We start from the raw sequence: 113,168 nt of genomic DNA, 5'->3' as shown, positions 1-113,168 counted from the left end.
GGGGTACGTCGTCGCAGCCGAGCCGGGGCGGTGTCTCGCCCGGGACCCACGGCACCACCGTCCACCGCCACGGGTAGCCCGCGCCCGGCTCGCCGACGTGCAGCGGAACGGGGACCCGCACCGGCAGGTGAGGCGCCAGCACGGGCAGCCATCGAGCATCAGAATCGGCTTGGTCGACCGCCGAGGCAGTCTTGGGCATACGGGCGACGAGGTCGTTGCCGATCCGGAACAGTACGTGGTCGGTGCCCTCCAACTCGGCGGCCAGGGCTGTGACGGGAAGGTCGGCCTACTGCGGGCACTGGGCCGTCACCAGGCGGCGCATCTGACCGATGGTGGCGCGGACCTCGTCATCGTGGATGGGCACGACCGGCACGGTAATGCGGTGAGGCTGTGGGGTGCCAACCGATTCATCCGGCACCGTCGGCTCGCGCCGGTCATGACGTCAACTTCGCCGCCTCCTGCATCACCTTCTGGTACTCGTTCCTGGCGATGGTGAGTTTCTCCTGAAGTCTGAGCATGGCGTCCCGCTGCGAATCGGCGGTGCCGCCCGGATCCACCTCGGCCAACAGCGCCTTCACCGGCGGTGTGTTCATGGCCGGCGTGTACGGGTTGGCGGGATTCAGAAGATGCTCGACACGGTTGAGCGCCATCGAGATCGTCTGCACCTTTTCGAGCGCCCGCAGGAGTTTGTTCTGTACTTCCTGTTCCGCGGGGCTGAGAGTCACGTCATCTGAATCCGAGTCCATGGGCACCCGTCCTTGCCGTGCGGACTGTTCGCAGGTCGAGCGGTTGGTCGTCGCCCCCATCCTAGAGCCGTCCACCGGGGCCGCGTGACGATTGTCGGTGCACGACGGCAACGCGCGGAACCCGTACGCGAAACGGGCCGCCGGCTGGTCCGGCGGCCCGTTGTCGTGGTGGGTCAGCTCGCGCAGACGGCGTACGCGCGCACCTTCCAGTTGCTGCTGAAGCCGTCCTCGTCCTCCATGGCGCGGACGGTGACGACGGTCGAGCTCGTGGCCCGCATCTCGGTCAGGCGCACCTGGCCGTCGCCGCCGAGGATCTCGCCGCCCACCCCGTGCACCCGCGTGCCGGTAGGGCAGGTGGCGGTGACCGACTGGATGGAGGCGGAGCTGTAGACGCTGTCGTCGATCACCCGCTGCTCGCCGGGCAGCGGGTCGGCGCAGATCGCGGTGGCGTCCAGCCACCACGAGCCGGCGAAGCCGGTGCCGTCCTCGGCGCCGGCCACCACGACGCTGTTCTGGTTGATGCGCAGGTCCTCCAGGATGACCTCGCTGTTCGACGCCCCGACGACCGCGCCGCCGACCCCGATGGCGCGCTTGCCGGCCGGGCAGGACTTCTCGAACCAGTTCGACGTGCCGAAGCTGGGCGCGGAGCTGCCGGACACCATCACCAGGCCGGCGGGCGGCGTGGCGCAGACGGCGTTCGCCGTGACCGCCCAGTTGCCGCCGACGCCGTTCTCGTCCTCGCGGCCGGTGACCGAGTACGCGTCCCCGCCGATCAGCGGACGCATGATGTCCATGCCGACCTGCCCGAGGCCCGAACCGGTGATCGCGCCGCCGCCGCCGATGACCTTGGTGCCGGCCGGGCAGGTGGCGTTCTGCGACTTCGCGGCGCTGTTGCTCGGGCCGGTCGTCGTCTTGTAGGTCAGGCCGGGCACCGCCGCCACCGGCCCGGCGAGGGCGATCTGGCCGAGCACGAGCGCGCTCAGCGCGGCCCCGCCCATGGCAGCCGTCCGACGCGTCCACCGGTTGCTGTTGAATCCCTCTCGCATGGTGTCTTCCTCTCCCTGGCGCTGTTCGCTTGCGATGACACCGGTAGGAGAGAGGTGGGGTCGGGATGCCAACAGAAAGTTCGAAGAAAAATTTCCCGCGGTTCTAATTGACCGGACGACGAGGAGCGAGGGACTGGATGGACATGGCGGCACCGGACGACATCGCCCTGGTCGAGGCGCTGCGGCGCGGTGAGCGGGCCGGGCTGGAGGGCTTGTACCGGCGCTACGCCGACCGGCTCTACACGTACGCCAGGACCATGCTGCGCGAGCCGGAGGCCGCCGCGGACGCCGTCCACGACGCGTTCCTCACCGCCAGCCAGCGCATCGGCCAGCTCCGCGAGCCCGACCGGCTGCGCTCCTGGCTGTACGCGATCGTGCGCAACGAGTGCCTCCGGCAGCTGCGGGAGCGGTCCCGCTCCCTGCCGCTGGAGGAGGCCGGCGAGCCGGCGGCCGACATCGCCGACCCGGGCACGGGCGTCAACGCCGATCAGGTACGCGACCTGGTGCACAGCGCGGTGGCGGCGCTGAACCCGGGCGACCGTGAGGTGGTGCACCTGGCCATCCGCCACGACCTGTCGTCCGCCGACATCGGCGCGGCCCTCGGGGTGCCCACGAACCACGCGCACGCCCGCCTGTCGCGCGCCCGCTTGCAGCTCGAACGGGCGCTGGGGGCGCTGCTGGTGGCCCGCGCCGGAGCCCGGGACTGCCCGGGTCTCGCCGACCTGATCGACGGCTGGCAGGGCCGGCTCACCCCGACGCTACGCAAGCGGGTGTCGCGGCACATCGAGAGCTGTGCGGTGTGCGGGCTGCTCCGGCGGGAACAGCTCAGCCCGGCCGCGCTGCTGTCGGCGTACACGGCTCCGGCCTTCCTGGTCGTCGCCGACTCGGTGTGGCCGCGGCTGGCCGAGGCCGCGACCGGCGCTTTGGCCGATCCGGTAGCCGGCGCGGGGAGCGATCCGACGGGCCCGGTCACTGCCGACCCCGCGCCGGCCGACCCGGCGCTGCCCGCCGATCCGGCGGCGCCGGCCCCGGCACAGGAGGCCGCTGAGGGGTCTGCGGCGGATGGCGCGGTCGACGGGCCTACGCCCGCGGCGAACGGGCCGGTGACACCGGACGGTGCGGCGGCCGGGTCCTCGGGCGGTGTGACGGCAGCGTCCTCGGCCGGTGTGGCAGCCGCTCCGGGCAACGCGATGGCGTCGCGCGGTGTGGCGCATCCCGTGCGGGCGACCTCTCCTGCGAACCGCAAGCGGCACGGCCGGCAGGTGGCCGCGTGCGTGGCGCTGCTGCTGCTCCTCCTCGCCGCACTCGGGACCTGGGCGCTGGCACCCGGGCGCCCGACCGCCGCGCAGGACGCCGCCGGCCAGCCGGTGGCGGAGACGCGCGGACCGGCCGGCGACCCGGTGACGCCCGCCTCCGCGCTGCCGTCGGGCACCGCCCCGGTGACCGGCACGCGGGCCGCCGAGCCGCCGGCCGGCGCCGGCGCTCCGACGCCCGGGCCCGTGGTCACGCCGGCGGACGGCGACGGCGTCACCCGGACTGCCGCGCCCGACGCCGTGCCGGGTGGCCCCGCACCGGCACCGACCACGGCACCGACCAGACCTCCGGCCGTGCCCCGGCCGACCGGCACGCCGAAGGTGGCGGCGCCGTTCACGGTCTCCGCCACCGCCCACGTGCGGTGCGGCTCGGACACGTACACCCTGGTGGTGCAGGCCACCGGCAGCGCCGCGCTCGGCGACGCCGAGGTGCGCTGGACACCCGCCGGGGGCAGGACATCGACCCGGGCGATGACGGTGGACGGAACGACCGCGCGGGCGACCATCGGGCAACTGCGCGCAGCGACGCTGACCTGGTCGGTACGGGCGACGGCCACGGACGGCCGCACGGCGCAGAGCGCGACCCGTGCGGTCACCGATCCGTGCGTACGGCCGGGCTAGCCGGGACGGTCGCGGGCGACCTGCGGACTGAGGCGCCCATCGGCGTCACTGTGGCCGGCGTCGGTCTCAGGCGGAAGCGGACCCCGATGTCCCTGTTGTCCTTCCCGGGCGGCCCGGTCCGTACGGCTGAAATACGGTGTCGGGGTGGCGACGCTGAGACTTGAGCCGATGAACGCCGAGCAGTACCTCCGGTATCGGCGGGGGGCGGAGGCGAGCTACGCGCAGCACATCGCCGAGTCCGGCGCGCTGCCGGCGCCGGAGGCCGAACGGAAGGCCCAGGAGGATTACGCGAAGCTCCTGCCCGACGGCCTGGCCACGCCGGGGCACCATCTCTGGACGGCCCACGACGGTGACGACGAGGTCGGCATGCTCTGGCTGCACGTCGAACAGAAGTCGGACGGGCCGCACGCCTTCTGCTACGACGTCGAGGTGCGACCGGAACAGCGGCGCAGGGGCCACGGGCGGGCCATGTTCCAGGCCGTCGAACAGCGGTGCCGGGAGTGGGGGGTCGTCTCGATCGGCCTGAGCGTCTTCGGCTTCAACCTCCCCGCGCGCAGGCTCTACGAGCAGCTGGGCTTCGAGGCGACCGCCATCCAGATGCGCAAGCGGCTGTAGCCCACGAGGACGGGGCCGGGCGCGCCCGGACGGCCGATCGGCCGCGTACGTCGTGCGGGCCGGGTTGGATGGGACGATGAGCTACGCGGAGGTCGCCGGGCTGCGCCTGTGGCACGAGGAGCACGGCGCCGGCCGTCCGCTGCTGTTGTTGCACGGCGGCTTCGGGTCGGTGGAGACGTTCGCGCCGATCCTGCCGGCGCTGGCCGCGCGTCGTCGGGTGATCGCAGTCGACCTCCAGGGCCACGGGCGCACCGCCGACGTCGACCGTCCGCTGCGCTACGAGTCGATGGCCGACGACGTCGCGGCGCTGATCGAGCACCTCGACCTGGCCGAGGCCGACGTGCTGGGCTACTCGCTCGGCGGCGGAGTGGCGCTGCGTACCGCGATCCAGCACCCGGCGCTGGTGCGCCGGCTGGTCGTCGTCTCCGCGCCGTGCCGGCGGCTGGGCTGGTATCCGGAGGTGCTGGCGGGCATGCCCGAGCCCGACGAGGAGGCGGGCGAGCGGATGCGGGGCACTCCGCCGCACGCGCTCTACACCCGCGTCGCGCCCCGGCCGGGGGACTGGTCGCGGCTCTGGGCGAAGACCGGCGAGCTGCTGCGCCGCGACTACGACTGGTCGGCCGAGGTGGCCGCCCTCGCCGTGCCCACCCTGCTGGTCTTCGCCGACGCCGACTCGGTCAGCGCCGCGCACGCGGTGGAGTTCTTCGGGCTGCTCGGCGGCGGCCACCGGGACGCCGGCGGGGACGGCACCGACCGCCCGGCCTCCCGGCTCGCCGTGCTGCCGGGGCTCACCCACTACGACATCGTCGTCTCGCCGGCGCTGCCCGCCGCCGTGCTGCCGTTCCTCACCCACCCGGTGTCGCCGCCCGGCTGACGCCGGGCGTCGCCGGGACCGGGCGCTGCCGGAACCCCCGGCCGGTTGCGTTCCGGGCCGCCCGGTCACTCCGCCCCGGCGGGGCGGGCGTAGTGGAGGATGACCACCCCGCTGTCGAACGGGCGGGTGTCGACAAGGTCGAACCGGCGCGGGTCGAACCCCCGGTCGGCGAGCGGGATGCCGCTGCCGACCACGTACGGGTTGAGCTTGATGATCAGCTCGTCGACCTCGGGCAGGAGCTGGCCGGCGAGCTGGGCGCCGCCGCAGAGCCAGATGTCGCGGCCGGGCCGGCGCTTCAGCTCCCGGACGAAGTCCACCGGATCCGTGGAGACGATCTCCACCTCCGGCTCGGCGGCCGGCGGCAGGGTGCGGGAGAAGACGTACTGCTTGAGGTGCGCGTACGGGCTCGTGACGCCCATCTTCAGCGCCGGGTCGTAGGTGGCCCGGCCCATCACCACCGCGTCGAAGCGGCCCGTCGGCTCGTCGATGCCGAACTGCGGGTGGGCGAACGTCGGGAGGGTCTGGGACCAGTTGGCCGCGAGGTGGGCGGCCAGGTCGGGCGCCAACGGGAAGAAGTCGTACGACCCGTCGGGGGCGGCGATGAAGCCGTCGAGGGTGCTGGCGACGTAGTACACGAGTTTGCGCAAACCGATCCCCAATCACTACTGGTGTCGTGGATGAAGTTACTACACGCGTAGTGGTTGTTGCTACGGTGTTTCCCGTGGCGAGAAACGTGGAACGACGGGCGGCCCTGGCCGACGCGGGGCTGCGGGTGCTGGCGGCGACCGGGGCACGCGGCCTCACCCACCGGGCGGTCGACGCCGAGGCGGGCGTGCCGACGGGCACCGCCTCCAACTACTTCCGCTCCCGGGACGCCCTGCTCGGCGCGCTCGGCGAGCGGATCATGGAGCGGTTCGCCCCGGACGAGCGGGTCCTGGCCGAGCTGGGCGCCCGCGAGCCGTCCCTGGAGCTGTTCACGGACTACCTGCGCTACATCGTCGAGCGGACCACGCGGCAGCCCGACCTCACCCGGGCGCTGATCGAGCTGCGGCTGGAGGCGGCCCGCCGCCCCGACCTGGCCCGGATCCTCGGCGACACCCTGCGGCGGGGCTACCGCGACGACGTCGCGTTCCACCTCGCCACCGGACTACCGGGTGGCGCGTTCGAGGTCGCTCTGCTGCACTACGCCGTGGACGGGCTGCTGCTCGATCTGCTCGGCACGTCCATCGAGGCGGGATTCGACCCCGACGACGTGGTCGTGGCGCTCGTGTCCCGGCTGGTCGGCGGTGTCGACCGGTGACTCCGACACAGGGAGGCGGCGTGGTGGAACTGGTGCCGATGACGGCCGAGGAGTTCGCGCGGGTGCGGGAGCCGCTCGTGCGCTCGTACGCCGAGGCGATGGTCACCGACCGCGGCCTGACGCCGGCCGCGGCCCTGGAGCGGGCCACCGCCCAGCTGCGCGAACAGCTCCCCGACGGCGTCGACAGCGCCGGCGCCCTGCTCCGCACGGCCCGGGTGCGCGACGTCGAGGTGGGGTGGATCTGGGTCGGCCTCCCCGGCGGCCCCGCCGGGCCCCACACCGCGTGGCTCAACAGCATCGAGGTGCATCCCGGACACCGCAGACAGGGGTACGGGCGGCGGATGATCCAGCTCGTCGAGGCGGAACTCGCCGCCCTCGGGGTGCCCGAGCTGGGGCTGAACGTCTTCGGCTCCAACACCGGGGCCATCCACCTCTACCACAGCCTCGGCTACCGGGTGGCCGCCCAGCAGATGACGAAGCGGATCTCCCCGGCCGGCTGAGCCCGTCAGGAGTGTTCCCCGGTGCAGCGGGAACCCCGCCCCGGACGCACCTGGGGAGGAGCGACGGATGAGGCATGGCGGCGGACTGACCATCGGTGTGCTCGGCTCGTACGGCGGTCGCAACCTCGGTGACGAGGCGATCCTGAGCGGTCTGCTCGCCGATCTGCGCGAGCAGGAGCCGAACGGGCGGATCATCGTCTTCTCCCGGAACCCGGAGCACACCAGGATCGCCCATCCCGACGTCGAGGCGGTGCCCTGGGAGGGGATCAGCCGGACCGACTCGGCGCTGGTCCTGGCCCAGCTCGACGTGCTGATCCTCGGCGGCGGCGGCATCCTCTACGACCGGGAGGCCCGCCGCTACCTGCGGGTGGTCCGGGTCGCCCAGGAGCGGGGCCTGCCGCTGCTGACGTACGCGGTGGGGGTCGGGCCGCTCAGCGAGGACGTGGACACCGGCATGGTGCGGGAGACCCTCGCCAGCGCCACCCAGGTGACCGTACGGGACCAGGAGTCCCGGATGGTGCTGGAGGAGGCGGGGCTGCTCAACCCGATCACCGTCACCGCCGATCCCGCGTTCCTGATCGAGCCCGAGGACTTCCCGGCGGAGCTGCTCCGCGAGGAGGGGGTGCCGGCCGGCAAGCGGCTGGTCGGGATGAGCGTGCGGGAACCGGGCCGGGCCGCCGAGCGCCTCGACGTCGACGGCTACCACCGCCTGCTCGCCCAGATCGGCGACTTCCTGGTGCACCGGATCGACGCCTACGTGCTCTTCGTCCCGATGGAGCGCGACGACATCCGGCACTCGCACGGCGTGCTGTCGCACATGGTCGCCGCCGAGCGGGGCCGGATCCTGCACGGCACCTACTCGCCCCAGCAGGTGCTCGGGCTGATGCGCCACTTCGACCTGGCTGTGGGCATGCGGCTGCACTTCCTGATCTTCGCCGCGATGGCGGGCACGCCGTTCCTGCCCCTGCCGTACGCCGGCAAGGTCTTCGACCTCGCCCAGCGGCTCGGGGTGCCGGCGCTGCGCGGCGTGGAGCGGGAGGTCGAGGGCCCGCTGCTGGCCGAGGTCGACCGGCTCTGGGACGAGCGGGAGCAGCGGGCCGAGGCCACCGCCCGACGGGTGGCCGAGGTGTGCGACGAGGCCCGGGGAACCTCCCAGGTCACCCGCGCCGTGCTGGACAGCCTGCGCGCCCGCACCCTGGCCCCGGCGGTCTGACCCGCCGGCTCAGACCGCCGGCCCCCGCCAGCGGTAGCACCAGCGGTCGGCGTCGGCGTCCACGGACTCCAGCTCGTAGATCTCCGCCTCGGCCAGCCCCTTCGCGCCGAGGTGGTGATGGGTCAGCGGCGGGCGGCCGTTCGGGTCCAGCTCCACGGTGACGGTCTCGCCGTCGGCCACGCCACCGACCAGGGGGATCTCTGCCGTTGATGCCATGCGCCCCATCCTGCCCCGCCCGGGAGGACCCCGCAGCGGATAGCGGGGCAGCGGGCCGGGGCGCGCCGCGCGCCGACGCACGGCGGGCTCAGCGACGCGGCAGCAGGTCGGGCGGATACTCCATGCCGTCGTGGGTGCAGGTCGCCGCGGCGACCCGGGCCGCGTACGCCGCCGCGTCGGTCAGCGCCGCGCCGCGCAGCCGGGCGGCGATCACGCCCGCCGCGAAGGCGTCTCCCGCGCCGTTGGTGTCGACGACCGGTGCGGGCGGCGCGGCGGCGGGCACCGCCGTCGGTGCGCCCCCGCCGGTGTGCAGCTCGGCGCCGTCCGCGCCCCGGGTCACCAGCACCGTGCGGGGCGCCAGCGCGGTGGCGAGCGCGCCGGCCCCCGCGCCCAGCCGCACCCCGCTGACGAATACCAGGTCGGCCACCTCGGCGAAGGGCCGGTGGTAGGGGTTCGCGCCGTCCCAGTCGTGCAGGTCGGTGGAGAGGACGGCACCGCCGGCCAGCCCCGCGCGCAGGGCGGGCAGCAGGGGAAGCGTCCAATCCATGATCGACAGGTGTACGTGGGCCGCCTGCCGGACCAGCGCGGTCACCTCGGCCGCCGGGAACGGGGCGGGCCCGTGCCAGGGACGCGGGTCGTAGAGCGACATCCGCCGGCCGGCCGGGTCGACCATGTTCACCGACCGCCGGGTGCCGGCCGGGGCGTCGCCCAGCACGGCGTGCACGCCGGTGCGGGCCAGCGCGGCGCGGACCACGTCGCCGGCCGGGTCGGCACCGATGACGTCGACCACCGCCACCCGGAGCCCGAGCGCGTGTGCGGCGAGCGCCACCCCGGCGCCGGTGTTGCCGATCCGCAGCTCGATCGGGTCGACGGTGACGGAGTCGGCGGCCGGCAGTGGGATCGCGGGCACCCGTACCCGCACGTCGACGCCGAGACCGCCGATCACGAGGAGGTCGTACACGCGCCAGACCCTATCCCCGCCGCCCGGCGGCCGCGGGGCCCGGGCCGCCCGCCGCCGGCTCGTCCTGCCGGCCGACGGTGTGCTGGCCGGGGCCGTCGGCCCGGACCGATATCCTCGCCGGGGTCGTCGCGAGGAGGGGGACGCGTGCTGGTCGTCCACGGGGTCTGGCGGTCCGGCGTGGGGCTCGCCGTCTGGGCCGAGGACAGCGCGCTGCCGTCCCACGCGCCGCGCCGCCCGGGCCGGGCGCCCCGGGAACGGCCGCACCCGTTCGCCGCCGACCAGGCCGCGCTCGTCGCCGCGCTGGCCGCTACGGCCGAGCCGGCCCACCTGGGCACCGCCCTGCTCACCCTCCCCACCCGGGCCGGCGCACCGCTGGACTCCCCGGAACTCGTCCGCGCCGACGTCGCCGCGGCGGTCCGCGGGCCGGTCACCCTCGCCGGCTGGCGGGTGCCCGTCCTCTGGTACGCCCCCGACGCCGCCCTGGCCCTGCTGCGCGGCGTCGACGCGGTGGCCGCCGTGCCGGGCGCGACCCTGCGCCACCTCGCCGAGCTGGCCGACTTCGCGGTCGACCTGGCGGCCCGGGGCCGGGTCCTGCCCGGCCTCGCCGAGGCACCCCCGGCGGCTCGCTCCCGGGCGGCCGGCGGCGGCTGCGCGGCTGCTCCGGCTCCGGGCCGGACCCGCGCGGGCGGGGAGCGGGCGGAGGCCGGCGCCCGGGCGCTCTGGCGACCGCTGCTGACCGGCACGGACGCCGCCTGGGCCCGGGCGCTGGCGCTGGCGCTGCCCCCGGCCGCCCGCGCTGCCACCGGGCCGGACGCACCGGGCGACCCCGGTGCCGCCGCCGGGGCGGACACCCCGTCCGGGCCGGTCGCCGCCCGGCGCGCGCGACCCGGCCCGCCCGCCGGGCGCCACCGGCCCGCGCCGGCCGCCGTCGACGCGCCGGGCGCGCTGGTCGCCGACGCGCTCGACGCGCTCACCGACGCCGCCGTCCGGACGGCCCTGGCGGAGACCGCGCTGGCCCGGGGCGTACGCCCGAACGGCGCGGTGCCGGCCTGGCTGGCCGCGCTCACCGGGCCGGTGCGGGAGTTCGCCGCCGACCCGGCCGCGCTGGACACCCTCCGCACCGAACTGGACGCCTGGCAGCGCGACGCGGCCGGCGGGGCGGTGCGGGCCAGCTTCCGCCTGGTCGAGCCGCCGGCCGAGGAGCTCACCGAGCCGGTCGTCGTGGTGCCCGCCGATCCGACGGCGACGGCGCGACCGGCCGGGCGGTGGCGCATCGAGTTCGGGCTCCAGGCGGCGGACGAGCCGAGCCTGCACGTGGACGCCGGGCAGGTCTGGCGGGCGCCGGCGAGCGTCGCCGGGCTGGCCGGCCGCGGCGACGACCCGCAGGAGACCCTGCTCGCCGAGCTGGGGCGCGCCAGCCGGCTCTGGCCCGAGCTGGACAACGCCCTGCGTACGGCCACGCCGGAGGCCCTGGAGCTGGACGTCGAGGGGGCGCACCGGTTCCTGCGCGAGGGCGCGCCGGTGCTGCACGCCGCCGGGTTCGCCGTGCTGCTGCCGTCCTGGTGGCGGCGCCCGTCGTCCCGGCTCGGCGCCCGGTTGCAGGCCCGCAGCCGGACCGCCCCGGGCACCGTCGCCGCCACCGTCGGGGGCGTGGGGCTGGACGCCCTCGTCGACTACCGCTGGGAGGTGTCCCTCGGCGACCAGCCCCTCACGGCCGAGGAACTGGCGTCGCTGGCCGCGCTGAAGACCCCGCTCGTGCGGCTGCGCGGGCAGTGGGTCGAACTGGACCCGAAGCGGCTCGCCGCCGGCCTGCGGCTGCTCCGTTCCTCCGGCGAGCTGACCGTCGCCGACCTGCTCCGGCTCGGCCTGACCGACGCCGAGCAGCCGGACGCGCTGCCGGTGCTGGAGGTCAGCGCCGACGGCGCGCTGGGCGACCTGCTCGCCGGGGCGGTGGAGCGCCGGCTCGCCCCGCTGGACCCGCCGCCGGAGTTCCACGGCACGCTGCGGCCGTACCAGCGGCGGGGGCTGGCCTGGCTGGCGTTCCTCCAGTCGCTGGGGCTCGGCGCGGTGCTCGCCGACGACATGGGGCTGGGCAAGACGGTGCAGCTGCTCGCCCTGCTCGCCGGGGACCCGCCGGACGCCGGCCCGACCCTGCTGGTCTGCCCGATGTCGCTGGTGGGCAACTGGCAGCGCGAGGCGGCGCGGTTCACGCCGGGGCTGCGCGTACACGTGCACCACGGCGCGGAGCGGGCGCGGGGCGAGGCGTTCGGCGCGGCCGTGCACGACGCGGACCTGGTCCTCACCACCTACTCGGTCGCGGCCCGCGACGCGGTCGAGCTGGCCGGGATCGACTGGCGGCGGGTGGTGGTCGACGAGGCCCAGGCCATCAAGAACGCCGCCACCCGGCAGGCCGAGGCGGTCCGCGCGCTGCCCGCCCGGCACCGGATCGCCGTCACCGGCACGCCCGTGGAGAACCGGCTGGCGGACCTCTGGTCGATCATGCAGTTCGCCAACCCCGGCCTGCTCGGGCCAGCGGCGACCTTCCGCAAGAAGTACGCCGAGCCGATCGAGCGGCACGGCGACGCCGAGACGGCCGAGCGGCTGCGCCGGATCACCGGCCCGTTCGTGCTGCGCCGGCTCAAGACCGACTCCTCGATCATCTCCGACCTGCCGGAGAAGCTGGAGATGGAGGTGCTCTGCAACCTCACCGCCGAGCAGGCCTCGCTCTACCGGGCGATCGTCGACGACATGATGGCGCGGATCGAGTCCAGCGACGGCATCGAGCGCCGTGGGCTGGTGCTCGCCGCCATGACCCGGCTCAAGCAGGTCTGCAACCACCCCGCGCAACTGCTGCGCGACGGCTCGGCGCTGCCCGGCCGCTCCGGCAAGCTGGCCCGCCTGGAGGAGATCCTGGACGAGGTCCTCGCGGCGGGGGAGCGGGCCCTGCTCTTCACCCAGTACGCCGAGTTCGGCGGCATGCTGCGCGGGCACCTGTCGGCCCGCTTCGGCCGGGAGGTGCTCTTCCTGCACGGCGGCGTCGGCAAGGCCGCCCGGGACGCCATGGTGACCCGGTTCCAGTCCCCGGGGGGACCGGCGATCTTCGTCCTGTCGCTCAAGGCCGGCGGCACCGGGCTCACCCTCACCGAGGCCAACCACGTGGTGCACGTCGACCGGTGGTGGAATCCCGCCGTCGAGGACCAGGCCACCGACCGGGCGTTCCGCATCGGCCAGCGGCGCCGGGTGCAGGTCCGCAAGTTCGTCTGCGCCGGGACGGTGGAGGAGAAGGTGGCGGCACTGATCGCCGACAAGCGCAGCCTCGCCGCCTCGGTCGTCGGCACCGGCGAGCAGTGGGTCACCGAGCTGTCCACGACGCAGCTGCGCGAGCTGTTCACCCTGGAGGCCGGGGCGGTGGTGGAGTGAGCGGGCAGGCGCAGGGCGACGGCGGCGCCAACGGCCGGTTCGCCGACTACGGCCGACCCCGCCGGGTCGACGGCGGGCTGCGGGCCCGCAGCACCCGGGGGGCCATCGGCCGGTCCTGGTGGTCCCAACGCTTCCTGGAGGTGCTGGAGTCGTTCGCCCTCGGCACCCGGCTGACCCGTGGCCGGTCGTACGCGCGGGCCGGTCAGGTGGTCCGCCTGGAGGTCGCCCCGGGCACCGTCGACGCCGTCGTGCAGGGCTCCCGCGCGCAGCCGTACGAGGTGAGCATCGCGCTGCCGCCGTTCCCGGAGGCGGTCTGGGCCCGCGTGGAGGCGGAGCTGGCCGCCCAGGCGTTCTTCAGCGCCCGGCTGCTCGCCGGCGACCTGCCCCCGGAACTGGAGGAGCTGTTCGGGGCCGCCGGCGCCCCGCTCTTCCCCGCCGGCGTGGCGGAGCTGCGTCAGCGATGCAGCTGCCCCGACTTCGCCGTTCCCTGCAAGCATCTCGCGGCCACGTTCTACCTGCTCGCGGAGGCGTTCGACGCCGACCCGTTCCAGTTGCTGCACTGGCGGGGCCGGAGCCGGACCCAGCTGCTCGACCGGCTGCGCGTCCTGCGGGCCGACGCCGCAGGCGCCGACGACCAGCCGGCCGCGACCGAGGTCGCACCGACATCGCCGTCCCTGCCGGACGATGCCGTGCTGCCGGCCGCCCCGTCCGTGGTGGACGGTGCCGTACCGCCTGTCGCGCCGTCCACGGCGGACGGCGCCGTGTCGCAGCCCGTGCCGTCCAGATCGGACGGTGCGGTCGCGCCGATGGCGGAGTCCACGCGGGACGGCGGTGTACCGGGTGCCGGGCGGGACGCCGAGGCCGTCCCGCCGGTCGGGGCGTCGCGGGCGCTCGCCGGCCTGCCGCCGGCCCCGCTGGCCGAGGCGGTCGACCGGTTCTGGCTGCCGCCGGTCCCGTTGCCCGACCGGCCACCCAGCCTGTCGACCGGACCGGACCTGCTGCTGCGGCAGCTCGGCGCGCCGGCCCCCGCCATCGGCGGGCCCGGTCTCCTGGAGCGGCTGCGGCGGGCGTACCGGCTCCTCGGCGGGTGAGACCGCCGGCGGAACGGTACGCGGTCCCGGTTCAGAGCCAGCGGCGGCGGAACCGCCACATGAGTGCGGCGTTGGCCACCAGGACCACCGCGCAGACGGCCCCGGCCAGTCGCCCGGCCAGCACGGTCATCGCCGGCAGCGATGCCCACAGCACGATCGTCAACAGCATCAGCCAGCGGCCGCGACGGGCCCGGGCCCGGTTGTCGAGCCGGGCGAAGAACGCCGGATCGCTCTCCCGGAGCTGACGGGTGATCTGCTCGAACCTGCGCTGATCCTCTTTGCTGAGCATGTGCCTTCCCCTCACGTGTTCAGCGGTTCGGCGGCATACCCGCTGCGGCGGCGGCTCACGCTCCCGTCCTGCTGCTACTTTGCCGCCCCGCCCCGCCCGGTCCACGCCCGTCGGCCGCGCCCCGGCCCTCCGGACGCGCGGGGGAGCGCCTCAGCGCAGGCTTAGCCGCACCTTAAATTTGCCTGTGGCGATGAAAGGGGCCTGCCGCGCCGGGTCGGCCGCGATGGCCGGGTCCGGCCCGTGCCGTGCCGCGTACGCCCTGCTCGCGAGGTCCGTGCCGGGCCGCGCCGGGTTCCGGGGTCGCCGGCCCGCGCTGAGCGGCGCCTTAAGTGCCGTCCTGGGGGCTTCCGGTGCTGCTTGAAGGCACCTGAACGCTTCATTACCTTCCGGTGCAACCCCCTCAGGCACCAGTCGCCGCACCTGCCCCCGTGCCCGGTGCCAGTCGTCGCGGCGCAGCAGAAACGGATTGGTACATGGCCGACCAGAATGTGCCACCACGGCGACCGCGGGACGATCGCGGATGGGACGGGCGTCAGTACCCCGCCGCCGGCGACGGTCACCGCGACACCTACGCCCCCACCCCCTACGGCCACGACGCGCGCACCCCGCACCAGGGCGGACACCCCGAAGGCACGCAGGGCCAGTACGCGCCCGCCGGGCACCCGGCCGCGCGCGGGCCGCAGTGGGTCGGCCCGGAGGGCTTCGCGCGGCAGACCGCCGCGCCGCCGGCCGGCCCGGGACTGCCCAACCTGGACGACGGCGACGAGCCGGGCCCCAAGGTCGGCCGGCGCAAGGCCCTCGTGGCCCTCGGCGGCACCGCGGCCGTGGTCGCCGGTGGCGCCGCCCTGGCGATGACCCCGCAGATCCGCAGCCTCCTCGGCGACGAGGCGGTGGCCGGTGACGCCACCGGCACCACGGTCACCGACGGCACCCCCGCCCGGCCGAGCGGCCAGCAGCCGAGCACGGTGCGCACCTACACCGAGCAGAACGAGAGCTACATGGGCTCCCGGGCCGGCGAGGCGCTGAAGAAGAACGCGCCGGCCGGCGGCCGGACCTTCTCCGGGCCGGCCGCCGCCGCCGCGGAGACCAAGGTGACCGTCAAGACGGTGCTCGCCAAGGACCCGGTCCTGCACCTGGCCCGGCGGGCCACCTTCGGCGCCACCGGGCAGGTCCTCGCCGACATCAGGGAGCGGGGCATCGACGGCTGGCTGCGCTGGCAGCTCGACCCCGACAAGATCGCCCCGACGAAGGCCGAGCTGAAGCTCGCCGACCTGCCGACGCTGAAGCTGGGCACCGCGCAGCTGCGCGAGCAGCGCGAGCAGCTCAACGAGCGCGGCGCGCAGCCGGAGAAGGAGATGGTGGACGCCACCATCGCCCGGCAGATCTGGTCGCAGCGGCAGCTGTTCGAGGTCATGGTCGACTTCTGGAACGACTTCCTGCACGTCGCCGCGGACTTCGACGGGGGCGAGGTCTACCGCGCGTCCTTCGACCGGGACGTCGTCCGGGCGCACGCCCTCGGCAGCTACCCCGAGATGCTGCTCGCCGCGAACCGGCACCCGGCGCTGCTGCTCTACCTCAACCAGAACGACTCCCGCGCCGACGCGGTCAACGAGAACCTGGCCCGCGAGAACCTGGAGCTGTACTCGGTCGGCGTCGACGGCGGTTACACCGAGAAGGACGTCCGGCAGGCGGCCCTGCTCCAGACCGGCCGGGGCGTCAACGACGGGAAGTACGTGTTCCGCCCCGAGCGGCACTACGTCGGCAAGGTGAAGGTGCTCGGCTTCACCCACGCGAACGCCTCGAAGGACCCGAAGAAGGCCGAGGCGGCCATCGACGCGTACATCACGTACATCGCGCTGCACCCGTCCACCGCGAAGTACGTGGCGCAGAGCCTGGCCACCCGGTTCGTCTCGGACACCCCGCCGAAGTCCCTCGTGGAGCGGCTGGCGAAGTCGTACAGCCTGAACAAGGGCATGATCAAGCCGGTGCTGATGACGCTGTTCAGCTCCTCGGAGTTCTGGGCGGCGGTGGGCCAGAAGGTGCGCCGGCCGATGGAGTACCTGGTCGCCACGTACCGGGCCCTGGGGGTGTCCCCGGAGGCGTCGCCGAAGCACGACAACGGCGACAACAAGCGCACCCCGTACGCCCGGGGGCTGCGGCAGATCCACGACAGGATGCGCGAGCTGGGCCAGTACCCGATGGGCCAGCCCACCCCCGACGGCTACCCGGACGTCTACGTGGCCTGGACCTCCGCCGGCACCATGGTCCACGGCTGGAACGAGGCGGGCGAGCTGCTCGCCGGCCGACGCACCGTCTTCACCTACACGCCGCCGGAGAAGCTGGTGGCCCGGCCACCGGCCACCGCCGGGGCGTACGTGGACGCGCTGGCCCTGCGGCTGGTGGGTCAGAAGCTGAGCGCCAGGGAACGGTCCCTGATCCTCGGCGTGGCCGGCGTGGCTGCCGGCGACAAGGTCGACGCCACGTTCGACGGGGCCGTCACCGCCGTAGCGCGGGCGATCCTCGCTTCCCCCCAGCACCACCTCCGGTGAGGCACCCGATGGAGAAGACTGTGCACACGTTCCCCCTGCACCCCGAATGCCCCGACCTGCGGCGGCTGGCCGACGACCCGGCCGAGGCGCTGCTGCGGGCGGAGGCCGACATCGTCGCCGCCGAGAACGCCGCCGAGGCCGACCGCTACCGGCGGCTGGAGGACCTCGAGGAGGCCCAGCAGGACGGTCGGGGCGTGACCCGGCGGACGTTCGTGGCCGGCGCCGCCGCCACCGCCACCGCCCTCGCGACCGCCCAGTTCGTCACCACCTCGGCCTCGTTCGCCGCCACCAAGACCGGCACCCTGATCCACGTCTTCCTCTACGGCGGGCTGGACGGGCTGAGCCTGGTGGCCCCGGCGGACGACCCGGTGCTCGCCAAGGCCCGCCCCGACCTGCTGCTCGGCGACGACTCCCTGGCCGTCGGCCGCGGCTTCAAGCTGACCAGCGCGTTCAAGCCGCTGGAGAAGTGGCTGCGCAGCGGCAACCTGGGCTTCGTCCCGGCGGTCTCCGACGAGCGGCTGTCCCGCAGCCACTTCCAGGCTGCGGACGCCTGCAACCTGGGCGGCCTGCCCGGCGAGACCGGCGGCCGGGGCTGGCTGGACAGCCTGGTCGACGCGCTCGGCACGGGCACCGCGTTCCGCAGCGTCGGCATCGGCAGCACCCTGCCCCGCTCGCTGGTCGGCAACAACGGCGCGCTCTCCCTCAACAACGTCGGCTCGCTGCGGCTCAACGGCGACGACCGGTACCGGGCCGCGACCGAGAAGGCGATCAAGGGGCTCTTCACCGGGATCAACCACCCGGTGCAGGAGGCCGTGCAGGACGGCCTTGGGGCGCTGGCCACCGCGCAGCGCCTCGCCGCAAAGCCGTACCAGGCGGCCGAGGGCGTCGAGTACAAGGGCGTCGGCAACGCGTTCCAGCAGCTCGCCCAGCTCATCAAGGGCGGGGCGAACGTCCGGGTCGCCACCGTCGGGATGGGCGGCTACGACACCCACGAGAACCAGGGCACCCGCGACGGCGGTCAGCTGCACCGGCGGCTCAACGAGCTGGCCAGCGCGATGGCGGCGTTCTTCACCGACCTGGGGGAGAAGTCGGCCGACGTGACCATCATGGTCTCCAGCGAGTTCGGCCGGCGGGTCGCCTCCAACGGCGGCGGCACCGACCACGGCCACGGCGGCGTGGTCACCGTGCTCTCCGGCCGCAAGCTCGCCGGCTCGCTGCTGGGCACCTGGAACGGGCTGGCCGACCTGGACTCCGGCGACGTGCCCGAGTACAACAACATGTTCAACGTCTACGGGTCCGTCGCGCAGGGCCGCTTCGGGCTCACCAACGCGGAGGTGGACAAGATCTTCCCCCGGCAGAAGTACCGCCCGATGAAGCTGTACGCGTGACGTACCCGCGCACCCACGCCGCCGGCCGCCGCGCCGGGACGACCCCGTCCCGGCGCGGCGGCCGGCCGGCTGCGGACGTACGCCCGCTGGTGCCGCCGCGACGCGGACCCGGCGGCCGGCGGCTGCTGGCCGCGCTGCTCGTCGTCGGCCTGCTCGCCAGTGTGCTGCCCTGGTGGCTGGACACCCCGCCCGGGTCGCTGCGGACGACGGCCGCCACGGTGACCGCCGCCGGCCGGATCACCGGGCTGGTCGCCGGCTACCTGCTGCTCGTGCAGGTGCTGATGATGAGCCGACTGCCGATCCTGGAGCGGTGGGCCGGCGGCGAGCGGATCGCCCGCTGGCACCGCGACGTCGGGGCCACCCTGCTGGTGGCCGTGCTCGCGCACGCGTCGCTGATCCTGGTCGGGTACGCCGACCTGGAGGACAACCCGGTGCTCACCGAGGCCGGCGTGCTGCTGCGCGACTACGAGGACATGGTCTCCGCGTTCGCCGCCGCCGGCATCCTGGTGCTGGTCGGCCTCACCAGCGTCCGGGCGATCCGCACCGCGCTGCCCTACGAGCTGTGGCACGCCCTGCACCTGTCGAGCTACGCGGTGCTGCTGCTCGGCTTCGCCCACCAGTTCAGCAACGGCGCGCAGCTGTTCCGGCCCGGCCCGGTGCGCACCTTCTGGATCGCGATGTACGTGGTGGTGCTCGCCGCCCTGCTCTGGGGCCGGGTCGTCGCGCCGCTGGCGTTCAACCTGCGGCACCGGCTGCGGGTCGCCGACGTGGTCGCGGAGAGCCCGGACACGATCTCGATCTACCTGACCGGCGACCGGCTGGAGCGCCTGGAGATGCTCGGCGGGCAGTTCTTCCGCTGGCGGTTCCTCGCCCGGGGCTGCTGGTGGCAGGCGCACCCGTTCTCGGTCTCGGCCGCCGCCAACGGCCGCTGGCTGCGGCTCACCGTCAAGGTGGTCGGCAGGCACACCGCCGACCTGCGCGACCTCGAAGCGGGCACCCGCGTCTGGGCGGAGGGCCCGTCGGGCACCTTCACCGCCGCCCACCGCACCCGCGAGCGGGCCCTGCTGATCGCCGGCGGCAGCGGGATCACCCCCATCCGGGCGATGCTGGAGGAGCTGCCGCCCGGCGCCGCGCTGATCTACCGCGCCCGCACCCCGGGCGACGTGCTGCTGCACCGCGAGCTGGACTGGCTCGCCGAGGCCCGGGACACCGCGATCTGGTACGTCGTCGGCTCCCGCGACGATCCCGGCCCCCGCCAGGTGATGAGCCCGGACGGGCTGCGCCGGCTGGTGCCCGACCTCGCCCGGCGCGACGTCTACCTCTGCGGGCCGCCCGGCCTGGTCGAGCAGTCGCTGCGGGTGCTCCGCGAGGCCGGCGTGCCCCGCCGGCAGATCCACCTGGCCACGTTCGAGCTGTAGGAAGGCTTCCATGCGTCGCGCCCTGCTCGCGATCACCGGCCTGGCGGCCGGCACCACCGCCCTGGTGGTGCTGAAGGGCTCGCCGGGCACCAGCCCGGTCGCCCAGGACCTGCCGGCGGCGCCCCCACCGGTGGTCCCCGCGCCAGCCGGCCCGACCCCGGGCGGCGGGAAGGTCTCCGCCCCGCCGTCGCCGGCCCGCACCAGCGCGTCCCCCCGGCCCGGTCGCACCGCCACCCGGGCGCCGGCGAGCCGGCCCAGCGCCACCAGCCGGGCGCCGTCCGCGCCGCGCACCACCACGAAGCCGCCGCCCGCGCCGACGACCCGCACCGTCACGGGGCCGGTGGTGGAGAACGAGTACGGCAACGTGCAGGTGCAGATCACCCTCTCCGGGACGCGGATCGTCGACGTGGTGGCCCTGGAGCTGCCCGAGGAGACCGCCCAGTCCGACCAGCGCAGCGAGCAGGTCGACGGCCGCTACAGCGGCGGCTCCGGGCTGGTGGTGCAGCGGCAGAGCGCCGACGTGGACACCGTCTCCGGGGCGACCGCCACCAGCACCTCGTACAAGCAGTCGTTGCAGGCCGCGATCGACCGGGCGAGGTGACGTGCCGGCGGCGGGACGGCGCGAGCCGGCCGGGTCTCCGCCGGCGACCCGGCCGGGGCTGCGCCGGGTCGAGCAGGTCATGGGCACCGCGATCAGCCTCGACCTCGCCGACGACCTGCCCGCCGCCGAGCTGGCCGGGCTGGCCGGGGACGTGTTCGCCTGGCTGCGCGAGGTGGACGCCCGGTTCAGCACGTACCGGGCCGACAGCGAGGTGTGCCGCGTCGACCGGGGCGAGCTGCCGCTCTCCGGGGCCGGCGCCGACCTGCGGGACGTGCTGGCGCGCTGCGCCGACCTGTGGAAGGCCACCGACGGCTTCTTCGACGCGTACGCCACCGGGCGGCTCGACCCGTCCGGCTACGTCAAGGGCTGGTCGGTGCAGGTCGCCTCGGACCGGCTGCTCGCCGCCGGGGCGGCGAACCACTGCCTGAACGCCGGCGGCGACGTGCGGGTACGCGGCCACTCCTCGACCGGGCGACCGTGGCGGATCGGCGTCCGCCACCCGTGGGACGCGATGTCCACCTGCCTCGTGCTCACCGGCACCGACCTGGCCGTGGCCACGTCCGGCGTCTACGAGCGCGGCCACCACGTGCTCGACCCGCGCCGGGGCGTGCCGGCCCGGGGGCTGCGCTCGGTCACCGTGGTCGGGCCGGACCTGGGGCTGGCCGACGCGTACGCCACCGCGGCCGTCGCGATGGGCCCGGCCGGCATCGGCTGGCTGGACGGCCTGTCCGGGCACCAGCACGCGGTCGTCACCGACGACGCCCGCCTCCTGCACTCCACCGCCCTGCCCCTGGCCGGCTGAGGGTCAGCGGAAGGGGCGGGTGGTGGCGGGGCGGGAGCCGAGGGGGCGGGGGCGGCCCGGGCGGGAGCCGACGGGACGGGTGACCGGCCAGCGGCGGCGCGGCCGGTGCCGGGGCGGCGGCTCCGCGCCGTCCGGCTGTCGCGCGGTGTCGTCGGTGGACATGCAACCCCCCGCTCCCGGCGCGGGTGCGCCGTCGTCGTGCTCAACGAGCGCCGGCCCTCCGGCGTCGCTGCCGTGCCGCCGTCACATGCCCCGGCGCGGCAGCGGCAGGTGCCCGGGGAGCAGGTCGGAGGTGACCCTGACGCCGGTGGCCCGCAGGGCCTCGATCAGCGCGTTCTGCACCAGGTAGGAGTCGGGCAGTTGCCAACGGGCCTGTTCGGGCGCGACCGCCCACCGGACGGTGCCCTCCGGCAGCCGGGTCGGTGGGGCCGGGATCCAGGAGCCGGGGCCGTGCCGGACCACGTGGAAGCAGTGGTCCAGCTCGGGGCGGAGCGGGTCGCCGGGGCGGACCAGGAACATCCAGCGGCCGGTCGGGGTCACCAGCACCGGCCCGCGTACGCCGACGCCGGCCGGGTGCGTCCGGACCGCGTCGAGCACGTGCCGGCCGAGGTGCGTGGGGACCTCCAGCACGTCGAACGCCCGCCCGGTGGGCAGCAGCACCCCGTGCGGTCGGGTGCGCCACCAGGTCGCGACCCGGGCCGGGTCGGCGCTCGCCGCGTGCTCCCAGTTCTCCAGGGCGGGGTGGCAGCCGACCGTCGGGCAGCCGGCCCGCCCGCAGACGAAGCGGCTGCGGGCGAGGCAGGCACCGGGGGTGACGTCCCAGCCGTGCAGGGCGTACCGCACGGCCACCCGGCGCAGCCGCACCCGTTCCAACGGGGACAGTTGAACGACGCGCGGCGCGACATTCCCCCACATGTGCCATCTCCCCTCGCCGGACCCGGCCGGTGCCCAGGTCGCATGTCGAGCACCGTCACTGCCGTAACCCGCGATCGTTGAGCTGACGAACGGCTCGTGCAACTTGCACGAAAACTACGAGAACTGGCTGTACGGCTGACGCACACGCTGTGCGACCAGCGAAAACCTGAGACGTACGGATCGATCGCCGCACCCGGCAGGACCGGCCGGCACGCCCGCTCGAGCAGGCACAGGGGAAGGAACGGGTGGATGGACGAGTTACCCATCGGGCGGCGGGTGGCCTACTGGCGGGGGCGCCGCAAGATGTCGCAGCAGGTCTTCGCCGACCGGCTGGGCAAGTCGAAGAGCTGGGTGGACAAGATCGAGCGCGGGGTGCGCCGGCTGGACAAGTTCTCCGTCCTCTACGAGATCGCCGACATCCTCCAGGTCGACGTGCAGCTGCTGCTCGGCAAGGACCCGGAGCGGCGGACGGACGCGCTGAACTGCATCGACCAGGTGGAGGTGCAGGAGATCCGGGCGGCCCTGGAGCGGTACGACTCGATGAGCGCGTACTTCGACGCCGCGCCGTGCCCGCCGCCCCTGGCCGACATGCGCAAGGCCGTCAACCACGCCTGGCTCACCTACCAGTACGGCCGCTACGGGATGCTCACCCGGGCGCTGCCGAAGCTGCTGCGCGACGCCCAGGCCGCCGACGCCGGCCACGGCGGCGACCAGGCGGTCGAGGCGGCCCACCTGCTCGGGCAGGTCTACCAGATCGCCTCGTCGGTGCTGCGCAAGCTGGGCGAGTGCGAGCTGGCCTGGCTGGCCGCCGACCGCTCGATGGCGGTGGCCCAGCGCGCCGACGACCCGCTGCTGGCCGGCATCGCCACCACCCGGGTCTGCAACGCGCTGGTGGCGATGGGCCGCCCCCGGCCCGCGCTCGAACTCAACGTCACCATCGCCAACCGGCTCGCCCCCGGCGCCGGCAACGCCGCCGATCCGGCCCTGCTCTCGGTCTACGGGATGCTGCTGCTCCAGGGTGCGATGGCCGCCGCCCGGATCGGCGACTCCGCCACGGTCGGCGACCTGATCAACGGCGCGCAGGAGGCGGCCGTCCTGCTGGGCGGCGACCACAACCACTACTGGACCTCGTTCGGGCCGACCAACGTGGAGCTGCACCGGGCGGCGGCGGCGGTCGAGCTCGGCGACGGGGGCCGGGCGGTCGAGGTGCACCAGCGGCGCATCCAGGAGCCGGCCTTCGGCGCCCTGCTGCCGGAACGCCGGGCCCACCACCTGCTCGACATCGCCCGGGGCTTCGCCCAGATCGGCGACGTGGCCAACGCCGGCGAGATGCTGCTGCGCGGCGACCGCCTCGCCCCGTCGGAGATCCGCTGCCGGCCGATCGCCCACGAGGTGATGTCGGACGTCCTGCGTCGCACACGTGGTGCGCCGCCTTCTCCGATTGCGGAGTTGGCTGAGCACATGGGAGTTGGGGTATGAGCGCGGTGGCGGCCTGATGGCCGGCCCGCACCCGAGCAGCGAGCGCCGTGAGGTGCTCTACGTCATCGCCTGCGGTTCGCCGCTGGCCCGCCACGTCGGCCGACTCGTCGAGCTGGCGCAGCAGGACGGTTGGGACGTCTGCGTGGTCACCACGCCGGACGGCGCCAAGTTCGTCGACCGGGCCGCGCTGGCCCGGCAGACCGGCCATCCGGTCCGCACCCACTACAAGAACCCGGGCGATCTCGACGTGCTGCCGCAGGCCGACGCGATCATCGTCTGCCCGGCGACGGTCAACACCGTCAACAAGTGGGCGGCCGGGATCACCGACACACTGGCCCTCGGGCTGCTGGTGGAGGCGCAGGGCCTGGGCGTGCCGGTGGTGGCGGTGCCGTACACGAACGCGGCGATGGCGGCCCACCCGGCCTTCCGGGCGGGCATCGCCCGGCTCGCGGAGTGGGGGGTCACGGTGCTCTTCGGCGATGACGTCTTCCCGTTGCACCCGCCGGGCACCGGCGAGCGGCACGTGCACGCCTTCCCGTGGGCCCTGGGTCTGGCCGCCGTACGCGACCGGCTCTGCCCCGTCGCCTGACGTGTAGGGAAGGGCCCCTGGCAATCGCGTAGCGATTGCCAGGGGCCCTTCCTACACCCGGGACACGCCGCCGTGTCGGTGGGCGAGGGCCCCGGCCGGGGTCCGCGCCGGTAAGCTGGCCCGCCGTGAGCACCAACGCAGTCCCGCCGACCGTCGCCGACGTGGTCGCCGAGCTGGAGCGGCGCTATCCGCCGGCCTGGGCCGAGGACTGGGACCGGGTCGGGCTGGTGCTCGGCGAGCCGTGCGCCCCGGTACGCCGGGTCCTCTGCGTCGTCGACGTGGTGCCGGAGACGGTCGCCGAGGCGCTCGACGCCGGCGTCGACATGATCGTCGCCCACCATCCGCTGCTGCTGCGCGGCGTCTCCTCGGTGGCCCCCACGACCTTCAAGGGCCGGATCGTGCACCGGCTGATCAAGTCCGACGTGGCGTTGTACGTCGCGCACACCAACGCCGACGTGGCCGCCCCGGGGGTCTCCGACGCCCTCGCCGCCCGGTTCGGGCTGACCGGGTTGCGCCCGCTGCACCGGCCCGCACCCGGTACGCCCGCGCACGGCGACGGCCGGGGGATCGGCCGGATCGGCGAGCTGCCGGAGCCGATGACGCTGGCGGAGCTGACCCGGCACGCCGCCGCCGTGCTGCCCGCCACCGCCTGGGGAGTTCGCGCCGCCGGGGATCCCGGGCGTATGGTTCGTACCCTTGCGGTCAGCGGCGGCGCGGGGGACGGCTTCCTCGCCGACGCGACCGCGGCCGGGGTGGACGCGTTCCTCACCGCCGACCTGCGCCACCACCCGGCCGGCGAGCACCTGGCCGCCGATGGCCCGGCCCTGCTCGACGCCGCCCACTGGGCGACGGAACGACCGTGGCTGGACGACCTGGCCGTCCTCCTGCGGGAGGCGACGGGTGTCGAGACGCTGGTGTCCGACCTGGCCACCGACCCGTGGACCGTACACGCCGCCCCACCCGCGGTGGACGACAAGGAGCCCCGACCGTGAAGGCTGACCCCCAGGTCCAGCGCCGCCTGCTCGACCTCCAGGCGATCGACACCTCCCTCGCCCAGCTCGCCCACCGGCGCCGTTCGCTGCCGGAGCGGGCCGAGCTGGACGCGCTGGCCCGGGAGCTGTCCGCGCTGGAGGACGAGCGGGTCCGCGCCCAGGTCGCGGTCGACGACCTGGACCGGGACATCGCCCGCATGGAGAAGGACGTCGACCAGGTGCGGGCGCGCAAGTCCAAGAACGAGGCCCGGCTCGCCGCCGGCAGCGGTCCGGCCCGGGAGCTGGAGGCCCTCCAGCACGAGCTGGTCTCGCTCAACCGGCGCCAGGGCGACCTGGAGGACGCCGAGCTGGAGCTGATGGAGCAGCGGGAGACGGCGCAGGGCGTGCTGGACGGCGTCGAGCAGCGGCTCGCGGAGGTGCGGGAGAAGCGCGACGACGCCGAGCGGCGCCGCGACGAGAGCCTGGCCGAGATCGCCAAGGAGGAGGAGTTCAAGCGCGGCGCCCGCCAGCCGCTGGCGGGCGACCTCCCGGCCGACCTGGTGCAGCTCTACGACAAGATCCGCGAGGACACCGGGCTCGGCGCGGCGCTGCTGACCGCCGGCCGGTGCGGCGGCTGCCGTCTGACGCTCTCCGGCGCCGACGTGGCCCGGATCCGCAAGACCGACCCGGACGAGGTCGTCCGCTGCGAGGACTGCCGACGGATCATGGTCCGTACCAACGAGTCCGGCCTGTAGTCCCGTGGCGCCGCGCGTGGTCGTCGTCGAGGCCGACGGCGGATCCCGGGGCAACCCCGGCCCGGCCGGCTACGGCGCGGTGGTCCGCGACGCGGACACCGGTGAGGTGCTGGCCGAGCGGGGCGAGTCGATCGGCGTCGCCACCAACAACGTCGCCGAGTACCGGGGGCTGATCGCCGGGCTGGAGGCCGCCGCCGAGCTGGGTGCCACCGAGGTCGAGGCCAGGATGGACTCGAAGCTGGTGGTCGAGCAGATGTGCGGCCGCTGGCAGATCAAGCACCCCGGGCTGCGTCCGCTCGCCGCGCAGGCCGCCGGGCTGGTCGACCGCTTCGCCGCCGTGCGGTTCCACTGGATTCCCCGGGAACGCAACCGGCACGCCGACGCCCTCGCCAACGCCGCCATGGACGCCGCCGCCGGCAAGGCGCCGGCCCGGGCCGCCGTCGCGCCGCCGCGCGTCGTGGAGCCGCCGCGCGAGGTCGCCGCTCCCGACTCACCGGCCCGCGCGAGGGCCCGCGAGGTGGCCGCCCGCGCCGCGTCGGCGTCGAGCACCGGCACCGACCCGGCCACCGCGCCCGCCTCCTGGGAGCCGCGGCCGAGCTTCACCGCCACCCGGCTCATCCTCGTCCGGCACGGCGAGACGGCCTTCACCGAACAGCGCCGCTACTCCGGCCGCGGCGACGTGCCGCTCTCCGAGCGCGGCCAGGCTCAGGTCCGGGCCACGGCCGCCCGGGTGGCCGCGCTGGCCCCGACCGTCGCGGCCGTGCTCAGCTCGCCCCTGTCCCGGTGTACGGCGACCGCCGAGGCGATCGCCGGGGCGCTCGGCGGCGTGCCGGTGCGCCGCGAGGACGACCTGATCGAGTGCGACTTCGGGGCCTGGGAGGGGCGCACCTTCGCCGAGGTCCGGCAGGAGTGGCCGGGCGAGATGGACGCCTGGCTGGCCTCGACCCGGGTGGCCCCGCCGGGCGGCGAGTCGTTCGTCGACGTCGCCGAGCGCTGCCGCCGCGTGGTCGACGGGCTGTGCCGGGCGTACCCGGGGGAGACCGTGGTGGTGGTCTCCCACGTCTCGCCGATCAAGCTGGTGCTGCGCGACGCCCTCGCGGCCGGCGACGGCTTCCTGCACCGGTTGTTCCTGGACGCGGCCGGCGTCTCGGTGCTCGACACGTGGCCCGACGGCGGGGTCGCCGTCCGTACGGTCAACGACACCGCGCACCTCGCCGGGATCTGAGCCGGGCGGGCCACCGTCCGGCCGCCCGGGGTCGCCGTTCGGCGCACGCCGTCCGCCGTTCGGCGCAGCAATCTCCTCCCATAGAACGTGACCCGGGTCACAGGGTCGTAGCCTCCGGCCGTCATCAGTGTCGATCTACGACTCGCGGAGGTTTGTCGCAATGGCCGCACCCGAACCGGAGGCGCCGACAGCGGCGCGCTCCAGGGCGAAGGACCACAGCCCCTGGAACTGGTTGCTCTTCATCCCCATCGTGGTGCCCCTGATCCCGGTCTTCTTCAACGCCGACTCGCCCCGGTTCCTCGGCTTTCCGCGTTTCTACTGGCTCCAGCTCGGCTACATCCTGCTCGGCGTGGCCACCACCACGCTGGTGTACCAGATGACGAAGAAGCGGGCCGGCGCGCCGTCTGACGGGCCGGGCGACACGGCGGCGGGTGATCGCTGATGTGGCGCGACCACCTCACCGAGATCATCGTCTTCTCGGTGCTCTTCCTGCTGGTCAGCGGGATGGGATTCGTGGCGGCCCGGTGGCGGGCCCCGAAGGACATGGCCCACCTCGACGAGTGGGGGCTGGGCGGGCGCAACTTCGGCGGCTGGATCACCTGGTTCCTGGTGGGCGGTGACCTGTACACCGCGTACACCTTCGTGGCGGTGCCGGCGCTGATGTTCGGTGCCGGCGCGGCCGGCTTCTTCGCCGTCCCCTACACCATCGTCATCTACCCGCTGGTGTTCCTGGTGCTGTGCCGGCTCTGGTCGGTCTCGCACCGGCACGGCTTCGTCACCCCCGCGGACTTCGTTCGCAAGCGGTTCGACTCGCCGGTGCTGGCGCTGCTGATCGCCATCACCGGCATCGTGGCGACGATGCCGTACATCGCGCTGCAACTGGTCGGCATCGAGGCGGTGCTCAAGACCATGGGGGTGACCGGCGAGAGCACGCTGGCCCGGCACCTGCCGATCATCGTCGCCTTCGCGATCCTGGCCGCGTACACCTACCAGTCGGGGCTGCGCGCGCCGGCGCTGATCGCGTTCGTCAAGGACACGCTGATCTACATCGTGATCCTGGTGGCGGTGCTCTACCTGCCGTACAAGCTGGGCGGCTGGGGCGAGATCTTCGACGCCGCCGACGCGAAGTTCGACGCGTCGCCGAACGCAGGCGACGGGGTGCTGCTCAACGCCAACAACCAGCTCCAGTACGTCACGCTGGCGTTCGGTTCGGCGCTGGCGCTGTTCCTCTACCCGCACAGCATCACCGGCGTGCTGGCCAGCCGGAACCGCGACGTGATCAAGCGGAACATGTCGGCGCTGCCCGCGTACAGCCTGCTGCTCGGCCTGATCGCGCTGCTCGGCTTCATGGCCATCGCGGCCGGGGTGAAGCCGCTGCCCGGGTCGAAGGAGGGCACCGTGGACAGCAACACGGTGGTGCCGGTCCTGTTCGACCAGCAGTTCCCCGACTGGTTCGCCGGCGTCGCGTACGCGGCCATCGGCATCGGCGCGCTGGTGCCGGCGGCGATCATGTCGATCGCGGCGGCGAACCTGTTCACCCGCAACATCTACAAGGAGTACCTGAAGCGGGACGCCAGCCCCGCGCAGGAGGCGAACGTCTCCAAGATCACCTCGCTGGTGGTGAAGGTCGGCGCGGTGGCCTGCATCGTCTTCCTCGACCCGCAGTTCTCCATCGACCTCCAGCTCATCGGCGGCGTGATCATCCTCCAGACGCTGCCGGCGGTGGCCCTCGGCCTCTACACCCGCTGGTTCCACCGGGGTGCACTCATCGGCGGCTGGATCGCGGGCATGGGGCTGGGCATGTGGATGCTCTACCAGATCCCGAACGCCGCGACCGGCCGCAAGCACTTCGGCGGCTCGGCGTTCCCGCTTGCCGACTTCGGCTTCGACACCCCGAAGACGATCTACGTCGGGATCGTGGCGGTGCTGGTCAACCTCGCGGTCGCGGCGCTGCTCACGGTGGTGCTGCGGGCGGCGAAGGTGCGCGACGGCGGCGACGGCACCACGTCGGACGACTACTTCGCCGACGAGGGCGACCCGCGCGTCGTACCCGGCCCGCGCCGGGACGCCGACGCCGCCCCGGAACCGGTCGCCTGAGCCTCTCCCGCGACCGCGTCGCCCCCGGCCCCTGCCGGCCGGGGGCGACGCGGCGGGGGTGGACGCCCTTCGTACGCTGACGCCCATGACGAGACGCGCGCTGGTGGCCGTCCTCGGCGGCTCCGCCGCGTTGCTTCTGCTGGCGGTCGTCGGGTGTGTGGGGGCCGTGATCCGGGTTGTCGGCAACGACCCGGGCGACACGCCCGAGTGCCGGGAGACGGTGCGCGCCGAGGAGGCGAAGGTGCACACCCAGCGGTGGTATCCGCCCGAGGAACTGCCGGGCCTCGGCGACTACCTGGAGATCCACTGGCAGGTGCGTTCCCTCGCGGGCGAGCCGTGCGGCCGCGCGCCGGGCCCGGTGGAGTGGGCGTACCAGGGCGTGGTCCGGCTGCGTCCGGCGGACGCGCGGACGCTGGCGCAGCGGTACGGCTTCGTGCCGTACGCGCCCGCCGAGCCGGACCAAGCGCCTCTCACCAGCCCGGCGGACGCGTGGCCCGCTCTCGCGCCGTTCCTGCCGGCCGCGCCCCGATGGCTGCACAGCCGGGTGTACGACGAGGCGACCCCGTCCACGCGGTGGCGGACCGCCTTCCTGGACGTCGAGCACCGGACGCTCTTCTTCACGCTCCAGGACCACTAGCCGCCCGGGCGTGCGTCCTTCGCCCGCCCGGCCGGGCACCTGTCCAGTGTTCCGGGCCGGGCAGCCGTCGCCGAGGCTCAGCGCAGCGCGCGCCAGAGCAGGTAGAGCCCGATCGACGTGCCGAAGACCACGATCAGCACCTTGAGCACCACCGGCGGCAGCCGGCGCACCAGCCGCGCGCCGGCGTACCCGCCGACAAGCGTCGCCGGCGCGACCACCGCCACGGCCGCCCAGTTCACCGGCCCGAACAGCGCGAACACCACGAGGGTGGTCAACCCGACCAGGGCGGAGAGCAGGTTCTTCAGCGCGCTCACCCGCGCCAGCGTCGCGTCCAGAACCAGGGCCAGGCCCGCCACCAGCATCACCCCCAGCGCCGCGCCGAAGTAGCCGCCGTACACCGCGCCGACGGCGACCATGGCCTGCACGGTGACCGTACGGCGGCGCGGCGCCAGGTCGCGCGGATGCCCGACGAGCCGGCGCAGCGGATCCTGGAACGCCAGCACCGCCGTCGCCCCGAGCACCAGGAAGGGCACCACCAGCTCGAACGCCCGGGCCGGCGTGGCCAGCAGCAGCAGGGCGCCGGCGATCGTACCGACGATCGTGGTGGGCACCAGCGCGGCCAGCATCCGCCGGGGCGGCAGGTCCTGCCGGCTGCCCGCCACGCTCGCCACGTACCCGGGAAAGACCGCGACCGAATTGCTCACGTTGGCCGGCACCGGCGGCAGGCCCACCGCGATCATCGCCGGAAAGGTGATGAGCGAGCCCCCGCCGGCCACCGCGTTCACCGTGCCCGCGGCGAGCCCGGCGGCGAGCAGCAGCGCGGCGTCGGAGACATCCATGGTCACCAGAGGCTAGTACCCGCCTCCGGCAGGACGGGCGCCGGACGGCCCCGGGGTGGCAATAGGCGCGGCCGTGGCGTCGTTAGGATGGATGCGCGACGGACGAGTCGACCGGGCGGTCGCGTCGGCGGGCTCCAGCCCGCCGCCGAGGAACGTCCGGACTCCACAGGGCAGGGTGGTTGCTAACGGCAACCCGGGGTGACCCGCGGGACAGTGCCACAGAAAACAGACCGCCGACCCCATCGGGGACGGTAAGGGTGAAACGGTGGGGTAAGAGCCCACCAGCACCCCGGGTGACCGGGGTGGCTCGGTAAACCCCACCCGGAGCAAGGCCAAGCAAGGGCCGTCACCAGACATGATGACGACCCGGCGCAGACGCTTGAGGGCTGCCCGCCCGATGTCTGCGGGTAGGCCGCTCGAGCCTGCCGGCGACGGCAGGCCTAGATGGATGGCCGCCGCCGACGCGAGCCCCTCGGGGCGCGCGCCGGTCACAGAATCCGGCGTACAGGTCGACTCGTCCGTCGCCCACCAGCTCGGAGCGCCGATCAATGCTCTGAGCTGGTTCTATGTTCGGGTGTCGATGGGTGTTGGTGGTCAACTTTGGCCGACCTCTGACGGCCTGCGACGGCCTGATGGCCTGGGGACGGGCTGATCTCGGACCGACTACATCAGCGCAAACCTATGAGTTGCGGTGTGGTGTGCGGCCTAGGTTGAGCGGCGCGCCGTACAGCCCTCAACCACAGATCCACTAGGGCGTGTGTCGAGGTAGGTTGAAGTCGAGGTGGTGGAGGGTTGGAGGAGTTCCGGCGGCATGTCTTGTCCTGTCCGCGAGGCCGCCCGCCTGGAGTGCGGCGCTTGGACGTCGCGTTCGACTACGGTGCCTTCCCTGTGTGGGCCTGGGGCACGATTCCCGCTTGCGGTGGTCGTCCAGGCCGCGAGGTCGTGGAAATGGTTCACCCGGAAGGGCTGAGGCTCTCGCCCAAGCTGGCTACTGGGCTGGGTGCGTGGTCCGACTGGATGGACATGCACAGCGAATACGGCGGGGGTCGGGTCGCCACCGACGAGCAGTACCGGGCGTGGACGGAACAGGGCCGGAAGCTGGCCCAGCAACTGTCAGAGGAAACCGGCGCGGCAGTCGTCTACCGGGGCGATCACGTCGAAGTAGCTGACGATTGCCCGTACTGTGGTCACCGCGGCTATTGAGCTCTCGTGCCGCGGACGCTGACCCCGGCGGACACCGCCACAGCGGCGCATTGCGAGACATGGACGGCAAGGCGGTGCGCTGCCAGGTAGGCGCTCACGGCACCGGCAGAGTTGTTGCTGACCACTGCCACGGGGAAGTCGGCCTGGCGGGCCGCCACGACGACTTCCCGGCCGTACGGGGTCGGCTTCTTGGGCGGCAGGGTGACCGATGAGCGCCGTCTGCGTCCGTCACCGACTAACGGAACTCGTGGACGACCTCGATCGGACCGACGATGTGCGCGTTGAACTCGTTCAGTTCCTCGGCCGGGACCCACAGCATCGGAGCAGCGGACCCGCCGAAGGACCGTGTCGAGTAGCGGCCCAGGAAGCCTGTCTCGACGTGGAAGCGGGCCACGTAGCGCACGGATCCGAACAGGTTCCAGTCTCGGGCAGCCCCGATTGCGAAGTCCTCGCTGAGGATCGGAAAGAAGTGCGTTTCGTCTGGCGAGAGTGCCGGCCACCTGCGCCAACCCGTTTCGCGGACCAGGTCGCGTTCCTGCTGTCCCAACGGGCGCCACAGCACGGTCGTTCCGTCGCTGCTCATGTAGTCCTCGCCGCTGCGGTCGGTCGTGAGAGCGGACAGTACCCGAAATTCCACGCCTTCCGCCCTGCCCGCCGGAGGTACACCGATGACGGCTCTGACCCTGGCTGGCGTCGAACCCTTCCCGCCCCCGGTCACTCCTCGGCTAGGGTCGCGGGCGGCCCGCATGGCGCTTCCTCGCTCGGTCGACGTGCTGAAGGAGATTGCGGCCGAGTACGGCATCAGCGTTCGGCCGCTCGCCATGCGGTGTACGGATCTCGACACCGGCCGTACCGTCGCTCTGGTGCTGCGGCAGCACATCAAGGACTGCGACCCGGTGGCGCCCAACCTGCCGTGGGAGAACCCGGCCGACGACGAGCGGGTCACGGTGCCGCTGCTGTTCGCTCGACGTGGGGGGAGAGCAGCAAGGCCCTTGCGTCGCACCTCGGTCACGCCGACCCCGGGTTCACGCTCCGGTGTATGGGCACCTGATGCCAGCCAGCGAGGAACGCACCCGCAATACCATAGACAGTCTGTTCAGGTCTGCTGCTGAGGTTCCGGGACCGCGCCCGTGACAGCGTTGTGCCTGAAGGCCAGACTCGTCCGGGTGGAACTCGTTGAGTTGGGTGTGGTCGCTGCTCCATCCGGTGTCTTGGTCCTCGCGACGGTCGGGCACCTCGACTACATCTGGCCCAGCATCGGCGAGCGGCTTTCCGACCGTGCGGCGGCGGTCGCCGCCACTGGTGGTGGCCACATCCAGGAATGGCTGTTCGAGGCGGTCGCCGTACCTGTCGACGCCGACCGTCCACTCCCCGTGCTGGCGGCTACCCAGCCGTCCCCGTTCTTCGGCGAGGCCGCCATCACGATGCTTGAGGTTCGTCTTGGCGGAAAAAGCGTCGGCCGGTTGCTCGGTGACCTTCCGGCCGACCGGTACGGCATGGTCCTGGGCGACGCCGTCGCACTCGATTCGTGGGTCGGCCCGTCCATGGAGCCGCCTACCGACTACGACAACTTTCGCCGGTCCGCCGCGAACCATCCGCTGCACGTCGGCCCGGTCGAGGTTGCCGGCTGTCCCGTTATCGGCATCGGCTGGGGCGAGGGTGACCATTCGATGCGTCACCGGGGAGAGCGGGCGGCGGGTCACGTCTACCCGGTGACGGTTATCAGCGACCACTCATCCCGAACCGTTCTGCGGTGGGACGTCGACCCCGCCAAGGTTCGACCTCCGGCGGCCTGATTCTCTCGTTCACTTGGTCCTGACGCCGGCTCACCCCGACCACAGCCGGCCGGAGCGTGGCGCGGTGGGCGACGCAAGGCTCGCGCGGCGAGGGACAATGCGCCGATGGAGGATCACCGACGCTGCCGTCTCTCCGTCAGCGACGACGAGCTGGAACTTGCCGGTCCGCCGGCTGCGCTCCGTGCCCTCAGCCGGCAGCTTCGCCAACATGCCGAGCCCATCGAGGTGGCGGTCACCGACGGGGTCGTCAGTCAGAAGGCGACCGCAGGCCCGCTGCTTGTCGGTCTGCGAGGCGCAACGACGCTGCAATTCTCCGGCGGGCGTGAGTATCTCGACATCATCTGGGACGCGCTGGACGGAGTGGCTGAGCAGGCCGAGACTGCCGATGATCGGGCAGTCCGTCGGCATCAGCACATTGAACACCTCCCTGGCGACGACTACCGGTCGCCGGACCTGGTCCCACTGGTCATCGTGGCTGACTGGCCAGAATCGTAGGTGCACGATCGCCGGGCGGTGGCAGTCCGTCAACTGATCTGCCACACCCTCAACGCGCCGGTTGCAGCAGATCCGGATGTCTGACCGAGGTGCGTGCTCTCAGCGGGCGGCTGGTTCCGGAGCAGGTGGTCACGTCTGGGGATGGCCGGTGATGCCGTCCAGGACGGTGGTCAGGTTGTGGTGGAAGGTCTCCTCGGCGTCGAGGTGGGCGCCGTCGACGACGAGCCGGGCGATGGTGGGGTAGCGGCCTGTGCCGAGCATGCGTGTCAGGTAGGGCCCGAGGGCGGCCTGCCAGGCGGACACGTCGGTGCCGGTGGAACGGGCGGTGCGTCGCTCGGTGACCTCGCTGCGGAGCGCCCCGATGAGGAACGCGTTGAGGGCGCCCACGGCCCGCTGGAGGTCGTCGATTCCGCGTACGCCGGGGGCCTGGCTGAGCGCCGCCGCGGTCGATTCGCCCACGGCGAGCGCATGAGGTCCCAGGTGCGGCCTCGCGCCGAGCAGGTCGGCGAACCACTCATGCTCAAGAGCGGCGTCGCGGGTGCGGTGAGCGATGGCCAGTAGCGTGGCGCGCCACTCGGAGTGCTGGCCGGCCTCGGCGATCTGGGCATACACGGCGTCGACCATCAGGTCGAGCAGTTCGGATCTGTTGGTCACGTAGTCGTAGAGCCGCATCGGACCGACACCGAGCTCTTTGGCGATCTTGCGAACCGACAGGCCGTCGAGGCCGTGTGCGTCGGCGAGCCGGACAGCCGTGGCGGCGATCTTCGCGCGGCTCAGCGGCACCGGTGCCGCTCGCGGCTGAGGCTCGGGCCGTTCCCAGACGGGCAACGGCGCGCTACCGTACGGCGTATTCATGGGATACAGCGTACGTTAATGGAGGTGATGATGCGGATCGCGATTGCCGGCGGTGGCCTCGGCGGCCTGACACTGGCGCGAATCCTGCACCGGCACGGCATCGACGCGGTGGTGTACGAACGCGAGACGGGCCGATCCACGCGATCGCAGGGTGGATCGCTCGACCTGCACCCGGAGTCCGGGCAACTGGCCCTGGCCCGAGCGGGCCTCGCCGACCGGTTCCGGTCCGAGGCTCGGCCGGAGGGCGAGGAACATCGCATCCTCGACCCGGCCGGACGCACCCTCGTGCACCACACGCCACGACCCGGCGCGTTCTCCGGACGCCCCGAGATCGACCGCGCCGCACTGCGCGATCTTCTGCTCGATTCGCTCCCCGCCGACACGGTGGCCTGGCAGCACCGGCTCGTCGCGGCGGCTCCACGTCCCGGCGGAGGCTTCGGGCTGACGTTCGACGGTGGCCACCGCGCCGACTGCGACGTCCTCGTCGGCGCGGACGGCGCGCGCTCGGTCGTCCGGTCGCTGCTCACCGACGCGAGACTGTCCTACGTGGCCACCCTGGTGGAGCTGAGCATCAGCGACGCCGACCGGCGCCATCCGGATATCGCCGAGCTGGTCGGCCCCGGGAACCTGTGGTGCGTCGGCGTGAACCAGATCCTTGCCGCGCAACGCCTCGGCGACGGCGGCATCCGAGTGGGCATCTCCCTCCGTGCGGACGATCGGCACCCGGACACCTTCCGCAGCAAGCGGGCTCTGCTGGACATGTTCGACGGCTGGGACCCGAGTCTCACCGCACTCATCGAAGCCGGCGACAGCGCGCCGACGCCTCGCAGGATCGAGGCGATGCCCATCGGCACACGCTGGGCCCACCAGCCGGGCGTCACCCTCATCGGTGACGCCGCGCACCTCATGCCGCCGGTCGGCGAGGGTGCCAACCAGGCCATGCTCGACGGCGCCGAACTCGCCGGCGAACTCGCCGCCGATCCCGCCGACCCGGACTCGGCGATCCGGGCGTACGAGGAGGCGATGTTCACCAGGATCATCCCGATCGCCGAAATGTCCGCGCGGGTCCAGGCGATGATGCTGTCCCCGACCGCCGCCGACGACATCGTCCGCTTCTTCACGCCCCAGCCCGCGCGGCAGGAGTTAGCGCCCCCGTACGAGGGGTAGTCGGCGAGCGCTCCTGACAAGCGGCGGGGAGGTCGAATGACGGCGACCAGTGCCTTCTTCGAGCAGTTGGCGGCTGTCGGTCACGATCCACGGTTGTGCAAGGTCCGTGGCACCATCCGGTTCGACATCCGGGAGGGGGACCGGGTGGAGCGGTGGCTGCTGGACATCGACCATGGAAGCCTGAAGGTGACGCGGAGCGACGCCCCGGCGGAAGCGGTCATCAAGGTCACCGCCGACGTCGCGGAGGCGATGACGCGGGGTGAGATGAACGGCCTGGCCGGGATCACCCGGGGCGAGATCATGATCGACGGGAACCTCGCGTTGGCGATGCGGGTCGGGCGGCTGTTCCCCGTGCCCCCCGCCGAACGGCAGCAGGCCGTCTCCGGCCGCGGGGAGTGACCCGATGAAGGACATCCCGGGCACCGTGTCGTGCATCGACGGCAGCACCTTCATCGTCTCGGACTCCAGCGGTGACGTGGAGTCCTCACCCGCGACCCCGGTCGGCCTGTTCGCCGCCGACTCGCGCTTCCTGTCCCGCTGGGTGCTCACCGTCAACGGCGAGCGGCTGACCGCGCTGTCGGTGGACGACAGCCAGTACTACGAGGCGGCGTTCTTCGTGGTGCCGGGCGGGCAGACCGACTACGTGGAGGCCGACGTGTCGGCGATCCGGCGGCGGCGGATCGGGCCGGACCTGACCGAGTCGCTGACGGTGTTCAACTACGGCGAGAAGGAGATGGACCTCGACGTGCGGCTGGAGGTGGCGGCCGACTTCGCCGACATCTTCGACATCAAGTTCGACATCCGCCAGAAGGCCGGCAGTCATTACACCCACGTCGGTCCGGACGAGTTGCGCCTGGGCTACCAGCGCGGCACGTTCCGGCGCGAGGTGTCCGTCTCGGCCAGTGAGCCCGCCGACTTCGACCGGGACGGTCTCCGCTTCACGCTGCGGCTGCCGCCCGGCGCCCGGTGGTCGACGGAGCTGCGGGTGGTCATGCGGGCGCTGCGTCCGGACGGCGTCGACCTCCGCGCCCCCGTGCGCGCGCTGCGTCCGGACGCCGCCACGCTGCCGACGAGCGTACGGGAGTGGGTCGCGGAGGCCCCGAAGCTCGACACGGACAGCGGCGCACTGCAAGAGGTGTACCACCGCAGCCTGGTGGACCTGGCGGCGCTGCGCTTCGCTCCGCTCTCGCTCGGCGGCGCGACCGTGCCGGCGGCCGGGTTGCCCTGGTTCATGACCCTGTTCGGTCGCGACAGCCTGCTGACCTGCCTGCAGACCCTGCCCTTCACCCCGTCGCTGACCCCGCCGACGCTGCGGATCCTCGCCTCGTTGCAGGGCGCCCGGACCGACAACGTCCTGGAGGAGGACCCCGGTCGGATCCTGCACGAGCTGCGCTACGGCGAGTCGGCCGCGTTCGAGGAGCAGCCGCACTCGCCGTACTACGGCACCGTGGACGCCTCGCCGCTGTTCGTGGTGCTGCTCGACGAGTACGAACGGTGGAGCGGCGACGCGGCGCTGGTGATGGAGCTGGAACAGGAGGCCCGGGCGGCCCTGGCGTGGATCGACAAGTACGCCGACCTGACGTCCACCGGCTACCTCTGGTACGAGCGACGCAACCGGGTCACCGGGCTGGACAACCAGTGCTGGAAGGACTCCTGGGACAGCATCTCCTACGCCGACGGCAGGCTGCCGGGCTTCCCCAGGGCCACCTGCGAGGCCCAGGGCTACGCCTACGACGCCAAGATCCGGGCGGCGCGGCTGGCCCGTACGTTCTGGAACGACCCGGCCTACGCGGACCGGCTGGAGAGCGAGGCAGCGGCGCTGTACGAGCGCTTCAACCGGGACTTCTGGCTCGACGACCGGGGTTACTACGCGCTCGCCCTCGACGGCGACGGCACTCCCGTCGACAGCCTCTCCTCCAACATCGGGCACCTGCTGTGGAGCGGGATCGTGCCCCCGGATCGGGCCGCGCGGATCGCCGAGCACCTGATGGGACCGGCGCTCTTCTCCGGCTGGGGAGTGCGGACCCTCGCCGAGGGGCAGGGCCGCTACAACCCGCTCGGATACCACCGTGGCACCGTCTGGCCCTTCGACAACTCGTTCATCGCCTGGGGCCTGCGCCGCTACGGATTCGCCGCCGAGGCGGGACGCATCGCCGAGGGCATCATCGACGCGGCCACCTACTTCCAGGGCCGGCTCCCCGAAGCCTTCGGCGGGTTCGACCGGCACACCACGCGGTACCCGGTCCGGTACCCCACCGCCGGCAGCCCACAGGCCTGGTCCAGCGGAGCGTCCCTGCTGCTCATCCGGATCATGCTCGGCATCGAACCGCACGAGGACCATCTCGCCGTGAACCCGGCACTGCCCTCCGGCTTCGACCGGCTCGCGCTGCTGGACATCCCGGGCCGCTGGGGCAGGGTGGACGCGTTCGCCCGGCACCGCTTCGACCAGCCACGAGCCAACGGCGGCGGATCCGACCCGGGCCCTGCCTGAGCCGGAGCCGAACCCTGGATCCCGGTGGAGCCCGTCAGCGGCTGATCTCGTCCAGCACACCGCGTTGGAAGGCGCGGACCGCGGGACCGCTCGGCGGCGGCCCGCCGGCCCGCGCCGCGATCGACCGTTCGATCAGGCCGGCGGCCCCACCGCCGACCGGGTCGGCCCGCCGGGCTTCGGCGGCCAGCCGGCGGCCGGCGTCGACCTTCGACAGCCAGACGCCGTGCCGGACCTTGACCAGGGAACGGCAGGCGCCGAGCACCGCGTCCTCGGCCCCGGGGGCGGGACCGTCGCCGGGCGGGGTCGGCAGGGCCAGCCACCAGCGCAGCGCGTCGGTAAGCAGGCGGCGCAGGTCGGCGGGGGAGAGGTCGGCGAAGACCTCGGCGGCCGGCGGCCCGAGCAGCGCGTACCCGCACTGGTGCAGGATGCTGCGGTCCAGGCCGTACCAGAACAGGCCGTCCTCGGCGGGGCGGTCGGCGGCGGCCCACGTCACCCGGAACGGCATCCGCGCCCCGGTGTTCAGCTCGACCTCGAAACCCGGTTCCGGCGTGCCGGAGCGGGCGACCGCCCGGCGGTACACGACGAGCTCCAGCCCGCGCGCGGGGCACGGCAGCGCCTCGTGCCGCAGCCGCGCCACCAGTTCCTGCCTGCGCCCGAGGTCGAGGGCGTCGGCGCAGACCAGCGCGACGTCCACGTCGCTGCGCCCCGGCTGGTACGCGCCCAACCCGACCGAGCCGGCCGCGTACGCCCCGACGAGGTCGTCGCCGAGCACGTCGCGGGCGGCGGCCACCAGGTCGGCGAGGTAGCGGCGCAGGGGCGGATCGAGGTCAGTCACCGGACTCGGCCCAGGCCGTCCCGGCGGGCAGGAACCACGCGCCCGCCTCGGCGCCGAGGGCGTGCGCGACGGTCAGCCGGGCGTGCCGGTCGAGCGCGGGCAGCCGGTCCGGCGGGAACCACTCCACGGCCACCGACTCGTCGTCGTTGACCCGGGCGGTGCCGGCGACCAGCCGGCAGTGGAAGCCGAGGTTGAAGAACTCGCAGCGGTCGCCGTTGGGGTAGGTGTGCGGGTGCGACACGACGCTGCTCAGGCGGACCGGCTCGACCTCCAGGCCCGTCTCCTCCCGCACCTCGCGGACCACCGCCGTGGCCGGCTGCTCGCCCGGCTCGACGATGCCGCTGACCACCGACCAGCGCCCGTCGTCGGCGCGCCTGCCGAGCAGCAGCTCGCCGGCGTCGTTGCGCACCACCGCGCTCACGCTCGGCAGCAGGAGCAGGTCATGGCCGACGCGCTCGCGCAGCCGCAGGATGTGGTCGGGAACGCCCATCCGGCGACCCTAACCCGCCCCCCGTCCGTCAGTCGGGGCACGACAGCCGTTCGAGGGCGACGGGGCCGGGGTCGGAGGGCACGGCCAGCGCGAAGCACGCCGCCGAGTCGGCCCGCTGCCAGCCGAAGACGGAGGCCGCCGTCTTCGCGACCCGGACGCGGAAGACCAGCCGTACGGTCGCCTCCGCGCGGGGCCCGTCGCTGCGTACGGTCAGCACCTCGACCCCGTCCACCGCGTCGGCGGCCCGCCGCAGCGTCGACTCCCCGGCCGCCGGTTCGGCGAGCAAACGTGCGCGGGTGAGCTGCGCGGTGGCGGTCACCTCCCGTTCGGCCCGTTGCTCCAGCCGCTGCTGTGACCGGGCCCGCAGCAGCGGCAGCCCGGTGGCCGCCCCGACCACCGCCAGCACGATCGTCGGCACCGCCACCGCCAGTACGCGCCGCGGCCACACCGATGTCCCACCCCCGTGTCGCACGGGGCGATTGTGCGCCACGGGCCCGCCCCGCGGCTGCCCCGTCGCGGGCCGACGGGGTGGGCACCGTACCCCCGAATGGCCCTGTTTTCGCAGTTCCAGCCCTTGACGGCGGGGGCACGTCTACTGTGGAGAACGTCGGCGACTTGTGGTGTTCCGGTGGCGGCCGGGTGGTTCGCGGTGCACAGTGATCCCATGAGCGACAGCGGAAGCGGTGGGCACTTCTACTGGTGCACCCGGCACCACCGGGTCGAGACCGACGCCGACGTGTGCCCCGCCAGGCACGTTCTGGGGCCGTACGCCTCAGCCGCCGACGCGGAGAACGCCCTGCAGACGGTGCGGGAGCGCAACGACGCGTGGGAGGCCGAGGACGCCCGCTGGGCCGGGGAGGACAGATAGGCGGCGCGGGACGGCCCGCGCCGAGGCACGTGGTGCTCCGCGAGGGCGAGAGCACGTCCCCAGGAAGGGAACCGAGATGGCCGAAGCACAGCAGGCCACCACCCGCCCGGCCGCCAGACGTACGACCGCCAGGAAGACCGCCGCGGCGGAGCGGACCGCGGGCACGGCGCGGACCGTGCGCCCGTCCGCCACGTCCACGGCGGCGAAGAAGGCACCGGCCAGCAAGGCGACCGGCGGCGCGGGACGGGCCCCGGCGAAGAAGAGCACCGCCGCGAAGGCTTCCGCTGCGAAGGCTCCCGCGAAGAAGGCTCCCGCCGCGAAGGCTCCTTCGAAGAAGGCGGCGGCCAGGGTCGCCACCGCGGCGAAGAAGACGACGGCCGCGGCGAAGAAGACGACCGCCACCGCCGCGAAGAAGGCGCCCGCCGCGGCGAAGCGGACGACGGCGGCGGCCAAGAGCACGGCGGCGAAGAAGACGACCTCGGCGAAGACGCCAGCCCGGCAGGCGGCGACGAAGGCCGCCACCACGGCGAGGAAGGCCACCGCGCCGGCGAAGAAGGCCACCGCCAGCGGCACCGCCCCCGCCCGCAAGGTCACCTCGGCGGCGAAGAAGACCACCACGGCGGCGAGGAAGAGCACCACCACGGCGGCGAAGAAGACCACGACGGCGGCGAAGGCCCCGGCGAAGAAGGCCACCGCCAGGAAGACGACGGCGGCCGGGAAGACGACGGCGGCGAAGAAGACGACGGCGGCCGGGAAGACGACGGCGGCGAAGAAGACGACGGCGGCCGGGAAGACGACGGCGGCGAGGAAGACGGCCGCGACCCGGCCCACCGGCGGCGCCCGCAAGGCCGCCGCGACGAAGGCCCCCGCCAACAAGGCCACCGCGACCTCCTCGGCCACCACCCGCAAGGCGGCGGCGAAGAAGGCCCCGGCGAAGAAGACGACAGCCGCCCGGGCGCCGGCGAAGAAGGTCACCGCCCGTAAGGCGCCCGCCCCGACGGCCGCGGCCCGGGCCACCGCCCCCCGGGGCGTACGGGCGAGCGCGCGCAGGGCGACCGGCTGACCGCGACGCGGACGACCGGCGCTCGCCGGGAAGCGGATCATCCGCCACACTGTCAGGATTGACCCCGTGGTGATCCGACGCGTACTCGCACCCCGCATCGACTTCGGCGCGCTGCGCCGCGAACTGGGACTGCCCGAGGGGTTCCCGGCCGAGGCGCAGCGCGAGGCCGACGCCGCGGCGGCCGCGCCGCCCCGGCCCGCCGCCGACCGCACCGACGTCCCGTTCGTCACCGTGGACCCCGCCGGTTCGCGCGACCTGGACCAGGCGATGCACCTCGCCCGCCGCCCCGGTGGCGGCTACCGGGTGTCGTACGCGATCGCCGACGTCGCCGCGCACGTCCGCCCCGGCGGCGCGCTGGAGGAGGAGACCTGGCGGCGCGGGCAGACCGTCTACCTGCCCGACGGCGCCGTGCCGCTGCACCCCGAGACCCTCAGCGAGGGCGCGGCCAGCCTCCTGCCGGACGTCGACCGGGCCGCCGTGCTGTGGACGATCGACCTGGACGCCGACGGCGGCACCGTCGGGGTCACGCTCGAACGCGCGCTGGTGCGCAGCCGGGCCAAGCTGGACTACGTCGGCGTCCAGGCGGCCGCCGACGCCGGCCGGCTACCCGATGCCATCGCCCTGCTGCCCGAGATCGGGACCCTGCTCACCGCGCGCGGGCTGCGCCGGGGAGCGATCAACCTGCCGCTGCCCGAGCAGGACGTCGAGGCAGACGGCGACGGCTGGCGGCTGGTGCTGCGCGGGCCGGTGCCGATGGAGGAGCACAACGCCCAGATCTCGCTGCTGACCGGGATGGCCGCCGCCGACATCATGCTCGCCGGCGGCATCGGCCTGCTGCGTACGATGCCGGCGCCGAAGCCCGAGGCGGTGGCGCGGCTGCGGGCCGCCGCCGCCCCGCTGGGCGTGCACTGGCCGGACGGCGCCGGCCCCGGCGAGGTGATCGCCGGGCTGGACCCGTCGCAGCCCCGGGCCGCCGCCTTCGTGGACCAGGCGGCCGAGCTGATGCGGGGCGCCGCGTACACGGCCTTCGACGGCGCGTCGCCCGAGCAGCGGGAGCACGGCGGCGTCGCGGCCGCGTACGCCCACGTCACGGCGCCGCTGCGGCGACTGGCCGACCGGTACGCCACGGAGGTCTGCCTGGCCCTGCACGAGGGCCGTGCGGTGCCCGACTGGGCCCGCGCGGCGCTGCCCCGGCTGCCCGAGGTGATGGCCACGACCGACCGGACCGCCTCGGCGGCCACCCGGGGCGCGATCGAGCTGGCCGAGGCGGTGCTGCTGGAGCACCGGGTGGGGGAGACCTTCGACGCGGCGGTGCTGGACGTCGACGCGGCCCCGGACGGCAAGGCCCGCCCGGGCCGTCGGCCCGGCGGCACCGTGGCGCTGGACGAACCGCCGGTGCGCGCCCGCTGCCTCGGCGAGCTGCCGCTCGGCGAGCGGGTGCGGGTCCGCCTGGTCACCGCCGACCCCGCCACCCGCGCAGTGGCCTTCGAACTGGCCTGATCCGCCGGCCCGCCCGCTGCGGCACCGTCGGCGGCAGCGGGGATTGTCACAACGCCCACCGGTGCCGCCGGCCTGCGGGTTTTGCGAGGATGGCGGCATGGCTTACGACGCGAGCACGCTGCCCGACGTGTCCGGGCTGACCGTCGGCATCATCGGCGGCACGGGCGACCAGGGGAGGGGCCTCGCCTACCGGTTCGCCCGGGCCGGCCAGTCCGTGCTGATCGGGTCCCGTACCGCCGAGCGGGCCGTCCAGTCCGCCGAGGAGATCGCGGCCCTGCCCGGCGTGCCCGCCGGGGCACCGGTGGCCGGCGGCGGCAACGAGGACGTGGCCCGGCGCAGCGACGTGGTCGTCATCGCGGTGCCGTGGGACGGGCACGCCGCCACCGTCGCCGCGCTCGCCGAGCCGCTCGCCGGCAAGATCGTCGTCGACTGCGTGAACCCGCTCGGCTTCGACAAGCAGGGCCCGTACGCCCTCACGGTCGCCGAGGGCAGCGCCGTGCAGCAGGCCGCCGCGCTGCTGCCCGACTCCCGGGTCTGCGCCGCGTTCAACCACGTCAGCGCCCCGCTGCTGGCCGACCCGGAGATCGAGCGGATCGACCTCGACGTGCTGATCTGCACCGAGGACCGCGAGCTGGTGGGCGTGGTCGCCGCGCTGGCCGCCCGGATCCCCGGCATGCGCGGCATCTACGCCGGCCGGCTGCGCAACGCCCACCAGATCGAGGCGTTCACCGCCAACCTGATCGCCATCAACAAGCGCTACAAGGCGCACGCCGGCATCCGCGTCACCGACCTCTGACAACACCCGCCCGGCCCCGGCCCGGCCTGACCCGGCCCGGCCTGCTCAGCTCGGCCCTGCCCGCCCCTGCCCGATCTGTTCGCGCCCTGCCCGGCTCGACCCTGCTTGGCGTGCTCGACCCGGTCTAGCCTGCCCCGCCCGGGGCCGGCCCCGCCCCGCCCCGCCCGAGATCTTGGTAGGAGACGGCCCTCCGAGGGGCCGTTTCCTACCAAGATCTCTGCGAGCGGGGCCTGCGAGCGGCCTACTGAGCGGGCCTGCGTGCGGGCTCCCTGGGCGAGCCTGCGAGCGGCCTACTGAGCGAGCCTGCGTGCCGGCTCACTGGGCGGGGCCGGCGTGCGGGCCCACTGAGCGGGGATTGCGAGCGGGGCCGGCGGGCCGGCCGCATGAGCGGGGGCGTGGTGGGCCGGCCCGGCGGGCGGTGCGGCCCGCAGGGTCGCACCGCCCACCGGACGGATCAGAAGGTGTGTTCCTCGGCGGGGAAGTCGCCGCCACGGACCTCGTCGGCGAAGCGCCGGGTCGCGTCGGTCAGGGCGCCCGCCAGGTCGGCGTAGCGCTTCACGAAGCGCGGCGCCCTGCCGGTACGCAGGCCGGCCATGTCCTGCCAGACCAGCACCTGGGCGTCGGTGTCCGCGCCGGCGCCGATGCCCACGGTCGGGATCGGCAGCTCCGCCGTGATCCGCTTGGCCACCTGCCCCGGCACCATCTCCAGCACCACGGCGAACGCTCCCGCCTCGGCCACCGCCCGGGCGTCGGCGATCACGTCGTCGGCCGTGTCGCCGCGCCCCTGCACCCGGTAGCCGCCGATGGCGTGCTCGCTCTGCGGGGTGAAGCCGATGTGCGCCATCACCGGGATGCCGGCGCCGGTGATGGCGGCGATCTGCGCCGCGCAGCGCCGGCCGCCCTCCAGCTTCACCGCGTGGCAGCCGCCCTCCTTCATGAACCGCACGGCGGTACGCAGCGCCTGCGTGGGGCCCTCCTCGTAGGAGCCGAACGGCAGGTCGCCGACGACCAGCGCGTGCCGGGTCGCCCGGACGACCGCGCGGACCAGCGGGAGCAGTTCCTCGGTGGTCACCGGGACCGTGGTCTCGTAGCCGAAGACGTTGTTGGCCGCCGAGTCGCCGACCAGCAGCACCGGGATGCCGGCCTGGTCGAAGATCGAGGCGGTGTACTGGTCGTACGAGGTGAGCATCGGCCACCGCTCGCCGCGCTCCTTGGCGGCGATCAGGTCGCGGGTGCGTACCCGCCGGGTGGCCGGGCCGCCGTAGAGGGCGGTCACCTCGGACGGGGTGGACTCCACCATGGCTCTCTCCTTCCTCGAGGCCGCGTGCGCGGTCCCCGGGTTCCGCCGCGATCGTCGCACCCGACGACCGGCCGGCGGCAGAGCGCAGTGGAGGATGTCACTCCCGGGCCGCCGCCGGCCCGGGAGCGACCCGGCTCAGCCGTCCTCGCGCCACCGGTTCGTGATCGGCAGCCGCCGGTCCCGCCCGAAGGCCTTCATCGAGATCTTCGCGCCCGGCGCGGACTGGCGGCGCTTGTACTCGGCGGTATCCACCATCCGCAGCACCCGGTCGACGATGGCCGGGTCATGGCCGGACGCGACCAGCCCGTCGCGGCCCAGGTCGCCGTCGACGTAGCCGATCAGGATCGGGTCCAGCACGTCGTAGTCGGGCAGCGTGTCGCTGTCGAGCTGGCCCGGGCTCAGCTCGGCGCTCGGCGGCTTGCCGATGGAGTTCTCCGGGATGGGCGGGGTCTCGCCCCGGCGGGCGGCGTCGGCGTTGCGCCACTTCGCCAGCCGCCAGACCAGCGTCTTCCAGACGTCCTTGACCGGGTTGAAGCCGCCGACCGAGTCGCCGTAGAGGGTGGAGTAGCCGACCGCCAGCTCGCTCTTGTTGCCGGTGGTCAGCACCAGGTGCCCCTCCTGGTTCGACAGCGCCATGAGGATCACCCCGCGTACGCGCGCCTGGAGGTTCTCCACGGAGACCCCGGAGAGCGACATGTTCGCCAGGAAGGTGTCCACCATCGGCTGGATCGGCTCGACCCGGTAGTCCAGCCCGGTGCGCTTCGCCAGGTCGGCCGCGTCCTCCCGGCTGTGCTCGGAGGAGTGCTGGCTGGGCAGCGAGACGCCGACCACCCGGTCGGGCCCGAGCGCGTCGACGGCCAGCGCGGCCACCACCGCCGAGTCGATGCCGCCGGAGAGGCCCAGCACCACCGAGGGGAAGCGGTTCTTGTTGACGTAGTCGCGCAGGCCCAGCACGAGCGCCTGCCACACCTCCGCCTCGTCGGCCACCGGGGCGATGATCCCGCCCGTGGCGGCGGGGCCGGCGGGCGCCGGCGGGATGTCCCCGGCCTCCGCCCGCACCACGCGCATCCCGTCCGCCAGCTCCTGCTCCGGGGCGACCGGCTCGCCGGCGGCGGGCAGCTCCACGTCGTGCACCAGCAGGTGCTCGACGAACTGCGGGGCCCGGGCGAGCAGCGTGCCGTCGGCGGCCACGATCATCGAGTCGCCCTCGAAGACCAGCTCGTCCTGCCCGCCGACCATGTTGACGTACGCGATCGTCGCCCCGGCCTCGGCGGCCCGGCGGCGGACCAGCGGCAGCCGGACGTCGTCCTTGTTCAGCTCGTACGGCGAGCCGTTGACGCAGAGGACGAGGCCGACCCCGGCCTGGCGGGCGGCGGCGAACGGACCGCCGGCCTGCCACAGGTCCTCGCAGATGGTCAGCGCCACGTCCACCCCGCCGACGCGGACGACGCTCAGCGCGTCGCCGGAGACGAAGTAGCGGTCCTCGTCGAAGACGCCGTAGTTGGGCAGGTGGTGCTTGAAGTAGGTGCCGACGATCCGACCGTGGTGCAGCAGGGCCGCCGCGTTGCGGGCGCCGCGACCGGGCTCGGCGTCGCCGCTGACCTGCGGCGGGCCGTCCGCGTCCAGGTAGCCGACCAGCACTGGCAGGGCGCCCAGCCCGTCGGCGTCGAGATCGGCGGCGAGGCGTTCCAGCGCGGCCTTCGACGCGGCGACGAAGGACCGGCGGAAGACCAGGTCCTCGACCGGATAGCCGGTCAGCATCATCTCCGGGAACGCGACGACCTGGGCGCCGGCGTCGGCGGCCCGGCGGGTCCAGTCACGGACCAGGCCGGAGTTGCCGGCGAGGTCGCCGACGGTCGGGTTGACCTGGCACAGGGCGAGACGCAGGGTGGGCATGTCCTCATCTTGCCCCAGCCGTGCGGACCCGACACGCGGGGCGGGGCGGGACGACGGGAGCCGCGGGACAGGGCGGGACGCCGGCCGGCCGGTCGCGTAACGTCGGCGTAACGAGGCCGGTGGAGACTGGTCGGTCAGGCCGGGTCGACCCCGGTCGCAGGTGCGCAACGGTGTCGCGAGGGGTGGAAGTGGACCGTCAGCAGGAGTTCGTCCTCCGTACGCTGGAAGAGCGGGACATCCGGTTCGTCCGGCTGTGGTTCACCGACGTGCTGGGCACGCTCAAGAGCGTGTCGGTGGCCCCCGCCGAGCTGGAGGCGGCCTTCGAGGAGGGCATCGGGTTCGACGGCTCGGCGATCGAGGGCTTCGCCCGGGTCTTCGAGTCCGACATGGTGGCCATGCCCGACCCGACGACCTTCCAGGTCTTCCCGTTCGAGGGCGGGGTCAGCGGCGAGAGCGCCCGGATGTTCTGCGACATCCTGCTGCCCGACGGCGGCCCGTCCTGGGCCGACCCGCGGCACGTGCTGCGCCGTGCGCTGTCCAAGGCCGCCGAGAAGGGGTTCACCTTCTACACCCACCCCGAGATCGAGTTCTTCCTGCTGGAGAACGGCCCGCTGGACGGCTCGGTGCCCGTCCCGGTCGACACCGGCGGCTACTTCGAGCACACCACCCACGCGGTGGCCCGCGACTTCCGCCGGCAGGGCGTGCTGGCGCTGGAGCGCATCGGCATCTCCGTGGAGTTCAGCCACCACGAGGTGGCCCCCGGCCAGCAGGAGATCGACCTGCGCTACGCCGACGCGCTCACCACGGCCGACAACATCATGACCTTCCGGCACGTGGTCAAGGAGGTGGCGCTCTCCACCGGCGTGCAGGCCACCTTCATGCCGAAGCCGTTCACCGACCAGCCGGGCAGCGGCATGCACACCCACCTGTCGCTGTTCGAGGGGGAGCGCAACGCGTTCCACGACGCCAGCGACCCGATGAAGCTGTCCAAGGTGGCCCGGGCGTTCATCGCCGGGCTGCTGGTGCACGCCCGGGAGTACACGGCCGTCACCAACCAGTGGGTCAACTCCTACAAGCGGCTCTTCCCGCAGGCGCTGCCGGACCGGGTCACCGAGAGCCCCGCGTACGTCTGCTGGGGTCACCTGAACCGGTCCGCGCTGGTCCGGGTCCCCGCCTACGGCAAGCCGAACTCCGCCCGGGTGGAGGTCCGCTCGCCGGACTCGGCGGCCAACCCCTACCTGGCCTTCGCGGTGCTGCTCGGCGCCGGGATGAAGGGCATCGAGGAGGGCTACGAGCTGCCGCCGGGCGCCGAGGACGACGTGTGGTCGTTGACCAGCGCCGAGCGGCGGGCGATGGGCTACGAGCCGCTGCCGGAGAACCTGGCCGAGGCGATCGACGTGATGGCCGGCTCCGAACTGGTCGCCGAGGTGCTCGGCGAGCACGTCTTCGACTTCTTCCTGCGCAACAAGCGGGCCGAGTGGGAGCAGTACCGCCGCGAGGTCACCCCCTACGAGCGGCAGCGATACCTGTCGCTGTAGGTCCGCCTCCGGGGGCCGGAGCGGGCTCCCGCTGCTGGCGCGGTGCCGCTATCGTCTCGGTCACCGCGCCGGCATCCCCGCCGGGCGCAGAGTTCGGGAGGCAGTCGGTGCTGGAAGACCTGCTCAGCGGAGCCTGGCAGAGCGTCGTGTTCGGGGTCGTCGGGGTGGCCCTGATGGCGGCCGGGTTCGGGTTGGTCGACATGCTCACTCCCGGCAGGCTGCGGGAGCTGATCTGGGTACGGCGCAACGGCAACGCCGCGCTGCTGCTCGCCGCCAACCAGCTCGGCATCGCCGGGATCGTGTTCACCGCGATCCTGACCAGCTACAGCGACTTCACCAAGGGGCTCGCCTCGACCCTCGTCTTCGGCCTGGTCGGGCTGGTCATCATGGCGCTGGCGTTCTTCGTGCTGGACCTGCTCACCCCCGGCAAGCTCGGCGAGATCATCTGCTCGGACGAGCCGCACCCGGCGGCGCGGGTCAGCGCCGCCACGCACTTCGGCGCCGCGCTGATCGTCTGCGCCTGCATCGCCTGACCTGTCCCGTCACACCCCCGTCGTAGGTTGCGGGGGTGAACCGGACGGACCGTCTCTACGCCCTGGTCGAGGAGCTGCGCGCCGTGTCGCCACGGCCGCGCAGCGCCCGCTGGCTCGCCGCCCGCTTCGAGGTGAGCACCCGCACCATCGAACGCGACATCGGCGCCCTCCAGGAGTCGGGCGTGCCGATCTGGGCCGAGCCGGGCCGCACCGGCGGCTACGCGCTCGACCGGGCCCGCACCCTGCCGCCGGTCAACCTCGCCCCCGTCGAGGCGGTCGCCATGGCGGTGGCGTTGCACCGGATGCGGGGCACGCCGTTCGCCGCCGCGGCCGGCACCGCCCTGCGCAAGCTGATCTCCGTGATGCCGGCCGCCGACGCCGCCGAGGCGCACCGGCTCGCCGCCCGGGTGCACCTGATCGGCGACGGCCCGGTGACGCCCGTCCCGGCCGCCGTCGCCGACGCGGTGCGCGCGCGACGCGTGCTGCGCCTGCGCTACGCCGACCGCGCCGGTGCCGGCTCGCTGCGCGACGTGGAGCCACTGGGCTACCTCGGCAATCCCCGACACTGGTACCTGCTGGGCTGGTGCCGGCTGCGGGCCGGCATCCGCGCCTTCCGCGTCGACCGGATCACCTCGGTCACGACCCTCGCCGAGCGGGTGCCGGACCGCGAGCTCTCCGCCGACGACATCGACATCCCCAAGGAGCGGATGCGCCGGCTCAGCCTGGTCTGAGCCGGACAGCGCGGCCACGGTTCGGTGTCGGCGGAGAAACACCGACAGGACGCTGTCGCGGGCGGGGTCGAGGCTCTCTCCTGACGGCGCCGGCCGGCCGGCCGGCGCGCGGAGACGGGAGGCACCCATGACCATCGACAACGCCGTCACCTGGTTCGAGATCGGCACCGAGCGGCCGGACGAGGCCGAGCGGTTCTACGGCGACCTGTTCGGCTGGAGCTTCACCGAGGAGGGCACTGCGGGAGCGTCATACCGGACGACCGGGGGCGGCACCGGTGCGGGCATCGGCGGGGCGGTCCGGGGGACCGGCGGGGCGAGCCCGAACTACGCGGTCTTCTACGTGCAGGTGGCCGACGTGGCGGAGACGGTGCGGCGGGCGGAGGCGGCCGGCGGCAAGGTGCTGGTGCCGCGCACGGAGAACGACAACGGGCTGACCCTCGCCCACCTGCTCGACCCGGCCGGCAACCACTTCGGCGTCTACGCCCCGCCACCCGCCGACTCCTGACCGGCCAGCGGTCCCCCCACCGGTGTGGCGGTGCCGAGCCTTCCGGGCACTCGCCACACCGGCGGGACGGGATCGGTCAGCCGGCCGTCACTTGCCGGCCGGTGCGCCGTGGCCGCCCCGACCGCCCGGGCCGGGCAGGACGCCGGCCTCGGCGGCGGCGGTGACGGCGTCGGCCTGCTCCTGGGTGAGCTTGCCGTCCTCGACGGCCTGCGCCAGGCGCTCCTTCATCGCGGCCTGCCGGCCGGCGGGATCGCCCTTGCCGGGTCGGTCGCCCTTCTCGGGCCGGTCGGCGGGCTTGTGCTCCCCGCGCAGCTTCTCCAGCGCGGCCGTCACCTTGTCGGTGTCGACGCCCAGCTCCGTGGCCAGCTTCTCGGCGAACTCCGCGTGCCGGTCGGCCCGCTGCTGCTGGCGGTCGCTGTCCTCGGCGGCGCTGGTGCTGGCGCCCGGCGCCGGGGTGTCGCCGTCCGCGGCGAACGCGACCGTCGGGGCGGCGAGGCCCACGCCGAGTACGCCGGCCGCGGCCAGCCCGGCCAGCATGTGCTTCTTCCTCGTGGTGCGGGACATGTCGTCCTCCAGCTCGTCGATGGGTGGTGCGATGACCGCACCGACAGTTACCGGCAGGGCTGAGGGGATGCCGTGGCGACCCTGTCAGCGAGCTGGCAATCCGGGCCGGCCGATCGGACAAACGGGTTGCATCGGCGCGCGGGGGCGGCGAGTGTGTGCGGTCGGCAGGCCCCGCCGGGGCGGAGCAGGTGACGGAAGGTGACCCTCGTGACGACGTCCGCGAAGATCAGGGAAGTCCCGCTGGGCGGGGCGGGCGGCGGCCCGTACGGCATCACGGTCGGTCCCGACGGCGCGCTCTGGCTGACGCTGGCCCAGGCCGGCGGCATCGCCCGGATGGGTGCGGGCGGTGAGCTGCGCACCTGGTCGGTGTCGCCCGACAGCCGACCGTTGATCATCACGCCGGGCCCCGACGGCGCCCTCTGGTTCACCCGCTCCGGCGACGACCGGATCGGCCGGATCACCACCGACGGCGAGTTGAGCGCCGTCGCGCTTCCGGCCGGGACCGGTCCCTGCGGCATCGCCGCCGGTTCCGACGGCGCCCTCTGGTACGCGGCCATGAGCGCCGACGCGATCGGCCGGGTCACCGTCGACGGGGAGCAGACGCGGTTCCCGCTGCCGGTGAGTGGCGGCTTCGCCTCGATGGTCGCCGCCGGGCCGGACGAGGCCGTCTGGTTCACGCTCAATCAGGCGAACGCGGTGGGCCGGATCGGCATGGACGGCGCCGTGACCCTGCACGCGTTGCCGACCGAGGGGGCCGCGCCGGTCGGCATCACCGCCGGCGTCGACGGGGCGCTCTGGTTCGTCGAGATCGGCGCCGGTCAGCTCGGCCGGATCACCCCGGACGGGCGGATCACCGAGTACCCGCTGCCGGACCGGTCCGCCCGGCCGCACGCGATCGTCGCCGACCCGGCCGGCGGCTGCTGGTACACCGAGTGGGGCGGCAACCGCATCGGCCACGTCGCCCCGGGCGGCGCGATCGACACGTACGAACTCCCCACCCCGGCCTCGGAACCCCACGGCCTCACGGTCGCCCCGGACGCCACGGTCTGGGCCGCCCTGGAAACGGGCGCCCTGGCCCACCTGACCCCCTGACCCCCCACCCACCCCCCACCCACCCCCCACCCCCCTCATCCGCCGGGTGATCATGAGGTTGGCGGTGTGGAATGTCGGTATCGCTGCCGCTAACCCCATGATCGACGCGGGGCATGCGGGGGCGCGGGGGTGAGGGTGGGAGAGGGTGCGAGGGGTCAGCGGACGGCGGGGGTGACCGTCAGGGTGCCGGTTTCCGTGTCCAGGGTGGCCTCGGTGCCCACAGGGACGGTGAGCTGGCCGGGGCCGTGGCCGATCGGCAGACCGCCGAGGACGGGGACGCCGAGGTCGCCGAGGCGCTCGGAGAGCACGTCGGCGACGCCGACCGACCAGCCGTCCGCGCAGTCGGTGAACTGGCCCACCGCCACCCCGGCCAGCCCGTCCAGGACCCCGGCGCGGCGGAGCTGGGTGAGCATCCGGTCCACCTTGTAGGGCGGCTCCTGGACGTCCTCGACGAGCAGGACCGCGCCGGTCAGGTCCGGCATGTCCGGGGTGCCCAGCGACGCCACGACCAGGCAGAGGTTGCCGCCCAGCAGCGGGCCGGTGGCCCGGCCGGGCACGCGTACCGCGAAGGTCTCCTCCTCGGCGACGGCGCTGACCGCGACCGGCCCGGTGGTCGTCAGGGCGGCGTGCAGCGACTCGGCCGAGCGCAGCGGCGTGCGCTCGTCCAGCCAGGCCGCCCCCGGGCCGTGCACGCCGGCCAGCCGGGCGCCCCGCCAGAGCGCGAACTGCAACGCCGTGATGTCGGAGAACCCGGCGACCACCTTCGGGTCGCGGCGTACGGCGGCCATGTCGATCGCGTCGACGATCCGCTGCGCGCCGTAGCCGCCCCGGGTGCAGATCACCCCGCGCACCCCGGGATCGGCGAACGCCGCGTTCAGGTCGGCGGCGCGCAGGGCGTCCGCGCCGGCGAGGTAGCCCTGCCTGGCGTACGCGTGCGGCGCCAGCACCGGGCGCAGCCCCCAGCCGGTGAGCAGCTCGACACCCCGGGCCACCCGTTCCGGTCGGGTCGGCCCGGACGGCGACACCAGCATCACCGTGTCGCCGGGGCGCAGCGCCGGCGGTCGTACGGCGGTGGCGGGACTCGTGCGGGCGAGGTCGGACACAGCGGCAGAGCCTAGTCGCGCGGGCGGCTCACCCGTCGAGGTACTGCTCGGCGTACGCCCCCGACGGGGGGATGGGCGTGATCACGTCGATCAGGACCCGGTCGGGTGCGGCGACGATGAAGTGCCGCTGCCCGAAGTCCTCGTCGCGCAGCGGCAGTTCGGCGTGCAGTCCGCCCCGGACGACGAGCCGCTCCCATTCGGCGTCGACGTCGGTCACCTCCAGGTTGAGCAGGAGTCCTCGCGCGGGTGCCCGGTACGCCTCGGGCAGCGTCGGGTGCTGGTGGTCGAGCAGCGCCAGTTCGTACGCGGGCGGTCCCGGGCGGCGCAGGCTCACGTACCAGTCGGCCTCGAAGGTCGTCTCGAAGGCGAAGAAGCGTCGGTAGAAGTCGTGTGACTCGCGCAGCTGCGCGGTGCAGACGACGGGGTAGAAGCTGGTCAGGTTCATCTCGGCCCCTTCGCATACCATCGGTATGTCAAGGACCGTATTTCACATACCGTTGGTATGTCAACGAGGGGGCGCGATGACCGAGGGTGTCCGGGCGCAGCAGCGGGAACAGACCCGGCGGGCCCTGGTGGCCGAGAGCCGGCAGCTGTTCGCCACCCGGGGCTACGCGGCGGTCGGCCTGGCGGAGATCGTGCGGGTGGCCGGAGTCACCAAGGGCGCGCTCTACCACCACTTCGCCGGCAAGGCCGAGCTGTTCCGGGCGGTGCTGGCGGAGGTGCAGCGGGAGGTGGCACACCGGGTCGCCACGACCGCCGACGCCGAGAAGGACCCGTGGGCCCGGTTCACGGCGGGCTGCCAGGCGTTCCTCACCGCGAGCACCGATCCCGAGATCCAGCAGATCATGTTGATCGACGGCCCGGCGGTGCTCGGCTGGAACGAGTGGCGTGCGCTGGACGAGGCGGCGTCGGGCCGGCACCTGGCCGACGCGTTGACCCTGCTGATCGAGGAGGGGCTGATCGCGCCGCAGCCGGTGGCGCCCCTGACCCATCTGCTCTCGGGCGCGATGAACGAGGCGGCGCTCTGGATCGCCGGGGCGGCCGACCCGACCGCCCTGGCCGACACCCGTACCGCCCTGGCCCGGATGCTCGACGCGCTGCGCGTCCCCTGAGCCCGATCGTCCGCCGCGCCGGTGGAGGCGTTCCGGGGTCCGTCCGGGCCACCGGCTAGCCTCGACGTCGTGGCTACCGCGCTGGTGATCGAGAACGACCCGACCGACGACGTCCGCCGGCTGGGCGAGTGGCTGACCGAGGCCGGCCTCGACCTGTGGGTGGTCCGCGCCCACGCCGGTGACGAGATCCCCGCCGACCTGGAGGGATACTCGGCGCTGGTCGTGCTCGGCGGCGCGATGGCGCCGTACCCGCTGCCGGACGGGTCGCCCGCCGCGCCCTGGCTGCCGGCGCTGGAGGGGCTGCTGCGCAAGGCCGTCCGGCACCGGGTGCCGACCCTCGGCATCTGCCTCGGCGCGCAGCTGCTGGCCACCTCGCACGCCGGCGAGGTCGTCCGCAGCCCGAGCGGCCCGGAGGTCGGCCCCTGCGTGGTCGGCAAGCGGGACGCCGCCGACACCGACCCGCTGTTCCGTTACGTCCCGCTGATCCCCGACGTGTTCCAGTGGCACGCCGACGAGATCACCGAGCTGCCCCGCGGCGCCACCCTGCTGGCGGCCTCCACCCGCTACCCACACCAGGCGTTCCGCCTCGGCGACCGGGCCTGGGGGTTGCAGTTCCACATCGAGTGCGACACCGCCATGATCGCCGACTGGGCCGCCGACTCGAGGCTGCTGGCCGAGCTGGGCTACGACCCCGACCTGGTGGTGGCGGCCTGCCACGACGTGATGGTCGACGTCGAGGAGGTCTGGCAGCCGTTCGCCGCCCGGTTCGCCGCGCTGGCCCTGGGTGAGCTGGAGGACACCACGCCCCGCCGCAGCCTGCCCCTGCTCGGGCAGTGATGAGCCGGCCGGCCAGGGCCGCGGGACGGCTCGCCCGCTACGGCTTCGGCACCGACGGCGGTGCCGGCGCCACCCGCGCCGCCGACCTGCTCGGCCCGGACGGGCTGGGGCTGTGGCGGCCGGACGTGCAGGAGCCCACCGACGGCCGCGCGGCGGAGCTGCTCGCCGCGCTCTCCCGGGCCGCCGACCCGGACCTGGCGCTGCGTCAGCTGCACCGCATCGTCGAGGCCGAGCGCCGGACGGCCGCGAACGGCACCGGCCCCGCCGCGGGCCGGTCCGGGGGGAAGGCCCACCCCGGTACGCCGGTCGGGGCCGAGCGTCGGGAGGCCCCGGAGCAGGTGCCGTCGGCGCTGCTGTCGGGGCTCGCCGACGACCCCGGCCTGCGCCGCCGGCTGATCGCCGTCCTCGGCGCCTCGTCGGCGCTCGGCGACCACCTGGTCGCCAACCCGGACCAGTGGCCCGCGCTGCGCACCGCCCCGGACGGGCTGGCGCCGACCGCCGAGGGGCGGCTCGACCTGTCCGGCGACGGGCAGCCGGTGGCGGTGCTGCGCAGGGCGTACCGGCTGGCGCTGTTGCGGATCGCGGCGGCCGACCTGACCGGCGGCCGGGGCCTGGAGCAGACCATGGCCGCGCTCTCGGCCCTGGCGGACGCGACCCTGGCGGCGGCGTACGAGATCGCGGTCGGCGAGCTGCCGGAGGGCACCCCCCGGCCCCGGCTGGCCGTCGTCGCGATGGGCAAGTGCGGCGGCGACGAGCTGAACTACGTCTCCGACGTCGACGTGATCTTCGTGGCCGCCGAGGACGACGACCTCGCCGCGGCCACCACGGTCGCCACCCGGCTCATCCACGTCTGCGGGCTGGTCGCCTGGCCGGTCGACGCCGCCCTGCGCCCGGAGGGCAACCGCGGGCCGCTGGTGCGGACGCTGGCCAGCCACCTCGCCTACTACCGGCGCTGGGCGCGCACGTGGGAGTTCCAGGCGCTGCTCAAGGCGCGGCCGGCGGCCGGCGACCTGGCGCTGGGCCGGGAGTGGATCGACCAACTCGCCCCGCTGGTGTGGCGGGCCGCCGAGCGGCCCGAGGCGGTCGAGGACGTCCGCGCCATGCGGCGCAAGATCATCGACAACATCCCGCCGAAGGAGCTGGAGCGCGAGATCAAGCGGGGTCCGGGCGGGCTGCGCGACATCGAGTTCGCCGTGCAGCTGCTGCAACTCGTGCACGGGCGGGGCGACGAGTCGCTGCGGGTGCCCGGCACCATTCCGGCGCTGCGCGCGCTGGTCGCCGGCGGCTACGTCGGCCGGGCCGACGGCGAGGGGCTGCTGCGCGGCTACCGCTTCCTGCGCGGCGTGGAGCACCGCCTCCAGCTCCAGGGGCTGCGCCGCACCCACACCGTGCCGACCGAGCCGGCCGCGCTGCGCTGGCTGGCCGCCGCGCTGGGCCACACCGCCACGCCGGGCCGCAGCGCCGTCGAGGAGTTCCGCGCCGAGTGGGTCACCCACGCCGCCGAGGTACGCCGACTGCACGCCAAGCTGCTCTACCGGCCGCTGCTGGAGTCGGTGGCCCGGGTGCCGGCCGACGGGCTGCGGCTGACCCCCGAGGCGGCCCGGCACCGGCTGGAGATCCTCGGCTTCGCCGACCCGGCCGGGGCGCTGCGTCACCTCCAGGCCCTCACCGGCGGGGTGAGCCGCACCGCCGCCATCCAGCGCACCCTGCTGCCGGTGCTGCTCAGCGAGTTCGCCGACGCCCCCGAGCCGGACCGCGGCCTGCTCAACTACCGGCAGGTCTCCGACAAGCTCGGCAGCACCCCCTGGTACCTGCGCCTGCTGCGCGACTCCGGGCCGGTGGCCCGCCGGCTGGCCCGGGTGCTCTCCTCCTCCCGGTACGCCGCCGACCTGCTGGCCCGCGAGCCGGAGGCGCTGCGGCTGCTGGCCGAGGAGAGCGAGCTGGCGCCCCGGCCCAGCACGGTCCTCTGCGAGGGCTTCGCCGCCGCCGCGGCCCGGCACTCCGACCCGGTCGAGGCCACCCGGGCGATCCGCGCGCTGCGCCGTCGGGAACTGGTCCGGATCGCCTGCGCCGACCTGCTGAGCCGGGCCGGCTCGCTGGCCCCGTCGCCGCCCCGGCCCGACGGCGGGCGCGCGGCGCTGGGCCTGGCCGACGTGACCGCCGTCGGCACCGCCCTGGCGGACGTCACCGACGCCACCCTGGCCGCCGCCCTGCGGGCCGCCCGCGCGGCCCAACCGCCCGTGCCGGGGCTGCGCTTCGCCGTCATCGGCATGGGCCGCCTCGGCGGGTACGAGTCGAACTACCTCTCCGACGCCGACGTGCTCTTCGTCTACGACGCGCCAGCCGGCGCGGGCGACGGCGCGGCGGGTGCCGCCGCCCGCGCGATCGCCGAGGAGCTGCGCCGGCTGCTCGGCATGCCCGCGCCCGACCCGCCGCTGGGCGTCGACGCCGACCTGCGTCCGGAGGGCCGGCAGGGCCCGCTGGTGCGCAGCCTCGCCGCGTACGCGCAGTACTACGCCCGCTGGTCGAAGGTGTGGGAGGCGCAGGCGCTGCTGCGGGCCCGGTTCGTCTGCGGCGACGCCGACCTCGGCGCCGAGTTCGTGGCGATGGTCGACCCGGTGCGCTACCCGGCCGACGGGCTGAGCCGCGAGCAGGTGGTGGAGATCCGCCGGATCAAGGCGCGGGTGGAGCACGAGCGGCTGCCCCGGGGCGCCGACCCGGCCACCCACACCAAGCTGGGGCGGGGTGGCCTCGCCGACGTCGAGTGGGCGGTGCAGCTGCTCCAGCTCCGGCACGCCGGGGCACTCCCGGCGCTGCGCGGCACGCGTACGCTCGACGCCCTCGCGGCGGCCCGGGACGCGGGCCTGGTCGACCCGACGGACGCCACGGAGATGACGGCCGGCTGGACGCTGGCCGCACAGGTCCGCAACGCGCTGATGCTGGTCCGGGGCCGGGAGGGCGACCAGCTGCCCCGGCACGGCGTCGAGCTGGCCGGGGTGGTCCGGCTGCTCGGCCGCGACGATCCCGGCGAGTTCCTCGACGAGTACCTGCGCACCTGCCGCCGCTCCCGGGCGGCGATGGAACGGGTGCTCGACTCCTGAGACCCGCCTCGGCGCGGGTCTCAGGGGCGGCGGTGCACCAGCACCACGTGGTCGACCAGTTCGCCGGTCTCGCCGTTCGGGCCGGTGGCCTGCCGGCGCGGGGCGTCGAGCCGCTCGGTGTCCCACCGGTCGGGGTCGAGGTCGAGCGCGGCCAGGGTCTCCTGCGGCGTGGAGAACCGCGCGTGCCCGTGGTCGTGCCGCCCCCACGGCGGGACCTCGCCGTGCTCGACGATCAGCAGCCGGCCGCCGGGGGCCACGGCCCGGGCCGCCGATTGCAGCAGCTCCGCCCGGGGGAGCTCCAGCGGCGACTGGAGGAACTGCGCGGAGACCAGGTCGTACGCGCCCGGCGGGAAGGTCCGGGTGAGATCGTGCCGGCGGAACTCGATGCGGGACGTGACCCCGGCGGCGGCCGCTTCCTCGGCCGCCCGGGCCAGGGCGGTCTCGGAGACGTCGACGGCGGTCACCCGCCAGCCCCGCGCGGCCAGCCAGAGCGCGTCGCCGCCCTCCCCGCAGCCGAGGTCCAGCACGGTGCCGGCCGGCAGCGAGCCGGCGACGTCGACCAGGATCGGGTTCGCCCGGCCGCTCCAGACCCTCTCGTGCCGCCCGTAGTGCTCTTCCCAGAACCGCGCGGTCTCCTCGTCCACGTCCGGGTGCCGCCCGTCGTGGCCGGTGGCCGTCGTGGTGTGGTCGTGCCGGTGTCCGCCGGTCGTCGCGTCGTGCTGCACGTCTCGTCCTCCTGGTGCGCTGCCTGCCTCCTCGCCGAGCATGCCGGCTGCGACGAGGTCGTCCCCTGCCCGTCGATCGTGACGTGGCGGCAGCCCGGGAGCAAAGATTGTTGCCGGGTCGGCAAAAAGGTGGGCGACCGGTCAGCTGCCGAGCCGGTACTGCCCGGCACGCGGCACCGTCACCGCCGTCCAGTCGCCGGCGGCGGCGACCGTGGCCCCGCCCGAGGCAGTCAGCCAGCGGCTGTGCCGCACCCGGACCGGCACCGTGCCGGCTTCCGGCGCCCGGAACGTCACCGACGCGCCGTCCTGCGCGACCAGCTCGGCCGGCGCTTCGACGATCGGGGTCGGGTCGGTCACCGCCCAGACCCGCCAGTGCGGGCCGGACCAGACGGGCGTCAGGTAGGGCAGCCCGCCCGCGACCAGCTCGGCCTCCGCCCGCCCCACCCAGGACAGCGGGACGTCCGGCACCGCGACGAACTGCACCGCGTTGGCGGTGAGCCAGTCCCGGTAGCTCGCGGCGGTCAGTGACACCCCGGTGCCCGCGGCCCCCGGCACGGTGGTGAAGAAGAGCGGGTTGCGGTCGATGTCGGCCTGCCGCAGCCAGCCCCGGGCCAGGGGCACCTCGCCCAGCCTCGCCGCCTCCCAGTAGTTGCGGGTCGGCGGGACCTCCACCCGGCCGGTGAGGCGCTGCCCGTCGAGGAACGCCCGCAGCGGCGCGAAGTAGCCCGCCCGGCTGGTCGGGTCGTCGACGCTGCGCAGGTCGGCGGGGGGCACCGGCGGCTGCCACCAGCACACCGCCGCCAGCAGCCCGGCCAGCGCGACACCCCAGGCCCGCGTGCCGGCGGGTCCTACGCCGGTCCGCCTGGCCGACCCGGGCCCACCGGCGGGTGACGCGCCGCCCCGGCCCAGCCATGCCGTCAGCCGGGCCGGGGGGCGGGCGGCGGCGGCCAGCAGGGGCAGGGCGAACATGACGGCCAGCCGGGTGGCGTTCAGCCCCACCGGGGTGTGCACCAGCGCCGCCGCCAGCACCCCGGCCGCAGAGAGCAGCGCCCCCACCCGCACCGGCCGGTAACCCACGAGCGCGGCCACGAGCAGGCTGGTCAGCACGGCGCGCACCGTGTCGGTGCGGCTGATGTTCATCCAGCCGCCGTCGCCGAAGAGCAGTGCGGTCAGCCCGAGCGGCAGCGCGGCGGCGGCACCGAGCACCAGGCCGTCGGCGTACCGGCGGGTCAGCAGGAGCGCCGCCCCGGCCAGGCCGACGAAGAGGCCCGCGACCGGGCTCGTCGCCGAGGCCAGCAGCGCCCCGGCCGCCGCCAACCCGAGCCGCACGAGCCGCCGTCGCCGCCCCCACCTGTCGGGGCCCGCGCCGGTCGGTCCACCCCGGGCGTCGCCGGTGGGGGCGGTCGGACCGAGGGTGAGGGCGAGCAGCGCGCCGAGGCCGAAGGCCACCCCGAGGCCGTACGTCACCCGGCCCGAGACCAGGTTGCCGGCGATGGTGAGCACCCCGACGAGGCTGCCGAGCAACGGGCGGGGCACCCCGGTACGCACCAGCAGCGCCGCGAACGCGGTCGCCGCCGCCACCAGGGCCAGCGCGCCGGTGACCCGTGCCCCGAGCAGCGCCATCACCGGCTGGGAGACCAGGCTGTAGCCGAACTGCTGCACGCCGCCGTACCAGCGCAGGTCCACCGGGGCGAGGCCGTGCGCGGCGAAGAAGTCGGCCCGGGCCACCTGCGCGGCGAGGTCGGAGCCGGTCGGCGGGAGGGCGACGTACGCCACTGCGAGGAGCACGGCGGAGACGGCGGCCACCGCCACCACCCGACTGCGCCGCATGCCCACCTCCGTACCGCGACCACCGTACTGGCAGCATGTCCGGCGTGCCTCACCACCTCGCGCGCTGGATCGGCCTCGCCGGCTCGACGCTGCTCGCCGTGGCCGCGTTCCTCGGCGGAGCGTTTCCCGACGGCGACCTGCGCCCCACCCCGGTCAGCATCTGGCAGGGCCCGTACGGCCCGCTGATCATCGCCACCTGGGCGGTCGGCACCGGCGCGATGGCGTACGCCTGGTGGGCGCTGCGCGACCGGGTGCCGTCGACCCGCTGGGCGCTCGTCACCGTCGGGCTGTGGCTGCTGCCGCTGCTTCTCACGCCGCCGCTGGGCAGCCGGGACGTCTACGCGTACGCCTGCCAGGGAGCCAGCTTCTCCGCCGGCCTGAACCCGTACGAGCAGGGCGTCTCGGCGCTGCCGTGCCCGTGGCTGGACACCATCTCCTACATCTGGCGGGACACCTCGGCCCCGTACGGGCCGCTGTTCGTGCTGCTCGCCGGGGCGGTGGTGAAGGCCACCGGCTCCCTGTACGGCAGCATCGTGCTGTTCCGGCTGCTCGCCGTCGTCGGGGTGGGGCTGACGGCGGCCTGCCTGCCGGTGCTGGCCCGCCGCTGCGGCGTACCGGGCGGCCGGGCCGTCTGGCTGGCGCTGGGCTCGCCGCTGATCGGGGTGCACCTGGTCTCCGGGGCGCACAACGACGCGCTGATGGTGGGGCTGCTCGTCGCCGGGCTGGCGGTGGTGGTGTCCCGACCGGGCCGCCCCGGCCCGCTGCTCGGCGGGGGAGTGCTGCTCGGCCTCGCCGTCGCGATCAAGGTGACCGCGCTGGTCGTGGTGCCGTTCGCCGCGCTGGCGGCGATCGTCGGGGCGTACTCGATCAGGGCCCTGGTGCGCGACGGCGGGTGGGTGGTCGGCGGGGCGGTCGCCGCCGTGGTCGGCGCGACCCTCGCCACCGGCCTGGGCTTCGGCTGGGTGACCGGGCTCGAACAGGGCGGCCTGGTGATCGCCTGGACCTCGCCGCCGACGGCGGTGGGGCAGACCGTCGCCTACCTCGCCGCGCCGTTCGGCTGGCACGGCGACCCGCTGCCGGCCACCCGGGGGATCGGCATGGCGGCGCTGGCGCTGGTGCTGCTCTGGCTGTGGTGGCGGGCGCGCACCCGGGAGCCGATCTGGCACGCCGGCCTGGCGCTGGCCGCCACCGTCGCGCTCGCCCCGCTCTTCCACCCCTGGTACTGGACGTGGCCGCTCGCGGTGCTCGCGGCCACGGCCCGGCGCACCGGGTGGTTCGCGGTCGTCGCGATCGTCTCGTCGTTCCTGGTGCTCGCCGACGGCACGGGGCTGGCCCGGTACACCAAGACCGTCGGGGCGCCGCTGATGACGCTGTTCGTGATCGTGGTGGTGGTCCGCTTGGTACGGTCGGCCCGGGCGGCCCGTCGGCCGGCCGCCGTGGACTGAGGAGAGGGACGCCGGTGACCGCTCCCGGCGTCGCCCGGTGGGTCGGACTGGCCGGGGCGGTGCTGCTGACCGTCGCCGGCTGGCTCGGCGGCGCGCTGCCCCGGGCCACCACTGCTCCGAGCCCTGCCGACGAGCCGTGGACCGTCGCGCTGTGGCTGGTCGGCACCGGGCTGCTGGTCGGCGCCTGGTGGGCGCTGCGCCGGGGCGCGCCGGCGACGCGGTGGGCGTACCGGACCGCCGGGCTGTGGGCGCTGCCGCTGCTGGCCGCGCCGCCGCTGGGCAGCCGGGACGTCTACTCGTACGCCTGTCAGGGCTGGGCGTACGCGCACGGCGTCGACCCGTACGCCGTCGGCGTGGCCGGGGCCGGCTGTCCCTGGGTGGACGCTGTCGCCCCGATCTGGCGGGACACTCCGGCGCCGTACGGGCCGGTCTTCGTGCTGCTCGCCGCGCTCGCCGTGACTGTCGGCGGCGGCCTGGTGGGCGCGATCGTGGCGTTCCGGCTGCTCGCGGTCGCGGGGGTGCTGCTGACCGCCGCCTGCCTGGTCGGCCTGGCCCGGGCCGCCGGCGTGCCCACCCGCCGGGCGGCCTGGCTGGCGCTGGCCAGCCCACTGGTCGGGGTGCACCTGATCGCCGGCGCGCACAACGACGCGGTGATGCTCGGGCTGCTGACGCTGGGCCTGCTCGTGCTGGTCCGCCGTCCGGGCAGGCCGGGGCCGCTGCTGCTGGCCGGGGCGCTGCTCGGGCTGGCGGTGACCGTGAAGGCGACCGCCGTGGTGGTGCTCCCGTTCGCGGCGCTGGCCGCCGTGCACGGCCGTCACACCGTACGGGCGCTGCTGCGCGACGGCGGCTGGCTGGCCGGCGGGGCGCTCGGCGCGGTGGCCGTCGCCTCGCTGCTCTCCGGGCTCGGCCTCGGCTGGGTGGGCGGGCTGACCCGCAGCGGCGACTCGGAGCAGTGGACGTCCCCGCCCACGGCGGTCGGCTTCGTCGTCGACTACGCGGGCGGCCTCGTTGGCCGGGAGCCGGGCGCGGTGCCGGTCGTCCGCGCGGCGGCCCTGCTGCTGCTCGCCGTGCTGGTGGCGGCGCTGTGGTGGCGGGCGTGGTCGGGGCTGCGCCGGGCGGACGGCGTCGGGCAGCGGGTGGCCCGCCCGGACGCCGCCCGCCCCCGGGCCGCGTTGCTCGGGGCGGGGCTGGCGCTGGCCGCCACGGTCGCGCTGGCCCCGGTCTTCCACCCCTGGTACGCCACCTGGCCACTGGCGCTGCTCGCGGTCGCCGCGACGCGTACGACCTGGTTCGTGGGGCCCTGCGCGGCGGCGGCCTTCCTCGCCCTGCCCGACGGCACCAACCTGGCCCGGTTCAGCAAGGCCCCGGGAGCGCTGGCGATGACGGCGCTGGCGGCCGGGCTGGCGGTGTGGGGCCTGCTCCGACTCCGCCGGACCCGGCCCGCGCCCCCGGACTGAGGGGCCGTGCCGCGCGTTCCGGGCGGCGGGGTTCGCGCCGCGTTCTCGGGGCCGTCGCGCCCGGCCGAGGTCCGTGGCGCGCTGCGGCTGGCGGGTCCATGATCGTGGGATGAGCGCAGCCGAGGAACCGTTGCCGGGCAACGCCACCGCCGGCGTGGTGCGCGTCGGCGACACCGTGCGCCGTCCGGTCGGCCCCTGGACCGGCGCGGTGGACGCCCTGCTGGAACACCTGCACGCGGTGGGGTTCTCCGGCGCGCCCCGACCCCTGGGCCGGGACACGCAGGGCCGGCAGGTGCTGGAGTACGTCCCCGGCGAGGTCGGCGCGGCCTCGGGCACGTACCCGGTGGCGGACCTGTTCGCGATCGGCCGGATGCTGGCCGAGCTGCACGAGGCGCTGGCCGGCTTCACCCCGCCGGCCGGCGCGGCGTGGCAGCGGCTCATCCCGCCCGACCGGGAGGAACTCGTCTGCCACAACGACGTGGCCCCCTGGAACCTGATCAGGGCGGACCGGGGCTGGGTGCTCATCGACTGGGACGCCGCCGCGCCGGGCTCCCGGCTGTGGGACGTCGCGTACGCCGCGCAGAGCATGGCCGGCCTGCGCCCGGACCGGCCGGTGGCCGAGTCGGCGGCCCGGCTGCGCGCCTTCGCCGACGGCTACCGCCTCGACGAGGCGTCCCGCCCGGCCCTGGCCGGAATGCTCGGCCGCCGCGCCCGGGCGATGTACGAACTGCTGCGCGAGGGCGCGGAGCAGCGGCGCGAGCCGTGGGCCCGGATCTGGACCGAGGACGGCCCGTACTGGCTGGCCACCGCCGACCACCTCGCCGCCCACACGCGGGAATGGGAGGCGGCCCTGCGCTGAGCCTCCTCCCTTTCGCCACCGTCGGGTGCGCACCCCGTTGGTTACGGGACCCGCCCGGCGGCGCGCCCACAGGTGGGGCAGCGGGCGTCCGCTCCGACCGGGCCGGTCCCGCGCGCCCGCCCGCGCAGGGCGATCGCCAGCGGGAGCAGCGCCGGGCCGACCAGCACGACCACGACGGCCGTCGTGGCGAGCGCGGCCCAACCCGGTCTGGGCGCGCCATGCAGCAGGCCATCCGCCGCACCGGCCAGAATGTGCAGCGAGAGCAGGCCCAGCGGGGTGAGCAGGGCGAGCAACGCCCACCCGCCCCGATGGTCTGCGCGCGCCGCCCACCAGGTGCCGAGCAGCAGCACCACGGCGAGCATCGCCGCGGCGGTCCAGGGCAGAACCCGGCTTCCGACCCACTGGTAGGAGATCGCGACGAAGTCGACCGGGGGTTGAAGATTGGTCTGTGCGAGCGCTGCGGCCCCGGCGGCGAGCAGCGGCAGGCTCCGCACCGGCGCCGGCAGCCGGTCGGGCAGGGCGAGCGCCACCAGGCCCAGCCCGAGTTGCGGCACCAGCACCAGCAGCGGTGGGCGGGGCAGACCGGCGAGGGCGGCGGCGGGCATGACCGCGAGGGTCAGCAGCACCGCGACGGCGATGACACGCCGTGCCCAGCGGGCCGGCGCGGCGGCGTGCGCCACTGCGGCGAACAGCCAGCCAAGCCACACCGCGACGCCGATCGAGACGAATGGCCCCGCGGTCGGCGTGCCCCACTCGGCGGGCGGTGGCCGCAGTTCCAGCACCGACCAGGCCCCCGCCAGCGCCGTCGCGGTGAGGAAGGCGAGGACGGCGGCGAGGCGTACGCCCGGGATCAGGTCGGCGGCCCCGGCGGCCCGCAGCCGCTGGCGCAGGCCGCCGCGCACGAGGTCCGCGGCGTCCGCGGGCGAGGGCCAGCGTCGCCCCGGCCCGGCCAGGTCGAGGTACGTGCCGACGATCTCCGCGCCGCGCGCCCGCCGGTATTCGGCCGGGTACGCCCGCAGCAGGCGGTGGTAGCGCCGCTCCAGCTCGCTCATGCCAACCCCCCGGCGGTACGCGGGGCGAGCGGTCGGGCCGCGCGGGCGCGCAGGCGGGCGCTGGCCGCCTCGACGTTGCGGCGCAGGCGCTCGGTCTCGGCGCTCAGCGTGGCGTCGCCGGCGGGGGAGAGGCGGTAGTAGCGGCGCAGCCGGCCGTCCACCACCTCCTCGCGGTCGACCTCGACCAGGCCGGCGTCGGTCAGCCGGTCGAGCGCGCCGTAGAGAGTGCCGGGCCGCAGCGACACGCGCCCGTCGGAGAGGGCGGCGACCTCGCCGATCAGGCCGTAGCCGTGCATCGGCTCGCCGGCCAGCGCGGTGAGGATCAGGAAGGTGGGTTCGCGCAGCGGAGTATCCACGCCAGCAATATAACGGACGCGAAGGTATGCAGTGGCCCGTCACGTGCTGAGCCTGCTCCGGTGCGCCGTACGGCCTCCAGTTGCTGCCGGCGTTGCGGCTGCGCCCCTTCGCTGTCGCGGGTCCCCACCCGGCCGCCTCGACGGGCGCGCCAGGGATGATCGGCCGCCTCGACGGGCGCGCCAGGAACGCCGCCCGGCTGCCTCGACGGTGCGCTGGAAACGCCAATCGAGCGTCGACGTGCGTGCTAGAGACTGCCGATCGGCCGTCTCGATGAGCACGCTAGTGAGGTCGGTCGGCCGTTTCGATGAGCACGCTAGGGACGCCGTCCCGCCGGCTCGACGGCGTGCCAGGGACGCCGATCGGTGCCTCGACGGCGCGGTAGGGGCGCCGATCGTGCGTCGAGTGGAACATCACGGGTGTCAAAGCCCTCCCGTGACACCCATGGTGTTCCACCGGCCGCGATCACGGAGCCGGTCGGCTCCACCCGGCCCTGTCCCGCCCGGCCCGCCCAGCCCGGCCCGCCCGGCCCGGCCCGGTCCCGCCCGGCCCGGTCCCGCCCGGCCCGGTCCCGCCCGGCCCCGCCCGCCCCCGGCGCATTCGCCCCGGCTGTCGGAGCCGGTCAGGCCGGGGCGGTCGGGCCGGTGCCGATGGGCTGGGCGGGAAGGCGCGGGGCATCGTCGGGGGTGCGCGGTGAGGCAGGAAGGCTCCGGGGGACCCGGGGGCCTTCGCGCGTCCGGGTCCTGAGCAGCGCCAGCTCCTCGGCGCTGCCCCAGTGACATGCGGACGCAGGAAGGCCCCGGGGGACCCGGGGCCTTCCTGAGGTGACCTGCTGCGTCAGCAGTCGAAGTACATGGCGAACTCGTGCGGGGTCGGGCGCAGGCGCACCGGGTCGACCTCGTTGGCGCGCTTCCACTCGATCCAGGTCGAGATCAGGTCGGGGGTGAACACCCCGCCGTCGAGCAGGTAGTCGTGGTCGGCTTCGAGGGAGTCGAGCACCGCCGACAGCGAGCCCGGCACCTGCTTGACGTCGCCCCACTCCTCCGGCGGCAGGTCGTAGAGGTCCTTGTCGATCGGCGCCGGCGGCTCGATCTTGCTCTTGATGCCGTCGAGGCCGGCCATCATCATCGCCGAGAAGGCCAGGTAGACGTTGGCCGACGGGTCCGGCACGCGGAACTCGACGCGCTTGGCCTTCGGGTTGCTGCCGGTCACCGGGATGCGGGTGCAGGCGGAGCGGTTGCGCTGCGAGTAGACCAGGTTGACCGGCGCCTCGAAGCCCGGCACCAGCCGGCGGTACGAGTTGACCGTCGGGTTGGTGAAGGCCAGCAGCGACGGGGCGTGGTGCAGCAGGCCGCCGATGTACCAGCGGGCCATGTCGGACAGGCCGGCGTAGCCGGTCTCGTCGTAGAACAGCGGCTCGCCGTTGAGCCACAGGCTCTGGTGGGTGTGCATGCCGGAGCCGTTGTCGCCGAAGAGCGGCTTCGGCATGAAGGTCGCGGTCTTGCCGTTGGCCCAGGTCTCGTTCTTCACGATGTACTTGAAGAGCTGGAGCTGGTCGGCCGCGTGCAGCAGCGTCGAGAACCGGTAGTTGATCTCGGACTGGCCGGCGGTGCCCACCTCGTGGTGCGAGCGTTCCACGGTGAACCCGCTGTCGACCAGCCGGCGCACGATGCTGTCGCGCAGGTCGGCGAGGTGGTCGACCGGCGGCACCGGGAAGTAGCCGCCCTTGTACGCGGTCTTGTAGCCGCGGTTGCCGCCCGGCTCCTCGCGGCCGGTGTTCCAGGCGCCCTCGATCGAGTCGATGTAGTAGAACGACTGGTGCGCGGAGGTCTCGTGGCGGATGGAGTCGAAGATGTAGAACTCCGCCTCCGCGCCGAAGTACGCGGTGTCGGCGATGCCGCTGGCGGCCAGGTAGGCCTCGGCCTTCTTCGCCACGTTGCGCGGGTCGCGGCTGTAGGCCTCGCGGGTGAACGGGTCGTGGATGAAGAAGTTGAGCGCGAGGGTCTTCTGCGCCCGGAAGGGGTCGATGAAGGCGGTGGCGACGTCCGGGAGCAGGAGCATGTCCGACTCGTGGATCGCCTGGAAACCGCGGATCGACGACCCGTCGAAGGCCAGGCCCTCGGTGAAGAAGGCATCGTCGACGGACTCGACCGGCAGGTTGAAGTGCTGCATCACGCCGGGCAGGTCACAGAACCGTACGTCGACGAACCTCACGTCCTCGTTCTTGAGGTATCGCAGGAGTTCCTCGGGATTGGCGAACACACGTCCTCCTGGCACGTCCACGGGTGGCTAGGCTCTTGGCGACGCTATGGCCGCGCGGTTGCCCGGCCATGTCTTGAGTGTTTCTGCCGTGTTACGTCCCTCGCGGAGCGTCATCCGCGCCGCTCGGGCGGGCCGGACCGTGCGACGGGACGCCACCGGCTGTGCCATTCTATTGACACTTGCTCGCTTTCGCCCCTTTTTGCTGCCCGGGTGCGGGCAACCGTCCCCGATCCGTCCATGCCCCCTGGATACCCTTGACCGTTGTGACCAAGCCGCATGATCGCCCCGTACCGCCCGCGTCGGATCCCACCTTCACGCCGCCCAGCCTGGGGCGCCGGTTCGGCGCGCTGGTGATCGACTGGGTGCTCTGCCTGCTCGTCGCCGGGGGCTTCGCCGACCCGGTCCGCGACGGGTGGGCGCCCGTGCTGGTGCTGATCGTCGAGTACGGCTTCTTCCTCGGGCTCTTCGCGCAGACGCCGGGCATGTTCATCACGAAGATCCGCTGCGTCGCGTGGGCCGACGGCGGTCGCATCGGGGTGGCCCGGGCCCTGCTGCGCGGCCTGCTGCTCGCCCTGGTCGTCCCGGCCCTGCTGATGGACGGCCACCGTCGCGGCCTGCACGACCGCCTGGCGGGCTCCGTCGTCACCGACGCCCCCCGCCCCTGAGACGAACGAAGAGCCGGGCCCTGCGAACAGGCCCGGCTCTTTCGCGTACGCGTCGGAAGGTCAGCGACCGCGCGTCTGGCGGAACGCGCCCCGCGCGGGTCGCATGTTCTTCGGGATCGCGCCCTTGGGCATCTGCGGGCGGGCGGTGAGCGCCTTGAGCCGCTTGTCCAGCGAGTTGACGTCCTTGCCGCTGAGGTTGCGCGGCAGCCGCATCAGCGTCATCCGCAGCTTGCGGATCGGCAGCTCGCCCTCCTCCTGCCCGATCACGTAGTCGAAGAGCGGGGCGGAGCCGATCACCTTGGCCAGCCGCCGCTTCTCCTGGCCGAGCAGCCCGCGTACCCGCTGCGGGTTGCCCTCCGCCAGCAGGATCACCCCGGGCCGGCCGATGACCAGGTGGACCATGTCCATCTGCGTGGTGGAGCTGACCGCCGGGGTGACCCGCCAGTCGCCCCGCATGCTCTCCATGATCTGGGCCGCCGCGCCGGGCTGCCCCTCGGCGGCGTTCATCATCGCCTTGTTGGACCGCAGGTTGAGCACGATCAGCAGGCAGAGCAGGGCGAACAGGATGCCCAGCGGCAGCCAGATCCAGCTCCAGAGCAGGACCGCGACCACGGTGAGCGCGAGCGGGATCAGCACCGCGCCGGCGGCCAACGGCGCGAACCACCGGTCCTGCTTGGCGGTGAACTTGAACACCATCCCGATCTGCTTCAGCCGCTGGCCGAACGAGACCTTCTCCTGGGGCTTTGCCATGCCGCAGAGTCTAGTGGTCGCCGCACGTCGCGTTGTCCGCGGCCGGGCTGAGCCCCTCACGCCGCCGTGCCGCGGCCGAGGGGCCGCGAGGAGGACGGGGGAGCGGGCGTGCCCGGATCGACCTGCCGTGCGTGTCCGGCCCGCGCCGACTCCAGTTCCGCGCCGGCTTGCACGGGCTCCAGCTCTGCGCCGGCCCGCGCCGGTTTCAGCTCCGCGCCGGGCTGCGCTGGCTTCAGCTCCGCGCCGGGCTGCGGCTCGGCCGGGCCCACCCCACCGCTGAGGAACCGGTGGACCCGCCCTCGCCTGGGGTGGAGGCGTCGGTCAGGGGCGGGGCAGGTAGATCCGCCAGCCGGAGACGGTGACCAGGTCGAACGCGGCCGGGTCGGCGCGATGGCGCTCGTCCAGGCGGGCCGCCAGCGGTGAGCCGGCCGGCGCGACCCAGGCCGGTGCCGTCGACTGCCCCACCGCCCGGCGGTACGGCAGGTACCGGTCGTGCCCCGGGCGCAGGTCGTCGTCGACGACCGCGCAGAGCACGTCCTCGCGGGTGGCGAAGATGAGCCGGTTGCAGGTCCAGTAGCCGCCGTACACGTGCCGGATGCCCCGTTGGCGTAGCGCGGCGACCAGTCCGGCGTGCCGCACCTCGGCGGCGCGGGCGGCCGGCGCGGCCTCGACCGCGCCTGCGGTGGCCACGGCGGCGGTGCCCAGCGTCGCCGCGAGCACCAGGACCGCCGCGACACCCGTCACGCCCCGGCGGGCGGCCGACCAGAGCGGCCAGAGCAGGGCCGGGACGGAGATGAGCAGGCAGGACAGGTACCGGGAGCTCTCCACCGGCGTGCGGCCCGCGGCGCTGCTGGCCGTGTACAGGGCGAGCGTCGCGACGGCGGCCGCCACCAGGGCGAGCCGGACCGCCCCGCCCGCCGCCGCGTTGGATCTTGGACAGTTGCCGTCGGACCTGAACGGCAACTGTCCAAGATCTGCGACGGGTGGGCGTAGCGCGCGCCAGGCCGAGAGGGCGGCCGTGAGGAGCAGCAGCGGGAGGGCGAGCGCCCACCACGACTGGCCGGGCGCGCAGTGGCTCGGGGAGCAGAAGCCCATGCCCAGCGGCGGGCCGAGCACCAGCCCGCCGTGCAGCCGGTCCGCCCAGCCGGCGGGCTGCCCGGAGCCACCGGCGGCGAGCACCGCCGCGACCGGATTGCGCCCCGTCGCCAGGCTGTGCACCAGCAGCGGCCCGGCCCCGACGAGCGCGGCGGCACCGAGCAGCACGCCGGCCCGGCCGCGCAGCTCCCGCCGGCCGTACGCGAGGAGCACCGCGCCGGTCGCCGCCACGTACGGCAGCACCAGCGGGTCCACCCAGAGCATCAGCCCGGCCAGGAATCCCCACCCCGCCCAGCGCGGCAGTCGGCGTCCCGGCCGGCCGGCCGCCAGGTCGTACGCCAGCACGGCCAGCGCCACCCCGGCCGCGTTCATCTCCGGGTACCCGCCCCCGGCGATGAGCTGGTTCTTCACGACCCGGTCGGAGCCGAGCGCCAGCAGCGCCACGACGAGCAGGGCGAACCAGTGGTCCCCGGTCAGCCGCAGCGTCAGCCGCCAGGCGAGTACGACGAAGACCGCGTACAGGGCGAGGGTGGGCAGGCGCAGCCCGAACGTCGACGGGCCGACCAGCGCGAACACCGGCGCGGCCAGGTAGGCCTCCAGCGTGCCCATGTACGCCTGGCCGTAGAACCAGACGGGGAACTCCTGCCCGCGGGAGATGTGCAGCGCGGCCAGGCCCATGGTGGCCTCGTCGCTGTTGGTCGGCGGCGCGTCGTGCAGCAGCAGCCCGAGGCGGTAGCCGGTCCCGGCCACGACGGCGAGCACGGCGAGGACGGTCGGCAGCACGGGCCGCCGGTCGGGCGGGAGCGCGGGACGCGAGTCACGCCACTGCTGGCGTACGCCGGCCGTCATGAGCCGATCATGGCAGTTTGCCGCCGGCCCGTGGTCGAACGGTGCCGGCGCGTCGCCGGGGTGCTCAGCCGGCGGTGACCGGAAGTCCCTCGCGGGCCTCGAGCGCCTGCCGGTAGAGCCGCCCGGCGCGGTACGACGAGCGCACCAGCGGCCCGCTCATCACGCCCGCGAAGCCGATCTCCTCGGCCTCCTCGCGCAGCTCGACGAACTCCTCCGGCTTGACCCAGCGGGTGACGGGGTGGTGCCGGGGGGTGGGGCGCAGGTACTGCGTGATGGTGATCAGCTCGCAGCCGGCCTCGTGCAGGTCGCGCAGTGCCTGGGAGACCTCGGCGCGCTCCTCGCCCATGCCCAGGATCAGGTTGGACTTGGTGACCAGCCCGTCGGCGCGGGCCTGCCGGATCACGTCCAGCGACCGCTCGTAGCGGAAGGCCGGCCGGATCCGCTTGAAGATCCGCGGCACGGTCTCCACGTTGTGGGCGAGCACCTCCGGCCGGGCGCCGAAGACCTCGGCGAGCTGCTCGGGGACCGCGTTGAAGTCGGGGATCAGCAGCTCGACGCCGCAGCCCGGCTGGAGAGCGTGGATCTGCCGGACGGTCTCGGCGTAGAGCCAGGCGCCGCCGTCGGGCAGGTCGTCGCGGGCCACGCCGGTGATGGTCGCGTAGCGCAGGCCCATCGAGACCACCGACTCGGCGACGCGGCGCGGCTCGTCGGCGTCGAACTCGGCGGGCTTGCCGGTGTCGATCTGGCAGAAGTCGCAGCGCCGGGTGCACTGGTCGCCACCGATGAGGAAGGTGGCCTCCCGGTCCTCCCAGCACTCGTAGATGTTGGGGCAGCCGGCCTCCTGGCAGACGGTGTGCAGCCCCTCGCGCGAGACGAGCCCGCGCAGCTGGGTGTACTCCGGCCCCATCTTGGCCTTGACCTTGATCCACGGCGGTTTGCGCTCGATCGGCGTCTCGGCGTTGCGCGCCTCGATCCGCAGGAGACGCCGCCCCTCGGGGGCGGGCGTCGTCGTGCGCGCTGCCTGGCCGGTCGTCGGCGCGGAGTGCTCGATCGTCACAAAACCGAGCCTACGCCCGACGGCCGCCGTCGATGTAGTTCGGGCGACCGGCGTCACCCCGGAAGTCTTGTGACGCCGGACACCGGGGCCGGGAAAAACCAGTCACAGGAGCACCGGCGTGGGTGCTAGCGTGCCCGCCAGAGCTGTGACGGAGCCGAGTAGCGCCCCGACCGCCAGTTGAAGAGAGCCGCCGGTTGCTGCGAGGCGGTCTGGCGCCGGGCCCGCGAAGACCCTCCCGAGCTGCGGGAAGAACGGCGGGTGGCCGGTGCCGCGCGACTGCGCGGGCAGGCCGCACCGCCCAGTAGAGCCCGCCCGGCTGGCCCCGGTGAAAAGGCGACGAACGAGGCCCCCGCCAGCGGGGGCGAAGGTGTGGTGGCACCGCGAGGTTTCCCGCTCGCCCACACCTCCCGGGGATCGCGTTGCGATTATCGAGGAGGTACCGCCGTGCAACGCATCCTTTCCACCCAACTCTCCGCCCATGTCGGCGTACCCGTCCGGATCGCCGGCTGGGTGCACCGCCGCCGGCTGCTCAAGTCGGTGGCCTTCCTGATCGTCCGGGACGCCGCCGGCCTGACCCAGGTGGTCATCACCGACCCGGCCGTGCGCGCCGAGGTGGAGGCACTCACCGAGGAGACGGTCGTCGAGGTCACCGGCACGGTGGTCGCGAACCCGACCGCGCCCGCCGGGGTCGAGCTGACCGCGCCGACGGTACGTCCACTCGGCCCGCCCGCCGTACCGCCGCCGTTCGACCTGTACCGGCCGGCGCTCACCGCGAGCCTGCCCACCCAGCTCGACCACGCGCCCGTCGCGCTGCGCCACCCGACCCGCTCGGCGGCGCTGCGCGTCTCGGCGGCGGCGGTGGCCGGGTTCCGGGCCACGCTCGACGCCCGCGACTTCGTGGAGATCCACACGCCGAAGGTGGTCGGCTCGTCCACCGAGAGCGGGGCGAACGTCTTCGCGCTGGACTGGTTCGGCCGGCCCGCGTACCTGGCGCAGTCGCCGCAGTTCTACAAGCAGCTCATGGTCGGCGTCTTCGAGCGCGTCTACGAGGTGGGGCCGGTGTTCCGGGCCGAGCCGCACGACACCGTCCGGCACCTGGCGCAGTACACCTCGCTGGACGCCGAGCTGGGCTTCGTCGCCGACCACCGGGACGTCATGGCCGTGCTGCGGCACACCGTGGCCGGCATGCTCGACGCGGTACGCGAGCGGGCCGGAACCGCGCTGGACACTCTCGGGGTGTCGGCCCCGGACGTGCCGGCCGAGATCCCCGCCGTGCACTTCACCGAGGCGTTGGAGATCGCCGGTGCGCCGGCCGACGAGCCGGACCTCGCCCCGGCGCACGAGCGGGCACTGGGCGAGTGGGCGCGGCGGGAGCACGGCTCGGAGTTCCTCTTCGTCACCGGGTACCCGATGGCGAAGCGGCCCTTCTACACCCACCCGGACCCGGCGCGGCCCGCGTACTCCAACGGGTTCGACCTGCTCTTCCGGGGCTTGGAGCTGGTGACGGGCGGGCAGCGGCTGCACCGGCACGCCGACTACCTGGCGGCGCTCGCCGCCCGGGGCGAGCCGGTCGAGCCGTACGCCGGCTACGTCGACGCGTTCCGGCACGGGATGCCCCCGCACGGCGGCTTCGCCATCGGCCTGGAACGCTTCGTGGCCCGCCTGACGGGCGCGACAAACGTCCGGGAGGTCACCGCCTTCCCCCGCGACCTCCACCGCCTAACCCCCTAACTCCCCACCCCCCAACCCCCATTTGGCGATCATGAGGTTGGCGGCACTGAAGGAGATCGACTTCGCCGCCAACCTCATGATCGACGGCGCAGGCGTGGGGGTGGGTGGGGGCCGGGGGTGGGGTGGCCGGGTCGTACTCGGCCACGACGATCGTGACCAGGTCGATCCGCACCGGTCAGGCTGTGACGAGGGTGGGCAGGTGGCGCTCCACGACCGGCAGCACGTCGGCCACGGACACCGGGCGGCCCAGCTCGGCGGTGAGCGAGGTGACCCCGGCGTCGCGGATGCCGCAGGGCACGATCCGGTCGAAGTGGCCCAGGTCGCAGTCGCAGTTGATGGAGAAGCCGTGCAGGGTCACCCCGCGGGCGACCCGGATGCCGATGGCCGCCACCTTGCGCGCCGGGCCCCGGTCGTCCTCGGGCACCCAGACCCCGCTGCGCCCCTCGACCCGGCCGGCGGTCAGCCCGAACTCGGCGCAGACGTCGATCAGCAGCTGCTCGGTGCGGCGGACGTAGGCGACCACGTCGACCGGGTCGGGCAACCGCACGATGGGGTAGCCGACCAGCTGCCCCGGGCCGTGCCAGGTGATCTTGCCACCCCGGTCCACGTCGACGACCGGGGTGCCGTCCATGGGGCGGTCCCACGGCTCCGTGCGCTTGCCGGCGGTGTAGACGCTCGGGTGCTCCAGCAGCAGCACGGTGTCGCCGCGCTCGCCGGCCACCACCGACTCGTGCAGCCGGCGCTGCTCGTCCCAGGCGGCCTGGTAGTCGAGGACACCGGCGCGGACGGCCGTGAGGCCGGAGGTCGTCGTGGTCACGCCGCCAAGCCTAGACCCGTACCGGCCGGTCACCATCGGTGACGCGGCTCACGGCGGGACCCGGCGGCGGGGCCGGCCGCCGCGGTCGGCCGGGGCGACGGCTCAGCCCTGCGGGACCCGCCACAGCCACACGTCGTCGACCCGCTCGGGCGGCCCGAGCAGCGACGTCACCGTACGCCGGATGGCCTCCTCGTCGACCGGCCACTTCGCCCCGTGCACCTCGTCGGGCAGCACGATCGTCTCGATCCGCCAGTGCCGCAGGTCGGCGCGGACCTCCTCGACGCTGCCCTCCGTGATGATCGGCACCAGCCCGGTCCGGCCGGCCTGGTCCATCAGCGCGCCGAACGGGCGCGGCGGCGGGCCGATCCGGCCCCGGCCGTCCGGGCCGCCGGGGCCGAGGAAGAAGCCGGAGGGGATGGCGAACTCGCCCTGCCGGTGCGCCAGCGCGTACGCCTGCCAGCGCTGGCCGTCGGGGTAGACGTCGAGGGCCAGCGGGACCGGGGTCAGCACCCCGCCGGGGGAGACGTACTCCCGCCACGTCCCGGCGGTGATGAAGCGCGGGATCGGCTCGCGTTCGATGGTCAGCAGCGGCGTCGGCACGAGCGGCAGCAGCGCCAGCGCGAACCCCGCCCACCAGGCCAGCCGCGTCCGGCGGCGCCGGGGCGGATCGGCGCGGAGCTGGTCGACGGCGTACGCGAGCAGCACCCCGATCACCGGCGCCACGACCAGCGCCAGCCGGGCGGGCAGGGCGGCGTTCACCACCGGCAGGTGCCCGAGCAGGTCGAACGGCATCGGCAGGTCCGTACGACGGCCGTCGATCTTGGCCTCGGGGCCGAAGGAGAGCACGGTGAAGACGACGGCGGTGACGCCCAGCGCCCAGAGCGTCGCCCGGCGGGCCGCGTCGGCCCGGCGCCACAGCGCCACGAAGCAGGCGACGGTGAGCAGCAGCAGCCCGATGCCGAAGAAGGAGTTCTCCTCGGTCGGGTTCGGCGCCAGCCGGGTACCCAGCCCCACCTCCCCGGCGAGCGACCGGCGCGGGTACGCCCCGTAGGCGACCACGTCCTCGGAGTGGATGACCGCGTCGAAGCCGGTGCCGTGGAAGCGCTGCGGGCCGGCGAAGTGCAGCCACAGCGGGTACGCCAGCAGCACGCCCGCGACGACGGCGGTCACGCCGAGGCCGCGCAGGAAGGTCGGCAGCGCCGCGCGGGCCTCGGCGCGACGGGCCGGGTGCAGCGCCCAGACGGCGACGAAGACGCCGAGCGCCAGCGCCGTGAAGAAGAGCCCCTCGGCGGCGATGGAGAAGGCGACGGCGACGAGCAGGCCGAGGATCGCGCCGTCGCGCAGCGGGTGCCGGGAGCGGCGCAGCGCGAAGGTCCGCCAGATCAGCAGCGGCACCAGCCAGCCCGCCGTCCAGTTCAGGTGGGCGTTGGCGTGCGAGACCATGCCGGGGGAGAAGCCGATGAACAGCCCGCCGACGGCGGCGGCGAGCGGGCTGCGGACCAGGTGCCGGGAGAGCAGCCAGTACCAGGCGAGCGCGGTGGCGGCCAGGTTGAGGGTGAGGATCACCAGGAACGTGGCAGGCGGCCCGATCAGGTACGTCAGCGGCGCGAAGACCACCGCGTACACGGTGATCGAGGTGTTGACCGCGAGGTTCACCCCGTCGGGGACGTTGATCAGGTAGGTGAAGAGCGGGTTGTCGCCGTGGGTCACCGCGTGGCCGCCGAAGGCCAGCAGCCATTCGAAGAGCGCCTGGTCGCTGGAGTTGACCGTGATGGCGCGGCTGTTCGGGCCCTGCCACAGCCCGCTGGTCACCCAGACGGCGAGCGCCAGCGCGACCAGCGCCACGATCAGGTCGGCCCGCCGGTGGCGGACGACGCGGGGCGGCGAGGCCGGCGAAGGCGCCAGGGACGGGGAGGTCGGCACGCAGCGGACGTTACCAACCGCACCGGGGCACGCCGGTCAGGACGCACATCCTCCGGGCGCGGAATGTGTGACCGTGCCCCATGTCACATCATCGACGCATCGACGTAACGTCGCGGCAATTCGCGGGTGACCCAGTTCACACCCCGTCCCCAGGAGGCCCCGTGCGCCGCTCCCCGTCCCTGCTCTCCCGGCTGACCGGCGCGGTCGCCGGGATGGTCCTCGCCGCCGCCGCGGTGGCGACCGTCGCCGCCCCCGCCCAGGCCGCCACCCTCACCCAGGTCACCAACTTCGGCTCCAACCCCGGCAACCTCGCCATGTACGCGTACCGGCCGGACAACCTGCCGGCGGGTGCCCCGGCCGTCGTGCTGCTGCACGGCTGCACCCAGAACGCGGCCGGCTACTTCGCCAACTCCGGCTGGCAGAAGTTCGCCGACCAGTGGAAGTTCACCCTGATCGTGCCGCAGCAGTCCAGCGCCAACCAGCCGCTGAGCTGCTTCAACTGGTTCACCGAGCAGGACATCACCCGAGGCTCCGGCGAGGCCCTGTCGATCAGGCAGATGGTCGACCACGCGAGGAACAACTACGGCACCGACGCCCGCCGGGTGTTCGTCAGCGGCCTCTCCGCCGGCGGGGGGATGAGCGCGGTCATGCTGGCCACCTACCCGGACGTGTTCGCCGCCGGCTCGGTCGTCGCCGGCCTGCCGTACCGCTGCTCGCCGCCCGCCTCCACCAGCACCTGCCAGTACAGCGGGGTGAACAAGACCCCGCAGGAGTGGGGCAACGCGGTCCGGGCCGCGTACCCCGGGCACACCGGCCCGCGCCCCCGGGTCGCCATCTGGCACGGCACGTCGGACTCCACCGTCGTACCGGCCAACGCCACCGAGCTGCGCGACCAGTGGACCAACGTCCGGGGCGTCTCGCAGACCCCCACCAGCACCGCGTCGCTGCCCGCCAACACCAGCCTGGAGGTGTACGGCAACAACGACGTCCGCGTCTACCGGGTCTCCGGCATGGGGCACGGCACCCCGGTCGACCCGGGCCCGGGTGCCGAGCAGTGCGGCACCGCCGCCGCGTACCTGCTGGACACCATCTGCTCGGCGTACCACGACGCGGTCTTCTTCGGCCTGAACGGCGGGACGAACCCCACCCCGACGCCGACGGCGAGCCCCACCGCGTCCCCGACCGCGAGCCCCACGGCCTCCCCGACCGCCAGCCCGACCACGGCGCCGACCTGCGTCACGGCCAGCAACTACGCGCACGTCACCGCCGGCCGCGCCTACCAGTCCGGCGGCTACGCCTACGCCAACGGCTCGAACCAGCGGATGGGCCTCTACAACACCTTCTACACCAGCACCCTCAAGCAGACCGGCCCCAACCACTGGGTGATCGGCTGCTGATCCCGCTCCGGCGCGTCGGTCACGAGGTTGTCGTCACCCCGCCCCGCGCGGCGTGACGACAACCTCGTGGTCGACCGGCTCAGGGGGCGGTGAGGGCCGCGTGCAGGGCGGCGGCCAGGGTGGGGTGGCGGTAGGTGAAGCCGGCACCGGCGAGCACGCCCGGGAGGACGCGGGTGCTGGTCAGCGCCTCGTGCGCGAAGCCGCCCAGCACCACCTTCAACGCCAGCGCCGGGATCGGGACGATCGCCGGCCGGTGCAGCTGCCGGGCCAGCTCCCGGGTGAACTCGGCGTTGGTCACCGGGGCCGGCCCGACCAGGTTGACCGGTCCCACCAGGTCGTCGCGGTCCAGCACGAACCGCGCGGCGTCCAGCCAGTCCGCCATGGAGATCCACGGCAGCCACTGCCGGCCGCTACCGAGCCGCCCGGCGATGCCCAGCCGGAACGGCAGCAGCTGCGGCTTGAGCAGCCCGCCGTCGCGGTGCAGCGGCAGGCCGATGCGCAGCCGCACGACGCGTACGCCCGCGTCCTCGGCCGGCCGGGTCGCGGCCTCCCAGACCCGGCAGACGTCGGCCAGGAAGCCCTCGCCCGCCGGGGCGTCCTCCTCGACCGCCCGGTCGCCGGTGTTGCCGTACCAGCCGACCGCCGACGAGTTCAGCAGTGTCCTCGGCCGGTCGGCCGCGGGCAGGCCGGCGATGGTGATCGCCAGCGTGGTGGTGGTGTCGACCCGACTGGACCGGATCAGCTGCCGGTACTCGTCGTTCCACCGCTTGTCGCCCACGCCCGCGCCGGCCAGGTTGACGACCGCGTCCGCCTCCGCCACCACCGCCGGGTCGAGCTGCGCGGCGGACGGGTTCCACTGCCGCTCGTCGGCGGTGCGCGGCGGCCGGCGGACCAGCCGGGTGACCTGGTGGCCGTCCGCCGTGAGCCGGTCGACCAGCCGGGTGCCGAGGAAGCCGGACGCGCCGGCCATGAGGATCCGCATGCTCCCATCTTCGGGTACGGACGGCGGATCGGATGCGCTGTGGCGGGCACGCACCGCACCGGGCGCGACGCCGCCGACCGGCCGGCGGCGTCGCGCCGGATCAGCAGCCGGCGGTACGCGTGTAGTTCTGCGTCCCGAAGTAGAGCGCCAGGTTGCCGCTGAAGCGCACCTTGATGTCGCTGCCGTTCAGGCGCTGCTCGTAGTGCAGGTGGGAGCCGGAGGAGCCGCCGCTGTTGCCCACGTAGCCGATGGTGGTGTTGTAGCCGACGGACTGGCCGACCGAGACGTTGAAGCCGCTGAGGTGGGCGTAGTAGGTGGTGTACCCGTTGCCGTGGTTGATCCGCACGTACCGGCCGTAGCTGGTGTCGCCGAGGTTGGCGACGACGTCCACCGTGCCCGGGGCGCTGGCCTTGACCGGATCGCCGTGGTCGTTGGTCCGGTTGAAGTCGATCGCGTACTGCGGGCTGTGGGTGGTGCGGGTCTGGCCGGACCACGTCTGGTCGCACGGGAACGGCGTGCGGAACGACGGCGCGGCGGCGGCGGGTGACGCCGGCACCAGGAACGCGGCGGTCGCCAGCAGGGCGGCGCTGAGGGAACTCGTCAGGCGGGTACGCATCCGAACCTCCACGGTCATAACCTTCGATCTATCTGCCGGATGATGTCAGAAAGTTTCGATGACCGGAAGCGTCCCCGCCCCGATCGCCGTCGATGCGTCGCTCAGGCGGCGAGACGGGCCAGCACCGGCGTGAGCGGATCGAGTGCGTCCTCGCGTACGACGAAGCGGGTGACGCCCCAGCGGCGCCGGTGTGCGGCGACCGCCGCGACGATCTCGTCCTCGGTGCCGATGAGCACGAACGGCGTCGCGAGCAGCTCGGGCACGCTCAGCCCGACGTCGGCCGCCGTGGGTGCGGCGGCGGCCCCGGCGTCGTCGGTGACGGCCACGTGCTGCACGAGCGCCTCCAGCACCGGCGGCTCGGCCCGCCCGGCCGCGCCGGCCGCCACGCAGGCGAGCTGCTGCTCGATGTCGGCCTCGCGCCAGCGCACCGTGTGCGCGTAGCCGTCGGGCAGGGTGCGGCCGAGCCCGGACAGCCCGACCACGTCGGCGTGCGCGCCGGCCCAGCGCAGCATCGCGGAGTTCGCCGTGCCGAGGGTGAACGGGATCCGCCGCTGCACCGGGCGCGGCTTCTCCAGCCGGGCGCCCCGCAGCACCAGGTCGGGGGAGTCGACGGTGACCTCCTCGCCGTCGAGCAGGGCCCGGACGGCGTCGGCCACGGCCAGGCAGCGGCGCACCCGCCCGGCGACGTCGGGGCGCTCCCGGCCGACGGCGCGCCACTCGGCCGGGGTGTGGCCGGCGCCGAGGCCGAACCGGGCCCGCCCGCCGGAGAGCAGGTCGAGGGAGGCCACGTCCGAGGCGAGCAGCATCGGCTCGCGGACGCCGGCATTGGAGACGTACGAGCCCAGGCCGATCCGCTCGGTGACCGCCGCGGCGGCGGCCAGGGCGACGAAGGGCGACGCCGCCGCGCCGGGATGGTCGGCGGTGGAAAGGGCGTCGAAGCCGGCCGCCTCGGTGCGCCGGGCCAGCTCCAGCCAGCTCGGGCCGTCGGACGGGGTCGCCTGGAGGGTGAAGGTCGCCATGGGCCCACCCTGCCGGGCACGGCCCGACCAACCAAGCCCGGCGGAGCCGATTCTGCTACCGGCAGACCTACCCGTCCCGCGGGCGGCGGGAGGGGCACCCCGAGGAGGCCTCCGGTGCTGCCCTCAGGGCCGACGGACCGGCCGGACGGAGACCAGCTCCTCCAGCCCGACGAAGTCGGCCGGGTTGGTGGCGTGGAGCGACAGCCCGTTCGCGTACGCGATGGAGGCGATCATCAGGTCCGCCAGCCGGCGCCGGGTGGTGCGCCCCGTGGCCAGGACCGCACTGGTGACCAGGCCGAAGGCCCGCGCTGCCTCGGCGTCGAAGGGCAGCGGCTCGAACACGTCGTTGCGCAGTTCCCGCTGCGTGATCTCCCGGTGAGCGTGCTCTGCCACGACGCGATCCTAGTCAGGGTGCTACGGAGTGCTACGGCCCGGCGGGAGAGCGGGGTGCTCCGGTGCCAGCTGTCAGGTCGACGGCTCGTCCGGGGTGGGCTCGCGCCAGCGGGCGCGCCAGGCGGCCTCGTGCGCCTCGTGGGTGCTCTTCTCCTCGAAGACCATCTCGCGCAGGGCGCGCCGGGAGTCCGCCATGACCACCGCCTCGACGGCCACCAGCCCGACGCAGATCGCGGTGAGCATGGTGAGGGCGGCCAGCGCCGGCAGCCGTTGGCCGACGGGAAGGGTGGCGGCCAACAGCAGCACGGCGCCGACCCTGGTCCACGAGACGGTGCGCAGGGTGCGCCACTGGAACAGCATGTTCGCGCACAGGTAGCAGGCGACCCCGCCGAACAGCAGCAGGACGCCGGGACCGTGCGTGGGGTCCCCGACGGGCGTGCCCGGATCGGCGACCTGGTGCACGATCTCCTCGGCGCCGAGGGCGAACAGGATGATCCCGGCGATCATCGGCAGGTACATGTAGGCGTACGCGTCGCGGGCCATCGAGACCCGGGGCCGGCCCTCCGCCGCGTGCAGGGCTATCCGGGCGGCCGGTGCGATCACGTCGTAGTGCGCCCACCACAGCGCGGCCGTGAAGAAGATGCCGAGCACCGCCGCGGCGACCGCCGGCCAGGTCGGGGGCTGGCCGAGCAGGTTGCTGCCGACGCCGACGGAGATGACGGACTCGCCCAGGGCGATGATCAGGATGAGGTCGTACCGCTCGGTCCAGTGCTCGGCGGAGGTCACCGTCCAGCCCCAGGCGCCGGCGACCAGGCCCATGCCGTACTGGAGCAGGACGACGCTGACCCAGAGGCCGTCGCGCAGCATCGCCGCCCGGCCCGGGTCGTCGATCTGCGGCGGGATCAGCGCGGCGGAGATGAGCAGCAGGGTGCTGACCGCCATCTCCGGGGAGTACTTCAGCAGCAGCCGGCGCTCGCCGGGTCTCTCCTGCGCGACGTGCCAGTACAGCGCCAGGTGTACGCCCCGGATCACCACGTAGCTCAGCGCGACCACCATCGGTCCGGCGGCCACGTCGGTCGCGTCGCTGAAGGCCTGGGGGAGCGACAGCGCGAAGCAGAAGAGCGCGGCCATGCCGATGACCATCAGCACCGGTACGAAGCCCTCGCCGAGCCGGACCCGGGTGGCGACCACGCAGTGGACGACCCAGCACCACCAGAGCACGGCGAGCACGAGCATGGCGTGGGCGAGCTGCCAGCCGGAGATGTTGGCGGCGGTGGCGCGGGTGATGATGAAGAACGAGAAGACGAAGACCAGGTCGAAGAAGACCTCGAACCGGTCGACCCGGGCGCCGGGGGCGATCGAGACGGCCGGTCCCAGCCGCTCGCGCCACCGGATGCCGCCCACCTCATCCACTCTGGCAGCGCCCTGTCGCCGCCGGGCCGGAATCGCGTGAGCCTGCCGAGGGCCCCGGGGGTGACGGTGGACGGGGGCCGGACGGGCGAAGGGACCGGTCGGCGGCGGTCTGGCGGGCCGCCGGAACGGCGACGGGCGCCCCGGTCGGTGACTGGGGCGCCCGTCGGGTGGTCCAGGCGGGAACTACAGGCCGAGCTCGGCCTCGAAGTTGCCCGACTCCAGCCGCTCCTTGACCGCGACCAGGAAGCGGGCGGCGTCCGCGCCGTCGATCAGCCGGTGGTCGTACGACAGGGCCAGGTAGACCATCGACCGGACGGCGATGACCTCGCCCAGCTCCGGGTCGTTGACGACGACCGGACGCTTGACCACGGCACCCGTGCCGAGCATCGCCGACTGCGGCGACGGCACGATCGGGGTGTCGAAGAGGGCGCCCCGGCTGCCGGTGTTGGTCAGCGTGAAGGTCGCCCCGGCGATCTCGTCCGGGCTGATCTTGTTGGTCCGGGTGCGCTCGGCCAGGTCGGCGATCCGCTTGGCGATGCCACCCAGGTTCAGGTCGCCCGCGCCGTGGATCACCGGCACCATCAGGCCCCGCTCGGTGTCCACGGCGATGCCGAGGTTCTCCGAGTCCGGGTAGGTGATCGTGCCGGCGTCGAGGTCCATGCTGGCGTTCACGATCGGGTACGCCTGCAGCGCCTCGACCGCCGCGAGGGCGAAGAACGGCAGGAACGACAGCTTGACGCCGTGCCGCTGCTGGAACGACTCCTTGGCCTGCGCCCGCAGCTTGGCGACCTTGGTGACGTCCACCTCGACCACGGTGGTCAGCTGCGCCATCTCGTGCAGCGACTGCTGCATCCGCTTGGCGATCGTCGCGCGGATCCGGGGGAGCTTCTCGGTGCTGCCACGCTTGGCGCTCGGCTGCGGCTTGGCGGCCGGCTTGGCCGGGGCCGCCGCGGCGGGCTGCTGCGCCGGGGCCGGCGCAGCCTTGGCGGCCTTCGCCTTCTCCGCCGCCTCCAGCACGTCCTGCTTGCGGATCCGGCCGCCGACGCCGGTGCCGTTGACCGAGGAGAGGTCGACGCCGTGCTCGCTGGCCAGCTTGCGCACCAGCGGGGTCACGTAGCCGGCGGCCTCCTCGCCGCCGCCCTGGGCGGGCGCCGACGGGCGCTGCGGGGCCGGGGCCGACGGCACGGCCTTCTGCTCGGCCTGCGCGGGCTGCGCCGAGGTCTCGGCCTCCGCCGACGGCTCGTTGTACGACATGCCCGGGGTCGGCTCCTCGACCTTGGGCTCCGGCTTGGCCTCGGCCTTCGGCTCCGGCTTCGGCTCGGGCTTGGCCTCCGCCTTGGGCTCGGGCTTCGGCTCCGGCTTCGCCTCGGCCGGGGCGGCGCCGGCGGCGCCGATCACGGCCAGGTCGGCGCCGACCGCGGCGGTCTCGTCCTCGGCAACCTTGATCTCCAGGACCGTGCCGGCCACCGGCGACGGGATCTCGGTGTCGACCTTGTCGGTGGAGACCTCCAGCAGGGGCTCGTCCACCTCGACGGTGTCGCCGACCTGCTTGAGCCAGCGGGTGACGGTGCCCTCGGTGACGCTCTCGCCCAGCGCCGGCATCTTGACCGGGGTGCCCTCGCCCGACGGCGCCGGCGCGGCCTGCGCCTGGGGCTCCGGCTCCTCGACGGCCGGCTGCTCCGCCTCGGCCTGCGGCTCCTCGGCGGCCTCGGCGGCCTCCTCGGCCGGCTCCTCCTGCTGCGGGGCGGTCTCGCCGCCGCCGGTGGACTCGCCCTCGCCCGCGATCACGGCCAGCTCGCTGCCGACCTCGGCGGTCTCGTCCTCGCCGACCACGATCCGGCTCAGCACGCCCGCCGCCGGGGACGGGATCTCGGTGTCGACCTTGTCGGTCGACACCTCGAGCAGGGGCTCGTCGACCTCGACGGTGTCGCCCTCCTGCTTGAGCCAGCGCGTGACGGTGCCCTCGGTGACGCTCTCACCGAGCCGGGGCATGGTGACCGATACCGGCATCTTCAAAGACTCCTTCATTCCCCTGGTGGGATCATCGCCCGTCGCCGGACGCCGCGGTTGTCGTGATCAGGCGTGTGCGTGCAGCGGCTTGCCGGCGAGCGCCAGGTGCGCCTCGCCCAGGGCCTCGTTCTGCGTCGGGTGGGCGTGCACGAGCTGCGCCACCTCGGCCGGGTACGCCTCCCAGTTGTAGATGAGCTGCGCCTCGCCGACCATCTCACCGACCCGGGCGCCGACCATGTGCACGCCGACGACGGGGCCGTCCTCCACCCGGACGAGCTTGACGAAGCCGGCCGTCTTGAGGATCTGGCTCTTGCCGTTGCCGCCCAGGTTGTAGTTGTAGGTCTTGACCTTGTCGGCGCCGTACTGCTCCTTGGCCTTCGCCTCGGTCAGGCCGACCGACGCCAGCTCCGGGTCGGAGTAGGTGACGCGGGGGATGCCGACCTCGTCGATGACGGCCGGGTTCTGCCCGGCGATCTCCTCGGCGACGAAGATGCCCTGCTGGAAGCCCCGGTGGGCGAGCTGGAGGCCGGGCACGATGTCGCCGACGGCGTAGACGTTCGGCACGCTGGTGCGCAGCCGCTCGTCGGTCAGCACGTAGCCGCGGTCCATCTTGACGCCCTGCTCCTCGTAGCCGAGGTCGGCGGTGTTCGGGCCGCGGCCGACGGCGACCAGCAGCAGCTCTGCCTCGACGGTGTCACCGCCGGCGATGGTGACCTTGACGCCCTTGTCGGTCTTCTCGACCTTCTCGAACGGCTTGCCGACCTTGAAGTTGATCTTCCGCTTGCGGAACGCCCGCTCCAGCGCCTTCGAGGACTCCTCGTCCTCGGCCGCGACCAGCCGGGGGAGCGCCTCGACGATCGTGACGTCGACGCCGAAGGACTTCCACACGCTGGCGAACTCGACGCCGATCACGCCACCGCCGAGCACGATCGCCGAGGCCGGGACCCGGTCGAGGGTGAGCGCGTGGTCGCTGGTGATGACCCGCTCGCCGTCGACCTCCAGGCCGGGCAGGCTCTTCGCGTACGAACCGGAGGCCAGCACGATGTTGCGGCCGGTGTAGCGCTTGCCGTCGACCTCGACGACGTTCTTGCCGACCAGCTTGCCGTGGCCCTCGACGATGGTGATCGACTTGTTGCCCTTGAGCATGCCCTGCAGGCCCTTGTAGAGCCGGGAGATCACGCCGTCCTTGTAGGCGTTGACCCCCGCCATGTCGATGCCGACCAGCTCGGCCTTCACGCCGAACTGCTCCGACTCGCGGGTCTGGTCGGCGATCTCGGCCGCGTGCAGCAGCGCCTTGGTCGGAATGCAACCGTTGTGCAGGCAGGTGCCGCCGAGCTTGCCCTTCTCGACCAGCGCGACCTTCAGGCCCAGCTGGACGGCGCGCAGGGCGGTCGCGTAGCCGCCGCTGCCACCTCCGAGGATGACGATGTCGAAGGTTGCGTCGTTCGGCTCGCTCACGTCCAACTCCCAGGTCGCGTCACTGCTTCGGGGGTCACGGCGGGGCAACACGGGCACACCCCACCTCGGTCATCTTGTCACCACCGCCCGCCGCCCGCGTAGTGAGGTGCCCAACGACACGTCCGTGACACGTACGCTTGGCACTGGCTTCGATGACGGACTGAGGGGGAGACGCCCGGTGGGACTGTTCCGGCGACGCAAGAAGACGCGGGCGGTCAGCCTCGACCGGGCCGCCGACCGCGCCGATCTGGAGCACCTCGAGGGCTTCGTGCGCAGCCGGCGCGGGGTCGAGGCCTACATCGAGCCGCGGACCACCGTCACCGAGACCACGGTCATGCTGATCGCCGACGACGGGGAGTGGACCCGCCGTCGCATCGACGGCCCCGACGGCGCCCGCCGCTTCGCGTACCGGATGGGCATCCCGGTCTACGACGTGCGGCTGATGGGCTACCCGCAGCGGATGCGCGACTACAACGAGCGCCGCAAGCGCCGCCCCGAGCTGTATTGAGCCGGCGCCCGGCCGGGTGAGAACGCAAGGAGGGCCCCCCGCCGAGCGAGGGGCCCTCCTTCGCGTACGTCAGCCGTTGGCGGCGACGTCCTCCACCAGCTGGACGAGCGTGCGGACCGGTACGCCCGTGCCGCCCTTGGTCCAGTAGCCGGTCGCCTCGCCCGAGTGGTAGCTCGGGCCCGCGATGTCGATGTGCGCCCAGTCGACGTCGGCGCTGACGAACTCCCGCAGGAACACCCCGCCCTGGAGCATGTGCCCCGCCCGGTCCATGCCGGCGTTGACCTGGGAGATGTCGGCGACGTCGGAGTCCATGCCCTTGCGCACGTCGTCCGGCAGCGGCATCGGCCAGGCCGGCTCGCCGACCGCGTCGCCGGCGGTGCGGACCCGCTCGCACAGCTCGGGGCTGCCCATCACGCCGGCGATCCGCTTGCCCAGCGCCACGACCTGCCCGCCCGTGAGGGTGGAGGTCTCGAAGAGGTAGTCGCAGCCGTCCTCGCAGGCCCGCGCCATCGCGTCGCCCAGGATCATCCGGCCCTCGGCGTCGGTGTTGAGCACCTCCACCTTCTTGCCGTTGTACATGCTGATCACGTCACCCGGCCGGTACGACCGCCCGGACGGCATGTTCTCCGCCATCGGCAGGTACGCCGTCACGGCCACCGACGGCTTGAGCGCGGCGACCGCCAGCATGGTGGCGGCCACCGCGGCGGCGCCTCCCATGTCGGACTTCATCTCCCACATGCCCTGCGCCGGCTTGATCGAGATACCGCCGGTGTCGAAGGTGATGCCCTTGCCGACGAGCGCCACCCGCTTGCCGTTGCCACCGCCGGTCGGGGTGTAGGTCAGCTTCACCAGCCGCGGCGGGGCCTCCGAGCCCTGCCCGACGGCGATGATGCCGCCGTACCCGCCGGCGGCCAGGGCCGCCTCGTCGAGCACCTCGACCGTCAAGCCGGCCTCCCGGGCGGAGTCCGCCACCGAGTCGGCGAAGGACGGCGGGCGCAGCTCGTTCGGGGCGGTGTTGACCCAGTCCCGGCTGCGCCGGACCGCGCCGCACACCACCTGGGCGCGGGCGATCTCGGCCTGGGCGCCGGCGTCACCGGCGTCCGGCACGGCGACCAGCACCTCGGCCACCGGCTCCCGACGGGACGGCTGCGGCCGGGTCTTGTAGCCGGCGAAGCGGTAGCCGCCGAGCAGCGCCCCCTCCGCCACCGCGCGCAGCGCCGCGGGCGCGTCGGCGTCGTCCGGCAGCGGCAGCGCGAGCGCCACCCGCGGCGCGCCCGCGAGCGCCCGTACGGCCCCGCCGGCGGCCCGGCGCAGGGTCTCCGGGGCCGGGGCGGCGCCGGTCGGCTCCGGGCCGAGCCCGACGGCGGCGACCACCGGGGCGGTCACGGTGCCCAGCGTGGCCAGCTTGATCACCTCGCCGGGGGCGCCGGTCGCGCCGAGCAGGGCCAGCGTCTCGGTCAGCTTGCCGTCGAAGGCGGCGGCGATGCTCTCCGCGCCGCTGGCCAGCAGCAGGGTTCCGGCCAGGCCGGTGGTGGCGTCCTGCTCGCCGGTCTGGCTGTGCAGGCCGATCACGATCGCGTCGACGGCGAGCTCGGCGGGGTCGGTGTCGACCAGGCTCAGGGTGGTGCTGGGCGATGTCACTGAAGCTACTCCGGGCGGGCCGGGCCGGTCGCGTCGTCGCGTACCGGCGATGGAGGTCTCCGGCGGAACGTACCCGTCGGAGGTCGGGGCTGTCCCGTCGACGGCTCCGACGGGTCCCGCCGATGCTAACCAGCCGCCCAGCTCCCGGTAAGTTCCCACCCATGACCGACGTGACCTCCGACGCCGCCGAGACCCGGCTGCGCCGTTCTCCGCTGCACGAGCGGCACACCGCTCGCGGCGCCAAGTTCGCCCCGTTCGGTGGCTGGGAGATGCCGCTGGAGTACGCCGGGGGCGGGGTGCTGAAGGAACACACCTCGGTGCGCACCGGGGTGGGCGTGTTCGACGTCTCCCACCTGGGCAAGGCGCGGGTCACCGGGCCGGGCGCGGCGGAGTTCGTCAACGCCTGCCTCAGCAACGACCTGGGCCGGATCGGGCCGGGCCGGGCGCAGTACACCCTCTGCTGCGACGACGCCACCGGCGGCGTGGTGGACGACATCATCGCCTACCTGCACGCCGACGACCACGTCTTCCTCATCCCGAACGCCGCGAACACCGCCGAGGTGGTGCGCCGGCTGCGCGCCGCCGCCCCGGCGTCGGTCACGGTCACCGACGAGCACGAGGCGTACGCCGTTCTCGCCGTGCAGGGCCCGCGCTCGGCCGAGTTGCTCGACGCGCTGGGCCTGCCGACCGGGCACGACTACATGAGCTTCTCCACCGCGACGCTCGACGGGGTGGAGCTGACGGTGTGCCGCACCGGCTACACCGGGGAGCTGGGCTACGAGCTGGTGGTGCCGGCGACCGACGCGGTCGCGGTCTGGGACGCGCTCTTCGCGGCGGACGCCGACCTGCGCGCCTGCGGGCTGGCCGCCCGGGACACCCTGCGCACCGAGATGGGCTACCCGCTGCACGGTCAGGACCTGTCGCTGGAGATCACCCCGGTGCAGGGCCGCTCCGGCTGGGCGGTCGGCTGGGACAAGCCGGTCTTCTGGGGCCGCGACGCGCTGCTCGCGGAGAAGGCCGCCGGCCCGAGGCGTACGCTACGCGGCCTGGAGGCGGTCGACCGCGCGATCCCGCGCCCTGGCATGACGGTGCACGTCGGCGACGCTGAGGTCGGCACGATCACCAGCGGCACGTTCTCGCCCACGAAGAAGCAGGGCGTCGCCCTCGCCCTCCTCGACACCGCCGCGAAGCTGACCGACGGCGACCTGGTCGAGGTCGACATCCGCGGCCGCCGCGCCCAGATGCGCGTCACCCGCCCCCCGTTCGTCACCCCCTCGGTGCGCTGACCCCGCCTCCGAGTCAGAGTGGGGGGTGGGGGCGTTCGCCGGCGTCGAGGACGGCCTGGGTCCAGCCGCCCTCGATGACGCCGGTGCCGTCCAGGACGGCCCAGTCGACGACGTCGGTGGCCTCCACGACGACCGGGGACCCGATGCGCACGCTCGGGTCGGTGTTGGCGTCGCAGGCGCTGGCGGCCACGATCCGCTCCGGGGTGTCCCACGAGGTCACCCCGGCCCAGACGAGCTCGGGGCCGTCGTCGCCGGGCAGGCCGTACTTGACCACGAGCTGCGTCTCCGGCGGGAGCTGGCCGGCGAGGAACCGGGCCCGGATGTCGCCCAGCCCGGCCCGGGCGGTGGCGACCGCCCTGCTCATCGCGTCGCCTGAACGGGCGTAACGCACGTCCGGCTGGATGCCGGCGAAGAGGGTGGCGCAGGCGGCGGCGTAGTAGCGGCCGTCCGGCCCCGGGTGCCCGGCGGGCGGGCGCAGGCTGAGGAACGAGTCGGCGTCGGGGTCGGTGGCCGGGTCCAGCTCCAGGCGCAGCAGCACCGGCGCCGTCGCGCCGTGCTGTTCCGGATTGCCGTACGCCACCGCGATGTCGTGCCCGGTCACCGTGGCCAGCACCGGCAACTGCACGAACGCCGGCACCTCCTCCCCGGAGAGCCCGTCGGTCCAGTCCCGCAGCAGCCGCCGGGCGGCCCCGGTCATCACCGCGCCCCAGGCCCGGGTCAGGTGGTCCGGCACGCCCTGGGTCTGCAACTCCAGCAGCCCGAAGCGGCGCAGCCCCTTCGTGGTGAACCAGAGCCCCTCGGCGTCGGAGGAGTAGGGCACCAGCACCCAGTCGACCAGCCGGATCCGCCCCTGGTCGTCGGGGAGCGAGCGCAGCGCCGTCGCCGGGTCGAGGAACTGCAGGCCGAAGACGTCCACCACGTCGCCGTCGACGGACTCGGCGACGGCGGCGGCCACCGCCCGGGCCGCCCACTCGTGGGCCGGCGGCCAGCCGGGCCGGTACTCGGCCTGCACCACGACCAGGTGGCTCGCGGCGGCCAGCCGGGCCAGCTGCGCCTCGGTGGCGCCGAACGCGGTGAGCAGGTCCGGCGGCAGCTCGGGGAACTCGGCGATCGGCCGGGTGTCGACGCTCATCAGCGGGCTGTCGAGCATGTGCCGCGCCAGCCCGTGCACCGGCTCCGCCAGCCGGCCGGTGAGCCGCGCCACCGCCGTCTTCGCGCTCACCTTCGGCAGCCCCGTCATGGGCACCAGGTAGGTCGCGCTCAGCGACTCCGGAACCGGTACGGGCAGGAAGTCGTCCGTGATGAGCATGTCGTCCCCCGGTTGGCCGCGCCGGTGCTGTCGTGGGAGAACGCTACCCGGCGCGGTGCGCCCTGTTCAGCCGGACAGCACCACTCCCAGGTAGACCAGCGTGGTGACCACCTCCACGGTCGCGCCGAGCACGTCGCCGGTGACGCCGCCGAGCCGGCGTACCACGTGTCGCAGCAGCCCCACCGCGACGGCGAGGGACACGGCGACGGCGAGCGGCCCCTGCCACGGGCGGCCCGGCACGGCCGCGAGCGCCGGCAGCGCGACGGCGACCGCCCCGGCGGCCAGGGCGACCGGCCCGACGGTGCCCGCGACCAGCGCGCCGAGCCCCTCCGGGCGGGCGGCCGGCACCCCGCGCCGGCAGGCCACCGCCACCCCGAACCGGCCCGCGGCGGTCGCCGTGACCACCGCCGCGAGCGCCGCCGGCCACGACCGTCCCGCCAGTTCCGCGAGGGCCGCCGCCTGCACCAGGAGTACGACCACCAGCGCGACCACCCCGAACGGGCCCACGTCCGGCTTCTTCATGATCTCCAGCGCGGCGTCCCCGCGCCGGTACGACCCCAGCGCGTCCACGGTGTCGGCCAGCCCGTCCAGGTGCAGCCCCCGGGTGAGCAGTGCCCCGGCGCCGACGGTCACCGCCGCCGCCACCAGCGGGGGCGCGAGCGCGCCGGGGAGCAGCAGGACGCCGGCGAGGACGACGCCGAGCAGCGCGCCGACCGCCGGGGCGAGCGCCATCGCCGTGCCCGCCACCGACCGGTCGACGCGGCCGGCGCGTACCGGCAGGGTGGTGAAGGTGGTCAGCGCCAGCCGCGCCCCGTCGGCGAGCCGTGACTCAGCCGGCACGCCGGCCGGACGGGTCCACCGCTTCCGTGTCCGGCCCGGCGCCGCCGGGCTCGCGGAGGTCGGCCTCGGTGCTGGTCGGTCCGGGTCCGGCGGGCTCCGGTTCGCGGAATTCGGGTTCGGTGCTGGTCGGTCCGGGTCCGGCGGGCTCCGGCTCGCGGAAGTCGGGCTCGTCGGTGTCCGGCGCGGTGTCCGGCTCGTCGTCCTCGCCGCCGCCGAGCGACGGGTGGGCCGGCAGCGCTGCGGCCAGCGCCAGCACCGAGCGCAGCAGCGGCAGCGCGGCCAGCGCGTTCGCGCCCTCGCCCAGGTCGAGCCGCAGGTCGAGCAGGGGGGTCAGGCCGAGCACGTCGGCGCCGAGTTGCACGGCGGGGTGCCCGCCGTGGTCGGCCAGCAGGCACCAGTGTCGGGCCTGCCCGGCCAGGTCGCGGGTGACCATGGCGGCGGCCACCCCGACCGGACCGTCGAGCATGACCGGCAGCCGGCGGGCGGTGGCGCCGAGCAGCACGCCGGTGGCCACGGCGACGTCCCCGCCGCCCAGTTCGGCCAGCACGTCCTTGGCGCTGCGTGGCGAGTTCCGGGTGCGGTGCAGCGCGTCCCGTACCGCCGCGCACCGCCGCATCCAGGCCGCGTCGTCGATCTCGCCCGAGTCGGTGACCACCCGGCGGAGCACCGCCGGCGCCTCGGCGCCCGCCGTCGCCACCAGCACCGCCGCCGCGGCGGCCTCGGTGCCGGCACCGCACGCCCCGAGCACCAGCAGTCGTACGCCCGCGTCGGCGGCCTCCTCTGCGAGCCGCCAGCCGTAGCGCAGGGCGACCTCGACCTGCTCGCCGGTCAGCGTGGGCTCGGTCTCCATCGGTGCGGACGACGGGACCTCCACCACCTGGAGCTCGGCGCTGCTCTCGGCGGCCAGCCGGGCCAGCGCTCCCTGCCCGGCGCGGGTCTGCCGGGCCCGGCGCGCCGACTCGCCCTCCACGGTGCCGGCGGCGGCGTCGCCGAGGTGGTCGCCGTGCAGCAGCAGCACCCGCACCCGGCCCCACGGGGCCGGGGTGACGGTGCCCTGGGTGGCGGCGGCGAACCCGACGGCCCGCTCCAGCACGCCCAGCCCCGACCCGGGCACGTCCAGGGTGGCGAGCCGCTCGATCGCCTGCGGACCGGCGTACTCGTCGGGCATGGGCAGTTCCATGCCGGGCTGGATGACCAGGCCCGTGGCGACCATCGGCAGCGCCATGGTCGGGGCGGCCCAGGCGGTGCCGGTCGGCTCGGCGCCGGGCACCGCGTCCGGGGCGGGCGGCGGCGTGGGGGTGGACACGTCCGGGGAGGGCTCCGACGCGGCCACCGACCCGCCCGCGCCGCCGGAGGAGCCCGCGCCGCCGGGAACGCCCGGGGCGCCGATCTGCGCCCGGCCGGCCTGCGCGGCCCCGGCCTGCGCGGCCCCGGCCTGCGCGGGGCGGGGCTGTGCGGGCACGGTGGCCGGGTGCGTGGCGCCCGGCTTGAGCCAGGCGGCCTGGCCGGCGACCACGAGGACGACCGCGTCGCAGGCGTCGGCGACCGCCCGGTTGGCCGCGCCCAGCGCGTCGGTGAAGGCCCGCCCGAGCGGGGTGGTGGGCACCAGGGAGAGCCCGACCTCGGGGCTGACCAGCACCAGCCGGGCCGCGCAGGAGCGCACCGCCGCCGCCAGCTCGGCGATGGTGGCGGTGTCGTCCGCCGGCTGGTGCGCCGGGTCGAGCAGCACGGTCACCCAGCCGCCGAGGTCGTCGACGAGCAGCGTCTCGTTGGGCCCGGCGGAGGCGAGCACGTCCGCGAGGCGGCGCGGGTCGGCCGCGGTCTCCTCGGTGGTCCAGGTCTCCGGTCGGCGCTCGCGGTGCGCCGCCAGCCGGGCCGCCCACTCCGCGTCGTCGGCGGGCGCGTCGGCGGCCGTGGCCACGTAGCGGACCGTCGGCGCGTCGGCGACCAGGGACTCGGCGAACTCGGACTTTCCGGACCGGATACCGCCAAGCACCAGGACCGTGTTCCACCCGTCAACGGACATGCCCGTACTTTAGAGCCAGCGCCCGGGTGCGGCCCCCCGGAGGTGCGGGGTACGACCGGCCCGGCCCCGCGGCGGCCGGCCGGTCACCGCCGCGGGCAGGGGCACCCCCGGGCCGCGCTCAGTCGCAGTGCTCGAAACCGCTGCCGTAGCTGGCCCCGCCGGTGGACCCGCCCCACTTCACGCACACCCCGGCGGCCCTGGCCCGCACCGGCCCCGCGTAGTACGAGAACGACCCGCTGTCGGTGCTGCGGGCCCGGCCCCGCACCTCCAGCCACGCCGAGGCGGCCGTCGCCGTGCCCACCGCGGTCTCCTTCATCGTGACCACGCAGTTGTTGCCGCTGCCGGCCTGGTAGAGCAGGTAGACCCTGCCCTTCCGGCTGCCCGAGACGGTCAGCGGGGCCGAGTCGATCACCCGGTACCCGCTGCCGCACGCCTCGACCGGCGTGTACGGGTTCGGCTTCGCCGGCTGGCCGGTCGTCGGTCCGGGGCCGGGTCCGCCGGGAGCGGTCGCGGTCGGCTCGCCGCTGCCCGCCGTCGGAACCGGGGAGCGCCCGGGCGGCGACGCCGACTGACTGCGGGACGCCGACGACGACGCCGTCGCGCGGGTGGCACCCGGCGTCGGCTCGACGCGCAACCGGCCCGTACCGTCGTCGGCCGCCGCGCCGGACGGACCCGCCGCCGCGGACTCGCCGGTCAGCGCCGCCGGGACGTCTCCGCCGGCCGGGCCGTCGTCGGGGGCCAGGGCGAGCGCGGCCACCCCGACCAGCACCACGAGCCCGGTGGCCGCCGAGCCGAGCAGCGCGGCCCGGTGCCGCCGTGCCGGCTGCGGCACGACCGGGTCCTCCCGCGTGGGCGGGACCGGTCCCCGGGCGTCGCTTCCCGTCGCCGGTCCCGGATGCCGGGCGGCGACGGGCGGCAGCGGCGCCCACGGATCCGGCGGGGCGACCGGCCCGGCGGGGGCCGGCGCGACGGTGTCACCGGCCGGGGTACTGCCCTGGTCCGGTCGCGCGGCGGCGGGGGCCGCCGAGGTCGGGCCGGCGACGGCCCACGGCGGACGGGCGGACGTCGGCACCACGGCCAGGGTCGCGTCGCGGGCCTCGGCCGCGGCGTCGGCCATGGCCGCCGCGTCGCCGAACCGGTCGCCGGGGCGCTTGGCCATCGCCCGCCGCACCAGCGTGGCCACCGCCGCCGGGATGTCGGGCGGCAGCGGCGGCGGCTCCTCCTGGAGGTGCCGCAACGCCACCTGGAGCGGGTTGTCCCCGTCGAACGGCGGCTGGCCGGTCAGGCAGAAGTACGCCACCGCGCCGAGCGCGTAGACGTCCGTCGCCGGGGAGACCGGCTGGTTCGCGGCCTGCTCCGGCGACATGTACGAGGCGGTACCGAGCATCACGTTGGCGGCGGTGATGCCCGCCGTGGTGCCGGAGCGGGCGATGCCGAAGTCGACGAGCACCACCCGGCCGTCGCCCTTCACCAGCAGGTTGCCCGGCTTGACGTCCCGGTGCACGATGCCGGCGAGGTGGGCGGTGTGCAGCGCCTCGGCGGCCTGCGCCACCACCGACATGGTCGACGCCGCGTCGAGCCGCCCGGCGCGCCGCAGCCAGGAACTCAGCGGCTGGCCGTCGACGTACTCCATCACCAGGTAGTCGACCTGGCTGGCGTCGTCGAGGACGGACCGGCCGACGTCGTGCACGGCGACCACGCCCGGGTGGCGCAGCGCCGCCAGCATCCGCGCCTCCGCCCGGAACCGGGCCGTGAACTCGGGATCCGCGCTCAACGCCGGCAGCAGCGCCTTCACCGCCACCGTACGTTCCAGCATGAGGTCGGTGCACCGCCAGACCGCGCCCATGCCGCCGATCGCCACCCGGTCGTCCAGCCGGTACCGGTCGCTGAGCACCACTCCCCGAGTAAGCACCGCGACACCGTACCGGCCCGGCGGAGCGGGGCTGGCCGCCCCGGCGGGGCGGCGGCGGGCTACCGGGGTGTCTGGTACTGGAAGTCGTTGGGGTTGACCGCCGCCGGCTTCGGGTCCTCCTGCCAGGCGCCCTCCCCGGGGCGGGCGACGAGGGCGTCCAGCAGGTCCTCCCGTTCCATGTGCGCGGCTCCCACGATGCCGCCACGCACCGCCATCGCCCGCAGCGCCTCGGTGTCCTTGTCGTGCAGCGGTTCGTCCATCGTCGCCTCCTCCAGGCCCGTCGGCGGTCGGCGACCGCCCCGTCGCGCGTCAGGAGGCCCATACCCGGACAGGGGCCCGGGAACCCTGCGCCGGCTGCCCGGCGTACGGATGTCGGGCCGCTCCGCGCCCGGCCGACTACGCTGGCGGGGGTTCGTCCCACGGGACATCAGCGGCGAGGGGAGACGCGGCATGGCGTGGAGCTGGCGGTACGAGGGCGCGAACGGCGAGTCGGTCGAGGGGCCGGCGGAGTCGTTCAGCAGCCAGGCGGACGCCGAGTCCTGGATCGGTCAGGCCTGGCGGGAGCTCGCGGCGTCCGGCGTCACCTCGGTCGCGCTCGTGGAGGACGACCGGGTGGACTACCGCATGAGCCTGCTGCCTCCGGCGGAGTGATGGCCGGCGACCGCCCGGGGGGCGAGCCGTTGGTGCTCGGCGTGCCCCGGGCGGCGTTCCGGCCCAGCCCCGTCTTCCTCGCCCTGGTCGCGCTCTTCGTGACCAGCGGGGTGCTCACCTGGAACGGGTTCGGCAACGTCCGGCTCGACGTGTTCCTCTTCGTCGTGTCCGGCTGGCTGGTCTCGCTCTGCCTGCACGAGTACGCCCACGCCGTCGTCGCCTACCGGGCCGGCGACCGCAGCGTCGCCCACCGGGGCTACCTGACGCTCAACCCGCTGAAGTACAGCCACCCGCTGCTGTCGATCGCGCTGCCCGTGGTGGTCGTGCTGCTCGGCGGTATCGGCCTGCCCGGCGGGGCGGTCTGGGTGGACCGGCACGCCATCCCGGGGCGGCTGCGGCACACCCTGGTCAGCCTCGCCGGCCCGGCCGCCAACGTGCTGTTCACGCTGGTGCTGGTGCTCGCCGTACGCCTCGGGGCGGCCGGCGGCGGGCCGGTCGAGTTCTGGGCGGCCGTGGCGCTGCTGGCGTTCCTCCAGCTCACCGCGAGCGTGCTCAACCTGCTCCCGGTGCCCGGCCTGGACGGCGGCAACATGATCCAGCCGTGGCTGAACCCGCAGTGGCGCAGGATGTACGACCTGTTCGCCCCGTTCGGCTTCATCCTGCTGTTCGCGCTGCTGTGGAACCCGCGGATCGGCGGCTGGTTCTTCGACGCGGTCTTCGCCGTCGGCGACTTCCTCGGCCTGCCCCCGTGGCTCTACGCCCTCGGCCTGGACCTGATCCGCTTCTGGCAGGGCTGACCCGCGCCCCGCCGGCACGACCCGGCCTGACGGCACGACCGGCCTGGCGGCGCGGACCGGGCGGCCCGTCGTGGCGCTGTGCGGTGGCCCGTGGGTGGCACGGTCCGGCCCGGGCGGCCCTGGTGCGGGCCGGCCCGGGCCGGGACGCGTCACGGGCGCTCGGCGGGGGACTCCGTGCGGGCCGGGTCGCGCTCGACGATCGGGTCGACGATCTCGTCGATCGCCTTGAGCAGTTCGGCGTCGAGCTTCACGCCGGCCGCCTTGACGTTGTCGTGCACCTGCTCCGGGCGGGAGGCGCCGACGATCGCCGAGGAGACGTTCGGGTTCTGCAACACCCAGGCGACGGCGAGCTGCGCCATGCTCAGCCCGGCCTGCTCGGCCAGCGGCTTGAGCCGCTGCACCCGGGTCAGGACCTCGTCGGTCATGAACCGGGAGATGAAGCCCGCGCCCGACTTCTCGTCGGTGGCCCGGGAGCCGGCCGGGGGCGGCTGGCCCGGCAGGTACTTGCCCGAGAGCACGCCCTGCGCGATCGGGGACCAGACGATCTGCCCGATGCCCAGCTCCTCGCTGGTGGGGACGACCTCGGACTCGATGACCCGCCAGAGCATCGAGTACTGCGGCTGGTTGGAGACCAGCGGGATGTGCAGCTCACGGGCGAGCTGGTGGGCCTCACGGATCTCCGACGCCTTCCACTCGGAGACGCCGATGTAGAGCGCCTTGCCGGAGTGCACGACGTCGGCGAACGCCTCCATCGTCTCCTCCAGCGGCGTGCTGTGGTCGTACCGGTGGGCCTGGTAGAGGTCCACGTAGTCGGTGCGCAGCCGGCGCAGCGAGCCGTTGATCGACTCCATGATGTGCTTGCGGGACAGGCCCCGGTCGTTGCGGCCCGGCCCCGTGGGCCAGTACACCTTGGTGAAGATCTCCAGCCCTTCGCGCCGCTCGCCCTCCAGCGCGCGGCCCAGCACGTCCTCGGCGCGGGTGCCCGCGTACACGTCGGCCGTGTCGAAGGTGGTGACGCCGGCGTCCAGGGCGGCCCGGACGCAGGCGAACGCCGCGTCCTCCTCGACCTGCGAGCCGTGGGTGATCCAGTTGCCGTACGAGATCTCGCTGACCATCAGGCCGGAACGGCCCAGGTGACGGAATTCCATGAGTCGACCCTAGCCCGTTCGGATCATGCCCACCCCTCGTGGCGGGCCGCCGTGTCGCTCAGAGCACGGGGCTGGTGTCGACGAGCAGCCGCTCGATCTCGGCGACGACCTCGTCGCGGTCGCGGTGCACCGGCTCGATGAGCGGCTCGCCCCGGCGGTCGAGCGCGCCCCAGCGGCCCGTGCCGTCGCCGACCAGGAACGCGACCGGGTGGACGACCAGCGCCGGATAGCTGGGCGCCACCAGCACCTTCCCGGCCCGGTTCACCACGCCGCGGCGGCCGGCCACCTCCACCACGGCCAGCCCCTCCTCGGTGAAGCCGTCGACGTACCGGCCGTCGGCCAGGACGGTGGCGAACCCGTGGTGCCGGGTGGGCACCACGATCCGGCCGTTGCGGTCGACCGCACCCCAGCCGTCGCGGCGGACCACGGCCACGCCGCGTTGGAACGGGCGTACGTCCGCGAAGCCGTGCGGCACGACCACCTCGCCGGTGGCGTCGATCGCCACCCAGCCGGCGTCGCCGCCGTCGGACACCCAGGCCAGCCCGTCGGAGAACGAGCGGACCACCGGGTACGACGGTTCGAGCACCACGGCGCCGGCGCGGTCGATGAGCGACCACCGCTCGGTGTCGGGGCGCCGCACCCAGGCCAGCCCGTCGCGGAACGGCTGCGCCTCCGCGTACCCGGCCGCGATGACCAGGTCGCCGTCCGGGTCGGAGAAACCCCACAGGTCGCCGTCGCGGGCCGGCATCGGGGGCCGGTCACGCTCCAGCACCTCCTCGCGGCTGCGCGGGTACGGCCCGAAGCCCGTCTCCGCGACCCGCTCCGCCACCGCGTCCAGGCTCAGCCGGATCCGGGCCTGCAACTCGGGGTCCTCGGTGCCACGCAGGTCCAGGGCGCGCTCGAAGTGGTGACAGGCCTCCATCAGCCGGCCCTGGTCGTAGCAGGACCGCCCGGCGTGCTCGTGCAGCACCGCGCGCAGCCGCTGTGGCAACTCCGTGGAGTTCGCCTCGGCGAAGAGCCGGTCGGCCTCGACGAACTCGCCGCGCCAGCGCAACACGTGCGCCAGCCGAGCCTGGGCCACCGCCGTACGCCGCAGCTCCCCGGTGGCCTCGGCGTAGGTGAGCGCGAGCCGACCGTCCGCCAGGGCATCGTCCAGCTCGCCGAGGATCCGGGACACCACCGCCCGCAGGCTGAGCAGCCGGGCGCGCGACTTGTTGTCCACGGCCGCGCCCAGCTTCTCGGTCAGCCGCCGCCGAATGGTCCGGAACTCGTCCGGCTCCTCCACGACCTCCCGCAGGGTGGCCGGATCGAGCCGCCACCGGTAGCTCGCCAGCACCTGCTCCGGATCGCCCTGCGCCGCGCTCTGGTGCCCGGCGTCCCGCGACCCGACGGGCATCCCGGTGGCCCTTGGTTCGCCGCTGCCCACGTCAGCGTCCCGTGCTCCGTCGGCCCGTGGTCCGTCGGCCTGTGGTCCGTCGGCCTGTGGTCCGACCGTGTTCGGTTGGGTGGTCCGTGGTTCGGTGGCCAGTGGTCCGGTGGTGCTCGGTTGGGTGGTCCGTGCTGCGGCGGTGTTCGGTTCGGTGGTCCGTGGTCCGGTGGTGCTTGGTCCGGCGGCCCGTGACTCGGTGGTGCTCGCTCTGGTGGCCAGTGGTCCGGTGGTGCTCGGTTCGGTGGCCAGTGGTTCGGCGGCGCTGGCTCCGACGGCGTGGGGTTCGGTGGTGTTCGTCGCGGCGATGGCTGGCTCGGCGGTGCGGGGCACGGAGGGCTGTTCCGCGCTCGTCGGTGGCACCTGTCCACCGAGCGGCGTGGCGGCGTGCGGCGTGGCGAGAGAGGGCACCGCGTCGGGCGAAGGGGCGACAGGCGGCGCGGACACCGGCTGCGTTGACGGCTCGGAGGCGGGCGGTACCGGCGAGGCGTCCGTGGGCGGTGCCGAGGCTGTCGGCGGCGCGGAAACGGGCCGGGCCGGCACGAGGTCTGCGGCGGCTGCGGTGACAGGCTGCGGCACCTGCGACGACGCGCCATGGACGCTGGGCGGCGCCGACGCGGCGGGCGGAGCGGAGACCGGCTCGCCCGGCGGGGCCGACACCGCGTCGACCTGTGGCGCGGCAGTGGCGGACGCGTCCTGCGCAGGCGCGTACGGATCTGACGCGACGGGCGGCCCGGAAACAGGCGGTACCGGCGGCGCGGCGACGGGCTGGGCCGGTGGCGCCGGGACAGGACGCGGGGCCGGTGCGGCGGGGACCGGCTCGCTCGTCCCGGCGGCCGGCCCGACAGAACCGGCCCGGGACACCTCCGCCGCCTCGGCCGGAGGACCGGCGACGGGGGAGACCGGCGCTGTGGACACCGGTGCCGCAGCGTCGACGGGCGGAGCGGACACGGAACGCGGATCGGCCGCGGTGGGTGGAACACCACGGGTGTCAAAAGCCTTCGGTGACAACCATGGTGTTCCACCGGTGGGCGCAGCCGGGTCGTTCAGCGTCCGCTCGACCGGTTCGCGCGTGGGAGTGGTGGCGTGCCCGTCCATGCGCGGGGCCGACGTGTCCGTGCCCGCCGCGTTCGGGTAGGTCGGCGGCGCTGATTCGTACCGTGCCGCTGCCTTCGGGGCGGTTCCATTCGCCGTAACGGGATCGGGCCCGGCCGGCTGTGTCTGGGCTGCCGCCGTCGGTGCTTCCGGTACCGGCCGTACGACCGGCGCTGTAACCAGCGGGCCGGACGGTGGTGCCGACACGGGCCGGGCAGGAGTTGCGGAGACCGGGCGCGGCGCGGAGTCGGTCTGCCCAGGAGGTGCGGAGACGGGCGCTGCGGAGTTGCTCTGCACCAGCGGCGTGGACGGCGTGGAGACGGGCGGCGGTGCGGGCGCGGGCACAGGCGGCGTGGACGGTGCGGGGATGGGCGGCGCGGGCACGGGCGGTGCGGGCGCTGCGGGGACGGACGACGCGGGTGGTGCGGAGACCGGCCGCTCCGGCGGGACGGCGAACGGCGTCGGGTCCGCCGGCGTCGGTTCCTGAACGGTCGGCGGCGTCGGGACGGTAGGCGCAGGGGACGTCGGAGCAGGCGTGGAGGTCGGGCCGGCGGGCGGACCGGACACCGGGTCGGGTGCGGAAGGCGCTGGCCCAGCGGGCGAACCGTGTACCGGCGCGGGAAGGGTGGGCGCGGGCGATGTCGGCTCAGCGGCCGGACCGGACACCTGCTCGGAAATCGAGGACGCGGGCGGTGCCGGCGCTGTCGCCGGTACGACCCGTGGGCCGGATGCCGGTGGGATGGCCGGCGGGACCGGGGCCGATTCCGCCGGGGCGACCTCGGTCGGCGGTTCCGGGTGGTCGTGAGACGGTGACGTGGATCTCGCCGACGACGAGGTGGCAGGTTCGGGCGAGGCGGCACCGCCGTCGGAAGGATTCGGGACCGACCCGTCGAGCCCACGGGTCGGCACGGCGTCTACGCCCGACGCGCTGTGGAGAGTCGACACCCCGCTTGCAGCCGCCGTGCCGCTTGGTGCCGTACCACTCGGGGCCGCCACCTCGCTGAATGCCGGCGCGCCGCTCGATGGGGCCGTGCTGCTCGGAGTTGACACGCCGCTCGACGCCGCCGCGCCACTCTGCGCTGCCGCGCCACTCTGCGCTGCCGCGCCACTCTGCGCTGCCGTGCCACTCTGCGCTGGCGTGCCGCCCAGGGGCGGCGTGGTGGTCGGGGGAGGCGTGGTGGTCGGGGGCGGGTCAGCCTGGCCGGCCGGCCGAGACCCGTCAGGCGTGACCGGGGCAGGTGCCACGGGCCGGGACGGTCGGAACCAGGCGTCCGGTCCGCTCGGGGTAGGTGCCTGGGGAGGCGGCGGGGCGGCCGGTGTGGGCGGGCCGCTCGGCGGTGGCGGGACGTACCGCCTGGGTCTGTCGGGCGCGATGGGCGCCTGCGGTGCCGGGACGTCCTGCCTGGCCGTGCCTGCGGCTCCCGGGTCTTCCGGCGAGCCGTGCGGTGCGGTCGGAGGGGTGGCGGACGGCTGCCCGGACGGCGTGGGGGCCGGGGGCTGGGTCACGGACCGGGCTTCGCCGTGCCCGGTGCCCAGGCGCGGCGTCGGTGCGTCCGGCCGGGCCGGTCCTGGGTGTGCCGGGGCCGGACCGGGCGCCGTGCTGGCTGTCGTGTGGCGGGCCGGACCGGCCGTGTCGGCGGTCGTCTCCGGGGCCGGTCCGGGCACCGCGCTGGCAGTCGCCTGCCGGGCCGCGTCGGTGGCCGTCTCCGGGGCCGGACCGGACACCCTGCTGGCGGTCGCCTCCGGCGCTGGCAGGAACTCCAGGCGCGGTCGGGCGGCGGGAGGCGCCGAGATCGGCGCGGCGTCGTCCTCCGGGGCCGGGCGGGGCGTGTGGCCGGTGGCCGGACCCGCTGGCGGCACCGGCCGCCCGACCACCTGATCCACCGGGCCTGCCGGCGATACCGGGTGGCGGACGTCCGGGCCTGCCGGCGATACCGGGTGGCGGACGTCCGGGCCTGCCGGCGAGACCGGGCGGTTGATGGTCGGACCCGCCGGCGACGCCGGGGCCGGGGCGGGACCCGCCGGCGACGTCCGCCCGGAGAGGGGCCCGAGGGGTGACACCGGACCGGCAGGCGAAACAGGCCCGGACTGGGGACCGGCAGGCGACACCGGCCGACCGTCGACCGGCGCGGTCGGGTCGGGCCGGTCGGAGCGTGGCAGGTCGCGGGCCGGCGCGGGGGAGACGGGGCGGCCCGGCGGCGGAACGTCCCCGGCCGGGGCCCGGAAGCCCGCCGGTCCGGGGGCCTGCGGCCCGGACGTCGTCGGGGCGCCGTAGGTGGGGGACTGCGGCCGTTGGTCGTACCCGGGCGGGAGCGGCGGGGTCGCGGCGTCCTGGGGGCGGTCGGTCGGTCGCCGGTGCTCGGGGCGGGGTTCGGCGCGGCGCGCCGCGTTCCGGTCGGAGCCGGGCCGCAGGGGGCCGGCCGGAGGCCAGGGCAGGCCGCCGTCCTGCTGCGGGTGTCCCCGGTACGCCTCGGCCTGGCGAGGGGCGTCGGGCCGGGCAACCCCGCGCGGTCCCCGCTCCGGGTACGTCTCGGCCCGTGCCGCCTCGTGCGCCCGCCAGCGCTCCTCGGGCTCCTGCTGCGGCCGCTGGCCGTCCGGAGGCGCCTGCTGCCCGGCGGGGGCCCGGTCGGGGCGCGGCCACCCGTCCGCAGGTACGCCGGCCTCGCGGCCCCGTCCGACGGGGCCGCGGTCCCACTGCGAGTCGGCGGAGCGCTCCGGCTGCGCGGCGGCCGGACGCCCCCACTGAGAGCCGGAAGGACGCTCCCGCTGCCCGTCGACCGGACGCTCACGCTGGCCGTCGGAGGGGCGGGGCTCCGGGGCAGGGGCCGCCCACTGGTAGCGGCGCCCGTCAGCGTCCGCCTGGCGGTCGTCGACGGTCTCCGCCCGGCGGTCGTGGCCGGACGCGGCGGGACGGTCGTGAACGCGCCCGGGTCGGTGGTCGTGGCCCGGGTCCTGCCGGCGGTCGTAGCCGGTGTCCGGGCGCTCGTACGCCGCGGGGCGGCGGGACGGCGTGTCCTCGTCGGGCTCCGGGAGCCAGCCCGGCTCGGGCCGGCCGGCGGGGAAGACGGGGCGGTCCCGCCCGGCCGGCTCGTAGCGGGGGGTGCGGCTGTCGTAGCGGTCGGGACCGGCGTGGTCGCGCTGTCGGGGGGAGTCGACGGGCCGGCCGGGGGCGTCGAACTGACCCCGGTCGTTGCGGTGCGGCGGCTCCTGCCGGGGCGGCCACTGCCGGTCGTCCGGCCGGCGCGGCTCGGCGGGCGGGCGTCGGTACGACTCGTCGCCGTACCGACGCGCGTCGGGGCCGTCCGGTTGGCCGTGCCACGCGTCCTGCCGACCGGGCCGCCCGTCGGGCAGGTCGTCCCACGACCGGCCGATGTAGGTCCCGTCCGGCCGGGTGGGCGCGAGCGGGGGCACCTCGGCCCGGCCCACGGCGGAGCGGCCCCGGGGCGCGGCCGGTGCGTGTTCGACGCCGATGTCGCCCGCGTAGCGCTGGCCGGGGAACTGCGGGTGCCACTCGGTGGTGGGCTCGATCATCCAGGCCGGTTCGCCGGAGTCGTGCCAGTGGTCGTAGTAGCGGCTCATCCGGTTGCCCTGTCGCCACGGAGGGTAGGCGGAACGCCCGGTGCCGGCCGTTGGCAGGCGGGCGCGCCCGGGTGCCCGGCTGGCGTCCGTCCGCTCACGGCGGCGCCCCGGTGGCCGGCCCGCGTCCGCTCGCTCACGGCGATGTCACCTCGTTGGAAATTGTCGCGCTGGGCGCTCCACGTGCCGGTAGAGTCGCCCTCCGGTACGGCGTGGCTGCGGAAGGAGGGTAGCGGCGTGGGCTCGCTCACCGCCACTGTGGCACCGCCCACCGTCCCAAACGTTATCCTATGGTTCCGGACATTTAAGGCTATAACCGGATCAGGCTTCCGCCGTTACGCCACGTACCGGCAGGCGTCGGTGGCGGGCGTCGTGACCAACACGGTCTTCGGCTTCCTGCGGTGCTACGTCCTGCTCGCGGCGGTCGGCGCGGCCGGCACGGTGGCCGGGTACGACCGGGGGCAGCTCGCCACCTTCGTCTGGGTGGGCCAGGGCCTGCTGGCGGTCGTCCTGCTCTGGGGCTGGACCGAGCTGGCCGACCGGATCCGCACCGGCGACGTCGCCAGCGACCTGCTGCGGCCCGTGCACCCCGTGACCAGCCATCTCGCCGCCGACCTGGGCCGCGCCGGCCACGCCGCGCTGGTCCGGTTCCTGCCGCCGGTGCTTCTCGGGCCGCTCTTCTTCGAGGTCCACGTGCCCCGTCGCTGGGCCACCCTGCCGATCTTCGCGTTCTCCGCCGTCGTCGCCGTGGTCCTCTGCTTCGGCTGCCGGTTCCTGGTCAACGCGACCGCGTACTGGTTGCAGGACGTCCGGGGGCCGGTGCTCCTCTGGACCCTCGCGTCGGGCGTGCTCGCCGGGCTCTACTTCCCGCTGCGCTTCCTGCCGGAGTGGCTCCAGCTCGTGCTGTGGCTGGGCACCCCCTTCCCGAGCCTGCTCCAGACCCCGCTCGACGTGCTGGTCGAGCGCGACCCGACCGGCACGCAGGTCGGGCTGGTCGGCCTCCAGCTCGCCTGGGCGGTGCTGATCCTGGCCGCCTGCCGGCTGGTGCAGCGGCGCGCGGAACGCCGCCTGGTGGTGCAGGGTGGCTGAGACGTCGGGCGGGGCGCTGGCCGCGTACCGGGCGCTGCTCGGCGCGCAGGCACGCGCACAGACGGCGTACCGGACCTCGTTCGTCATCGACGTGGTCGGCAACGTCGGGTCCACCGTCTTCGACGTGCTGACCGTGCTGGTGATCTTCGGGGTCACCCGGGAGCTGGGCGGCTTCACGCTGCGCGAGACGCTTGTGGTCGTCGGCCTCTCGACGTGCGCGTTCGCCGTCGCCGACCTGCTGGTGGGCAACATCGAACGGCTGCCCCGGTACGTGCGCACCGGGCTCTTCGACGCCGTGCTGGTCCGCCCGCTCGGCGCCCTGCCCCAGCTGCTGCTGATGGACCTGCCGCTGCGCAAGGTGTCCCGGGCGGTCTTCGGCCTGGCCGTGCTGGTCGTCGCCGTCGGCTCCGCCGGCGTCGAGTGGACCCCGGCGCGGGCGCTGCTGGTGGTCCTCGCCCCGCTGGCCGGGGTGGTCTTCTTCGGGTCGGTCTTCGTGGCCACCGCCACCGTCTCGTTCTGGTGGGTCGACTCGGGTGAGCTGGCCAACTCGGTCACCTACGGCGGGCGGGACTTCACCTCGTACCCGGTCACCGTCTTCGAGGGCTGGTTCCGCGCGGCGTTCGCGTACGGCCTGGGCTTCGCCTTCGTCAGCTACCACCCGGCGCTGGCGCTGCTCGGCCGCGCCGACCCGCTCGGCCTGCCGGCGTGGGTCGGCTGGACCGCGCCGGCCGTCGCGCTGGTCGCGGCCGCCGGTGCGGCGGCGGCCTGGCGCACCGGGATCCGCCACTACCGGAGTACGGGGTCGTGAGCGAGGACGTGATCGTGGCCGACGGGCTGCGCAAGGAGTTCACCGTCCGGGTGCGCACCGGCCGGCTGCGGCGGGAGAAGCGGCGGGTCACCGCCGTGGACGGGATCGACCTGCGGGTGGCCCGCGGCGAGATGCTCGGCTACATCGGGCCCAACGGCGCCGGCAAGTCGACGACGCTCAAGATGTTCACGGGCGTGCTGACGCCCTCCGCCGGCGAGGTACGCGTGTGCGGCCTGCGCCCGGTGGCCGAGCGGACCCGGCTCGCGCTGCGCGTCGGCGTGGTCTTCGGCCAGCGCTCGCAGCTCTGGTGGGACCTGCCGCTGGGCGACTCGTTCGCGCTGCTGCGGCACGTCTACCGGGTGCCGGCCGCCGCGCACGCCGCCCGGCTGCGCCGTTGCCGGAGCCTGCTCGACCTGGACGCCTTCCTGGACATTCCGGTCCGGCAGCTCTCCCTCGGGCAGCGCATGCGCGGCGAGCTGACCGCCGCGCTGCTGCACGGCCCGGAGGTGCTCTTCCTCGACGAGCCCACCATCGGCCTCGACGTGGTCAGCAAGCAGGCGGTCCGCGGCTTCCTCGGCGAGCTGGGCCGCACCGGGGACACGACGCTGGTGCTCACCACGCACGACCTGGCCGACATCGAGCGGCTCTGCCGGCGCCTGGTGGTGGTCGACCACGGGCGGGTGGTGCACGACGGGTCGATCGCCGCGCTGCACGAGCGGTACGGCTCGCGCCGGCTGCTCGTCGCCGACCTGGACGCACCGCTGGCCGAGCCGCCGGTGCTGCCCGGCGCGCCGCTGCACCGGCAGGAGGCCGACGGGCACCGGCTGGTCTTCGCGTTGGAGTCGGCGGGGGTGGCCGAGGTGGTGGCGGCCCTGGCCGGGCTGGGCGCGCTGCGGGACGTCTCGATCGTCGAGCCGGACATCGAGGACGTGGTGGCCCGGCTCTACGGCAGTCGGTGACGCCGCCACAGGTCCAGCCGCCGGGGGCCCTGACGGCGACGGCCCCGTACCGCGCTGCGGTAGGGGCCGTCGGAGCGGCAGGCTCAGACCGGGTCGCCGATGTTCACCCGGGGCGCGGGGGCGCGCATCCGGCGGAACGTGATCGACCGCATGATGGCGTAGAGGTAGAGCGAGCCCATCCGCTGCCCGGTGTTCGGGAATCGCTCCCTGACCAGCTTGCGGATCTTGCGCGAGATCAGGAGCGAGTCGACCACCACACCCAGGGCGAGCGCGCCCCAGAGGATGTTGGAGACCAGGCGGACGACCGGCGGCATCGCGGCGTTCGAGCCGATCAGCACGATCAGCGCCCCACCGAAGAACCAGGTGCCGACCGTACGCCGGGAGTCGACCACGTTGCGGGCCAGCAGCCGCTCCGGGCCGCGGTCGCGGGGGCCGCCCTCACGACGGAACTCCTCCGCCGCCTCGGCGCGCAGTTGGCGCTTGCGCTCCCGCTGCTCCTCCTTGGTCAGCGGCTTGGTGGCCGCGGCCGGCCGGCGGCCGGCGGTCGGCCGCTTCGGGGTGGCCTTGCCCAGCTCCTTCTTGCTCGGGGTGTAGCCCCGGGGCTGGGCGGGCGTGGACTCCTCGTCGGGGGTCACCGGGGTGACGGCCTCGTCGACGAGGTCGGAGGACTTGCGGCGAAACAGCGACGGCACGCGGAAAGGGTAGCCAAACGACGGCGCCCGGTGCACATCGCGGTGCACCGGGCGCGTACGGGAGTGGTCGACGTTACGGGCGCTCGACGTGCGCGCCCAGGTCGGCCAGCTTCGCCTCGAAGTCCTCGTAGCCCCGGTTGATCAGGTCCACGCCGTAGACCCGGGAGGTGCCCTCGGCGGCCAGCGCGGCGATCAGGTGGCTGAAACCGGCCCGCAGGTCGGGGATGACCAGGTCGGCGGCGTGCAGCTTGCTCGGCCCCGCGATCACCGCCGAGTGCTTGAAGTTGCGCCGGCCGAAGCGGCACGGCGTGCCGCCCAGGCAGTCCCGGTAGACCTGGATGTTGGCGCCCATCGAGTTGAGCGCCTCGGTGTAGCCCAGCCGCTGCTCGTAGACCGTCTCGTGGACGATGGACAGGCCCCGGGCCTGGGTGAGCGCCACCACCAGCGGCTGCTGCCAGTCGGTCATGAAGCCCGGGTGCACGTCGGTCTCCAGCGCCACGGCGTTGAGCTCGCCGCCCGGGTGCCAGAACCGGATCCCGCCCTCCTGGCCCGGGTCGCCCAGCTTCGGCGGCCGGGCGTCGGTGACCTCGTACTCACCGCCGACGGAGCGGAAGATGTTCAGGAAGGTCATCATGTCGGCCTGCTGCGCGCCGAGCACCTCGACGTGGCCGCGGGTGGCCAGCGCCGCCGCCGCCCAGCTCGCCGCCTCGATCCGGTCCGGGATCGGCCGGTGCGTGTAGCCGTGCAGCCTCGGCACACCCTGGATCTCGATGACCCGGTCGGTGTGCACCTTGATGATCGCGCCCATCTTCTGCAGGATGCAGATCAGGTCGATGATCTCCGGCTCCACCGCGGCGTTGCGCAGCTCGGTGACGCCCTCGGCCATCACGGCCGTCAGCAGCACCTGCTCGGTCGCGCCGACGCTCGGGTACGGCAGGGCGAACTTGGTGCCGTGCAGCCCGTTCGGCGCCGACAGGTGCAGCCCCTCCGGGGTCTTCTCGACCGTCGCACCGAACTCCCGCAGCGCCTGGAGGTGGAAGTCGATCGGGCGCGGCCCGATGTGGCAGCCCCCCAGGTCGGGGATGAAGGCGTGGCCGAGGCGGTGCAGCAGCGGTCCGCAGAAGAGGATCGGGATCCGGCTGGAGCCCGCGTGCACGTTGATCTGGTCCGTGCTGGCGCTCTCCACGTTCGCCGGGTCGAAGACGAGCTCGCCGTCCTCCCCGCCGTCGGTGACCTTGACCCCGTGCAGGCCGAGCAGGCCCCGGACCACCTCGACGTCGCGGATCTTCGGTACGTCGAACAGTCGGCTCGGGCTGTCACCCAGCAGGGCGGCGACCATCGCCTTCGAGACCAGGTTCTTCGCGCCGCGCACGCGGATCCGCCCTTCGAGCGGAGTACCTCCGTGTACGACCAGGACGTCGTCGGTCAACGCAACCTCCAGCGCGTCGGTGCTGCCGTGTTGATGGTGGGGCACACGATTGTCATCGCTACCCGGAATGCGGCCATGTCGAAACGGCCCGCGTGAGTCGTCGCACCGGCAGCATAGCCCTCGGTGACGATCATGGACCCGGTCACATCGCCCCTGAGGGTACTAATCGGTGATCGGACCCATTTCCGTGCCAATACCGCTACGGAGAGTGATCAGCTCGCTGCGGGCGGCGGGGTGTCGGCCGCGGGCAGGGCCAGCATCTTCTCCAGCGCCACCCGGGCGTGGTGCGCGGTGTCCGGGTCGACGGTGATCTGGTTGACCAGCCGGCCGGCCACCAGCTCCTCCAGCGCCCAGACCAGGTGGGGCAGGTCGATCCGGTTCATGGTCGAGCAGTAGCAGACGGCCTTGTCCAGGAACATGATCTGCTTGTCCGGGTGGGCCAGCGCGAGCCGGCGGACCAGGTTCAGCTCGGTGCCGACCGCCCACGCCGAGCCGGCCGGGGCCGCCTCGATGGCCTTGATGATGTATTCCGTCGAACCGACGAAGTCGGCGGCGGTGACGACCTCGTGCCGGCACTCCGGGTGGACCAGCACGTTCACCCCCGGCACCCGCTCCCGCACGTCGTTCACGCTGTCCAGCGTGAAGCGGCCGTGCACAGAGCAGTGCCCGCGCCAAAGGATCATCCGCGCGTCACGCAGCTGCTGCGGGGTGAGCCCGCCGTTGGGCTTGTGCGGGTCGTAGAGGACGCAGTCGTCCAGCGAGAAGCCCATCTCCAGCACCGCCGTGTTGCGACCCAGGTGCTGGTCGGGGAAGAAGAAGACCTTCGACCCCTGCTCGTACGCCCACTCCAGCGCCCGCTTCGCGTTCGACGAGGTGCAGACCACGCCGCCGTTGCGGCCGACGAAGCCCTTGATGTCCGCCGAGGAGTTCATGTACGTCACCGGGACGGTCTCCGCCGCGATGCCCAGTTCGGTGAGCACGTCCCAGGCGGTCTCGACCTGCGACAGCACCGCCATGTCCGCCATCGAGCAGCCGGCGGCCAGGTCGGGCAGGATCACCTTCTGGGCGTCCGAGGTGAGGATGTCGGCGCTCTCGGCCATGAAGTGCACGCCGCAGAAGACGACGTACTCCGCGTCGGGCCGGGCCGCCGCCTCGCGGGCCAGCTTGAACGAGTCGCCGGTCACGTCGGCGAACTGGATCACCTCGTCGCGCTGGTAGTGGTGCCCCAGCACGAAGACCTTGCTGCCCAGCGCCGCCTTCGCCGCCGTCGCCCGGGCCACCAGGTCCGGGTCGCTGGGCGCCGGCAGATCACCCGGACACTCGACGCCGCGCTCCGTGGCGGGGTCGCTGCCCCGGCCGAGCAGCAGCAGTGCCGTCGCGGTGTTGGAGGGTTCCACCCAGGTCGAAGTCACGTGCCCCATGGTCCCACAGTGCGGCCTCGGCGCAGCCTCCAGCGGTGTGTGCTGCCACACTGCTCGACATGCGCGTGCTGCTCTGTCCGGACAAGTTCGCCGGCACCCTGCCGGCCCCGCAGGTCGCCGACGCCGTGGCCACCGGCTGGCGGGAGGTCGCGCCCGGCGACGACCTGCTCGTGCGGCCCCTGTCGGACGGTGGACCGGGCTTCATCGACGTGCTCTCCGACGCCCTGGGCGGGCGCCGGCTCCCGGTGCCGACCGTCGACCCGCTGGGCCGCCCGACGACCGGTGAGATCCTGCTCACCGACGGCGGTGCGACCGCCTGGCTGGAGAGCGCCCAGGCGTGCGGGCTGCACCTGCTCGACGCGGCCGAGCGGGACCCGAAGACCACCTCCTCGTACGGGCTGGGGGTGCTGGTGGCCGCCGCCGTGGAGGCCGGCGCCCGGACGGTCGTGATCGGGCTGGGCGGCTCCGGCACCAACGACGGCGGCGCGGGCATGCTCACCGCGCTCGGCGTGACCCCGCTGGACGCCACCGGCCAGGCACTGCCGTACGGCGGGGGCGCGCTCGGCGCGGCGGACGCCCTCGACGGCGCGCCCCGGCTGCGCGGCGCCCGCCTGGTGGCCGCCACCGACGTGGACAACCCGCTGCTCGGGCTGCACGGGGCCAGCAACGTGTTCGGCCCCCAGAAGGGCGCCGACCGGGCCGACGTGCTGCTGCTCGACGCCGCGCTGGAGCGCTTCGCCGCCGTGCTGGAGCGGGACCTGCCCGGCTGCCCCGAACGGCTGGGCGCGCTGCCCGGCGGCGGCGCGGCCGGCGGGCTGGGTGCGGCCGTCCTGGCGCTGGGCGGGCACTGCGAGTCGGGCATCGGCCTGGTCACCCGGGCGATCGGGCTGGACGTCACGCTCGACGAGGTCGACCTGGTGATCACCGGGGAGGGCTCGTTCGACCACCAGTCGCTGCGCGGCAAGGTGGTGGCCGGGGTGGCCGGCGCCGCCCGGGACCGGGGCGTGCCCTGCGTGGTGGTCGCGGGTCGGGTGAGCACCGGGCGGCGGGAGGCCGGGGCGGCCGGGGTGACCGACGCGTACAGCCTGGTGGAGCACTTCGGGGGCGAGGAACGCGGCGGGCTGGCCGCCGCGATGGAGCGCCCGGCCGAGGGGCTGCGGGCGCTCGGCACCCGGCTCGCCCGGCAGTGGAGCCGCTGACCACGGCCCCTGCGGTGGCTCGCCGGACGGCGGCCCTGGTCACGCCGGACGGGTGGGGCCGGCCGCGGCGGCGTACGATCGGATCTGGACCACACCGGGAATGGCTGGGCGACAGGAGATGTTGGCCAGTTGCGTCCGGACCCAACCGCGCAGGGAGATTTCACGTGACCACGCCAGCGCAGACCGAGTCGACCGAGGCCAAGGCCCCCACGTCCGTCGTCCTCACCGACGTCGCGGCGCAGAAGGTCAAGGCCCTGATCGAGCAGGAGGGCCGCGACGACCTGCGGCTCCGGGTCGCCGTGCAGCCGGGTGGCTGCTCCGGCCTGCGGTACCAGCTCTTCTTCGACGAGCGCTCGCTCGACGGTGACGTCGTCACCGACTACGACGGTGTCGAGGTCGTCGTCGACCGGATGAGCGCCCCCTACCTGGCCGGCGCCACCATCGACTTCGCCGACCGGATCGACGCCCAGGGCTTCACCATCGACAACCCCAACGCGGGCAACTCCTGCGCCTGCGGTGACTCGTTCAGCTGAGCCAGACCTCCGCTGACCACGGCGGGGCCGTCCTCCGGGGCGGCCCCGCCGCCGTCTTCCGGTCGGGAACGAGCCGTCGGGAAGATGACCCGGGGCCGACCGACCGGTCATCCTGAGGGGGCCGGGCCGGTAGGCTGACCGGCGCCCTGCTCCCGACCCCGAGGGTTGACATGAAGATCGCCGTGACCGGCTCGATCGCCACCGACCATCTGATGAGCTTCCCCGGTCGCTTCGCCGACCAGTTCATCGCCGATCAGTTGCACAAGGTCTCGCTCTCCTTCCTGGTGGACGACCTGGTGCTGCGGCGTGGCGGGGTGGCGGCC

The 113,168-nt window shown here is 74.5% G+C and carries 103 protein-coding genes, 1 other RNA gene and 4 pseudogenes (2 of these 108 running past the window's edge); 58 read left to right on the top strand and 50 right to left on the bottom strand.

Annotation, left to right across the window (positions count from 1 at the left end):
* The 3 genes from ACN27A_RS11940 to ACN27A_RS11930 all read right to left on the bottom strand — a co-directional run.
* Window positions 1–253 carry the start of an aminoglycoside phosphotransferase family protein gene (locus ACN27A_RS11940; RefSeq protein WP_421452521.1) on the bottom strand. 539 nt of this gene lie to the left of the window's left edge, so the window shows 253 of its 792 coding nt (coding positions 1–253); the start codon lies at window positions 251–253; the stop codon falls past the left edge of the window.
* A gap of 181 nt (window positions 254–434) precedes the next feature.
* On the bottom strand, window positions 435–746 hold the full coding sequence (locus tag ACN27A_RS11935; RefSeq protein WP_421452518.1) for a hypothetical protein: 312 nt from the start codon (window positions 744–746) through the stop codon (window positions 435–437).
* Window positions 747–919: 173 nt separating this feature from the next.
* Complete coding sequence (locus ACN27A_RS11930) at window positions 920–1,792, bottom strand: hypothetical protein (protein WP_421452516.1); 873 nt, start codon at window positions 1,790–1,792, stop codon at window positions 920–922.
* A 137-nt stretch (window positions 1,793–1,929) separates the two neighbouring features.
* Between ACN27A_RS11930 and ACN27A_RS11925 the strand changes: the two genes are divergently transcribed.
* The 3 genes from ACN27A_RS11925 to ACN27A_RS11915 all read left to right on the top strand — a co-directional run bounded on the left by ACN27A_RS11925 (window position 1,930) and on the right by ACN27A_RS11915 (window position 5,215).
* Window positions 1,930–3,726, top strand: coding sequence for an RNA polymerase sigma factor (locus tag ACN27A_RS11925; protein WP_421452513.1), 1,797 nt, complete (start codon window positions 1,930–1,932; stop codon window positions 3,724–3,726).
* A 144-nt stretch (window positions 3,727–3,870) separates the two neighbouring features.
* Entirely contained in the window at window positions 3,871–4,341 is a 471-nt protein-coding gene (locus tag ACN27A_RS11920) for a GNAT family N-acetyltransferase (protein WP_421452510.1), read from the top strand.
* Between the two features lie 76 nt (window positions 4,342–4,417).
* Window positions 4,418–5,215, top strand: a complete 798-nt coding sequence (locus tag ACN27A_RS11915; protein WP_421452507.1) for an alpha/beta fold hydrolase — start codon at window positions 4,418–4,420, stop codon at window positions 5,213–5,215.
* Window positions 5,216–5,280: 65 nt separating this feature from the next.
* Here the strand turns inward: ACN27A_RS11915 and ACN27A_RS11910 are convergent, their stop codons facing one another.
* The gene (locus tag ACN27A_RS11910) at window positions 5,281–5,862 is read right to left on the bottom strand and encodes a dihydrofolate reductase family protein (RefSeq protein ID WP_421452505.1); all 582 of its coding nucleotides are present in this window, start codon (window positions 5,860–5,862) and stop codon (window positions 5,281–5,283) included.
* 74 nt (window positions 5,863–5,936) lie between these two features.
* Between ACN27A_RS11910 and ACN27A_RS11905 the strand changes: the two genes are divergently transcribed.
* The 3 genes from ACN27A_RS11905 to ACN27A_RS11895 all read left to right on the top strand — a co-directional run bounded on the left by ACN27A_RS11905 (window position 5,937) and on the right by ACN27A_RS11895 (window position 8,228).
* Window positions 5,937–6,515: a TetR/AcrR family transcriptional regulator gene (locus tag ACN27A_RS11905; RefSeq protein WP_421452503.1), complete on the top strand. Its 579-nt coding sequence runs from the start codon at window positions 5,937–5,939 to the stop codon at window positions 6,513–6,515.
* A 20-nt stretch (window positions 6,516–6,535) separates the two neighbouring features.
* A complete protein-coding gene (locus tag ACN27A_RS11900) occupies window positions 6,536–7,015 on the top strand; it encodes a GNAT family N-acetyltransferase (protein WP_421452500.1) in 480 nt (159 codons plus the stop codon).
* Between the two features lie 67 nt (window positions 7,016–7,082).
* Window positions 7,083–8,228: a polysaccharide pyruvyl transferase family protein gene (locus tag ACN27A_RS11895; protein ID WP_151455184.1), complete on the top strand. Its 1,146-nt coding sequence runs from the start codon at window positions 7,083–7,085 to the stop codon at window positions 8,226–8,228.
* Window positions 8,229–8,237: 9 nt separating this feature from the next.
* On the opposite strand, the gene ACN27A_RS11890 is transcribed toward ACN27A_RS11895, so the two are convergent.
* The gene (locus tag ACN27A_RS11890; RefSeq protein ID WP_121400365.1) at window positions 8,238–8,444 is read right to left on the bottom strand and encodes a hypothetical protein; all 207 of its coding nucleotides are present in this window, start codon (window positions 8,442–8,444) and stop codon (window positions 8,238–8,240) included.
* 88 nt (window positions 8,445–8,532) lie between these two features.
* Window positions 8,533–9,405, bottom strand: coding sequence for a carbohydrate kinase family protein (locus ACN27A_RS11885; RefSeq protein ID WP_421452497.1), 873 nt, complete (start codon window positions 9,403–9,405; stop codon window positions 8,533–8,535).
* Window positions 9,406–9,549: 144 nt separating this feature from the next.
* Here ACN27A_RS11885 and ACN27A_RS11880 point away from each other — a divergent pair.
* The 3 genes and pseudogenes from ACN27A_RS11880 to ACN27A_RS11870 all read left to right on the top strand — a co-directional run.
* Window positions 9,550–10,596 (top strand): annotated as a pseudogene (locus ACN27A_RS11880) (ATP-dependent helicase); the annotation flags it as partial.
* Between the two features lie 69 nt (window positions 10,597–10,665).
* A pseudogene (locus tag ACN27A_RS11875) lies at window positions 10,666–12,825 on the top strand (DEAD/DEAH box helicase); the annotation flags it as partial.
* Window positions 12,822–13,916, top strand: a complete 1,095-nt coding sequence (locus ACN27A_RS11870; protein ID WP_421452494.1) for an SWIM zinc finger family protein — start codon at window positions 12,822–12,824, stop codon at window positions 13,914–13,916. The pseudogene ACN27A_RS11875 and the gene ACN27A_RS11870, both read left to right, overlap by 4 nt.
* Before the next feature lie 31 nt (window positions 13,917–13,947).
* Here the strand turns inward: ACN27A_RS11870 and ACN27A_RS11865 are convergent, their stop codons facing one another.
* The gene (locus tag ACN27A_RS11865; RefSeq protein WP_121400370.1) at window positions 13,948–14,205 is read right to left on the bottom strand and encodes a DUF3040 domain-containing protein; all 258 of its coding nucleotides are present in this window, start codon (window positions 14,203–14,205) and stop codon (window positions 13,948–13,950) included.
* 473 nt (window positions 14,206–14,678) lie between these two features.
* Between ACN27A_RS11865 and ACN27A_RS11860 the strand changes: the two genes are divergently transcribed.
* The 5 genes from ACN27A_RS11860 (at window position 14,679) to ACN27A_RS11840 (ending at window position 20,963) form a co-directional block, all read left to right on the top strand.
* Window positions 14,679–16,754 (top strand): DUF1800 family protein, encoded by a 2,076-nt coding sequence (locus tag ACN27A_RS11860; protein ID WP_421452491.1) that lies wholly within the window; start codon window positions 14,679–14,681, stop codon window positions 16,752–16,754.
* Between the two features lie 8 nt (window positions 16,755–16,762).
* Entirely contained in the window at window positions 16,763–18,142 is a 1,380-nt protein-coding gene (locus ACN27A_RS11855; RefSeq protein WP_421452488.1) for a DUF1501 domain-containing protein, read from the top strand.
* Window positions 18,139–19,560: a ferric reductase-like transmembrane domain-containing protein gene (locus ACN27A_RS11850; protein WP_421452485.1), complete on the top strand. Its 1,422-nt coding sequence runs from the start codon at window positions 18,139–18,141 to the stop codon at window positions 19,558–19,560. The genes ACN27A_RS11855 and ACN27A_RS11850 overlap by 4 nt, the downstream gene beginning before the upstream one ends.
* Before the next feature lie 10 nt (window positions 19,561–19,570).
* Complete coding sequence (locus ACN27A_RS11845) at window positions 19,571–20,161, top strand: FMN-binding protein (protein WP_421452482.1); 591 nt, start codon at window positions 19,571–19,573, stop codon at window positions 20,159–20,161.
* 79 nt (window positions 20,162–20,240) lie between these two features.
* A complete protein-coding gene (locus tag ACN27A_RS11840) occupies window positions 20,241–20,963 on the top strand; it encodes an FAD:protein FMN transferase (RefSeq protein ID WP_421458445.1) in 723 nt (240 codons plus the stop codon).
* A 3-nt stretch (window positions 20,964–20,966) separates the two neighbouring features.
* Here ACN27A_RS11840 and ACN27A_RS11835 read toward each other — a convergent pair whose 3' ends face one another.
* Together ACN27A_RS11835 and ACN27A_RS11830 are read right to left on the bottom strand one after the other, a co-directional pair.
* Complete coding sequence (locus ACN27A_RS11835) at window positions 20,967–21,125, bottom strand: hypothetical protein (protein WP_158619084.1); 159 nt, start codon at window positions 21,123–21,125, stop codon at window positions 20,967–20,969.
* Window positions 21,126–21,206: 81 nt separating this feature from the next.
* On the bottom strand, window positions 21,207–21,878 hold the full coding sequence (locus ACN27A_RS11830) for a bifunctional DNA primase/polymerase (RefSeq protein ID WP_132237270.1): 672 nt from the start codon (window positions 21,876–21,878) through the stop codon (window positions 21,207–21,209).
* Between the two features lie 249 nt (window positions 21,879–22,127).
* Here ACN27A_RS11830 and ACN27A_RS11825 point away from each other — a divergent pair, with 249 nt between their 5' ends.
* The 8 genes from ACN27A_RS11825 (at window position 22,128) to ACN27A_RS11790 (ending at window position 29,631) form a co-directional block, all read left to right on the top strand.
* The gene (locus tag ACN27A_RS11825) at window positions 22,128–23,357 is read left to right on the top strand and encodes a helix-turn-helix domain-containing protein (protein ID WP_421452479.1); all 1,230 of its coding nucleotides are present in this window, start codon (window positions 22,128–22,130) and stop codon (window positions 23,355–23,357) included.
* 16 nt (window positions 23,358–23,373) lie between these two features.
* Window positions 23,374–23,946: a flavoprotein gene (locus tag ACN27A_RS11820; RefSeq protein WP_421452477.1), complete on the top strand. Its 573-nt coding sequence runs from the start codon at window positions 23,374–23,376 to the stop codon at window positions 23,944–23,946.
* Between the two features lie 161 nt (window positions 23,947–24,107).
* A complete protein-coding gene (locus ACN27A_RS11815; RefSeq protein WP_421458444.1) occupies window positions 24,108–24,938 on the top strand; it encodes a Nif3-like dinuclear metal center hexameric protein in 831 nt (276 codons plus the stop codon).
* Window positions 24,935–25,672: a zinc ribbon domain-containing protein gene (locus tag ACN27A_RS11810; RefSeq protein ID WP_421452475.1), complete on the top strand. Its 738-nt coding sequence runs from the start codon at window positions 24,935–24,937 to the stop codon at window positions 25,670–25,672. The genes ACN27A_RS11815 and ACN27A_RS11810 overlap by 4 nt, the downstream gene beginning before the upstream one ends.
* A gap of 4 nt (window positions 25,673–25,676) precedes the next feature.
* Window positions 25,677–26,897, top strand: a complete 1,221-nt coding sequence (locus tag ACN27A_RS11805) for a bifunctional RNase H/acid phosphatase (RefSeq protein ID WP_421452472.1) — start codon at window positions 25,677–25,679, stop codon at window positions 26,895–26,897.
* Window positions 26,898–27,057: 160 nt separating this feature from the next.
* On the top strand, window positions 27,058–27,339 hold the full coding sequence (locus tag ACN27A_RS11800; RefSeq protein WP_421452470.1) for a DUF3311 domain-containing protein: 282 nt from the start codon (window positions 27,058–27,060) through the stop codon (window positions 27,337–27,339).
* Window positions 27,339–28,994: a monocarboxylate uptake permease MctP gene (mctP, locus tag ACN27A_RS11795; RefSeq protein WP_421452467.1), complete on the top strand. Its 1,656-nt coding sequence runs from the start codon at window positions 27,339–27,341 to the stop codon at window positions 28,992–28,994. The genes ACN27A_RS11800 and mctP overlap by 1 nt, the downstream gene beginning before the upstream one ends.
* 85 nt (window positions 28,995–29,079) lie before the next feature.
* Window positions 29,080–29,631: a hypothetical protein gene (locus ACN27A_RS11790; RefSeq protein WP_421452464.1), complete on the top strand. Its 552-nt coding sequence runs from the start codon at window positions 29,080–29,082 to the stop codon at window positions 29,629–29,631.
* Window positions 29,632–29,708: 77 nt separating this feature from the next.
* Here the strand turns inward: ACN27A_RS11790 and ACN27A_RS11785 are convergent, their stop codons facing one another.
* Window positions 29,709–30,470, bottom strand: coding sequence for a sulfite exporter TauE/SafE family protein (locus ACN27A_RS11785; RefSeq protein ID WP_421452462.1), 762 nt, complete (start codon window positions 30,468–30,470; stop codon window positions 29,709–29,711).
* A gap of 103 nt (window positions 30,471–30,573) precedes the next feature.
* Here ACN27A_RS11785 and rnpB point away from each other — a divergent pair.
* Window positions 30,574–30,991: RNase P RNA component class A (rnpB, locus tag ACN27A_RS11780), an RNA gene on the top strand.
* Window positions 30,992–31,325: 334 nt separating this feature from the next.
* Entirely contained in the window at window positions 31,326–31,673 is a 348-nt protein-coding gene (locus ACN27A_RS11775; RefSeq protein ID WP_421452460.1) for a hypothetical protein, read from the top strand.
* 53 nt (window positions 31,674–31,726) lie between these two features.
* Here the strand turns inward: ACN27A_RS11775 and ACN27A_RS11770 are convergent.
* A pseudogene (locus ACN27A_RS11770) lies at window positions 31,727–31,861 on the bottom strand (haloacid dehalogenase); the annotation flags it as partial.
* 47 nt (window positions 31,862–31,908) lie between these two features.
* Window positions 31,909–32,256 carry an ADP-ribosylation/crystallin J1 gene (locus ACN27A_RS11765; RefSeq protein WP_421458443.1) on the bottom strand — a complete coding sequence of 116 codons (348 nt, stop codon included), beginning with the start codon at window positions 32,254–32,256 and terminating at the stop codon, window positions 31,909–31,911.
* Window positions 32,257–32,419: 163 nt separating this feature from the next.
* Between ACN27A_RS11765 and ACN27A_RS11760 the strand changes: the two genes are divergently transcribed.
* The 3 genes from ACN27A_RS11760 to ACN27A_RS11750 all read left to right on the top strand — a co-directional run bounded on the left by ACN27A_RS11760 (window position 32,420) and on the right by ACN27A_RS11750 (window position 33,964).
* Window positions 32,420–32,785 (top strand): hypothetical protein, encoded by a 366-nt coding sequence (locus tag ACN27A_RS11760; RefSeq protein ID WP_421452458.1) that lies wholly within the window; start codon window positions 32,420–32,422, stop codon window positions 32,783–32,785.
* A gap of 54 nt (window positions 32,786–32,839) precedes the next feature.
* Window positions 32,840–33,469, top strand: coding sequence for a hypothetical protein (locus ACN27A_RS11755; protein ID WP_421452455.1), 630 nt, complete (start codon window positions 32,840–32,842; stop codon window positions 33,467–33,469).
* Window positions 33,470–33,574: 105 nt separating this feature from the next.
* Window positions 33,575–33,964, top strand: coding sequence for an Imm32 family immunity protein (locus ACN27A_RS11750; RefSeq protein WP_421452452.1), 390 nt, complete (start codon window positions 33,575–33,577; stop codon window positions 33,962–33,964).
* Between the two features lie 129 nt (window positions 33,965–34,093).
* Here ACN27A_RS11750 and ACN27A_RS11745 read toward each other — a convergent pair whose 3' ends face one another.
* Window positions 34,094–34,819 carry a TetR/AcrR family transcriptional regulator gene (locus ACN27A_RS11745; protein ID WP_421452450.1) on the bottom strand — a complete coding sequence of 242 codons (726 nt, stop codon included), beginning with the start codon at window positions 34,817–34,819 and terminating at the stop codon, window positions 34,094–34,096.
* 30 nt (window positions 34,820–34,849) lie between these two features.
* Between ACN27A_RS11745 and ACN27A_RS11740 the strand changes: the two genes are divergently transcribed.
* Genes ACN27A_RS11740 through ACN27A_RS11730 form a run of 3 tightly spaced genes read left to right on the top strand, consistent with a single transcriptional unit; the run spans window position 34,850 to window position 38,477 of the window.
* Window positions 34,850–35,986 (top strand): FAD-dependent oxidoreductase, encoded by a 1,137-nt coding sequence (locus ACN27A_RS11740; RefSeq protein WP_421452447.1) that lies wholly within the window; start codon window positions 34,850–34,852, stop codon window positions 35,984–35,986.
* A gap of 36 nt (window positions 35,987–36,022) precedes the next feature.
* The gene (locus ACN27A_RS11735; RefSeq protein WP_421452445.1) at window positions 36,023–36,385 is read left to right on the top strand and encodes an SCP2 sterol-binding domain-containing protein; all 363 of its coding nucleotides are present in this window, start codon (window positions 36,023–36,025) and stop codon (window positions 36,383–36,385) included.
* 13 nt (window positions 36,386–36,398) lie between these two features.
* Window positions 36,399–38,477: a glycogen debranching N-terminal domain-containing protein gene (locus ACN27A_RS11730; protein WP_421458442.1), complete on the top strand. Its 2,079-nt coding sequence runs from the start codon at window positions 36,399–36,401 to the stop codon at window positions 38,475–38,477.
* A gap of 34 nt (window positions 38,478–38,511) precedes the next feature.
* Here ACN27A_RS11730 and ACN27A_RS11725 read toward each other — a convergent pair whose 3' ends face one another.
* From ACN27A_RS11725 to ACN27A_RS11710, 4 genes are all read right to left on the bottom strand, one after another.
* Window positions 38,512–39,312 (bottom strand): nucleotidyltransferase domain-containing protein, encoded by an 801-nt coding sequence (locus ACN27A_RS11725; RefSeq protein ID WP_421452442.1) that lies wholly within the window; start codon window positions 39,310–39,312, stop codon window positions 38,512–38,514.
* Entirely contained in the window at window positions 39,305–39,802 is a 498-nt protein-coding gene (locus ACN27A_RS11720) for an NUDIX domain-containing protein (protein ID WP_311414892.1), read from the bottom strand. Before ACN27A_RS11720 ends, ACN27A_RS11725 begins: the two co-directional genes overlap by 8 nt.
* A gap of 28 nt (window positions 39,803–39,830) precedes the next feature.
* Window positions 39,831–40,274: a hypothetical protein gene (locus ACN27A_RS11715; protein ID WP_421452439.1), complete on the bottom strand. Its 444-nt coding sequence runs from the start codon at window positions 40,272–40,274 to the stop codon at window positions 39,831–39,833.
* Window positions 40,275–40,574: 300 nt separating this feature from the next.
* Window positions 40,575–41,774 carry a hypothetical protein gene (locus ACN27A_RS11710; protein WP_421452437.1) on the bottom strand — a complete coding sequence of 400 codons (1,200 nt, stop codon included), beginning with the start codon at window positions 41,772–41,774 and terminating at the stop codon, window positions 40,575–40,577.
* A 25-nt stretch (window positions 41,775–41,799) separates the two neighbouring features.
* Between ACN27A_RS11710 and ACN27A_RS11705 the strand changes: the two genes are divergently transcribed.
* Together ACN27A_RS11705 and npdG are read left to right on the top strand one after the other, a co-directional pair.
* Window positions 41,800–43,233, top strand: coding sequence for an RNB domain-containing ribonuclease (locus ACN27A_RS11705; RefSeq protein ID WP_421452434.1), 1,434 nt, complete (start codon window positions 41,800–41,802; stop codon window positions 43,231–43,233).
* A gap of 97 nt (window positions 43,234–43,330) precedes the next feature.
* On the top strand, window positions 43,331–44,029 hold the full coding sequence (npdG, locus tag ACN27A_RS11700) for an NADPH-dependent F420 reductase (RefSeq protein ID WP_421452431.1): 699 nt from the start codon (window positions 43,331–43,333) through the stop codon (window positions 44,027–44,029).
* Window positions 44,030–44,483: 454 nt separating this feature from the next.
* Here npdG and panB read toward each other — a convergent pair whose 3' ends face one another.
* A complete protein-coding gene (gene panB / locus ACN27A_RS11695; RefSeq protein ID WP_151454030.1) occupies window positions 44,484–45,329 on the bottom strand; it encodes a 3-methyl-2-oxobutanoate hydroxymethyltransferase in 846 nt (281 codons plus the stop codon).
* Between the two features lie 135 nt (window positions 45,330–45,464).
* Entirely contained in the window at window positions 45,465–47,225 is a 1,761-nt protein-coding gene (locus ACN27A_RS11690) for an NAD+ synthase (protein ID WP_421452428.1), read from the bottom strand.
* A gap of 188 nt (window positions 47,226–47,413) precedes the next feature.
* On the opposite strand from ACN27A_RS11690, the gene glnA (ACN27A_RS11685) reads away from it, so the two are divergent.
* The 4 genes from glnA (ACN27A_RS11685) to ACN27A_RS11670 all read left to right on the top strand — a co-directional run bounded on the left by glnA (ACN27A_RS11685) (window position 47,414) and on the right by ACN27A_RS11670 (window position 50,532).
* Window positions 47,414–48,763: a type I glutamate--ammonia ligase gene (gene glnA, locus ACN27A_RS11685; protein WP_132237320.1), complete on the top strand. Its 1,350-nt coding sequence runs from the start codon at window positions 47,414–47,416 to the stop codon at window positions 48,761–48,763.
* 107 nt (window positions 48,764–48,870) lie between these two features.
* Window positions 48,871–49,296 carry a DUF350 domain-containing protein gene (locus ACN27A_RS11680; protein WP_421452425.1) on the top strand — a complete coding sequence of 142 codons (426 nt, stop codon included), beginning with the start codon at window positions 48,871–48,873 and terminating at the stop codon, window positions 49,294–49,296.
* Between the two features lie 35 nt (window positions 49,297–49,331).
* Window positions 49,332–50,027, top strand: a complete 696-nt coding sequence (locus tag ACN27A_RS11675; protein ID WP_421452422.1) for a helix-turn-helix transcriptional regulator — start codon at window positions 49,332–49,334, stop codon at window positions 50,025–50,027.
* Between the two features lie 127 nt (window positions 50,028–50,154).
* Window positions 50,155–50,532 (top strand): VOC family protein, encoded by a 378-nt coding sequence (locus ACN27A_RS11670; RefSeq protein ID WP_421452420.1) that lies wholly within the window; start codon window positions 50,155–50,157, stop codon window positions 50,530–50,532.
* 87 nt (window positions 50,533–50,619) lie between these two features.
* On the opposite strand, the gene ACN27A_RS11665 is transcribed toward ACN27A_RS11670, so the two are convergent.
* On the bottom strand, window positions 50,620–51,096 hold the full coding sequence (locus ACN27A_RS11665; protein WP_421452417.1) for a hypothetical protein: 477 nt from the start codon (window positions 51,094–51,096) through the stop codon (window positions 50,620–50,622).
* A 207-nt stretch (window positions 51,097–51,303) separates the two neighbouring features.
* Between ACN27A_RS11665 and ACN27A_RS11660 the strand changes: the two genes are divergently transcribed.
* Window positions 51,304–52,188 carry a virginiamycin B lyase family protein gene (locus tag ACN27A_RS11660; protein WP_421452414.1) on the top strand — a complete coding sequence of 295 codons (885 nt, stop codon included), beginning with the start codon at window positions 51,304–51,306 and terminating at the stop codon, window positions 52,186–52,188.
* 155 nt (window positions 52,189–52,343) lie between these two features.
* Here the strand turns inward: ACN27A_RS11660 and ACN27A_RS11655 are convergent, their stop codons facing one another.
* Window positions 52,344–53,219: a S66 peptidase family protein gene (locus tag ACN27A_RS11655; RefSeq protein ID WP_421458441.1), complete on the bottom strand. Its 876-nt coding sequence runs from the start codon at window positions 53,217–53,219 to the stop codon at window positions 52,344–52,346.
* Window positions 53,220–53,319: 100 nt separating this feature from the next.
* Entirely contained in the window at window positions 53,320–53,736 is a 417-nt protein-coding gene (locus ACN27A_RS11650; protein ID WP_421452411.1) for a glyoxalase/bleomycin resistance/extradiol dioxygenase family protein, read from the bottom strand.
* Window positions 53,737–53,812: 76 nt separating this feature from the next.
* Here ACN27A_RS11650 and ACN27A_RS11645 point away from each other — a divergent pair, with 76 nt between their 5' ends.
* The 3 genes from ACN27A_RS11645 (at window position 53,813) to ACN27A_RS11635 (ending at window position 58,341) form a co-directional block, all read left to right on the top strand.
* Window positions 53,813–54,403: a TetR/AcrR family transcriptional regulator gene (locus ACN27A_RS11645; protein ID WP_421452409.1), complete on the top strand. Its 591-nt coding sequence runs from the start codon at window positions 53,813–53,815 to the stop codon at window positions 54,401–54,403.
* Window positions 54,404–54,472: 69 nt separating this feature from the next.
* The gene (locus tag ACN27A_RS11640; protein ID WP_421452406.1) at window positions 54,473–55,240 is read left to right on the top strand and encodes a type 1 glutamine amidotransferase; all 768 of its coding nucleotides are present in this window, start codon (window positions 54,473–54,475) and stop codon (window positions 55,238–55,240) included.
* Window positions 55,240–58,341, top strand: a complete 3,102-nt coding sequence (locus ACN27A_RS11635) for a bifunctional [glutamine synthetase] adenylyltransferase/[glutamine synthetase]-adenylyl-L-tyrosine phosphorylase (RefSeq protein WP_421452404.1) — start codon at window positions 55,240–55,242, stop codon at window positions 58,339–58,341. The genes ACN27A_RS11640 and ACN27A_RS11635 overlap by 1 nt, the downstream gene beginning before the upstream one ends.
* A gap of 20 nt (window positions 58,342–58,361) precedes the next feature.
* Here the strand turns inward: ACN27A_RS11635 and ACN27A_RS11630 are convergent, their stop codons facing one another.
* Complete coding sequence (locus ACN27A_RS11630; RefSeq protein WP_421452403.1) at window positions 58,362–59,066, bottom strand: SAM-dependent methyltransferase; 705 nt, start codon at window positions 59,064–59,066, stop codon at window positions 58,362–58,364.
* A gap of 141 nt (window positions 59,067–59,207) precedes the next feature.
* Entirely contained in the window at window positions 59,208–60,896 is a 1,689-nt protein-coding gene (locus tag ACN27A_RS11625; protein ID WP_421452401.1) for a hypothetical protein, read from the bottom strand.
* A gap of 44 nt (window positions 60,897–60,940) precedes the next feature.
* Here ACN27A_RS11625 and mptB (ACN27A_RS11620) point away from each other — a divergent pair, with 44 nt between their 5' ends.
* The 3 genes from mptB (ACN27A_RS11620) (at window position 60,941) to ACN27A_RS11610 (ending at window position 64,657) form a co-directional block, all read left to right on the top strand.
* Window positions 60,941–62,341 (top strand): polyprenol phosphomannose-dependent alpha 1,6 mannosyltransferase MptB, encoded by a 1,401-nt coding sequence (mptB, locus tag ACN27A_RS11620; RefSeq protein ID WP_421452398.1) that lies wholly within the window; start codon window positions 60,941–60,943, stop codon window positions 62,339–62,341.
* Window positions 62,342–62,355: 14 nt separating this feature from the next.
* Window positions 62,356–63,798, top strand: a complete 1,443-nt coding sequence (gene mptB, locus ACN27A_RS11615) for a polyprenol phosphomannose-dependent alpha 1,6 mannosyltransferase MptB (RefSeq protein ID WP_421452395.1) — start codon at window positions 62,356–62,358, stop codon at window positions 63,796–63,798.
* Between the two features lie 109 nt (window positions 63,799–63,907).
* Complete coding sequence (locus ACN27A_RS11610; RefSeq protein WP_421452393.1) at window positions 63,908–64,657, top strand: phosphotransferase; 750 nt, start codon at window positions 63,908–63,910, stop codon at window positions 64,655–64,657.
* Between the two features lie 41 nt (window positions 64,658–64,698).
* Here the strand turns inward: ACN27A_RS11610 and ACN27A_RS11605 are convergent, their stop codons facing one another.
* The 3 genes from ACN27A_RS11605 to glnA (ACN27A_RS11595) all read right to left on the bottom strand — a co-directional run bounded on the left by ACN27A_RS11605 (window position 64,699) and on the right by glnA (ACN27A_RS11595) (window position 68,325).
* Window positions 64,699–65,709 (bottom strand): hypothetical protein, encoded by a 1,011-nt coding sequence (locus ACN27A_RS11605; RefSeq protein WP_421452390.1) that lies wholly within the window; start codon window positions 65,707–65,709, stop codon window positions 64,699–64,701.
* Entirely contained in the window at window positions 65,706–66,065 is a 360-nt protein-coding gene (locus ACN27A_RS11600) for a PadR family transcriptional regulator (protein ID WP_421452388.1), read from the bottom strand. Before ACN27A_RS11600 ends, ACN27A_RS11605 begins: the two co-directional genes overlap by 4 nt.
* Window positions 66,066–66,900: 835 nt before the next feature.
* Window positions 66,901–68,325 (bottom strand): type I glutamate--ammonia ligase, encoded by a 1,425-nt coding sequence (gene glnA / locus ACN27A_RS11595; protein ID WP_393164959.1) that lies wholly within the window; start codon window positions 68,323–68,325, stop codon window positions 66,901–66,903.
* Window positions 68,326–68,588: 263 nt separating this feature from the next.
* Between glnA (ACN27A_RS11595) and ACN27A_RS11590 the strand changes: the two genes are divergently transcribed.
* Window positions 68,589–68,990, top strand: coding sequence for an RDD family protein (locus ACN27A_RS11590; RefSeq protein WP_421452385.1), 402 nt, complete (start codon window positions 68,589–68,591; stop codon window positions 68,988–68,990).
* 60 nt (window positions 68,991–69,050) lie between these two features.
* Here ACN27A_RS11590 and ACN27A_RS11585 read toward each other — a convergent pair whose 3' ends face one another.
* From ACN27A_RS11585 to lipA, 3 genes are all read right to left on the bottom strand, one after another.
* Window positions 69,051–69,740, bottom strand: a complete 690-nt coding sequence (locus ACN27A_RS11585; RefSeq protein WP_421452382.1) for a DUF4191 domain-containing protein — start codon at window positions 69,738–69,740, stop codon at window positions 69,051–69,053.
* Window positions 69,741–70,061: 321 nt separating this feature from the next.
* Complete coding sequence (locus tag ACN27A_RS11580; protein WP_421452379.1) at window positions 70,062–71,684, bottom strand: hypothetical protein; 1,623 nt, start codon at window positions 71,682–71,684, stop codon at window positions 70,062–70,064.
* 64 nt (window positions 71,685–71,748) lie between these two features.
* Window positions 71,749–72,798: a lipoyl synthase gene (gene lipA, locus ACN27A_RS11575; RefSeq protein WP_192581533.1), complete on the bottom strand. Its 1,050-nt coding sequence runs from the start codon at window positions 72,796–72,798 to the stop codon at window positions 71,749–71,751.
* Window positions 72,799–73,185: 387 nt separating this feature from the next.
* On the opposite strand from lipA, the gene aspS reads away from it, so the two are divergent.
* A complete protein-coding gene (aspS, locus tag ACN27A_RS11570; protein WP_421452376.1) occupies window positions 73,186–74,472 on the top strand; it encodes an aspartate--tRNA(Asn) ligase in 1,287 nt (428 codons plus the stop codon).
* Window positions 74,473–74,647: 175 nt separating this feature from the next.
* Here the strand turns inward: aspS and lipB are convergent, their stop codons facing one another.
* A complete protein-coding gene (gene lipB / locus ACN27A_RS11565; protein ID WP_327029189.1) occupies window positions 74,648–75,289 on the bottom strand; it encodes a lipoyl(octanoyl) transferase LipB in 642 nt (213 codons plus the stop codon).
* A gap of 102 nt (window positions 75,290–75,391) precedes the next feature.
* On the bottom strand, window positions 75,392–77,212 hold the full coding sequence (locus ACN27A_RS11560; protein ID WP_421452373.1) for a DUF2079 domain-containing protein: 1,821 nt from the start codon (window positions 77,210–77,212) through the stop codon (window positions 75,392–75,394).
* Window positions 77,213–77,373: 161 nt separating this feature from the next.
* Between ACN27A_RS11560 and ACN27A_RS11555 the strand changes: the two genes are divergently transcribed.
* Window positions 77,374–78,609 (top strand): alpha/beta hydrolase family esterase, encoded by a 1,236-nt coding sequence (locus tag ACN27A_RS11555; protein WP_421452371.1) that lies wholly within the window; start codon window positions 77,374–77,376, stop codon window positions 78,607–78,609.
* A gap of 79 nt (window positions 78,610–78,688) precedes the next feature.
* Here ACN27A_RS11555 and ACN27A_RS11550 read toward each other — a convergent pair whose 3' ends face one another.
* The 7 genes from ACN27A_RS11550 to lpdA form a co-directional block, all read right to left on the bottom strand.
* Window positions 78,689–79,591, bottom strand: a complete 903-nt coding sequence (locus tag ACN27A_RS11550) for a TIGR01777 family oxidoreductase (RefSeq protein ID WP_421452368.1) — start codon at window positions 79,589–79,591, stop codon at window positions 78,689–78,691.
* A gap of 100 nt (window positions 79,592–79,691) precedes the next feature.
* Window positions 79,692–80,207 carry a M23 family metallopeptidase gene (locus tag ACN27A_RS11545; protein ID WP_421452366.1) on the bottom strand — a complete coding sequence of 172 codons (516 nt, stop codon included), beginning with the start codon at window positions 80,205–80,207 and terminating at the stop codon, window positions 79,692–79,694.
* A 101-nt stretch (window positions 80,208–80,308) separates the two neighbouring features.
* Window positions 80,309–81,226: an LLM class flavin-dependent oxidoreductase gene (locus tag ACN27A_RS11540; protein ID WP_421452363.1), complete on the bottom strand. Its 918-nt coding sequence runs from the start codon at window positions 81,224–81,226 to the stop codon at window positions 80,309–80,311.
* Window positions 81,227–81,349: 123 nt separating this feature from the next.
* A complete protein-coding gene (locus ACN27A_RS11535) occupies window positions 81,350–81,619 on the bottom strand; it encodes a hypothetical protein (protein ID WP_421452360.1) in 270 nt (89 codons plus the stop codon).
* A gap of 72 nt (window positions 81,620–81,691) precedes the next feature.
* Window positions 81,692–83,023, bottom strand: coding sequence for a low temperature requirement protein A (locus ACN27A_RS11530; protein WP_421452359.1), 1,332 nt, complete (start codon window positions 83,021–83,023; stop codon window positions 81,692–81,694).
* Between the two features lie 192 nt (window positions 83,024–83,215).
* Window positions 83,216–85,042, bottom strand: coding sequence for a 2-oxoglutarate dehydrogenase, E2 component, dihydrolipoamide succinyltransferase (sucB, locus tag ACN27A_RS11525; protein WP_421452356.1), 1,827 nt, complete (start codon window positions 85,040–85,042; stop codon window positions 83,216–83,218).
* A gap of 66 nt (window positions 85,043–85,108) precedes the next feature.
* Complete coding sequence (gene lpdA / locus ACN27A_RS11520) at window positions 85,109–86,500, bottom strand: dihydrolipoyl dehydrogenase (RefSeq protein ID WP_132236095.1); 1,392 nt, start codon at window positions 86,498–86,500, stop codon at window positions 85,109–85,111.
* A 178-nt stretch (window positions 86,501–86,678) separates the two neighbouring features.
* On the opposite strand from lpdA, the gene ACN27A_RS11515 reads away from it, so the two are divergent.
* Complete coding sequence (locus ACN27A_RS11515) at window positions 86,679–87,008, top strand: hypothetical protein (RefSeq protein ID WP_151456448.1); 330 nt, start codon at window positions 86,679–86,681, stop codon at window positions 87,006–87,008.
* 69 nt (window positions 87,009–87,077) lie between these two features.
* Here the strand turns inward: ACN27A_RS11515 and ACN27A_RS11510 are convergent, their stop codons facing one another.
* Window positions 87,078–88,649 (bottom strand): leucyl aminopeptidase, encoded by a 1,572-nt coding sequence (locus ACN27A_RS11510; protein ID WP_421452353.1) that lies wholly within the window; start codon window positions 88,647–88,649, stop codon window positions 87,078–87,080.
* Between the two features lie 161 nt (window positions 88,650–88,810).
* On the opposite strand from ACN27A_RS11510, the gene gcvT reads away from it, so the two are divergent.
* The gene (gene gcvT, locus ACN27A_RS11505) at window positions 88,811–89,935 is read left to right on the top strand and encodes a glycine cleavage system aminomethyltransferase GcvT (protein WP_421452350.1); all 1,125 of its coding nucleotides are present in this window, start codon (window positions 88,811–88,813) and stop codon (window positions 89,933–89,935) included.
* Window positions 89,936–89,948: 13 nt separating this feature from the next.
* Here the strand turns inward: gcvT and ACN27A_RS11500 are convergent, their stop codons facing one another.
* The 5 genes from ACN27A_RS11500 to ACN27A_RS11480 all read right to left on the bottom strand — a co-directional run bounded on the left by ACN27A_RS11500 (window position 89,949) and on the right by ACN27A_RS11480 (window position 96,282).
* A complete protein-coding gene (locus ACN27A_RS11500; RefSeq protein ID WP_421452348.1) occupies window positions 89,949–91,244 on the bottom strand; it encodes a DUF2314 domain-containing protein in 1,296 nt (431 codons plus the stop codon).
* A 66-nt stretch (window positions 91,245–91,310) separates the two neighbouring features.
* Window positions 91,311–92,084, bottom strand: a complete 774-nt coding sequence (gene cobS, locus ACN27A_RS11495; protein ID WP_421452345.1) for an adenosylcobinamide-GDP ribazoletransferase — start codon at window positions 92,082–92,084, stop codon at window positions 91,311–91,313.
* A complete protein-coding gene (locus ACN27A_RS11490) occupies window positions 92,074–94,110 on the bottom strand; it encodes a bifunctional adenosylcobinamide kinase/adenosylcobinamide-phosphate guanylyltransferase (protein WP_421452343.1) in 2,037 nt (678 codons plus the stop codon). The genes cobS and ACN27A_RS11490 overlap by 11 nt, the downstream gene beginning before the upstream one ends.
* Window positions 94,111–94,228: 118 nt before the next feature.
* Entirely contained in the window at window positions 94,229–96,022 is a 1,794-nt protein-coding gene (locus ACN27A_RS11485) for a serine/threonine-protein kinase (protein ID WP_421452341.1), read from the bottom strand.
* Between the two features lie 59 nt (window positions 96,023–96,081).
* Entirely contained in the window at window positions 96,082–96,282 is a 201-nt protein-coding gene (locus ACN27A_RS11480) for a hypothetical protein (RefSeq protein WP_121400450.1), read from the bottom strand.
* Between the two features lie 190 nt (window positions 96,283–96,472).
* Between ACN27A_RS11480 and ACN27A_RS11475 the strand changes: the two genes are divergently transcribed.
* Both ACN27A_RS11475 and ACN27A_RS11470 read left to right on the top strand, forming a co-directional pair.
* On the top strand, window positions 96,473–96,673 hold the full coding sequence (locus ACN27A_RS11475) for a hypothetical protein (protein ID WP_132236111.1): 201 nt from the start codon (window positions 96,473–96,475) through the stop codon (window positions 96,671–96,673).
* The gene (locus tag ACN27A_RS11470; protein ID WP_421452337.1) at window positions 96,673–97,470 is read left to right on the top strand and encodes a site-2 protease family protein; all 798 of its coding nucleotides are present in this window, start codon (window positions 96,673–96,675) and stop codon (window positions 97,468–97,470) included. Before ACN27A_RS11475 ends, ACN27A_RS11470 begins: the two co-directional genes overlap by 1 nt.
* A 149-nt stretch (window positions 97,471–97,619) precedes the next feature.
* On the opposite strand, the gene ACN27A_RS11465 is transcribed toward ACN27A_RS11470, so the two are convergent.
* Together ACN27A_RS11465 and ACN27A_RS11460 are read right to left on the bottom strand one after the other, a co-directional pair.
* Window positions 97,620–98,618, bottom strand: a complete 999-nt coding sequence (locus ACN27A_RS11465; RefSeq protein WP_421452334.1) for an aldo/keto reductase family protein — start codon at window positions 98,616–98,618, stop codon at window positions 97,620–97,622.
* Between the two features lie 58 nt (window positions 98,619–98,676).
* Window positions 98,677–99,975: pseudogene (locus ACN27A_RS11460) on the bottom strand (WG repeat-containing protein); the annotation flags it as partial.
* Between the two features lie 136 nt (window positions 99,976–100,111).
* Between ACN27A_RS11460 and ACN27A_RS11455 the strand changes: the two are divergent.
* The 5 genes from ACN27A_RS11455 to ACN27A_RS11435 all read left to right on the top strand — a co-directional run bounded on the left by ACN27A_RS11455 (window position 100,112) and on the right by ACN27A_RS11435 (window position 107,571).
* Window positions 100,112–101,182, top strand: coding sequence for a hypothetical protein (locus tag ACN27A_RS11455; RefSeq protein WP_421452333.1), 1,071 nt, complete (start codon window positions 100,112–100,114; stop codon window positions 101,180–101,182).
* Between the two features lie 1,554 nt (window positions 101,183–102,736).
* Window positions 102,737–103,018 carry a hypothetical protein gene (locus tag ACN27A_RS11450; RefSeq protein WP_421452330.1) on the top strand — a complete coding sequence of 94 codons (282 nt, stop codon included), beginning with the start codon at window positions 102,737–102,739 and terminating at the stop codon, window positions 103,016–103,018.
* Between the two features lie 1,934 nt (window positions 103,019–104,952).
* A complete protein-coding gene (locus ACN27A_RS11445) occupies window positions 104,953–105,804 on the top strand; it encodes an ABC transporter permease (RefSeq protein ID WP_421452328.1) in 852 nt (283 codons plus the stop codon).
* On the top strand, window positions 105,797–106,612 hold the full coding sequence (locus tag ACN27A_RS11440) for an ABC transporter permease (RefSeq protein WP_421452325.1): 816 nt from the start codon (window positions 105,797–105,799) through the stop codon (window positions 106,610–106,612). Before ACN27A_RS11445 ends, ACN27A_RS11440 begins: the two co-directional genes overlap by 8 nt.
* The gene (locus tag ACN27A_RS11435) at window positions 106,609–107,571 is read left to right on the top strand and encodes an ABC transporter ATP-binding protein (protein WP_421452322.1); all 963 of its coding nucleotides are present in this window, start codon (window positions 106,609–106,611) and stop codon (window positions 107,569–107,571) included. Before ACN27A_RS11440 ends, ACN27A_RS11435 begins: the two co-directional genes overlap by 4 nt.
* A gap of 83 nt (window positions 107,572–107,654) precedes the next feature.
* Here ACN27A_RS11435 and ACN27A_RS11430 read toward each other — a convergent pair whose 3' ends face one another.
* The 3 genes from ACN27A_RS11430 to nadA form a co-directional block, all read right to left on the bottom strand.
* On the bottom strand, window positions 107,655–108,263 hold the full coding sequence (locus tag ACN27A_RS11430) for a DUF3043 domain-containing protein (RefSeq protein WP_421452319.1): 609 nt from the start codon (window positions 108,261–108,263) through the stop codon (window positions 107,655–107,657).
* Between the two features lie 73 nt (window positions 108,264–108,336).
* On the bottom strand, window positions 108,337–109,692 hold the full coding sequence (gene murA / locus ACN27A_RS11425; protein ID WP_334605958.1) for a UDP-N-acetylglucosamine 1-carboxyvinyltransferase: 1,356 nt from the start codon (window positions 109,690–109,692) through the stop codon (window positions 108,337–108,339).
* Window positions 109,693–109,904: 212 nt separating this feature from the next.
* Complete coding sequence (gene nadA, locus ACN27A_RS11420; RefSeq protein WP_421452316.1) at window positions 109,905–111,104, bottom strand: quinolinate synthase NadA; 1,200 nt, start codon at window positions 111,102–111,104, stop codon at window positions 109,905–109,907.
* Window positions 111,105–111,172: 68 nt separating this feature from the next.
* Here nadA and ACN27A_RS11415 point away from each other — a divergent pair, with 68 nt between their 5' ends.
* From ACN27A_RS11415 to ACN27A_RS11405, 3 genes are all read left to right on the top strand, one after another.
* Complete coding sequence (locus tag ACN27A_RS11415; protein ID WP_421458440.1) at window positions 111,173–112,312, top strand: glycerate kinase; 1,140 nt, start codon at window positions 111,173–111,175, stop codon at window positions 112,310–112,312.
* Window positions 112,313–112,476: 164 nt separating this feature from the next.
* Window positions 112,477–112,845 (top strand): iron-sulfur cluster insertion protein ErpA, encoded by a 369-nt coding sequence (gene erpA / locus ACN27A_RS11410; protein ID WP_013735179.1) that lies wholly within the window; start codon window positions 112,477–112,479, stop codon window positions 112,843–112,845.
* Window positions 112,846–113,015: 170 nt separating this feature from the next.
* A protein-coding gene (locus ACN27A_RS11405; RefSeq protein ID WP_421452313.1) for a carbohydrate kinase family protein crosses the window boundary here: on the top strand, window positions 113,016–113,168 show its 5' portion. 825 nt of this gene lie beyond the right edge of the window; the window shows 153 of its 978 coding nt (coding positions 1–153); the start codon lies at window positions 113,016–113,018; its stop codon lies off the right edge, out of view.

Origin of the sequence: Micromonospora sp. WMMD737, assembly GCF_049179055.1 — a bacterium.
In the GTDB taxonomy this organism is placed as follows: Bacteria; Actinomycetota; Actinomycetes; order Mycobacteriales; family Micromonosporaceae; genus Micromonospora; species Micromonospora reichwaldensis.
This window is presented reverse-complemented; position numbering and strand designations above follow the sequence as displayed.

Excerpts from the sequence above, each read along its gene's own strand:
- ACN27A_RS11935 (WP_421452518.1), bottom strand. The coding sequence starts at position 746 with ATGGACTCGGATTCAGATGACGTGACTCTCAGCCCCGCGGAACAGGAA.
- ACN27A_RS11930 (WP_421452516.1), bottom strand. The coding sequence starts at position 1,792 with ATGCGAGAGGGATTCAACAGCAACCGGTGGACGCGTCGGACGGCTGCC.
- ACN27A_RS11925 (WP_421452513.1), top strand. The coding sequence starts at position 1,930 with ATGGACATGGCGGCACCGGACGACATCGCCCTGGTCGAGGCGCTGCGG.
- ACN27A_RS11915 (WP_421452507.1), top strand. The coding sequence starts at position 4,418 with ATGAGCTACGCGGAGGTCGCCGGGCTGCGCCTGTGGCACGAGGAGCAC.
- ACN27A_RS11895 (WP_151455184.1), top strand. The coding sequence starts at position 7,083 with ATGAGGCATGGCGGCGGACTGACCATCGGTGTGCTCGGCTCGTACGGC.
- ACN27A_RS11890 (WP_121400365.1), bottom strand. The coding sequence starts at position 8,444 with ATGGCATCAACGGCAGAGATCCCCCTGGTCGGTGGCGTGGCCGACGGC.
- ACN27A_RS11865 (WP_121400370.1), bottom strand. The coding sequence starts at position 14,205 with ATGCTCAGCAAAGAGGATCAGCGCAGGTTCGAGCAGATCACCCGTCAG.
- ACN27A_RS11860 (WP_421452491.1), top strand. The coding sequence starts at position 14,679 with ATGGCCGACCAGAATGTGCCACCACGGCGACCGCGGGACGATCGCGGA.
- ACN27A_RS11855 (WP_421452488.1), top strand. The coding sequence starts at position 16,763 with ATGGAGAAGACTGTGCACACGTTCCCCCTGCACCCCGAATGCCCCGAC.
- ACN27A_RS11845 (WP_421452482.1), top strand. The coding sequence starts at position 19,571 with ATGCGTCGCGCCCTGCTCGCGATCACCGGCCTGGCGGCCGGCACCACC.
- ACN27A_RS11840 (WP_421458445.1), top strand. The coding sequence starts at position 20,241 with ATGGGCACCGCGATCAGCCTCGACCTCGCCGACGACCTGCCCGCCGCC.
- ACN27A_RS11835 (WP_158619084.1), bottom strand. The coding sequence starts at position 21,125 with ATGTCCACCGACGACACCGCGCGACAGCCGGACGGCGCGGAGCCGCCG.
- ACN27A_RS11830 (WP_132237270.1), bottom strand. The coding sequence starts at position 21,878 with ATGTGGGGGAATGTCGCGCCGCGCGTCGTTCAACTGTCCCCGTTGGAA.
- ACN27A_RS11825 (WP_421452479.1), top strand. The coding sequence starts at position 22,128 with ATGGACGAGTTACCCATCGGGCGGCGGGTGGCCTACTGGCGGGGGCGC.
- ACN27A_RS11820 (WP_421452477.1), top strand. The coding sequence starts at position 23,374 with ATGGCCGGCCCGCACCCGAGCAGCGAGCGCCGTGAGGTGCTCTACGTC.
- ACN27A_RS11800 (WP_421452470.1), top strand. The coding sequence starts at position 27,058 with ATGGCCGCACCCGAACCGGAGGCGCCGACAGCGGCGCGCTCCAGGGCG.
- mctP (WP_421452467.1), top strand. The coding sequence starts at position 27,339 with ATGTGGCGCGACCACCTCACCGAGATCATCGTCTTCTCGGTGCTCTTC.
- ACN27A_RS11790 (WP_421452464.1), top strand. The coding sequence starts at position 29,080 with ATGACGAGACGCGCGCTGGTGGCCGTCCTCGGCGGCTCCGCCGCGTTG.
- ACN27A_RS11785 (WP_421452462.1), bottom strand. The coding sequence starts at position 30,470 with ATGGATGTCTCCGACGCCGCGCTGCTGCTCGCCGCCGGGCTCGCCGCG.
- ACN27A_RS11765 (WP_421458443.1), bottom strand. The coding sequence starts at position 32,256 with ATGAGCAGCGACGGAACGACCGTGCTGTGGCGCCCGTTGGGACAGCAG.
- ACN27A_RS11760 (WP_421452458.1), top strand. The coding sequence starts at position 32,420 with ATGGCGCTTCCTCGCTCGGTCGACGTGCTGAAGGAGATTGCGGCCGAG.
- ACN27A_RS11750 (WP_421452452.1), top strand. The coding sequence starts at position 33,575 with ATGGAGGATCACCGACGCTGCCGTCTCTCCGTCAGCGACGACGAGCTG.
- ACN27A_RS11745 (WP_421452450.1), bottom strand. The coding sequence starts at position 34,819 with ATGAATACGCCGTACGGTAGCGCGCCGTTGCCCGTCTGGGAACGGCCC.
- ACN27A_RS11740 (WP_421452447.1), top strand. The coding sequence starts at position 34,850 with ATGCGGATCGCGATTGCCGGCGGTGGCCTCGGCGGCCTGACACTGGCG.
- ACN27A_RS11735 (WP_421452445.1), top strand. The coding sequence starts at position 36,023 with ATGACGGCGACCAGTGCCTTCTTCGAGCAGTTGGCGGCTGTCGGTCAC.
- ACN27A_RS11720 (WP_311414892.1), bottom strand. The coding sequence starts at position 39,802 with ATGGGCGTTCCCGACCACATCCTGCGGCTGCGCGAGCGCGTCGGCCAT.
- ACN27A_RS11710 (WP_421452437.1), bottom strand. The coding sequence starts at position 41,774 with ATGATCCGCTTCCCGGCGAGCGCCGGTCGTCCGCGTCGCGGTCAGCCG.
- npdG (WP_421452431.1), top strand. The coding sequence starts at position 43,331 with ATGGCTTACGACGCGAGCACGCTGCCCGACGTGTCCGGGCTGACCGTC.
- panB (WP_151454030.1), bottom strand. The coding sequence starts at position 45,329 with ATGGTGGAGTCCACCCCGTCCGAGGTGACCGCCCTCTACGGCGGCCCG.
- ACN27A_RS11690 (WP_421452428.1), bottom strand. The coding sequence starts at position 47,225 with ATGCCCACCCTGCGTCTCGCCCTGTGCCAGGTCAACCCGACCGTCGGC.
- ACN27A_RS11670 (WP_421452420.1), top strand. The coding sequence starts at position 50,155 with ATGACCATCGACAACGCCGTCACCTGGTTCGAGATCGGCACCGAGCGG.
- ACN27A_RS11665 (WP_421452417.1), bottom strand. The coding sequence starts at position 51,096 with ATGTCCCGCACCACGAGGAAGAAGCACATGCTGGCCGGGCTGGCCGCG.
- ACN27A_RS11655 (WP_421458441.1), bottom strand. The coding sequence starts at position 53,219 with ATGCTGGTGTCGCCGTCCGGGCCGACCCGACCGGAACGGGTGGCCCGG.
- ACN27A_RS11650 (WP_421452411.1), bottom strand. The coding sequence starts at position 53,736 with ATGAACCTGACCAGCTTCTACCCCGTCGTCTGCACCGCGCAGCTGCGC.
- ACN27A_RS11645 (WP_421452409.1), top strand. The coding sequence starts at position 53,813 with ATGACCGAGGGTGTCCGGGCGCAGCAGCGGGAACAGACCCGGCGGGCC.
- ACN27A_RS11635 (WP_421452404.1), top strand. The coding sequence starts at position 55,240 with ATGAGCCGGCCGGCCAGGGCCGCGGGACGGCTCGCCCGCTACGGCTTC.
- ACN27A_RS11625 (WP_421452401.1), bottom strand. The coding sequence starts at position 60,896 with ATGCGGCGCAGTCGGGTGGTGGCGGTGGCCGCCGTCTCCGCCGTGCTC.
- ACN27A_RS11610 (WP_421452393.1), top strand. The coding sequence starts at position 63,908 with ATGAGCGCAGCCGAGGAACCGTTGCCGGGCAACGCCACCGCCGGCGTG.
- ACN27A_RS11605 (WP_421452390.1), bottom strand. The coding sequence starts at position 65,709 with ATGAGCGAGCTGGAGCGGCGCTACCACCGCCTGCTGCGGGCGTACCCG.
- ACN27A_RS11585 (WP_421452382.1), bottom strand. The coding sequence starts at position 69,740 with ATGGCAAAGCCCCAGGAGAAGGTCTCGTTCGGCCAGCGGCTGAAGCAG.
- ACN27A_RS11580 (WP_421452379.1), bottom strand. The coding sequence starts at position 71,684 with ATGACGGCCGGCGTACGCCAGCAGTGGCGTGACTCGCGTCCCGCGCTC.
- ACN27A_RS11550 (WP_421452368.1), bottom strand. The coding sequence starts at position 79,591 with ATGCGGATCCTCATGGCCGGCGCGTCCGGCTTCCTCGGCACCCGGCTG.
- ACN27A_RS11545 (WP_421452366.1), bottom strand. The coding sequence starts at position 80,207 with ATGCGTACCCGCCTGACGAGTTCCCTCAGCGCCGCCCTGCTGGCGACC.
- ACN27A_RS11540 (WP_421452363.1), bottom strand. The coding sequence starts at position 81,226 with ATGGCGACCTTCACCCTCCAGGCGACCCCGTCCGACGGCCCGAGCTGG.
- sucB (WP_421452356.1), bottom strand. The coding sequence starts at position 85,042 with ATGCCGGTATCGGTCACCATGCCCCGGCTCGGTGAGAGCGTCACCGAG.
- gcvT (WP_421452350.1), top strand. The coding sequence starts at position 88,811 with ATGACCGACGTGACCTCCGACGCCGCCGAGACCCGGCTGCGCCGTTCT.
- ACN27A_RS11500 (WP_421452348.1), bottom strand. The coding sequence starts at position 91,244 with ATGCTCATCACGGACGACTTCCTGCCCGTACCGGTTCCGGAGTCGCTG.
- ACN27A_RS11490 (WP_421452343.1), bottom strand. The coding sequence starts at position 94,110 with ATGTCCGTTGACGGGTGGAACACGGTCCTGGTGCTTGGCGGTATCCGG.
- ACN27A_RS11480 (WP_121400450.1), bottom strand. The coding sequence starts at position 96,282 with ATGGACGAACCGCTGCACGACAAGGACACCGAGGCGCTGCGGGCGATG.
- ACN27A_RS11475 (WP_132236111.1), top strand. The coding sequence starts at position 96,473 with ATGGCGTGGAGCTGGCGGTACGAGGGCGCGAACGGCGAGTCGGTCGAG.
- ACN27A_RS11470 (WP_421452337.1), top strand. The coding sequence starts at position 96,673 with ATGGCCGGCGACCGCCCGGGGGGCGAGCCGTTGGTGCTCGGCGTGCCC.
- ACN27A_RS11465 (WP_421452334.1), bottom strand. The coding sequence starts at position 98,618 with ATGGAATTCCGTCACCTGGGCCGTTCCGGCCTGATGGTCAGCGAGATC.
- ACN27A_RS11415 (WP_421458440.1), top strand. The coding sequence starts at position 111,173 with ATGCGCGTGCTGCTCTGTCCGGACAAGTTCGCCGGCACCCTGCCGGCC.